General features: G+C 64.5%; 95 protein-coding genes and 3 tRNA genes (2 of these 98 cut by a window edge). 41 read left to right on the plus strand and 57 right to left on the minus strand.

Going from position 1 to position 115343, the window contains the following annotated elements:
- The 5 genes in view from hutF to hutC are tightly spaced (at most 34 nt apart) and all read right to left on the minus strand, a layout consistent with a single transcriptional unit that may run on beyond the window.
- Positions 1 to 7, minus strand: the beginning of a protein-coding gene (gene hutF / locus ACG0Z6_RS08375; RefSeq protein ID WP_394460335.1) for a formimidoylglutamate deiminase. It extends 1382 nt beyond the left edge of the window; 7 of the gene's 1389 nt are visible here — the first part of the coding sequence; it begins with the start codon at positions 5 to 7; the stop codon falls past the left edge of the window.
- A complete protein-coding gene (gene hutG, locus ACG0Z6_RS08380) occupies positions 4 to 834 on the minus strand; it encodes an N-formylglutamate deformylase (RefSeq protein ID WP_394460337.1) in 831 nt (276 codons plus the stop codon). The genes hutF and hutG overlap by 4 nt, the downstream gene beginning before the upstream one ends.
- A 34-nt stretch (positions 835 to 868) precedes the next feature.
- Positions 869 to 2104 (minus strand): imidazolonepropionase, encoded by a 1236-nt coding sequence (gene hutI, locus ACG0Z6_RS08385; RefSeq protein ID WP_394460339.1) that lies wholly within the window; start codon positions 2102 to 2104, stop codon positions 869 to 871.
- Positions 2101 to 2697: a HutD/Ves family protein gene (locus ACG0Z6_RS08390; RefSeq protein ID WP_394460341.1), complete on the minus strand. Its 597-nt coding sequence runs from the start codon at positions 2695 to 2697 to the stop codon at positions 2101 to 2103. The genes hutI and ACG0Z6_RS08390 overlap by 4 nt, the downstream gene beginning before the upstream one ends.
- Complete coding sequence (hutC, locus tag ACG0Z6_RS08395) at positions 2694 to 3413, minus strand: histidine utilization repressor (RefSeq protein WP_394460343.1); 720 nt, start codon at positions 3411 to 3413, stop codon at positions 2694 to 2696. Before hutC ends, ACG0Z6_RS08390 begins: the two co-directional genes overlap by 4 nt.
- Positions 3414 to 3484: 71 nt before the next feature.
- On the opposite strand from hutC, the gene hutU reads away from it, so the two are divergent.
- Genes hutU through ACG0Z6_RS08410 form a run of 3 tightly spaced genes read left to right on the plus strand, consistent with a single transcriptional unit; the run spans position 3485 to position 7889 of the window.
- Positions 3485 to 5167 carry a urocanate hydratase gene (gene hutU, locus ACG0Z6_RS08400; protein ID WP_394460345.1) on the plus strand — a complete coding sequence of 561 codons (1683 nt, stop codon included), beginning with the start codon at positions 3485 to 3487 and terminating at the stop codon, positions 5165 to 5167.
- Between the two features lie 30 nt (positions 5168 to 5197).
- Complete coding sequence (hutH, locus tag ACG0Z6_RS08405) at positions 5198 to 6745, plus strand: histidine ammonia-lyase (protein ID WP_394460347.1); 1548 nt, start codon at positions 5198 to 5200, stop codon at positions 6743 to 6745.
- Positions 6746 to 6791: 46 nt separating this feature from the next.
- Positions 6792 to 7889 carry an ABC transporter substrate-binding protein gene (locus ACG0Z6_RS08410; RefSeq protein ID WP_394460349.1) on the plus strand — a complete coding sequence of 366 codons (1098 nt, stop codon included), beginning with the start codon at positions 6792 to 6794 and terminating at the stop codon, positions 7887 to 7889.
- Positions 7890 to 7898: 9 nt separating this feature from the next.
- On the opposite strand, the gene clsB is transcribed toward ACG0Z6_RS08410, so the two are convergent.
- From clsB to ACG0Z6_RS08460, 10 genes are all read right to left on the minus strand, one after another.
- A complete protein-coding gene (clsB, locus tag ACG0Z6_RS08415) occupies positions 7899 to 9173 on the minus strand; it encodes a cardiolipin synthase ClsB (RefSeq protein ID WP_394460351.1) in 1275 nt (424 codons plus the stop codon).
- On the minus strand, positions 9170 to 9967 hold the full coding sequence (locus tag ACG0Z6_RS08420; RefSeq protein ID WP_394460352.1) for an endonuclease/exonuclease/phosphatase family protein: 798 nt from the start codon (positions 9965 to 9967) through the stop codon (positions 9170 to 9172). The genes clsB and ACG0Z6_RS08420 overlap by 4 nt, the downstream gene beginning before the upstream one ends.
- Entirely contained in the window at positions 9964 to 10461 is a 498-nt protein-coding gene (gene nudB / locus ACG0Z6_RS08425; protein ID WP_394460353.1) for a dihydroneopterin triphosphate diphosphatase, read from the minus strand. The genes ACG0Z6_RS08420 and nudB overlap by 4 nt, the downstream gene beginning before the upstream one ends.
- Before the next feature lie 33 nt (positions 10462 to 10494).
- Positions 10495 to 11709, minus strand: coding sequence for a tetratricopeptide repeat protein (locus ACG0Z6_RS08430; RefSeq protein ID WP_394460355.1), 1215 nt, complete (start codon positions 11707 to 11709; stop codon positions 10495 to 10497).
- 168 nt (positions 11710 to 11877) lie between these two features.
- On the minus strand, positions 11878 to 13671 hold the full coding sequence (gene aspS / locus ACG0Z6_RS08435) for an aspartate--tRNA ligase (RefSeq protein ID WP_394460357.1): 1794 nt from the start codon (positions 13669 to 13671) through the stop codon (positions 11878 to 11880).
- A 131-nt stretch (positions 13672 to 13802) separates the two neighbouring features.
- Positions 13803 to 14447: a DUF502 domain-containing protein gene (locus tag ACG0Z6_RS08440; RefSeq protein WP_394460359.1), complete on the minus strand. Its 645-nt coding sequence runs from the start codon at positions 14445 to 14447 to the stop codon at positions 13803 to 13805.
- Positions 14448 to 14473: 26 nt separating this feature from the next.
- Positions 14474 to 14773 carry an FmdB family zinc ribbon protein gene (locus ACG0Z6_RS08445; RefSeq protein WP_394460360.1) on the minus strand — a complete coding sequence of 100 codons (300 nt, stop codon included), beginning with the start codon at positions 14771 to 14773 and terminating at the stop codon, positions 14474 to 14476.
- Between the two features lie 77 nt (positions 14774 to 14850).
- The gene (locus tag ACG0Z6_RS08450) at positions 14851 to 16326 is read right to left on the minus strand and encodes a high affinity choline transporter 1 (RefSeq protein WP_394460363.1); all 1476 of its coding nucleotides are present in this window, start codon (positions 16324 to 16326) and stop codon (positions 14851 to 14853) included.
- A 184-nt stretch (positions 16327 to 16510) separates the two neighbouring features.
- Positions 16511 to 18061: a ubiquinone biosynthesis regulatory protein kinase UbiB gene (gene ubiB, locus ACG0Z6_RS08455; RefSeq protein ID WP_394460365.1), complete on the minus strand. Its 1551-nt coding sequence runs from the start codon at positions 18059 to 18061 to the stop codon at positions 16511 to 16513.
- Positions 18058 to 18345, minus strand: a complete 288-nt coding sequence (locus tag ACG0Z6_RS08460; protein WP_394460367.1) for a hypothetical protein — start codon at positions 18343 to 18345, stop codon at positions 18058 to 18060. The genes ubiB and ACG0Z6_RS08460 overlap by 4 nt, the downstream gene beginning before the upstream one ends.
- Before the next feature lie 441 nt (positions 18346 to 18786).
- On the opposite strand from ACG0Z6_RS08460, the gene ACG0Z6_RS08465 reads away from it, so the two are divergent.
- The 11 genes from ACG0Z6_RS08465 to ACG0Z6_RS08515 all read left to right on the plus strand — a co-directional run bounded on the left by ACG0Z6_RS08465 (position 18787) and on the right by ACG0Z6_RS08515 (position 32219).
- On the plus strand, positions 18787 to 20181 hold the full coding sequence (locus tag ACG0Z6_RS08465; protein ID WP_394460369.1) for an undecaprenyl-phosphate glucose phosphotransferase: 1395 nt from the start codon (positions 18787 to 18789) through the stop codon (positions 20179 to 20181).
- Positions 20182 to 20210: 29 nt separating this feature from the next.
- Complete coding sequence (locus tag ACG0Z6_RS08470) at positions 20211 to 21410, plus strand: porin family protein (protein WP_394460371.1); 1200 nt, start codon at positions 20211 to 20213, stop codon at positions 21408 to 21410.
- Complete coding sequence (locus ACG0Z6_RS08475) at positions 21388 to 22878, plus strand: mannose-1-phosphate guanylyltransferase/mannose-6-phosphate isomerase (RefSeq protein ID WP_394460994.1); 1491 nt, start codon at positions 21388 to 21390, stop codon at positions 22876 to 22878. Before ACG0Z6_RS08470 ends, ACG0Z6_RS08475 begins: the two co-directional genes overlap by 23 nt.
- A gap of 147 nt (positions 22879 to 23025) precedes the next feature.
- Positions 23026 to 25596 (plus strand): DNA mismatch repair protein MutS, encoded by a 2571-nt coding sequence (gene mutS, locus ACG0Z6_RS08480; protein WP_394460995.1) that lies wholly within the window; start codon positions 23026 to 23028, stop codon positions 25594 to 25596.
- A gap of 12 nt (positions 25597 to 25608) precedes the next feature.
- Entirely contained in the window at positions 25609 to 26478 is an 870-nt protein-coding gene (locus ACG0Z6_RS08485) for an alpha/beta fold hydrolase (protein WP_394460372.1), read from the plus strand.
- Between the two features lie 82 nt (positions 26479 to 26560).
- Positions 26561 to 28207 carry a CTP synthase gene (locus tag ACG0Z6_RS08490; protein ID WP_394460374.1) on the plus strand — a complete coding sequence of 549 codons (1647 nt, stop codon included), beginning with the start codon at positions 26561 to 26563 and terminating at the stop codon, positions 28205 to 28207.
- Positions 28208 to 28217: 10 nt separating this feature from the next.
- A complete protein-coding gene (gene kdsA / locus ACG0Z6_RS08495) occupies positions 28218 to 29072 on the plus strand; it encodes a 3-deoxy-8-phosphooctulonate synthase (protein ID WP_394460376.1) in 855 nt (284 codons plus the stop codon).
- A 139-nt stretch (positions 29073 to 29211) separates the two neighbouring features.
- The gene (gene eno / locus ACG0Z6_RS08500; RefSeq protein ID WP_394460378.1) at positions 29212 to 30498 is read left to right on the plus strand and encodes a phosphopyruvate hydratase; all 1287 of its coding nucleotides are present in this window, start codon (positions 29212 to 29214) and stop codon (positions 30496 to 30498) included.
- Between the two features lie 99 nt (positions 30499 to 30597).
- Positions 30598 to 30867, plus strand: coding sequence for a septum formation initiator family protein (locus tag ACG0Z6_RS08505; RefSeq protein WP_394460380.1), 270 nt, complete (start codon positions 30598 to 30600; stop codon positions 30865 to 30867).
- Positions 30868 to 30880: 13 nt separating this feature from the next.
- Positions 30881 to 31525, plus strand: coding sequence for a nicotinamide riboside transporter PnuC (pnuC, locus tag ACG0Z6_RS08510; RefSeq protein ID WP_394460381.1), 645 nt, complete (start codon positions 30881 to 30883; stop codon positions 31523 to 31525).
- Positions 31509 to 32219 carry an AAA family ATPase gene (locus ACG0Z6_RS08515; protein WP_394460382.1) on the plus strand — a complete coding sequence of 237 codons (711 nt, stop codon included), beginning with the start codon at positions 31509 to 31511 and terminating at the stop codon, positions 32217 to 32219. The genes pnuC and ACG0Z6_RS08515 overlap by 17 nt, the downstream gene beginning before the upstream one ends.
- Positions 32220 to 32237: 18 nt before the next feature.
- On the opposite strand, the gene ACG0Z6_RS08520 is transcribed toward ACG0Z6_RS08515, so the two are convergent.
- From ACG0Z6_RS08520 to ligA, 3 genes are all read right to left on the minus strand, one after another.
- A complete protein-coding gene (locus tag ACG0Z6_RS08520; protein ID WP_394460996.1) occupies positions 32238 to 33539 on the minus strand; it encodes a 3-deoxy-D-manno-octulosonic acid transferase in 1302 nt (433 codons plus the stop codon).
- 12 nt (positions 33540 to 33551) lie between these two features.
- Complete coding sequence (locus ACG0Z6_RS08525; RefSeq protein ID WP_394460384.1) at positions 33552 to 34946, minus strand: phosphomannomutase/phosphoglucomutase; 1395 nt, start codon at positions 34944 to 34946, stop codon at positions 33552 to 33554.
- A 93-nt stretch (positions 34947 to 35039) separates the two neighbouring features.
- A complete protein-coding gene (gene ligA, locus ACG0Z6_RS08530) occupies positions 35040 to 37136 on the minus strand; it encodes an NAD-dependent DNA ligase LigA (protein WP_394460386.1) in 2097 nt (698 codons plus the stop codon).
- Positions 37137 to 37291: 155 nt separating this feature from the next.
- Between ligA and ACG0Z6_RS08535 the strand changes: the two genes are divergently transcribed.
- Entirely contained in the window at positions 37292 to 37720 is a 429-nt protein-coding gene (locus ACG0Z6_RS08535) for a CBS domain-containing protein (RefSeq protein WP_394460388.1), read from the plus strand.
- A gap of 38 nt (positions 37721 to 37758) precedes the next feature.
- Here ACG0Z6_RS08535 and apbC read toward each other — a convergent pair whose 3' ends face one another.
- A complete protein-coding gene (gene apbC / locus ACG0Z6_RS08540) occupies positions 37759 to 38850 on the minus strand; it encodes an iron-sulfur cluster carrier protein ApbC (RefSeq protein WP_394460389.1) in 1092 nt (363 codons plus the stop codon).
- A 265-nt stretch (positions 38851 to 39115) separates the two neighbouring features.
- Between apbC and ACG0Z6_RS08545 the strand changes: the two genes are divergently transcribed.
- Positions 39116 to 41581 (plus strand): TonB-dependent receptor, encoded by a 2466-nt coding sequence (locus ACG0Z6_RS08545; RefSeq protein ID WP_394460391.1) that lies wholly within the window; start codon positions 39116 to 39118, stop codon positions 41579 to 41581.
- A gap of 79 nt (positions 41582 to 41660) precedes the next feature.
- Here ACG0Z6_RS08545 and ACG0Z6_RS08550 read toward each other — a convergent pair whose 3' ends face one another.
- The 3 genes from ACG0Z6_RS08550 to ACG0Z6_RS08560 all read right to left on the minus strand — a co-directional run bounded on the left by ACG0Z6_RS08550 (position 41661) and on the right by ACG0Z6_RS08560 (position 44935).
- On the minus strand, positions 41661 to 42791 hold the full coding sequence (locus tag ACG0Z6_RS08550) for a trypsin-like serine protease (protein WP_394460393.1): 1131 nt from the start codon (positions 42789 to 42791) through the stop codon (positions 41661 to 41663).
- Between the two features lie 126 nt (positions 42792 to 42917).
- A complete protein-coding gene (locus tag ACG0Z6_RS08555) occupies positions 42918 to 43538 on the minus strand; it encodes a response regulator (RefSeq protein WP_394460395.1) in 621 nt (206 codons plus the stop codon).
- A complete protein-coding gene (locus tag ACG0Z6_RS08560; RefSeq protein WP_394460397.1) occupies positions 43535 to 44935 on the minus strand; it encodes a sensor histidine kinase in 1401 nt (466 codons plus the stop codon). Before ACG0Z6_RS08560 ends, ACG0Z6_RS08555 begins: the two co-directional genes overlap by 4 nt.
- A gap of 388 nt (positions 44936 to 45323) precedes the next feature.
- Here ACG0Z6_RS08560 and ACG0Z6_RS08565 point away from each other — a divergent pair, with 388 nt between their 5' ends.
- Positions 45324 to 47411 (plus strand): putative bifunctional diguanylate cyclase/phosphodiesterase, encoded by a 2088-nt coding sequence (locus ACG0Z6_RS08565; protein ID WP_394460399.1) that lies wholly within the window; start codon positions 45324 to 45326, stop codon positions 47409 to 47411.
- 24 nt (positions 47412 to 47435) lie between these two features.
- On the opposite strand, the gene ACG0Z6_RS08570 is transcribed toward ACG0Z6_RS08565, so the two are convergent.
- The 8 genes from ACG0Z6_RS08570 to rimP form a co-directional block, all read right to left on the minus strand.
- Positions 47436 to 48554: an enoyl-CoA hydratase/isomerase family protein gene (locus ACG0Z6_RS08570; protein ID WP_394460401.1), complete on the minus strand. Its 1119-nt coding sequence runs from the start codon at positions 48552 to 48554 to the stop codon at positions 47436 to 47438.
- Positions 48555 to 48610: 56 nt separating this feature from the next.
- Positions 48611 to 49510, minus strand: coding sequence for a DMT family transporter (locus ACG0Z6_RS08575; RefSeq protein ID WP_394460403.1), 900 nt, complete (start codon positions 49508 to 49510; stop codon positions 48611 to 48613).
- Positions 49511 to 49557: 47 nt separating this feature from the next.
- On the minus strand, positions 49558 to 51393 hold the full coding sequence (gene typA / locus ACG0Z6_RS08580; protein WP_394460405.1) for a translational GTPase TypA: 1836 nt from the start codon (positions 51391 to 51393) through the stop codon (positions 49558 to 49560).
- 50 nt (positions 51394 to 51443) lie between these two features.
- Complete coding sequence (gene truB / locus ACG0Z6_RS08585; protein ID WP_394460407.1) at positions 51444 to 52421, minus strand: tRNA pseudouridine(55) synthase TruB; 978 nt, start codon at positions 52419 to 52421, stop codon at positions 51444 to 51446.
- 62 nt (positions 52422 to 52483) lie between these two features.
- Positions 52484 to 52867 (minus strand): 30S ribosome-binding factor RbfA, encoded by a 384-nt coding sequence (gene rbfA, locus ACG0Z6_RS08590; RefSeq protein WP_394460408.1) that lies wholly within the window; start codon positions 52865 to 52867, stop codon positions 52484 to 52486.
- 65 nt (positions 52868 to 52932) lie between these two features.
- Positions 52933 to 55854 carry a translation initiation factor IF-2 gene (gene infB / locus ACG0Z6_RS08595; protein WP_394460409.1) on the minus strand — a complete coding sequence of 974 codons (2922 nt, stop codon included), beginning with the start codon at positions 55852 to 55854 and terminating at the stop codon, positions 52933 to 52935.
- A 67-nt stretch (positions 55855 to 55921) separates the two neighbouring features.
- Positions 55922 to 57400, minus strand: coding sequence for a transcription termination factor NusA (gene nusA / locus ACG0Z6_RS08600; protein WP_394460410.1), 1479 nt, complete (start codon positions 57398 to 57400; stop codon positions 55922 to 55924).
- The gene (rimP, locus tag ACG0Z6_RS08605) at positions 57397 to 58062 is read right to left on the minus strand and encodes a ribosome maturation factor RimP (protein WP_394460412.1); all 666 of its coding nucleotides are present in this window, start codon (positions 58060 to 58062) and stop codon (positions 57397 to 57399) included. The genes nusA and rimP overlap by 4 nt, the downstream gene beginning before the upstream one ends.
- A gap of 232 nt (positions 58063 to 58294) precedes the next feature.
- Here rimP and fabI point away from each other — a divergent pair, with 232 nt between their 5' ends.
- From fabI to gtfA, 7 genes are all read left to right on the plus strand, one after another.
- Entirely contained in the window at positions 58295 to 59083 is a 789-nt protein-coding gene (gene fabI, locus ACG0Z6_RS08610) for an enoyl-ACP reductase FabI (RefSeq protein ID WP_394460413.1), read from the plus strand.
- 51 nt (positions 59084 to 59134) lie between these two features.
- Positions 59135 to 60949 (plus strand): glutamine--tRNA ligase/YqeY domain fusion protein, encoded by a 1815-nt coding sequence (locus tag ACG0Z6_RS08615; RefSeq protein ID WP_394460414.1) that lies wholly within the window; start codon positions 59135 to 59137, stop codon positions 60947 to 60949.
- 15 nt (positions 60950 to 60964) lie between these two features.
- On the plus strand, positions 60965 to 62014 hold the full coding sequence (locus tag ACG0Z6_RS08620; RefSeq protein WP_394460416.1) for a LacI family DNA-binding transcriptional regulator: 1050 nt from the start codon (positions 60965 to 60967) through the stop codon (positions 62012 to 62014).
- A gap of 294 nt (positions 62015 to 62308) precedes the next feature.
- On the plus strand, positions 62309 to 64558 hold the full coding sequence (locus ACG0Z6_RS08625; RefSeq protein WP_394460418.1) for a TonB-dependent siderophore receptor: 2250 nt from the start codon (positions 62309 to 62311) through the stop codon (positions 64556 to 64558).
- Between the two features lie 8 nt (positions 64559 to 64566).
- Entirely contained in the window at positions 64567 to 65544 is a 978-nt protein-coding gene (locus tag ACG0Z6_RS08630) for a PfkB family carbohydrate kinase (protein ID WP_394460420.1), read from the plus strand.
- Positions 65541 to 66878: an MFS transporter gene (locus ACG0Z6_RS08635; protein WP_394460422.1), complete on the plus strand. Its 1338-nt coding sequence runs from the start codon at positions 65541 to 65543 to the stop codon at positions 66876 to 66878. Before ACG0Z6_RS08630 ends, ACG0Z6_RS08635 begins: the two co-directional genes overlap by 4 nt.
- A complete protein-coding gene (gene gtfA / locus ACG0Z6_RS08640) occupies positions 66875 to 68365 on the plus strand; it encodes a sucrose phosphorylase (RefSeq protein ID WP_394460424.1) in 1491 nt (496 codons plus the stop codon). Before ACG0Z6_RS08635 ends, gtfA begins: the two co-directional genes overlap by 4 nt.
- 26 nt (positions 68366 to 68391) lie before the next feature.
- On the opposite strand, the gene dbpA is transcribed toward gtfA, so the two are convergent.
- A complete protein-coding gene (dbpA, locus tag ACG0Z6_RS08645) occupies positions 68392 to 69816 on the minus strand; it encodes an ATP-dependent RNA helicase DbpA (RefSeq protein WP_394460426.1) in 1425 nt (474 codons plus the stop codon).
- Positions 69817 to 70002: 186 nt separating this feature from the next.
- Between dbpA and ACG0Z6_RS08650 the strand changes: the two genes are divergently transcribed.
- The 8 genes from ACG0Z6_RS08650 to ACG0Z6_RS08685 all read left to right on the plus strand — a co-directional run bounded on the left by ACG0Z6_RS08650 (position 70003) and on the right by ACG0Z6_RS08685 (position 81094).
- A complete protein-coding gene (locus ACG0Z6_RS08650) occupies positions 70003 to 71304 on the plus strand; it encodes an efflux RND transporter periplasmic adaptor subunit (RefSeq protein ID WP_394460428.1) in 1302 nt (433 codons plus the stop codon).
- Between the two features lie 12 nt (positions 71305 to 71316).
- Positions 71317 to 72021, plus strand: coding sequence for an ABC transporter ATP-binding protein (locus ACG0Z6_RS08655; protein ID WP_394460430.1), 705 nt, complete (start codon positions 71317 to 71319; stop codon positions 72019 to 72021).
- An 8-nt stretch (positions 72022 to 72029) separates the two neighbouring features.
- Entirely contained in the window at positions 72030 to 73334 is a 1305-nt protein-coding gene (locus ACG0Z6_RS08660; RefSeq protein ID WP_394460431.1) for an ABC transporter permease, read from the plus strand.
- Positions 73335 to 73345: 11 nt separating this feature from the next.
- A complete protein-coding gene (locus tag ACG0Z6_RS08665) occupies positions 73346 to 74572 on the plus strand; it encodes an ABC transporter permease (RefSeq protein ID WP_394460433.1) in 1227 nt (408 codons plus the stop codon).
- A 16-nt stretch (positions 74573 to 74588) separates the two neighbouring features.
- The gene (locus ACG0Z6_RS08670; RefSeq protein ID WP_394460435.1) at positions 74589 to 75941 is read left to right on the plus strand and encodes a sigma-54-dependent transcriptional regulator; all 1353 of its coding nucleotides are present in this window, start codon (positions 74589 to 74591) and stop codon (positions 75939 to 75941) included.
- A complete protein-coding gene (locus ACG0Z6_RS08675) occupies positions 75941 to 77314 on the plus strand; it encodes a sensor histidine kinase (protein ID WP_394460437.1) in 1374 nt (457 codons plus the stop codon). The genes ACG0Z6_RS08670 and ACG0Z6_RS08675 overlap by 1 nt, the downstream gene beginning before the upstream one ends.
- Before the next feature lie 252 nt (positions 77315 to 77566).
- Positions 77567 to 78301, plus strand: a complete 735-nt coding sequence (locus ACG0Z6_RS08680) for a transposase (protein WP_394460439.1) — start codon at positions 77567 to 77569, stop codon at positions 78299 to 78301.
- Positions 78302 to 78406: 105 nt separating this feature from the next.
- Positions 78407 to 81094 (plus strand): PKD domain-containing protein, encoded by a 2688-nt coding sequence (locus ACG0Z6_RS08685; protein WP_394460441.1) that lies wholly within the window; start codon positions 78407 to 78409, stop codon positions 81092 to 81094.
- A 220-nt stretch (positions 81095 to 81314) separates the two neighbouring features.
- Here the strand turns inward: ACG0Z6_RS08685 and ACG0Z6_RS08690 are convergent, their stop codons facing one another.
- Complete coding sequence (locus ACG0Z6_RS08690) at positions 81315 to 82277, minus strand: succinylglutamate desuccinylase/aspartoacylase family protein (RefSeq protein WP_394460443.1); 963 nt, start codon at positions 82275 to 82277, stop codon at positions 81315 to 81317.
- A gap of 46 nt (positions 82278 to 82323) precedes the next feature.
- Positions 82324 to 85161, minus strand: coding sequence for a TonB-dependent receptor plug domain-containing protein (locus ACG0Z6_RS08695; RefSeq protein WP_394460445.1), 2838 nt, complete (start codon positions 85159 to 85161; stop codon positions 82324 to 82326).
- Between the two features lie 255 nt (positions 85162 to 85416).
- On the opposite strand from ACG0Z6_RS08695, the gene ACG0Z6_RS08700 reads away from it, so the two are divergent.
- From ACG0Z6_RS08700 to ACG0Z6_RS08710, 3 genes are all read left to right on the plus strand, one after another.
- Entirely contained in the window at positions 85417 to 86316 is a 900-nt protein-coding gene (locus ACG0Z6_RS08700) for an N-acetylmuramic acid 6-phosphate etherase (protein ID WP_394460447.1), read from the plus strand.
- 94 nt (positions 86317 to 86410) lie between these two features.
- The gene (locus ACG0Z6_RS08705) at positions 86411 to 86911 is read left to right on the plus strand and encodes a hypothetical protein (RefSeq protein WP_394460449.1); all 501 of its coding nucleotides are present in this window, start codon (positions 86411 to 86413) and stop codon (positions 86909 to 86911) included.
- A 35-nt stretch (positions 86912 to 86946) separates the two neighbouring features.
- Positions 86947 to 87564 (plus strand): DNA-3-methyladenine glycosylase I, encoded by a 618-nt coding sequence (locus tag ACG0Z6_RS08710; RefSeq protein WP_394460451.1) that lies wholly within the window; start codon positions 86947 to 86949, stop codon positions 87562 to 87564.
- Positions 87565 to 87634: 70 nt separating this feature from the next.
- Here ACG0Z6_RS08710 and ACG0Z6_RS08715 read toward each other — a convergent pair whose 3' ends face one another.
- The 9 genes from ACG0Z6_RS08715 to ACG0Z6_RS08755 form a co-directional block, all read right to left on the minus strand.
- A complete protein-coding gene (locus tag ACG0Z6_RS08715; protein ID WP_394460453.1) occupies positions 87635 to 88456 on the minus strand; it encodes an NHL repeat-containing protein in 822 nt (273 codons plus the stop codon).
- Positions 88453 to 89190 carry an HAD family hydrolase gene (locus tag ACG0Z6_RS08720; protein ID WP_394460454.1) on the minus strand — a complete coding sequence of 246 codons (738 nt, stop codon included), beginning with the start codon at positions 89188 to 89190 and terminating at the stop codon, positions 88453 to 88455. The genes ACG0Z6_RS08715 and ACG0Z6_RS08720 overlap by 4 nt, the downstream gene beginning before the upstream one ends.
- 37 nt (positions 89191 to 89227) lie before the next feature.
- Positions 89228 to 89449: a tautomerase family protein gene (locus ACG0Z6_RS08725; RefSeq protein ID WP_394460456.1), complete on the minus strand. Its 222-nt coding sequence runs from the start codon at positions 89447 to 89449 to the stop codon at positions 89228 to 89230.
- On the minus strand, positions 89413 to 90309 hold the full coding sequence (locus ACG0Z6_RS08730; protein ID WP_394460459.1) for a hypothetical protein: 897 nt from the start codon (positions 90307 to 90309) through the stop codon (positions 89413 to 89415). The genes ACG0Z6_RS08725 and ACG0Z6_RS08730 overlap by 37 nt, the downstream gene beginning before the upstream one ends.
- Before the next feature lie 23 nt (positions 90310 to 90332).
- Positions 90333 to 91142 carry an AfsA-related hotdog domain-containing protein gene (locus ACG0Z6_RS08735; RefSeq protein WP_394460461.1) on the minus strand — a complete coding sequence of 270 codons (810 nt, stop codon included), beginning with the start codon at positions 91140 to 91142 and terminating at the stop codon, positions 90333 to 90335.
- A 130-nt stretch (positions 91143 to 91272) separates the two neighbouring features.
- Positions 91273 to 92472 carry an MFS transporter gene (locus tag ACG0Z6_RS08740; RefSeq protein WP_394460463.1) on the minus strand — a complete coding sequence of 400 codons (1200 nt, stop codon included), beginning with the start codon at positions 92470 to 92472 and terminating at the stop codon, positions 91273 to 91275.
- A gap of 9 nt (positions 92473 to 92481) precedes the next feature.
- Positions 92482 to 93288 (minus strand): SDR family oxidoreductase, encoded by an 807-nt coding sequence (locus ACG0Z6_RS08745; protein ID WP_394460465.1) that lies wholly within the window; start codon positions 93286 to 93288, stop codon positions 92482 to 92484.
- Between the two features lie 10 nt (positions 93289 to 93298).
- Positions 93299 to 93925: a hypothetical protein gene (locus tag ACG0Z6_RS08750; protein ID WP_394460467.1), complete on the minus strand. Its 627-nt coding sequence runs from the start codon at positions 93923 to 93925 to the stop codon at positions 93299 to 93301.
- A gap of 84 nt (positions 93926 to 94009) precedes the next feature.
- Entirely contained in the window at positions 94010 to 94858 is an 849-nt protein-coding gene (locus ACG0Z6_RS08755) for a carboxymuconolactone decarboxylase family protein (protein ID WP_394460469.1), read from the minus strand.
- A gap of 90 nt (positions 94859 to 94948) precedes the next feature.
- Between ACG0Z6_RS08755 and ACG0Z6_RS08760 the strand changes: the two genes are divergently transcribed.
- Positions 94949 to 95851, plus strand: a complete 903-nt coding sequence (locus ACG0Z6_RS08760; protein WP_394460471.1) for a LysR family transcriptional regulator — start codon at positions 94949 to 94951, stop codon at positions 95849 to 95851.
- Between the two features lie 294 nt (positions 95852 to 96145).
- Here the strand turns inward: ACG0Z6_RS08760 and ACG0Z6_RS08765 are convergent.
- The 3 genes from ACG0Z6_RS08765 to ACG0Z6_RS08775 all read right to left on the minus strand — a co-directional run bounded on the left by ACG0Z6_RS08765 (position 96146) and on the right by ACG0Z6_RS08775 (position 99469).
- Positions 96146 to 96222, minus strand: a tRNA-Val gene (locus ACG0Z6_RS08765).
- Between the two features lie 69 nt (positions 96223 to 96291).
- Positions 96292 to 98565 (minus strand): RelA/SpoT family protein, encoded by a 2274-nt coding sequence (locus ACG0Z6_RS08770; RefSeq protein WP_394460473.1) that lies wholly within the window; start codon positions 98563 to 98565, stop codon positions 96292 to 96294.
- Positions 98566 to 98611: 46 nt separating this feature from the next.
- Entirely contained in the window at positions 98612 to 99469 is an 858-nt protein-coding gene (locus ACG0Z6_RS08775) for an alpha/beta fold hydrolase (RefSeq protein WP_394460475.1), read from the minus strand.
- Positions 99470 to 99518: 49 nt separating this feature from the next.
- Here ACG0Z6_RS08775 and ACG0Z6_RS08780 point away from each other — a divergent pair, with 49 nt between their 5' ends.
- Positions 99519 to 100301: a 3-hydroxybutyrate dehydrogenase gene (locus ACG0Z6_RS08780; protein ID WP_394460477.1), complete on the plus strand. Its 783-nt coding sequence runs from the start codon at positions 99519 to 99521 to the stop codon at positions 100299 to 100301.
- Between the two features lie 25 nt (positions 100302 to 100326).
- On the opposite strand, the gene ACG0Z6_RS08785 is transcribed toward ACG0Z6_RS08780, so the two are convergent.
- Positions 100327 to 101040, minus strand: coding sequence for an SIMPL domain-containing protein (locus tag ACG0Z6_RS08785; protein ID WP_394460479.1), 714 nt, complete (start codon positions 101038 to 101040; stop codon positions 100327 to 100329).
- Positions 101041 to 101261: 221 nt separating this feature from the next.
- Between ACG0Z6_RS08785 and ompR the strand changes: the two genes are divergently transcribed.
- On the plus strand, positions 101262 to 101972 hold the full coding sequence (gene ompR, locus ACG0Z6_RS08790) for an osmolarity response regulator transcription factor OmpR (RefSeq protein ID WP_394460481.1): 711 nt from the start codon (positions 101262 to 101264) through the stop codon (positions 101970 to 101972).
- A 55-nt stretch (positions 101973 to 102027) separates the two neighbouring features.
- The gene (locus ACG0Z6_RS08795) at positions 102028 to 103335 is read left to right on the plus strand and encodes an ATP-binding protein (RefSeq protein ID WP_394460483.1); all 1308 of its coding nucleotides are present in this window, start codon (positions 102028 to 102030) and stop codon (positions 103333 to 103335) included.
- A gap of 19 nt (positions 103336 to 103354) precedes the next feature.
- Here the strand turns inward: ACG0Z6_RS08795 and ispF are convergent, their stop codons facing one another.
- From ispF to ispD, 3 genes are read right to left on the minus strand one after another with little or no spacing between them, the layout of a single operon-like run.
- Entirely contained in the window at positions 103355 to 103843 is a 489-nt protein-coding gene (ispF, locus tag ACG0Z6_RS08800; protein ID WP_394460485.1) for a 2-C-methyl-D-erythritol 2,4-cyclodiphosphate synthase, read from the minus strand.
- A 9-nt stretch (positions 103844 to 103852) separates the two neighbouring features.
- Complete coding sequence (gene map / locus ACG0Z6_RS08805) at positions 103853 to 104602, minus strand: type I methionyl aminopeptidase (protein ID WP_394460487.1); 750 nt, start codon at positions 104600 to 104602, stop codon at positions 103853 to 103855.
- Entirely contained in the window at positions 104599 to 105324 is a 726-nt protein-coding gene (gene ispD, locus ACG0Z6_RS08810) for a 2-C-methyl-D-erythritol 4-phosphate cytidylyltransferase (protein WP_394460489.1), read from the minus strand. The genes map and ispD overlap by 4 nt, the downstream gene beginning before the upstream one ends.
- 102 nt (positions 105325 to 105426) lie before the next feature.
- Between ispD and ACG0Z6_RS08815 the strand changes: the two genes are divergently transcribed.
- The gene (locus ACG0Z6_RS08815; protein WP_394460491.1) at positions 105427 to 106464 is read left to right on the plus strand and encodes an RNA methyltransferase; all 1038 of its coding nucleotides are present in this window, start codon (positions 105427 to 105429) and stop codon (positions 106462 to 106464) included.
- Between the two features lie 96 nt (positions 106465 to 106560).
- Here ACG0Z6_RS08815 and ACG0Z6_RS08820 read toward each other — a convergent pair.
- From ACG0Z6_RS08820 to hemC, 6 genes are all read right to left on the minus strand, one after another.
- Positions 106561 to 106637: transfer RNA gene (locus ACG0Z6_RS08820), tRNA-Arg, on the minus strand.
- 57 nt (positions 106638 to 106694) lie between these two features.
- Positions 106695 to 106771, minus strand: a tRNA-Arg gene (locus ACG0Z6_RS08825).
- Between the two features lie 67 nt (positions 106772 to 106838).
- A complete protein-coding gene (locus ACG0Z6_RS08830; protein WP_394460493.1) occupies positions 106839 to 108080 on the minus strand; it encodes a heme biosynthesis HemY N-terminal domain-containing protein in 1242 nt (413 codons plus the stop codon).
- Positions 108081 to 108092: 12 nt separating this feature from the next.
- Positions 108093 to 109214: a uroporphyrinogen-III C-methyltransferase gene (locus tag ACG0Z6_RS08835; RefSeq protein WP_394460494.1), complete on the minus strand. Its 1122-nt coding sequence runs from the start codon at positions 109212 to 109214 to the stop codon at positions 108093 to 108095.
- Positions 109211 to 110038, minus strand: coding sequence for a uroporphyrinogen-III synthase (locus ACG0Z6_RS08840; RefSeq protein ID WP_394460496.1), 828 nt, complete (start codon positions 110036 to 110038; stop codon positions 109211 to 109213). The genes ACG0Z6_RS08835 and ACG0Z6_RS08840 overlap by 4 nt, the downstream gene beginning before the upstream one ends.
- Positions 110035 to 110979: a hydroxymethylbilane synthase gene (gene hemC, locus ACG0Z6_RS08845; protein ID WP_394460498.1), complete on the minus strand. Its 945-nt coding sequence runs from the start codon at positions 110977 to 110979 to the stop codon at positions 110035 to 110037. Before hemC ends, ACG0Z6_RS08840 begins: the two co-directional genes overlap by 4 nt.
- Before the next feature lie 163 nt (positions 110980 to 111142).
- Between hemC and ppc the strand changes: the two genes are divergently transcribed.
- Positions 111143 to 113974 (plus strand): phosphoenolpyruvate carboxylase, encoded by a 2832-nt coding sequence (gene ppc, locus ACG0Z6_RS08850; RefSeq protein WP_394460499.1) that lies wholly within the window; start codon positions 111143 to 111145, stop codon positions 113972 to 113974.
- Between the two features lie 22 nt (positions 113975 to 113996).
- On the opposite strand, the gene ACG0Z6_RS08855 is transcribed toward ppc, so the two are convergent.
- Positions 113997 to 114782, minus strand: a complete 786-nt coding sequence (locus ACG0Z6_RS08855) for a LytR/AlgR family response regulator transcription factor (RefSeq protein WP_394460501.1) — start codon at positions 114780 to 114782, stop codon at positions 113997 to 113999.
- A 1-nt stretch (position 114783) separates the two neighbouring features.
- A protein-coding gene (locus ACG0Z6_RS08860) for a sensor histidine kinase (protein WP_394460504.1) crosses the window boundary here: on the minus strand, positions 114784 to 115343 show its 3' portion. Its footprint extends 394 nt past the window's final position; the window shows 560 of its 954 coding nt (coding positions 395-954); its start codon lies off the right edge, out of view — the gene reads right to left on this strand; the stop codon is at positions 114784 to 114786.

Raw genomic sequence — 115343 nt, forward strand, 5'->3', positions numbered from 1 at the left:
CACTCATGCAGCGCCTCCTTGCTTGGCGGGGTTGGCCAGCAGATAGGCTTGCAAGAGCAGCTGCAAGAGCGGACGCACCTGGGCGGCACGCTCGGCGTCCACCTCATAGCCGGCCTGCCCCATGGGCAACTCTTGCATATAGCAGCCATAGGCCATTTCCAGCTGCACCGCTTGCCAGCCCAGCTGCGGCTGACCGTAGGCGCGCGTGATGTAGCCGCCCTTGAAGCGGCCGTCCGTCACCTGGGTGTAGCGATCTTGGGACTCCAGCACCAGCTTGAGCGCCTCGCGCGTGATGTGGCGGCAGGACTGGCCTTGGGCCGTGCCGAGGTTGAGGTCAGGCAGGCGGCCTTCAAACAGCCAGGGCAGCTCGCCACGGATGCTATGCGCCTCAAACAGCAAGGCCTGGCCGTGCTGCTGGCGCAGGCGTTGCAGCTCACCCTGCAAGGCCTGGTGATAGGGCTGCCAGTACTGCTCCAGGCGGCGCTGCTGCTCTGCGGCATCGGGGGCTTGCCCGTCGCGGTAGAGCGGCTCGCCGGTGAAGTGCCGCGTGGGGCACAGCTCGGTGTTGGACGCGCCGGGGTACATGGGCGTGTCTTGCGGCGGGCGGTTCAAGTCGATGAGGTAGCGCGAGTAGCGCGGGATCAGCAGGCCCGCCCCCAGGGCCTGGGCGATGGGGGCGTAGAGCTGCTCCAGATGCCAATCGGTGTCCTCGCTGGCCAGCGCCCGATCGGTGTAGCGATGGTGCTGGTCTTCGGGGATGAGGCTGCCCACATGGGGCATGCTGATGAGCAGCGGCGTGCTGCCTGGGCGCAGTTCAAAAACCGTGTGTTGCATGGTGTGTAAGCGGCTGATGCAGGGCCAAAAATATTCAGCGCAGGCGCTGGCGCGGCTGCCCACCCAGCACGCTCAAGCGCAGCGGGTTGCGGCCAAAGTAGTAAGCCAGCTCGCGCGGGTGCTGGGCGTCCCAGATGCACAGGTCGGCGCGTTGCCCGACTTGCAGCCGCCCGCGGTCCCCCAGCCCCAGGGCTTGGGCGGCGTGTACCGTCATGCCGCGCAGCGCCTCCTCGGGCGTGAGCCTGAACAGCGTGCACGCCATATTGAGCATGAGCAGCAGCGACAGCACCGGCGAGGTGCCGGGGTTGTGGTCGGTGGAGACCGCCATGGGCACGCCCGCCTCGCGCAGCGCCGCAATGGGCGGCAGGTGCGTGTCGCGCAGAAAGTAGTAAGCGCCGGGCAGCATGACGGCCACCGTGCCACTGGCGGCCATGGCCGCAATGCCCGCTGGGCTCAGGTGCTCCAGGTGGTCGCAAGAGAGCGCGCCAAAGCTGCAGGCCAGCTCGGTACCGCCTTGGTCTGAGAGCTGCTCGGCATGGAGCTTGACCGGCAGACCCAGCGCCCGGGCGGCTTCAAACACGCGCTGTGTCTGGGCCGGGGTGAAGCCAATGCCTTCGCAAAAAGCGTCCACAGCGTCGACCAGCCCGCGCTGCTGCAGCTGCGGCATCCAGTCGCACACGGCCTGCACATAGTCGTCTTGACGGCCTTCAAACTCCGGGGGCAGTGCGTGCGCACCCAGATAGGTGGTGCGCACCGTCAAACCCAGTTCGGCGAGCTGGCGCGCCACGGTCAGGCTTTTCGCCTCGTCTTCCAGGCTCAGGCCGTAGCCAGACTTCACCTCCAGCGTGCACAGGCCTTCGTCCATCAGGGCCAGGGCGCGGGCACGCGCTTGCTCCAGCAACGTGGTTTCGCTGGCCGCGCGCGTGGCGCTGACCGAGGAGCGAATGCCACCACCGGCACGGGCAATGTCTTCGTAGCGCGCGCCTTGCAGACGCATTTCAAACTCGGTGGAGCGCTCGCCGCCATAGACCAGATGCGTGTGGCAGTCGATCAAGCCGGGCGTGACCAGGGCACCACCGAGCTCACACTCAACATGCAAATCACGCAAGAGCTCCGCGCTGCCGCCCTGCCCCAAGGCGCTTTGCGGACCCAGCCACGCGATTTGATCGCCCTCGGTGATCAGCGCGGCGTCCTCCATCAGGCCCCAGCCCTGCTGGCCTTGCAGGGTCACCAGATGCGCACCGCGCCAGAGTTGACGGGCGGTGCTCATGCGGCACCTGCAGCGGCCGGACCAGCACCTTGCGGCCACCAGCGCATCCACCAAGCCTGCGGCGCTGCGACCGCCGGTTCGCAGTGCAGCACACAGGGCTGCTCGGCGGGTGCTTCGCACCAGCTCAGGCTGCGCTCAGCCAGAGGCATGCGCCGCGCGCCATGCACCAACACGCCAGCCTGCGCCGTGAACAGGCCCATCCAGGCCGCGCCCTCAACGGCTTGCGGCTGCCCCGGCAGCGCCGGGCTCACCAGCACATGGCCCGCGCCGCGGTGGTGCATGAGGTTGAAGTCTTCGGTCACACCGTCCAGCAAGCGGCAATGCGGTGCAGCCGCGCCGTCAAAAGCATGCAGCGCATCGCCCACGCGCAGCGTCAGCGCATCCAGCGCCACACCCGCCCCGCTGAGCACGGCAAACCAGCGGTCAATGCCGGGAAAGGCCGAGAACGGCCCGTCTTTGGCGATCTCGGCCACACTCAGGCGCAGCACCCAGTCGGCGGGGTGAGGCCAAGCCAGCAGCTCGCGCGTGACACCGCCCCCATTGCGCCAAGGCGTGGGCGTGACCGCAGCCGCGGTCGATTGAGACCAACTCATGCTTGAAAGCTCCCTTGCAAAAAATAGCGCGAGCCCGGGTGCGTGAGCTTGACCCAGGTGACCGCCAGCCCGCGGCTGTAGGTGGTGCGGCGCAGCACCAGGCAGGGCTCGCTGCGCTCGATATGCAGCAGGCGCGCCTCCTGCGCGCTGGGCAAGGTGGACTCTATGCTCCAGCGTGCCTCAGACAGCGGCGCCACCTGCAGAAGATAGTGCGTGGGCGTGGTGCGCGTGAAATCCTGAGCGAGATAGTCAGGCGCGCACTGCGGATTCACCAAACGTTCTTCACACTGGATGACAACACCGTTTTCCATGTGCACGATGAGCGAATGGAACAGAGTTTGGCCCGGCGCCACGTCCAGCAAGGCTGCCTGCGCTGGGCTGGCCGCCACCGAGGTGAGGCGGTGCACGCGGGCCTCGTGGCGGTGGCCGCGCTGCTGGATTTCTTCATGCACATCGCGCACCGTCAGCGTGGCTGAGATGCGCTCGAGCTGCGCCACAAAACTGCCCACGCCCTGCACGCGCTGTACCAGGCCTTCTTGGTGCAGCTCGCGCAGCGCGCGGTTGACCGTCATGCGCGAGAGCCCAAACTCCAGCGACAGCGCTGCCTCAGAGGGCAGCAAATCCCCCGCCACCCAGTGCCCGCGCGCAATGCCCTCACGCAGATGGTTCTTGACCTTGAGGTATTGGGGTTCGGGCCCCGTTCGTGCGCGTGCCATGGGGCAATGGTAGTTGACTTTACTTGTATAGACAACTAGAGTGCGGCGCATTGAACCAAGGAGCCCTCCTCATGAGCACCCAAGCCCGCGTTGTGCGCGCGCCCACCGGCACGCAACTCAGCTGCAAGAGCTGGCTGACCGAAGCCGCCTACCGCATGATCCAAAACAATCTGGACCCTGTGGTGGCCGAGAACCCCGCCGAGCTGGTGGTGTACGGCGGCATTGGCAAGGCTGCCCGCAACTGGGAGTGCTTTGACGCCATCCTGGCCTCGCTGAAAAACCTCAACGAGGACGAAACCCTGCTGGTGCAGTCGGGCAAGCCCGTGGGCGTGTTCAAGACCCATGCTGACGCACCGCGCGTGCTGCTGGCCAACTCCAATCTGGTGCCGCACTGGGCCAACTGGGAGCACTTCAACGAGCTCGACCGCAAGGGCCTGATGATGTACGGCCAGATGACGGCCGGCAGCTGGATTTACATCGGCACGCAAGGCATTGTGCAGGGCACTTACGAGACCTTTGCCGAGGCCGGCCGCCAGCACTACGGTGGCTCGCTCGCAGGCCGCTGGGTGCTGACCGCAGGCCTGGGCGGCATGGGCGGCGCACAGCCCCTGGCCGCTACTTTTGCCGGTGCGGTGTCGCTCAACATCGAGTGCCAGCAATCGCGCATCGACTTCCGCCTCAAGACCCGCTATGTGGACGAACAGGCAGCCGACCTGGACGACGCCATCGCGCGCATCCAGAAGTACACGGCCGAGAAAAAGGCCATCTCCATCGCACTGCTGGGCAACGCGGCCGAAATCCTGCCCGAGCTGGTCAAGCGCGTGAAGGCCGGCACAGCACCCAAGCCCGACGTGGTGACCGACCAGACCTCGGCCCACGACCTCATCAACGGCTACCTGCCCGCAGGCTGGACGGTGGAGCAATGGAAGGCCGCCGCCGCTGACGCCAGCCAGCACGCCAAGCTCAAGGACGCCGCCGCACGCGGCTGCGCTGTGCACGTGCAAGCCATGCTCGACTTCCAAGCCATGGGCGTGCCCACGGTGGACTACGGCAACAACATCCGCCAAGTGGCGCTGGACCAAGGCGTGAAGAACGCCTTTGACTTCCCCGGCTTTGTGCCCGCCTATGTGCGCCCGCAGTTCTGCGAGGGCCGTGGCCCCTTCCGCTGGGTGGCACTCTCGGGCGACCCCGAGGACATCTACAAGACCGACGCCAAGATCAAAGAGCTCTTCCCCGAAGAGACCCGCGTGCACCGCTGGCTGGACATGGCACGTGAGCGCATTGCCTTCCAGGGCCTGCCCGCGCGCATCTGCTGGCTGGGTCTGGGCCAACGCCATCTGGCCGGTCTGGCCTTCAATGAAATGGTCAGGAAGGGCGAGCTGAAGGCACCCATCGTCATCGGTCGCGACCACCTGGACTGCGGCTCGGTGGCCAGCCCCAACCGCGAGACCGAAGCCATGAAGGACGGCACGGACGCCGTCTCCGACTGGCCCTTGCTCAACGCCTTGCTCAACACCGCAGGCGGCGCCACCTGGGTGAGCCTGCACCACGGCGGTGGCGTGGGCATGGGCTTCTCGCAGCACAGCGGCGTGGTCATCGTCGCCGACGGCACTGACGCTGCCGCCAAGCGCCTCGAGCGCGTGCTCTTCAACGACCCCGGCACCGGCGTGATGCGCCACGCCGACGCGGGCTACGAGATTGCCCAAAGCTGCGCCACCGCGCAGGGCCTGAATCTGCCCATGCTGGGCCGTTGATCACCACCCATTGCAGTCAAAAAGAACACCATGTCAACGATTGAAATCACCCCCGGCCAGCTCAGCCTGGAGCAACTGCGCCGCATCCGCACGGGCGGCGTGCAGCTGACCCTGCACGCCAGCGCCGCACAAGACATCGCCCGTGCTGCTGCCATCGTGCAAGCCCACGCCGCTGGCGACGAGCCGGTCTACGGCGTCAACACCGGCTTTGGCAAGCTCGCCTCCAAGCGCATCAGCAAGGAAGAGCTGGCCACGCTGCAGTTCAACCTCATCCGCTCGCACTGCGTGGGCGTGGGCGCACCCATGGCACCCACCGTGGTGCGCCTGATGCTGGCCACCAAGGCGGCCTCCCTGGCGCGTGGCTACTCGGGCGTGCGCCCGGAGGTGGTGCAGTGCATTCTGGACGCCTTCAATGCCGGCCTGGTGCCCTACATCCCCAGCCAGGGCTCGGTGGGCGCTTCGGGCGACCTCGCGCCGCTGTCGCACCTCACCCTGGCCTTGATGGGCGAAGGCGAGATGCTGGTGGACGGCCAGCGCCGCCCCGCCCTGCCGGAGCTGCAAAAGGCAGGCATCGCGCCGCTGACGCTGCAAGCCAAGGAAGGCCTGGCGCTGATCAACGGTACGCAGACCTCCACCGCCCTGGCGCTGGACGCGCTGCTGCGCTTTGAAGACGTGTACGCCAGCGCGCTGGTTTCGGGTGCGCTGAGCCTGGACGCCGCACGCGGCAGCGACGGCCCCTTCGACCCGCGCATCCACGCCGTGCGCGGTCAGCCCGGCCAGATCGAAGCCGCAGCGGTGTACCGCGCGCTGCTGGCGGGCAGTGCCATCCGCGCCTCTCACGCCGAGGGCGACGACCGCGTGCAAGACCCCTACTGCCTGCGCTGCCAGCCCCAGGTCATGGGTGCCTGCCTGGACCAGGCCCGCCATGTGCGCGAAGTGCTGCTGCGCGAAGCCAATGCCGTGACCGACAACCCGCTGGTGTTTGCCGACGCCGACGGCTCGCACACCATGATCAGCGGCGGCAACTTCCACGCCGAGCCCGTGGCCCTGGCCGCCGACGCGCTGGCCTGCGCCATTGCTGAAGTGGGCGCCATTGCCGAGCGCCGCATTGGCATGCTCATCGACGCCAGCATCTCGCGCCTGCCGCCCTTCCTGACGGAAAACGCCGGGCTCAACAGCGGCTTCATGATTGCCCACGTCACTGCCGCGGCCCTGGCCAGCGAGAACAAGAGCTTGGCCCACCCCGCCAGCGTGGACAGCCTGCCCACCAGCGCCAACCAAGAAGACCATGTCTCCATGGCCACCTTCGCGGCACGCCGCCTGGCGCAGATGCTGGACAACACGGCCCACATCATCGGCATTGAGCTGCTGGCAGCGGCTCAGGGCATTGAGTTCCTGCGCCCGCTGGCCAGCTCGGCGGCACTGGAAGCTGCCCACGCCCTGGTGCGTCGCGACTGTCCGCCCATGCCCACTGACCACTACCTGGCACCCAGCATCGAGCGCGCCAGCGCCCTGGTGCACAGCGGCACGGTGGCCCGCCTGGCGGCACAACACGCGGGCTTCAGAACTTTGGGTTGAGAAGCTGCGCTGGCCCTGAACGCCTGCCCACTGCACAATCCGGGCCATGCGCGCATTGCTCTTGCTCCTGGTGCTGCTGGGCTTGCCCTCCTGGGTCTGGGCGCAGCATGTGGTGTTCATCAACCCGGGGCACAGCGACGAGCCCTTTTGGGTGACGGCTGGCCAGGCCATGCAGGCCGCAGCGCATTCCTTGGACATGCGCTTTGAGCAGCAGTTTGCGGAGCGCGACCCGCAGCGCGCGCTCGCACTGGCCAGGGCCCTGACCCAACGCCCTGCCGATCAGCGCCCCGACTATGTGGTGCTGACCAATGAAAAAGGCGTACTGCTACCCAGCGCGACGCTGTTGGATCAAGCCGGCATCAAAAGCTTCGCTGCCTTCAACGGTTTGCTGCATCAAGAGCACCGCCGCTACCAGGTTCGAAAAAATCCGCCGCTGCTGTTGGGCAGTCTCGAACCCGATGCCTCCGCTGCGGGCTACCACAGTGCCCAGGCGCTCATTGCCAAAGCAAAAAAATTACCTCGACGCGGCAAGCTCAGGCTGCTGGCCGTGGCGGGCGACCGCTCCACCCCCAGCTCGCTGGCACGCACCGAGGGCATGCGCAAAGCCTTGGATGAACACCCGGAGGTTGAGCTCGAGCGTGTGGTCTTTGCCGATTGGCGCACAGACCTCGCTCAAACCCAGGTGCATGAGTTGCTGGCTCATGGTCAACGCTATCAAGCCATCTGGAGCGCCAATGATTTGATGGGTTTGGGCGCGGTCGCTGCGCTGCGCCAGCACGGCCTGCAGCCCGGGCGTGACGCCTTGATTTCCTCCATCAATGCCTCGGACACCGCCATGGAAGCGCTGACAGACGGGCGCTTTGCAGTGCTCTACGGCGGCCACTTTCTGACTGGGGCCTGCGCCTTGGTGCTGCTGTACGACCATCACCATGGCCGGGACTTTGCCATTTTGGGCTTGGAGCAGGTCAAGCCCCTGTTTTCCGAGATTGATATAGGGCTGGCGCGCACCGTGCTGGCCCAGCGCCATCAGCGGGGCCTGGTGCTGGACATGCGCCGCTACAGCCGCCACCTGCACCCCTCACTGCCTGGCTACACCTTCGACGGCCGGGCGCTCATGCTCAACCACAGCAACACCGCACCGTAAGCCGCGCCGCTAATAGCGCCCGGTGGCACCCGCCACACGCAAATACACGTAAGCCGCCCAAGCCACCAAAGCGCGCCGCCCCGCACCGCGCAGCCCGCGTGTCGGCGCCTGCTCGATTCGGCGGGACTGGCTCTGCGCCATGTCAAATTCGCGGTGCACTTGCTGGGCAAAGTCGGCGTCGTCCACCGCCACATTGGCTTCCAGGTTCAAGAGCAGGGACAGGGGGTCGATGTTGGAGCTGCCCACCGTGGCCCAGCAGCCATCCACCGCGCACACTTTGGCGTGCAAGAAGGCGGGCGTGTATTCGTAAATCTGCACTCCCTGCCCCAGCAACTCCTCATACAAGGCCTGAGCAGCCAGCGCCGCAATGCGGTAGTCCACTTTGCCTTGCAACAACAGGCGCACGCGCACGCCGCGCCGCGCCGCGTTGATGAGCGCTTGGCGAATGCGCTGGCCGGGGTAGAAATACGGCGAGATCAGATCCACACGGTGCTGCGCTTGCTCGATGGCATGCACGTACAAGCGCTCAATGGCACGGCGGCGGCGGAAGTTGTCGCGCAGCACAAAGGCGGCAAACACTGGGTCCTGGGGCAAGTCGGTGCTGGGCACATTGGCTTGGCCAGGCATGCGGGCATAGGCCAGCAGGCGCTGCGCACGCGCCACCGGAGAAGCTGAGCGCAAGAGTGCGCCCAACTCTTCGCGCGCATCCCTTCCCAGCCAAGCCCGTGTCCAGACCGCGCGCGCGCACTGGGCAATCTCAGCCACGATGCTGCCCTGCACACGCACCGCAAAATCCAGACGCGGCTGCGGGCTGCGCCCGTGGTGCAAATCAATGTGGTCGTCGATGAGGTTGATGCCGCCCACAAAGCCCAGCTCAGCATCGACCACGCACAGCTTTTGGTGCAGGCGCCGCAGCTGCCCGGGTTGCAACCAGCGCCACCAGCGGTCCATAGGGCGAAACACCGCCAACTCCACACCGCTACCCTGCAGCTGCTCGCGCAGCCACGCCAGGCTGGCCTTGCTGCCAAAGCCGTCCACCACGACTCTCACCCGCACGCCGCGCCCGGCGGCATGGCGCAGTGCGGCCACCGTCTGCGCGCCAGCTTCGTCGTTGTGAAAGATATAGGTGGCCAGCCAGACCTCATGCTGGGCCTGGGCTATGGCCTCGTTCTGCTCAGGAAACAGCGCCAACCCGCCACGCAGCAAGCCCACACGGTGGCCACCGACGTAGCGAGCCGGGCTGCGCGGTGGCTGGGGCTGGCGCAGTGGGAACCAAGGGCTCATGGCGCTAGCGTCAAATCTGCCAACAGTGGCAGGTGGTCAGACATGCGCGCCCAGGCCGAGCCGCGTGCCACTTGCATGCCCACACAGCGCAGGCCACGCAGGTACACACGGTCCAACGCCAAGAGCGGCATGCGCGAAGGGAATGTCGGCATGCGACGCGGCCCTTGCGGTGGCACAGCGCGACGCAGGCCACACTCCAGCATGGGGGCATCCAGGCGCTCGCCCCAGTCGTTGAAGTCCCCCGCCACCAAGAGCAAATCCTGCGGCGGAATGTGGGCATCAATGTATTGACCCAAACGCTTCACCTGGCGCACACGGCTGCCATGCATCAGTCCGAGATGCGTCACGATCGCGTGCAGCCTCAAACCCTCCCACTGCAGCGGCACATGCAAGAGCCCGCGTTGCTCGAAGCGGTGGTCCGACACATCATGGTGCCCAATCTCACCGCCAAAAGGGTAGCGCGACAAGAGCGCATTGCCATGCTCGCCCTCACGCGTCACGGCGTTGGTGCGGTAGGCCGAGTAATAGCCCTCGGGCGCAAGAAAGTCGGCTTGCCCTTGCTGCGGCCAGCCAAACCAGGTGTTGTCGAACTGCCTGGCATGACCATGGTGGAAGTGCCGCACCTCTTGCAGAAACACCAAGTCGGCGTTGAGGGCCGCAACGCCCTGCTCCAGGTTGTGAATCTCCAGGCGTTGGGCCGGGCCCAGGCCACGTACACCTTTGTGGATGTTGTAGGTCGCCACGCGCAGGCGTGGAGCGCCTTGCTCAGGCTGTGGGTTGGCCATGCGTTTCATGGGTGGGCGGCATCCGGCTGTGCACGGCCATACATGGCGGGCAAGTGCAGGATGGCTTCAGCGTTGGAGGGCGAAAAGCAGCGGTCTGCCGCGTCACGCCAGGGCAGCCACATCTGCTGCAGATGCTCGCGCGGGGCCAGGCGCACCGGCAGGGCTACGGGCACACACAGGCCAAACACACTTTCGGTATTGCGCGTCACGCCGGGCGCGTAACGGTGGCGCCAAATGGGGTAGATGTCGTACTCGTTGCACAGGCCCCAGTCGCGCAACGCGCCTGCGGGCAAAGCCGCAGCGTCTATGCCAGTTTCCTCCAGCACCTCGCGCCTGGCGGCGGCCTCGGTGGACTCTTCGAGGCTGTCTAAGGAGCCCGTCACGCTCTGCCAAAAACCGGGCTTGTCGGCCCGCTCTAACAACAGCACATCCCACTGCGGCGTGTGAATCACCACCAACACCGATCGAGGAACTTTATAGGTTGGCACAGCAGCTTGGGACATGCTTGGAAGCATATCCCACAGCGCATAGGCCTCTCAGAATACGGGTGTTGCCCCTTGGCGTGATTCGACCCAGCGCTGCAGTTGCTGGCTGTGCGCCAACAAGCGCTGCAGTGCCAGCTCACTGGGCGCTTGCCCCTGGCGCTGCTGGGCCAGCAATTGCGCCAAGCCATCACCCAAGGCTTGGGCCAGCTGGGCCGGATCGGTGTCGCGCACGGCCTGCTCGGCAGGCCCCGCGCCCGCGTCCATGGGCTGGGGGCGCGGCGGCGAGAAGCGCACCAAAGCCTGCAAGCGCTGGCGCAGCCAGGAGTGACCCAGGCTGGCCTCCAGCTGGCGTTGTTGCTCATGGTGGTGGTAGGCCGGGCCCAGCTGACCTTGCACATTGGCCCAGTGGCTGAGCCGCTCGTGCACCGCTGCTTGCAGGCTGCGCGACTGCAGCTGCTGGGCCAGCACCAATGCAGCTTGTGCCGCGGCTGTGGCTGCGTCGGGCGCCAGCAATTGCGCGTCCAGCAAATGACACTGCACCTCCAGCCAACGGTAATGGCATTGACGCGCCAGGTGCAAGGCGCGGGCGTTGATGCGCTGCGCCTGCACCAAGTCGCCCAGCTCGCGCAGGCAGCGTGCGCGCTGCCATTGCAGCTCGGCTGAGTAGTCGCGGTGCCCGAGTTTGCGCAGCACGGGCTCGGCTTGCTCCAGCACCAGCAGCGCCGCCACGGGCCCTTCGGTGCTCAAGCAAGCCACCGCACGGTTGAGTGCCACTTTGGCGCTCAGGTACAAGTCCTGCGCCAGCCGTGGGTAGGCCTGCTCGGCCAAATCCAACTGCTGCCCGCCTCTGGCCCACTCGCCCAGCGCATAGCAGGAATGCGCCAAACCAATGCGCGCCTGGCAGGCACAGCGCGAGGCCGGGTCGGCCCACTGCAAAGACTCCAGCCAGTGCTCACAAGCCTGCTCGTAATCGCCATTTTGGTAATGCAAGCGGCCCTGAGCCTCGGCCAGCTCGGCGGCTTCGGCATGGTCGTTTCGTGCCAAAGCTTCGGTGCGCGACTGCTGCAGCTGCGTCTGCAACTCCGCCGCCCGCCCCCAGCGCTCCAACACAAACACCGTGCCCAGCAACGCCAGGCGTGCCAGTCTGGGGTCCGGCGCCTCCATGCCCTGACGCAGCAAGGGCAACATCAAGCCCGGGTGCCGCATGGTCAGTCGCTCCCAGCGCGCCAACATGTCGCCAGACAAATTCTTGGGCAATACAGTCATGGCGCAGCGGACTCCCTCGGTACAGATATCAGTGTTTGATGAGCATAGCCCGCGAGTGCCGCATGCTGCCTCAGGCGCCACCCACACGAATCAGGGGGTCAATGAAAAAAGGCAGCTCACGCTGCCTTCTTGATGAGCCCCAGATGGGCGCGAAAACAGGCCGCTGAATCAACCCGCCGCTGCGGCAGCGTTGCGCAAGCGAATGTGCAACTCGCGCAATTGCTTCTCGTCCACGTTGGACGGCGCGCCGGTGAGCAAGCACTGTGCGCGCTGTGTCTTGGGGAAAGCGATCACATCGCGGATGGACTCGGCCTTGGTCATCAGCGTCACCAGACGGTCCAGGCCAAAGGCCAGGCCGCCGTGCGGAGGCGCACCGTACTGCAGGGCATCCAGCAAGAAGCCGAACTTCACGCGCTGCTCGTCGGCGCTGATGTTGAGCGCCTCGAACACCTTGGCCTGCACATCGGCGCGGTGGATACGCACCGAGCCGCCGCCCAGCTCCCAGCCGTTGAGCACCATGTCGTAGGCCTTGGCCACGCAGGCGCCAGGGTCGGTGCCCATCAAGTCCTCATGCCCGTCCTTGGGTGCCGTGAAGGGGTGATGCACAGCGTTCCAGCGCTTGCCTTCGTCGTCGTATTCGAACATCGGGAAGTCCACCACCCACAGCGGTGCCCAACGGTCTTCGAACAGGCCACGCGCCTTGCCGAACTCGCTGTGACCAACCTTCAGGCGCAGTGCGCCGATGGCGTCGTTCACCACCTTGGCCTTGTCGGCGCCGAAGAAGATCAGGTCGCCGTCGGCTGCGCCCGTGCGCTTGAGCACTTCTTCAATCGCCTTGTCGTGCAGGTTCTTGACGATGGGCGACTGCAGACCTTCGCGGCCCTTGGCCAGCTCGTTGACCTTGATCCAGGCCAGACCCTTGGCGCCGTAGATCTTGACGAACTCGGTGTAGCTGTCGATCTCGCCACGGCTCATCTCGCCGCCGCCAGGCACGCGCAGCGCCACCACACGACCACCAGGCGTGGTGGCTGGGGTGGAGAAGACCTTGAAGTCCACATCGCCCATGACGTCGGTCAGCTCGGTGAACTCCAGCTTCACGCGCAGGTCTGGCTTGTCCGAGCCAAAGCGGTGCATGGCTTCGGCGTACTGCATCACCGGGTACTGACCCAGATCCACGCCCAGCGCCTTTTGGAAGACGTGGCGGATCATGCCTTCAAACATCGAGCGGATTTCGTGCTCGGTCAGGAAGGAGGTTTCGATATCGATCTGCGTGAACTCGGGCTGGCGGTCAGCGCGCAGGTCTTCGTCGCGGAAGCACTTGGTGATTTGGTAATAGCGGTCAAAGCCCGCGACCATCAGCAGCTGCTTGAAGAGCTGGGGCGACTGCGGCAGCGCGAAGAACATGCCGTCGTGAACGCGGCTGGGCACCAGGTAGTCGCGCGCGCCTTCTGGCGTGCTCTTGGTGAGCATGGGCGTTTCGATGTCGACAAAACCGTGCTCGTCCAGGTACTTGCGGCACTCCATGGCCACGCGGTAGCGCAGCATGAGGTTGTTCTGCATGTAGGGACGGCGCAGGTCCAGCACACGGTGCGTGAGGCGCGTGGTCTCGGAGAGGTTCTCGTCGTCCAGTTGGAAGGGAGGCGTAACGCTGGCGTTGAGCACTTCGAGCTCATGGCACAGCACCTCGATCTTGCCGCTGACGAGGTTGGCGTTTTCAGTACCAGCCGGGCGCGCGCGCACCTTGCCCACCACCTTGACGCAGAACTCATTGCGCACGACTTCGGCGGTCTTGAACATCTCGGGGCGGTCCGGGTCGCAGACGATTTGCACCAGGCCTTCGCGATCGCGCAGGTCGATGAAGATCACACCGCCGTGGTCACGGCGACGATGGGCCCAGCCCATCAAAGTCACGGTCTGGTCGAGCAGCTTTTCGCTGACTTGGCCGGCATAGCAGGTACGCATGGAAGTTCTCCGAATTCTTGATGTCAGTTTGGGGCGGCGACAGCGCCGCGGCAGCAGGTTCTGTGTGGCACTGGTGGGGCTGGTTTGTGACCCCATTACGGACTGAGCGCTTGCCGAGGCGCCCAATCCTGTCAATTTCGAGCTGCGCCGGCTTTCTCGGGCGGCGCCACCACGCCCATGGAGATGATGTACTTGAGCGCCTCATCCACGCTCATGTCCAGCGGGCGCAAGGAGGCGCGCGGCATCATCAGGAAAAAGCCTGAGGTGGGGTTGGGGGTGGTGGGCACGTAGAGGCTGACGGCATCGCTCACGCCCTGCTGCCCCAGCTGCTCGGCCACCTCACCACCGGGCTTGCCCGTCACAAAGGCAATCGTCCAGGAGTTGGCATGCGGGTACGGCACCAGCACCGCCTCGCGAAAGGCATTGCCGCTGCTGGAAAACAAGGTGTCCGACACCTGTTTGACCGAGCTGTAAATGCTCTTGACGATGGGAATTTTGTGCAGCAGCGCGTCCCACTGACGCAACCACCATTGGCCAAAGATATTGGCCACAAACATGCCCGTCAGGAGCATGCCCACCACCAGGGCCATGATGCCCAGCCCCGGCACCGACTTGAGCTCCTGAAAGAAGCCCGCCCCCGCCGGAAACAGCACCGCTGCTGCCCCGAGCAAGGAATGAAACACGCCATTGAGCAGCCCCAGCACCCACTGCAACACCCACACGGTGATGGCCAGAGGCAACCAGACCAGCAGCCCGGTGATGATGTACTTTCTCATGCGTTCGGCTGCTCCAAGCGTGCGCGTCAATGACAGGCGCAGGAGCCGCCGCAAGGCGTACTGCTGGCCGCGGCGCTGTCTGTGCTGGTTTCTTGGGCCGCAGGCGCGGCGGCAGTAGCGGCACCCGAAGCGGCTGCCGTGGCACCACCGCGAAAGTCCGTGGCATACCAGCCCGAGCCCTTGAGCTGGAAGCCCGCTGCCGTCACTTGCTTGCTGAAGGTCTCGGCGCCACAGGCCGGGCAGGTGCTGAGAGGTGAATCAGACAGCTTTTGCAGCACATCTTTGGCGTGACCGCAGGAGCCACAGCGGTAAGCATAGATCGGCATGGTCTCTAGAGCTTTCGAAGGAGAACTGGAAATTATAGGGGTCAGCCCCAGTGCAGCAGCGCCGGGGCCGTGGGTTTTCAGTGCGAACCGATGGACCCCGACTCGTTAAGGTGGCGCGAATGCTCATGGCGGTTCTTGAGGTATTGCGGCGCCAAAGACCCCAGCACCATGCCCACCAAAGCAGCAATCAAGCCCGCCAGCTGCCCGGGGAAATGGTCGCCCCAGGAGGTGAGTTGCGGCATGAACAGCACCCAAGTACCGATGCCCAGGGCCAGCGAGGCAATCGCGCCCTGCGTAGAAGCACGCTTCCAATAGAGACCCAGCACCAGAGGCACAAACGCCCCAACCAACGTGACCTGATAGGCGCCTGAGACCAGCTCATAAATCGGCGTGCCTCTCATGGCAATGGCATAGGCCAGCACCAGGGCCGCGAACACCACAATGGTCCAGCGCATGGCCAGGAGCTGTTCGCGGTCCTTCATGCCAGGGCGCAGGTTCTTCAGGATGTTCTCGACAAAGCTGGTCGAGGGCGCCAGCAGCGTGGCCGACGAGGTGCTCTTGATGGCCGACAACAGCGCACCGAAGAACAGAATCTGCATCAAAAGCGGCATCTGTGACAGCACAAAGGTCGGCAGCAGCTTTTGGTAGTCCTCACGCGCAATGTCCATGGCCTGCTGCCCCATCACCACCACAGCACTGGCCACGATGAACATGGGCACGAAGGCAAACAGGATGTAGCTCACACCACCGATGACCGCGCCGCGACGCGCCGTCTTTTCGTCCTTGGCCGACATCACGCGCTGGAACACGTCCTGCTGCGGAATGCTGCCCAGCATCATGGTGATGGCCGCACCGATGAACATGGCCACTTCGGTAAAACCCGGTTCCGGCAAAAAGCGCCAGAGGTCTTGCTGCTCGGCCACGGCCAACACCTTGTCCGCGCCACCGGCCAAATTGGCCGAAAAGATCGCAATCGTGGACAGACCCAGCACCAGCACGATCATCTGGATGAAGTCGGTCCAGGCCACCGCCAAAAAGCCGCCCACCACCACGTAAATCAGCACCGCCAGGGTGCCGACAATCATGCCCATTTCCACCGACATGGCGCCGTTGGTCAGCACCGAGAACACCAAGCCCAAGGCGGTGATCTGCGCGGCCACCCAGCCCAGATAGCTCAGGATGATGGCGCAAGAGCAAAACACCTCCACGCCACGGCCATAGCGCTCGCGGAAGAAGTCGCCAATGGTCAGCAGGTTGAGACGGTAGAGCTTGGTGGCGAAGAACAAACCCACCAACACCAAGCACATGCCCGCGCCGAAGGGGTCTTCCACCACAGCACCCAAGCCACCTTGAATGAACTTGGCGGGGATGCCCATCACGGTCTCTGCGCCAAACCACGTTGCAAATGTGGTCGTGATCACCATGATCAGCGGCAGGCTGCGCCCGGCAATGGCGAAGTCGCTGGTGTTTTTGATCCGGGTACCGGCCCAAACCCCCAGGGCCAAAGTCCCCACGAGGTACAGCGCAACAAAGACGATCAGCGTGGTGTTCATGTCAGGACATGCGTGAAACTCGGTTGGCCAAGCCGGGGCAGGCCAAGCAAAAAACAATCCCCAGCTCAAAGGGCTGGGGCATGGAGGCGCGAATTATCGAACACGATGCCCCGCTCAGACGCCCCGGGCAGGCCCTAGCTTCGGGGCGTCACCCCGGCCGCGCTGCACCACGGCCCGCGCGAGCTCAGTGCAGAGGCCAGCGCTGCCACAGCTGCAGCAGCACGGCACCCAACACAAACCCCAGCGCCCCAAACAGCAACGCCTGCAAGAGCGTATTGGTCCGGCGTTGTTCAGCCAATATGGCCAGCAAAGGCTGTTGCTGAGACTGGCGTTGCGCCAGCGCGTCATGCCACAAGCGCGGCAGCTCTGGCAACAGGTGCGCGTAACGCGGCGCTTCTTTGCGCAGCTGCCGCAACAAGGCGCGCCAGCCCACTTGCTCGTTCATCCAACGCTCCAGGAAAGGCTTGGCCGTGGCCCACAAATCCAGCTCCGGATCGAGCTGACGCCCCAACCCTTCGACGTTGAGCAAGGTCTTTTGCAGCAGAACGAGTTGAGGCTGAATTTCAACATTGAAGCGGCGCGAAATCTGAAAGAGCCGCATCAACACCTGCCCTAGCGAAATGTCTTTGAGCGGCCGGTCGAAGTGCGGCTCGCAGACCGTGCGCACTGCCCCTTCAAGCTCGTCCACCCGCGTCCCCGCAGGCACCCAGCCAGACTCGATGTGCAGCTCCGCCACGCGTTTGTAGTCGCGGCGGAAAAAGGCAATGAAGTTCTGCGCCAAGTAGTCTTTGTCGACTTCCGTGAGCGTGCCGATGATGCCGAAATCCAGCGCGATATAGCGCCCAAAAGTCTGCGGCGCCAAGCTCACCTGGATGTTGCCCGGGTGCATGTCGGCATGGAAAAAGCCATCGCGGAAGACTTGGGTGAAAAAAATGGTCACGCCATCGCGTGCCAGCTTTTTGATGTCGACACCGGCTTCGCGCAGCTGCTGAATCTGGGAAATCGGCACGCCGCGCATGCGCTCCATGACGATGACGGAGCTGGTGCAAAAGTCCCACACCATCTCGGGCACCATCACCAAATCCAGACCCTGCATATTGCGCCGCAGCTGGGCGGCGTTGGCGGCCTCACGCACCAAGTCCAGCTCGTCGTGCAAATAGGTATCGAACTCGGCCACAACCTCACGCGGCTTGAGGCGCCGGCCATCGCTCGACCAGCGATCCACCCAGCGCGCCAAGCGGTGCAACAGCGCCAAGTCGTCCTCGATCACATCCAGCATGCCCGGACGCAGCACCTTCACAGCCACCTCGCGCCCATCGTGCAAGGTCGCAAAATGCACTTGCGCGATTGAAGCGCTGGCCACAGGTTCAGCCTCGAACTGCGAAAACATCGCCTCGATCGGCTTACCCAAGGCTTGCTCGATCAGCTGGCGCGACTGTGCCGCCGCAAACGGGGGAACTGCGTCTTGCAATTTGACCAATTCGCCCAGCATGTCCGAGGGCACCAGATCGTGCCGCGTGGACAGCAGCTGGCCGAACTTCACAAAGATGGGCCCCAAGTGCTCCAGCGCCAATCGCAGACGGACGCCACGCGGCTGGCTCCAGCGGCGCCCCGCTGAGCTCACGCCGCGCAAGGCTTGAAACCGCCGCCGCTTAAAGGCCGACAGCGCCAAATCAACCAAGCCAAAGCGCCACAGCGTCCAAAGAATGACGCCCAGACGAAGCCACTGCCTCATAGCGAGGAGACCCCAGCGCGCCAGGACGATACAGCGTGCGTCAACTGCCCCATGGCTGAAACCGCAGCACGGGCCAGACCGGTGAGGTGTTGTGCCGCAACCGGCCCGACCACTGCAGCCAAGTCTTCCGCGACATCCCACCGAACGTTCTGAGCCAGCCAGCTCACATCAGCCGCGAACGCAGCCTCGCCGCTGACTTGCACCTCAGGATGTCCGCCGGACATCACCTGCAGCGCCAACTGCAAAGGCTGCGGGGCCTGTATCCACACCTGCAAACTGGCCACCGGCGACGCCTCCAACCGCTCCCACAATCCTGCAGGTGTGACCACCAAGTACAGGTGCGGAGGCTGAGGCAGCCAGCTGGGCCAATCTTGCACCCCAACGCTCAGCGCTTTGCCAACATGAGGAAGCAAACGCTGCATAGCCACGGGCTCACGGCTCAACACATGGTTGAGCAACAGCACCAGCCTATCCTGCATTGCGGGGGTGATTTGATGGAACCAATTTTGCAACATCGGGTCATTTTAGGCGCGGCAAGCATTCAAGCACGGCATGTCAAGCGCCAGAATGCATGTTTGTCGGCGAACAAACAGCGCCTGGGGCCCGCCAAGCACGGGCGTCATGGTTTTGCCCCAGAATTACCCGTTTTGCCAGCGTGGACTCTAGCCACATGGCTCGTTTGTCGTGACGAAGAATTTCGACGAAGGACCCCAAGGACCCCATAGATGTTCGAGGATCGCAATTACAAAAGAATTTTCTATAACGCCCCACAGTCCATCCAATCCTTTGTGGCGGCGATGCTGGAGCCCAGCCTCATCGTGCTGTGCTACCTCGCGGTCAATGCGTGGTTTGCAGAGCCCGTCTTGCGCTCGACCTACACCCTGTGTCTGCTGGTTTTTGCACTGACCTTCCCTGGGCGCAACCGCTTCCTGGACCATCCAGCTAGCGCCGTGATCGACGTCATTGGGTCATGGATCACCCTTCTGACCATTCTTGGCATGTTTGGATTTGCCACCAGCAGCTTGCATTACTTCGACCCGCAAATTTTGCTGTGGTGGGGAATCATTACTCCCCTCACACAAATCACCGCAGTCGAAATTGGGCGACAAATTCTCAGGAACAATGCCTCGAAGTCAGAAAACAGACGCAGCGCTGTAATTGTCGGCGCCGGCGCTCTGGGCGTCAAAGTTGCCAACGCGCTGACAGGATCAAGAATTCTCAACATCCAGTTTCTTGGATATTTCGACGACCGCAACGATGAGCGCCTGCACCGCGACGCGGTCGGGCGCGTGATAGCCCCACTCAACCAGCTTAGTGAATTCGTTCGCAACAACAGTGTTCGCGAGGTTTACATCACACTGCCACTGGGCACACAGCCTCGAATTGTTCAATTGCTTGAACAACTTCAGGGCACGACAGCTTCCCTATTTTTCGTTCCCGACGTCTTTGGAATCAGCATCATTCAGGGTCGCCTCCAAGACCTCAATGGCGTGCCTGTTGTCGGCATTTGCGAGACCCCATTCACCGGCACGAATGAGCTGGTCAAGCGCATCAGCGATATTGTCTTGTCATCATTGATACTCATCCTGATTTCCCCCATCATGGCCATACTGGCGATTGGGGTCAAACTTAGCTCGCCTGGTCCAGTAATTTTCAAACAAAGGCGCAATGGCTTGGATGGCGAAGAAATCATCGTCTACAAGTTCCGCTCAATGAGGGCCATGGACAACGGTCCGGTGGTGAAACAAGCCACCAAAGACGACCCGCGTATCACCAAGTTCGGTGCCTTTATTCGTCGCAGCTCTTTGGACGAACTGCCGCAGTTCATCAACGTCCTGCAAGGCCGCATGAGCATCGTGGGCCCTAGGCCGCACGCAGTGGCCCACAACGAGGAATACCGCAAGCTCATCAAGGCCTACATGGTGCGCCACAAAGTCAAGCCCGGAATCACGGGATGGGCCCAAGTCAACGGCCTTCGCGGCGAGACAGATACCATTGAAAAAATGAAGGCCAGAGTGGAATACGACCTGGAGTACCTGCGCAATTGGTCTTTAGGTCTTGATTTGCAGATCATCATGCGCACCATTCGTTTGATGGTGTTCGATCGTCACGCCTACTAACCCGCACACACCCACCCAATTCGACGCCCATGAAAACTTCCGCTTCGATCACAGCAAAAACTTCCTTGCTCGGACTGGCACTGATCAGCCTGACACCCGCCGTCGCGGTGGCCGAGACAAGCCCTTACTATCTAGGCGCCTCCCTGGGCGCCTACCGCTCCACCAACGTCTTTAGAGAAAGCAACACATCAGGTTCTGACACGATTGTTGTTGCCTCACTGCTTGCCGGTCTGGACCAACGCCTGGGCCGCCAACGGCTATATGGCGACACATCCGTGTCGACCAATCGTTATTCGTCCAATTCCCTTTTGAACAACCTGGGGTACTCTCTCAAAGGAGGCCTTGATTGGGAAACCGCCGGAAAGCTATCAGGCACCTTGTACGCCGATGCACAACGAAACCTCGCCGACTACAACACAGGCACCAACATCCAGATTCGCAGCAAGAACTTGGAAGAAAATCGGCAATTTGGTTTGAGGGTCCGGTATGGCCTTGAAGGGCCTTACAGCATTGAAGGCGACGCCAATTCCCGCGCACGACGTTACAGCGCCAAAGAATACGACCCGCTGGAGTACGACCAAACTGCCTACTCCCTGGGGCTTTACTACACGCCGAGCCCAATTTGGCGCTTTGGTGTTTCGGCGCGCCTGACGGACGGCAGCTTTTTCAATGGCCCAAGCCCCTACGATTACAAGCGCCGGGACATAGATTTCTCGACAAACTGGGTACCCTCTGGAGCCAGCAGTTTGGATCTGCGCATCAGTCCCACACGCGAGACACGCAGCAGCGGCGCCGGAAGCAGCTTTTCAGGCTTGACTGGAGCACTGGCCTGGACCTGGCGCCCCACTGGCAAGTTGGGTTTCCAGACCCGAGTGGCCCGCGACACGGGTAGCCAGACCTACTACGCCGGCATTCCATCGGCCTCTTCCGCCTTGTCCAACAATGTGGGCACATCTTTGGCAAGCCAACTCAGCTACCAGCTGACGGGAAAAGTGTCGCTTGACGCCAACGTGAGCTACACCACGACATCCAGCACCCTGGACACGCCGTTTGGGCGCATTGACGGCGACGATCGCTACACCGGCTGGGGCTTTGGTGTTCGCTGGGAAGTGGTGCGCTGGCTCAGCGCGGGCTGCACATACAGTCAATCCAAGCGCAACTCCAACGTAACGGCCTACTCGTACACCGCGGGCACCTATGGCTGCTATGCCCAGGGCATGCTGCGCTGAGCATTGGGTAATCAGAACAGGTCGTCTTGTGACAAGCATTACCGTACTCCCCGTCATCCTCGCAGGCGGCAGCGGCACGCGGCTGTGGCCGCTGTCGCGCGCGGGCTACCCCAAGCAGTTTCTGGTCCTGGCTGGCAACAGCAGCTTGTTCCAGCAAGCGGCGCAGCGCCTGGCGGGCCTGGGTGCAGCGGACATCGCCGTCGCCCCAGCCTTGGTGGTGGGCAATGAGGAGCACCGCTTCATGGTGCTGGACCAGCTGCGCGAAACCGCTCTGCCCCTGGGCCAGGTGCTGCTTGAGCCCCTGGGGCGCAACACCGCACCCGCCCTGACGCTGGCTGCACTGCAAGCCCGCGCTCAGGGCGAGGACCCGGTGCTGGTGGTCACCCCGGCTGACCAGACTGTGCGCGACGAGGCCGCCTTCAGCGCCTCGGTGCAAGCTGCGATTCGCCAGGCCGCTGACGGCGCCATCGTGATTCTGGGCATCAAGCCCGATCGGCCCGAGACCGGCTATGGCTACATCAAGAGCGAGGCCGACGCCCGCGGTCGCCAGGTGCTGGCCTTCGTCGAGAAGCCCGACGCCGCCACTGCGCAGCAATACTTGGAAAGCGGCGCCTACAGCTGGAACAGCGGCATGTTTGTGCTGCGCGCCAGCACTTGGCTCAAGGCACTGGCGCAGTTCCGCCCAGACATCAGCCAAGCCTGCGCCAAAGCCTTTGACGCACGCAACACCGACGCCAGCTTTGTGCGCCCGGACAAAGCCCTGTTCGCGCAGATTCCAGCCGAGTCCGTGGACTACGCTGTGATGGAGCACTGCCCCGGCAGCGCCTTTGCGCTGCGCATGGTGGAGCTCAACGCCGGCTGGAGCGACCTTGGCGCCTGGGAAGCCGTGTGGGAGGTGGCCGAGAAAGACGCGGAAGGCAACGCCCAGCGCGGCGACGCGCTCATCCGCGACAGCCGCAACACCCTGGTGCACGCCACCAGCCGCTTGGTAGCCGCTGTGGGCTTGGACCACATCGTGGTGGTCGAGACCCCCGACGCCGTGCTGGTGGCCGACCGCAGCAAGAGCCAGGATGTCAAACACATCGTGGCCGAGCTCAGCAAGCGCCAGCGCGGCGAGCACCACCTGCACCGCAAGGTGCACCGCCCCTGGGGCTGGTACGACAGCATCGACATGGGCGAGCGCTTCCAGGTCAAGCGCATCATGGTCAAGCCCGGCGCGTCCTTGAGCCTGCAGATGCACCACCACCGCGCCGAGCACTGGGTGGTGGTCTCCGGCACGGCCGAAGTGGTCAACGGCGACAAGACCATTTTGCTGGGCGAAAATCAAAGCACCTACATCCCGCTGGGCCAGGTGCACCGTCTCTCCAACCCCGGCAAAGTGCCGCTGGAGATCATCGAGGTGCAGTCCGGCTCCTACCTCGGCGAGGACGACATCGTCCGCTTCGAAGACAGCTACGGGCGCGGCTGAACAAGCCAGCGCGCCCTGCGCTGGCTGAACCGCGGCAGATGCAGGCCCTGCGCGGTTCCCATCTCTTTTGCCATGCTCAACGTCACCACTTCCCCAAGCTCATCGCCCTCCCCCGCTGCCGACGCTGAGTTCGCAGGCCACACGCCGATGATGGCCCAGTACCTTCGGATCAAGGCCGAGTTCCCCGACACCCTGGTGCTCTACCGCATGGGGGACTTTTACGAGTTGTTCTACGACGACGCACGGCGTGCCAATCAGCTGCTGGACGTCACGCTCACCACGCGCGGGCAAAGCGCCGGTGCACCGGTGGTGATGGCTGGCGTGCCCGTGCATGCGCTGGAGTCTTACCTCTCCAAACTCATCAAGCTCGGCGAGGCGGTGGCCATTGCCGAGCAGGTGGGTGAGGTCGGCGCCAGCAAAGGGCCGGTGGAGCGCAAAGTGGTGCGCGTGGTCACGCCCGGCACAGTCACCGACAACGAGCTGCTGGCCGACAATCAAGACGCCATCTTGCTGGCCATTGCCAGCACAGGCAGCAAAGCCAACCCGACCTACGGCTTGGCGTGGCTGTCGCTGACCCAAGGGCAGCTGGGCGTGGCGCAGTGCAATGAACGCGAGCTGCCCGCTTGGCTGGCACGCCTGGCTCCTGCCGAAGTGCTGGTAGACCGTGAGCGCCACCCGGCAGCGGTGCTGGCTGCGCGCCTGCCCATCACCAACCGGCCAAGCTGGCAGTTCGACGCACAACTCGGTCAGCGCAAACTCTGCGAACAGTTGGGCGTGGCCAGCTTGCAAGGCTTTGGCGCACAGGAACTCACCGCCGCACAGGCCGCCGCCGCCGCACTGCTGGCCTATGCCGAGCACACCCAAGGCCGGGCGCTTGCGCATGTGCATCACCTCAAGGTCATGCGCAGCGGTGATTTGCTGGATCTGCCGCCGGCCACACAGCGCAACCTGGAACTCACACAAACCCTGCGCGGCGAGACCTCGCCCACCCTGCTGTCGCTGCTGGACACCTGCCGCACCGGCATGGGCAGCCGCGCGCTGCGCCACTGGCTGCTGCACCCCGAGCGCGAGCGCTCCACAGCCAGCGCGCGCCAAGCAGCCATCGCACAACTGCTGGCAGCAGGCTGCGAGTCGCTGCGCGACACGCTCAGGCAAGTCTCCGACGTGGAACGCATTGCCGCGCGCATTGCCCTGCGGCAAGTGCGGCCGCGTGAACTGGCGGGCTTGCGCGCCACGCTGCTGCTGCTGCCCCAACTGGCTGCCACCGTACCCAGCGCCGGTGGCCAGAGCCTGTTGCAGCAATTGCAGGAGGGCCTGCAAGCCCAGCCCGAGCTGGCACAGCTGCTGGTGGCAGCACTGGCCGAAGAGCCCGCCGTGCTGCTGCGCGAAGGCGGCGTGATCGCGCGCGGTTACGACGCGCAGCTCGACGAGCTGCGCGACATCCAGAACAACTGCGACGCCTTTTTGCTGGACCTGGAAACTCGCGAGCGCGAGCGCACCGGCATTGCCAACCTGCGCGTGCAATACAACAAGGTGCATGGCTTTTACATCGAGGTCACCAGCAGCGGTCTGGACAAAGTGCCGCTGGACTACCAGCGCCGCCAGACCCTGAAGAACGCAGAGCGCTTCATCACCCCTGAACTCAAGGCCTTTGAGGACAAAGCGCTCTCGGCCCAGGAGCGTGCCCTGGCGCGCGAAAAACTCTTGTTTGAAACACTGCTGGACCAGCTCAACACCGCACTGCCGCAGCTCAGCGTGCTGGCTCGGGCACTGGCCCAACTGGACGTGCTCTCCACCCTGGCCGAGCGAGCCCACACCCTGGGTTGGTGCCGACCAGAGTTTGTGTCCCAGCCCTGTATCGACATCCAGGCCGGCCGCCACCCGGTGGTGCAAGCGCGGCTGCTGGAAACCGGTGCGGGCGAATTCATGGCCAACGACTGCAGGCTTGATGCGCGCACCAAGATGCTGGTCATCACGGGCCCAAACATGGGTGGCAAGAGCACCTTCATGCGCCAGGTGGCCTTGATTGCGCTGCTGGCAGCCATGGGCTCCTACGTGCCAGCCAGCAGCTGCCGGCTGGGGCCCATTGACGCCATCCACACCCGCATTGGCGCCGCCGACGACTTGGCCAACGCCCAGTCCACCTTCATGCTGGAGATGACCGAAGCTGCCGCCATCTTGCACAGCGCCACCGAGCAATCGCTGGTGTTGATGGACGAGATCGGGCGCGGCACCTCCACCTTCGACGGCCTGGCGCTGGCCGGTGCCATTGCCACGCACTTGCATGACCGCTGCCGCGCCTTCACGCTATTTGCCACCCACTATTTCGAACTGACCGACTTCCCACTGCAGCACGCGCAGGCGCTCAACGTGCATGTGAGCGCCGTCGAGAGCGGTGAGGACATCGTGTTCCTGCACGACATTCAACCCGGCCCGGCCAGCCGCAGCTATGGCGTGCAAGTGGCGCGCCTGGCGGGCATGCCCGCCAGCGTGGTGCGCCACGCCCGCCATGCCCTTGAAAGCCTGGAGGCCCGCTCGCTGGAAGGGCAATCGCAAATCGACCTGTTTGCTGCCGCCCCCGAGCCCGAGCCCGAAGCTCACAACAGTGCCGACACGGTGCTGCTGCGCGCCCTCCAAGAACTGGACCCCGATGCATTGAGCCCACGCGAGGCGCTGGAGCTGGTCTACAAACTCAAGTCCCTCTGCCCTGAGGCCTGAGACCCAAGCGCCATGCACAACAGCCCTCAAAAACACATCGTCTTTGCCCACGCCAACGGTTTTCCGGCGGGGTGCTATCGCAGCCTGTTTGAGATCTGGCGCGCGGCGGGCTGGCAGGTGCACGCGCCCGAAATGCTGGGGCACAACCCGCGCTACCCCATCACCAACAACTGGCCGCACCTGCGCGACGAGTTGTTGGACTTCATCAGTCAGCAAGTGCTGCCCCAGCGAGCCAGCACCGAACCCCTCATGCTGGTAGGGCATTCGCTGGGCGGCATTCTGGCGCTGCAAGCCGCTTGCAAGCGCCCAGGCATGTTTGACGGCCTGCTCATGCTGGACGCACCCGTGGTGGCTGGCTGGCGTGCCCAGGGGCTGCGTCTGGCCAAAGCCACCGGTTTGGTCAGACACATCTCTCCCGGCAAAGTCTCCGTCCGGCGGCGCCAAGAATGGAGCAACCGTGACGATGTGCTCAAACACTTCGCCAGCAAAAGCGCCTTTGCTAGCTGGGCGCCTCATGTGTTGCAAGACTATGTGCAAAGCGGCTTTGAACCCGAGCAAGGCAAGGTGCATCTGAAGTTCCGCCGCGATGTCGAAACCCGCATCTATGACACCCTGCCCCACCACCTGCTGACCAAGTTGCGGCGCCACCCGCCCAACTGCCCGATTGCCTTTATCGCCGCCACGCATTCCACCGAGATGCGCATGACCGGAGAGCGCACCGTGCGTGCACTGGCGCACCAGCGCCTGCAGTGGTTTGAAGGCTCACACCTCTTCCCCTTTGAGCGCCCCGAGGAATGCGCGCGGGCGGTGCTCGAACAATTGCAACAGCTCCAAGACCTGGGCCCTGGCGCGTGCGCCAAGCCTCAGGGCACCGCCATCTGAGCCGCTGCATCGCTATAATCGCGCTTTACCACCACGGCGTTCTTGCCACCCATCGCGTGGGCCTCCAAGACGCTGCAAGACAATGACCAAGTACGTCTTCGTCACGGGCGGTGTCGTGTCCTCGCTAGGCAAGGGCATTGCGTCCGCCTCGCTGGCTGCCCTGCTCGAATCCCGCGGCCTTCAAGTCACCCTCATCAAGCTCGATCCCTACATCAACGTGGATCCGGGCACGATGTCTCCCTTCCAGCACGGTGAAGTCTTCGTCACAGACGACGGCGCAGAAACCGATCTGGATCTGGGTCACTACGAGCGCTTCATCACCACCCGGATGAAGAAGGCCAACAACTTCACCACCGGCCAAATCTACAAGTCCGTTCTGGAAAAAGAACGCCGGGGCGACTACTTGGGCAAAACCGTCCAAGTCATCCCGCACATCACCAACGAAATTCAAGACTTCGTCAAACGCGGCGCGGGCGCAGGCACGGCCGAAGCGGTGGATGTGGCCATTGTGGAGATTGGCGGCACGGTGGGCGATATCGAGTCGCTGCCCTTCCTCGAAGCCGCGCGTCAGATGAGCCTCAAGCTCGGGCCCACCAACACCGCTTTTGTGCACCTGACCTATGTGCCCTGGATTGCAGCGGCGGGCGAACTCAAGACCAAGCCCACCCAGCACACGGTGCAGAAGCTGCGCGAAATCGGCATCCAGCCCGACGCGCTGCTGTGCCGCGCCGACCGCCGCATCCCCGATGACGAGCGCGAGAAGATCAGCCTCTTCACCAACGTGCCCGAGTACGGTGTGATTTCCATGTGGGACGTCAACACCATCTACAAGGTGCCGCGCGTCCTGCACGAGCAGGGGCTTGACCAGTTGATCTGCACCAAGCTGCAGCTCAACACCAAGTCCACCGATCTCAAACGCTGGGACAGCCTGGTCTTCGAAGTCGAGAACCCCAAGACCGAAGTCACCATCGCCATGTGCGGCAAGTACACCGACCTGTCGGACTCGTACAAGTCGCTCAACGAGGCGCTGCGTCACGCCGGCATTCACAACCACGCCCGCGTCAACATCACCTACATCGACTCTGAGTCGCTGGAAGATGGTGACATCAAGCAGCTGGCGCAATATGACGCCGTGCTGGTGCCCGGCGGCTTTGGCAAGCGCGGCGTGGAAGGCAAGATCCGTGCGGCCCAGTTTGCACGCGAGCACAAAGTGCCCTACCTCGGCATCTGCCTGGGCATGCAAGTGGCCACCATTGAATATGCCCGCCATGTGGCCGGCCTTGCAGGAGCTCACAGCTCCGAAATGGATGCCGACGCACCGCACAAGGTCATCGCCCTCATCGACGAATGGCAAGACGCCGACGGTTCCATCCAAAAGCGCGACGAGCACTCCGACCTCGGCGGCACCATGCGTTTGGGTGCACAGAGCTCCGACGTCAAGCCCGGCACGCTGGCGCATGAAATCTATGGCCCCGTGGTGACCGAGCGTCACCGCCACCGCTACGAAGCCAACGAGCAATACCTCGACCGGCTGCAGCAAGCGGGCTTGGTGATCTCCGCCATCACCCAGCGCGAGAAGCTGACCGAAATCGTTGAACTGCCGCGCGATGTGCACCCCTGGTATATGGGCGTGCAATTCCACCCCGAGTTCAAGTCCACGCCCTGGGGTGGGCACCCGCTGTTCACCGCCTTCATCAAGGCCGCACTGGAACACAAGGCCAAGGCCTGAGGAGTAAGCGATGCAGCTGTGTGGCTTTGATGTCGGCCTCGACAAACCCTTTTTCCTGATAGCCGGAACCTGCTCGATCGAGAGCCAAGAGCTCTCCATCGAGGTGGCGGGGCAGCTCAAGGAGGCTTGCACGGCCCTGGGCATTCCCTTGATCTACAAGGGCTCCTTCGACAAGGCCAACCGTTCTTCCGGCACCAGCAAGCGTGGTGTTGGCATGGACGCAGGCCTGAAGATCCTGGACGAGGTGCGCCGCCAGCTGGCACTGCCCATCCTGACCGATGTGCACGACGAGGCCCAGGTGGCCCCCGTGGCCGCCGTGGTCGACGTGCTGCAGACCCCCGCCTTTCTGTGCCGCCAGACGGACTTCATCCGCGCCGTGGCCAAGTCCGGCAAGCCGGTGAACATCAAGAAGGGCCAGTTCCTGGCGCCTTGGGACATGAAGAACGTCATCGACAAGGCCCGTGAAGCCGCACGCGAAGCGGGCCTGTCGGAAGACCGCTTCCTGGCCTGTGAGCGTGGCGTGAGCTTCGGCTACAACAACCTCGTGGCCGACATGACCAGCCTGGCTGAGATGCGCAACTCAGGCGCCCCCGTGGTGTTTGATGTCACCCACTCCGTGCAAAAGCCCGGCGGCCAAGGCGCCACCAGCGGCGGCGCGCGCGAGATGGTGCCCGTGCTGGCGCGTGCTGGCGTCGGTGTGGGCGTGGCGGGTCTGTTCATGGAAACCCACCCGCGCCCCGCGGAGGCCTTCTCCGACGGCCCCAACGCCGTGCCGCTCAAGCACATGCGCGCGCTCCTCGAGCAGCTCGTGGCCCTGGACCGCGTGGTCAAGAGCCAGCCGCTCTTGGAGAACGACTTCAACTGATGGGCGCGCCTGGTTGGCCCGCAAAGTGTTGGGCCGGCCATGACACGCCGCTTCGCTTGTTCTGCGCGCGTAACCCCCAGCTGGCAACATGCGCGTCGGACTCACACAAGTTATCAACTTCCTACCGGAGACTTTCTCGATGAGCGCTATTGTTGACATCGTCGGACGCGAGATCCTGGACAGCCGCGGCAACCCCACCGTGGAATGTGACGTACTGCTGGAGTCGGGCGTGATGGGCCGCGCTGCTGTGCCCAGCGGCGCCTCCACCGGCTCGCGCGAAGCCATTGAATTGCGTGACGGCGACAAGACCCGCTACCTGGGCAAGGGCGTGCTCAAGGCCGTGGAACACATCAACACCGAGATCTCCGAAGCCGTGCTGGGCTTGGACGCTTCTGAGCAAGCGTTTCTGGACAAGACCCTGATCGAGCTCGACGGCACCGACAACAAGAGCCGCCTGGGCGCCAACGCCATGCTGGCTGTGTCCATGGCTGTGGCGCGCGCAGCTGCTGAAGAAAGCGGCCTGCCCTTGTACCGCTATTTCGGTGGCATGGGCGGCGTGCAACTGCCCGTGCCCATGATGAACGTCATCAACGGCGGCGCCCACGCGAACAACTCGCTGGACCTGCAAGAGCTGATGATCATCCCCGTGGGGGCACCGAGCTTCCGCGAAGCCCTGCGCTGGGGCGCCGAAGTCTTCCACGCTTTGAAGAAGATCATCGACGCCAAGGGCATGTCCACGGCCGTGGGTGACGAAGGTGGTTTCGCGCCCAACGTGGAAAACCACGAAGCTGCCATCCAGCTGATCCTCGAAGCCATCGACAAGGCCGGCTACACCGCGGGTGAGCAAATCGCCCTGGGTCTGGACTGCGCTGCCAGCGAGTTCTACAAGGACGGCCAGTACGTGCTCGAAGGCGAAGGCGGCATCTCGCTGACGGCCCAACAATGGACCGACATGCTGGCCACCTGGGTGGACAAGTACCCCATCATCTCCATCGAAGACGGCATGGCCGAAGGTGACTGGGACGGCTGGAAGCACATCACCGAGCGCCTGGGCGACAAGGTGCAGCTGGTGGGTGACGACCTGTTCGTGACCAACACCAAGATCCTGAAGGAAGGCATCGACAAGGGCATCGCCAACTCGATCCTGATCAAGATCAACCAGATCGGCACCCTGTCTGAAACCTTCGCCGCCATCGAGATGGCCAAGCGTGCGGGCTACACAGCCGTGATCTCGCACCGCTCGGGCGAGACGGAAGACTCCACCATCTCCGACATCGCCGTGGGCTTGAACGCAGGTCAGATCAAGACCGGCAGCCTGAGCCGCTCGGACCGCATGGCCAAGTACAACCAGCTGCTGCGCATCGAAGAAGACCTGGGCGACATCGCCGTCTACCCCGGCCGCGCTGCGTTCTACAACCTGCGCTAAGCAGTCCCCCCGGTGGGCGCTGCCGTTTTTGCGGCGGTGCCCGCCCCCCCCAAATCGGGCGGAACGGCGAGTTCCAGTCCTACCGCTACACTGTCTGGCGTGAAGACTCTGGTTGCCATCCTCAGCGCGTTCGTTCTTGCCATCCTGGTTCAACTCTGGGGTGGCAAAGGTGGGGTGGCGCGTGTTGCCCAGCTGCGGCAAGACTTGCAAACCCAGCTCGCCGCCAACGATCAAGCGCGCCAGCGCAACGCCCAGCTGCAAGCCGAACTCCAGGACTTGCGCGAGGGGCTTGAGATGGTCGAAGAAAAGGCCCGGCAGGAGCTGGGCCTGATCAAGCCCGACGAGATCTTTGTTCAGCTCAAGCGCTGAAACCCACCTCGCTTTGGACTTCTCCTTCGCCCTGGCTCCCGCCTTCCAGGCCCTGGGCTCACCCGTGAGCTGGCTGGAACTGCTGGCCTTTGTGCTGTCACTGTGGATGGTGCGCTGCAATATGCGCGTGCAGCCCCTGGGCTGGCCCTTGGCCGCCTTGAGTTCGCTGCTCTACGGCTATCTGTTTTGGCACGGCAAGCTCTATGCCGAGGCCGTGCTGCAGCTGATGTTCATTGCCCTGGCGCTGTGGGGCTGGTCGCAGTGGCTGCGCGGCGTGAGCGCCGATGGCTCACCCCTGCCCATCACGCGCCTGAGCCCGCGCCAGCGGCTGGCAGCGCTCGTGCTGGTGCTGGGCTGCTGGCCTCTCCTGGGCTACTTTTTGGACCAAGCCACCGACTCGCCCCTGCCCTACTGGGACGCCCTTCCCACCGTGGGCAGCGTGCTGGGTCAGTGGCTGCTGGCACGCAAGCGCCAGGACAACTGGGCGGTGTGGGTGCTGGTGAATGTGGTGAGCGTCATCCTCTTCGCGCTCAAAGGCTTTTGGCTGACCGTGGTGCTGTACGCGCTGTTTGTGCCGCTCTCGGTTTGGGGCTGGCTGCTATGGGAGCGCCTGCGCCAGGCTCAGCCCAAAGGTCCCGAGCTTGAACCCCGCCCCTGAGGCCGCCATGGGCCAGTGCATTGCGCTGCTGGGGGCTGAATGCACCGGCAAATCCACGCTGGCCCAGGCCTTGTGTGCGCACCTGCAAGCACACACAGACCTGCGCTGCACCGTGGTGGATGAACACCTGCGCAGCTGGTGCCAAGCTCAGGGCCGCACGCCGCAGCCGCAAGAGCAAGTGCAAATTGCCCGCATGCAGGCCCAGCGCATTGAAGCCGCCTGCCAAAACCACGACGTGGTGCTGGCCGACACCACGGCCTACATGACGGCCTTGTACAGCGAGCTGATTTTTGACGACAGCACACTGTGGCCCTGGGCGCTCACACAAGAGCGCCAGTACCCGCAGCGCCTGTTGCTCACACCCGATCTACCCTGGCAGGCCGATGGCATCCAGCGTGACGGCCCCGAGGCGCGCCGCGCGGCCGACAGGCTCTTGTGCCAGCGCCTGCGCCAGCATGGGCTGAGCTATGCCCGCATTGGCGGCTCGCAGCAGCAGCGCCTGGACCAGGCCTTGCGTGCCCTTCGCCCCTGGCTCAACAGCTTGGGCGCCGCCACAAGCCCAGACAAGCCCCAAGCCAGCGGGCTGTTCAGCCGCTTGCTGAGCCAAGACGCACTGGCCCAGCGACCCTGGCGCTGTGAGCTCTGCGACGACCCCAGCTGCGAGCAAGCCAGCTGGCAACAACGCCACCGCTAAAGCGCGTCAACGCACCGTCTACGCCTTCTTGAGCAGAGGCTGCAGCAGCTGCACGCTGCGCTGCGCCGCGCCTTGGTGGGCTGCGGCGAACTGCAGCGCGGCCTCTCGCATGCTCTGCAAGGCCGCAGGCTGCTCCAGCAGCTGCAAGGCCTGCTGCACAGCGCTGGGCACATCGGCACAACGCCGCGCCGCGCCAGCTTGCAAAGCCAGTTCCGCCGCCTGCGCAAAATTGAAGGTGTGCGGCCCCATCAGCAACGGGCAGGCGCAGGCTGCAGCCTCGATGAGGTTTTGCCCGCCCAGAGGCTCAAAACTGCCGCCCAGCAAAGCCACATCGGCCAGCCCGTAGTAGAGCGGCATTTCCCGCAGAGAGTCGCCCAGGCACACATCGACCTGCGAGATTTGTAGTGGCAATTCATCGGCCCAGTGGCTTCGGCGCTGCAGCGTCCAAGACGAGGCCTGAACCAGTGCGGCCACCTCGTCAAAACGCTGTGGGTGGCGCGGCACCAGCAGCAGCAAAGGCGCCCTGCCCTGACCCTGCTGCGCAAAGTGCTGGCGCCAGACCTGCAGCAAAGCGGCTTCCTCGCCCTCGCGCGAGACGGCCAGCAGCAGCACCGGGCGGTCCAGCTGCGCGCGCCAGCGCTGGCCCTGCGCCAACAAGGCCGCATTGGGTCGCATGTCGAATTTGAGATTGCCGCAAACCTGCACCTCAGCCACCCCGGCTTGGCGCAGGCGCTGGGCATCTGCCGCGCTTTGCGCCAGTGCCGCATGCAGGCTGCGTGCCGCGGGCGCCAGGAGCGCGTGCAGCCGCTGGCCACGGCGCAGGCTGCGCTCGGAGAGCCGCGCATTGGCCAACACCATGGGCACGCCTGCCTGAGTGGCGGCGCGCTGCAGATTGGGCCAGATCTCGGTTTCCATCAGCACGCCCAGCAAGGGGCGGTGACGCTTGAGAAAACGCGCCACGGCGCCGGGCGTGTCCAGCGGCAGCCAGCGCTGTGCGTCACCCTCGCGCAGCAGGGGTTGACCCGCCGCACGCCCCGTGGCGGTGCTGTGCGTCAGCAGCAGGCGCAGCCCCGGGTGGGCCGCACGCAGGGCCGCCAGCAGGGGCTCGGCAGCGCGTGTTTCACCCAGAGACACCGCATGCACCCACACCGCACCGGGCGCGGTGGCCGCACCGCAGCCCAGGCGCTCCAGCCAGTGGGCGCGGTAGAGCGGCTCGGCTCGGCTGCGCGCCAGCAGGCGCAAAAAATACAGCGGTGTGAGCAGGCGCAGCAAAGCGCTGTAGACCCACAGCGCCAGGCGCTCGCGCCCGCTCAATGGCATGGACACCGACGCTCAGTGCCCAGCGCTGAAGTGCAGCTCAGGCTTGACGCGGCGCAGCTGGGTCAGCATCGCTTCGCGGATGCGCTCCAGCGCCGCCTCGGTGTGGCCTTCAAAGCGCAGCACCAGCACCGGCGTGGTGTTGGAGGGGCGCACCAGGCCGAAGCCGTCTTCGTACTCCACGCGCAGACCGTCGATGGTCACCACCTCTTTGGCGCCAGGGAATTCGGCAATTTCCTTGAGCTGCTTGACCACCTCGTGGTGCTCGCCTTCAGCGCAGGCCACGTTCAGTTCGGGCGTGTTGATGCTGTTGGGCAGGGCGTGCAGCACGGCGCTGGGGTCCTCAAAGCGGGAGAGAATTTCCAGCATGCGCGCGGCGGTGTACATGGCGTCGTCAAAACCGTACCAGCGCTCGGCAAAGAAGATGTGGCCCGAGAGCTCACCGGCCAGCGGTGCGCCGGTTTCCTTGAGCTTGGCCTTGGCCAGGGAGTGGCCCGTCATCCACATCAGCGGCTCGCCGCCGTGTTCGCGAATCCAGGGACCCAGGCGCTGGCTGCACTTGACGTCAAAAATGATTTGCGAACCGGGCTGGCGCTTGAGGATGTCGGCCGCCAGCAGCATGATTTGGCGGTCCGGCATGATCATGGTGCCGTCTTTGGTGACGATGCCCAGACGGTCGCCGTCACCATCAAAAGCCAGCCCCAGCTCGGCGTCACAGGCGTGCACGATGCGGCGCAGGTCTTCGAGGTTTTCAGGGCGCGAGGGATCGGGGTGGTGGTTGGGAAAATCGCCATCGACCTTGGAGTAGATGTCCACCACCTCGCAGCCCAGGGCGCGCAAAATGGCCGGAGCGGTGGCACCAGGGATGCCGTTGCCGCTGTCCACCACCACCTTCATGGGGCGAGCGAGCTTGGCGTCGCTGACGATGCGGTGCTGGTACTCGGGCACGATGTTCATTTCGGCCACACGGCCCGCCTGTGCTGCCACCACGTAGTCTTCGGCTTCGATGCGCTGGCGCAGGCCTTGGATTTGCTCGCCAAACACGGCAGCGCCCTTGAGCACCATCTTGAAGCCGTTGTAGTCCTTGGGGTTGTGGCTGCCGGTGACTTGAATGCCGCTGCTGCAGCCGTGCACGCCGCGCGTGGCGGCGACGTAATAGAGCATGGGGGTGGTGACGGCACCCAGGTCCACCACGTCCAGGCCCGTGGAGCGCAGACCGCGCACCAGTGCGGCCACCAGGCCCGGGCCGGAGAGGCGGCCATCGCGGCCCACGGCCACGGCCTTCTCGCCCGCCTTCACCGCTTCCGTCCCGAAGGCACGCCCCAGGTGTTCGGCCAGTTGTTCGTCCAGAGTGGTACCGACCACGCCGCGAATGTCGTAAGCCTTGAAGATGGATGCGTGAACTTGCATGAGAACCCTGTGTGTGATTGCGTTATTTGAACGCCGCCCGAAGGCGGCAACGGCGAGATTGTAGAAGCGGCACCGAGTGCTGAGCAGCCCCGCTCAGGTCACTGCCGGTGGCGACTGCAGCAAGGCCAGCAGCCCGGCTTCGTCCAGCACGGTCAGGCCCAGCTCCTGGGCCTTGTCCAGCTTGGAGCCAGCGGCCTCGCCCGCCACCACAAAGTGCGTTTTCTTGGAGACCGAGCCGCTGACCTTGCCGCCTGCGGCCTCGATCAAGGCCTTGGCTTCGTCGCGCCCCAACGTGGGCAGCGTGCCGGTGAGCACCAGCGTCTTGCCCACCAGGGGCTGGGGCCCCGCGTCTTTCTGCGTGCCGTCGGATTCCGCCCAGCTCACACCGGCCTCGCGCAGCTGCGCCACCACCTCGCGGTTGTGCGGCTGGGCGAAGAAGGCGTGGATGCTGCGCGCCACGATGGGGCCCACATCGCGCACGGCCAGCAGCTGGGCCTCATCGGCGGCCATGAGCGCATCGAGCTGACCGAAGTGGCGCGCCAAGTCCTTGGCCGTGGTTTCGCCCACCTGGCGTACGCCCAGGGCGAACAGAAAGCGCCCCAGCGTGGTGGCCTTGCTGCGCTCCAGCGCATCGATGAGGTTTTGCGCGCTCTTCTCGGCCATGCGCTCCAGCCCCGCGAGCTGCGCCAGCTGCAGGCTGTAGAGGCCTGCCAGGCTCGTCACCAAGCCGCCGTCGACCAACTGGTCCACCAGCTTGTCGCCCAGGCCTTCGATGTCCATGGCGCGGCGCGAGGCAAAGTGCAGCAAGGCCTGCTTGCGCTGGGCCGGGCAGTAGATGCCGCCGCTGCAGCGGTGGTCCATGCCGCCGCGTTCACGCACCACGGCGCTGTCGCACACCGGGCAGCTGCGCGGCATGTGGAAGTTGGGCACGTACTGGGCGCGCGCGCCTGGGATGCGACCCACCACCTCGGGAATGACGTCGCCCGCGCGGCGCACGATGACTTGGTCGCCCACGCGCACGCCTTTGCGGCGCAGCTCAAACACGTTGTGCAGCGTGGCGTTGCTCACCGTGGTGCCGCCCACAAACACGGGTTCGAGCTTGGCCACAGGCGTGAGCTTGCCGGTGCGCCCGACTTGCACCTCGATGGTGTTGAGCACAGTGACCATCTCCTGCGCCGGGTATTTGTGCGCCACGGCCCAGCGCGGTTCGCGCGTGACAAAACCCAGGCGCCGCTGCAAGTCCAGGCGGTTGACTTTGTAGACCACGCCGTCGATGTCAAAAGGCAGTGCATCGCGCTGCGCGCCCACGCGCTGGTGAAAGCTCAAAAGGCCCTCTGCCCCTGCCACCACGGCGCGCTCCTGGCAAACAGGCAGGCCCATGGCGTGCAACGCATCGAGCACTTGGGCGTGGGTGGGTGGCAGCGTCCAGCCTTGCACGTCGCCCAGGCCGTAGGCAAAAAAGCTCAGTGGGCGCTTGCGCGACAGCGCTGGGTCGAGCTGGCGCACCGCACCGGCCGCTGCATTGCGCGGGTTGACAAAGGTTTTGTCCCCCGCCTGGCGCTGGCGCTCGTTCAGGCGCTCGAAGTCGTCACGCCGCATATAGACCTCGCCGCGCACCTCGATCACGGCGGCGGCCTGCGCGTCGGCACCTTGAAGCCGCAAGGGGATCTGGCCGATGCCCCGGATGTTCTGCGTCACGTCTTCGCCGGTTTCGCCGTCGCCACGCGTGGCGGCCTGCACCAGGCGCCCAAATTCATAGCGCAGATTGATGGCCAAGCCATCGAACTTCAATTCGGTGCTGTATTGCACGTCCTCAGCGCCCTCGCCCAACTCCAACTCGCGGCGAATGCGTGCATCAAAGGCTTGCGCGCCGCCAGCTGTGGTGTCGGTTTCGGTGCGGATGGAGAGCATGGGCACGGCGTGGCGCACGGGCGCAAAGCCATCGAGCACGGCGCCCAACACGCGCTGCGTGGGCGAGTCTGGCGTGCGCAGCACTGGGTGCGCGGCCTCCAGGGCCTGCAGCTCTTGGAAAAGCTGGTCGTACTGCGCGTCGGTGATCTCTGGGGCATCCAGCACGTAGTAGCGGTGGGCATGGTGGTGCAGCGCCTCGCGCAGGGCCTGAGCGCGCTGGCGGGCTGGGTCCATAGGGGCCTCGGCTTGCACTGGGGGAAAGAGAGGTTGGGTACTCATGGCAAAAATTGGGGTCCGTGCTTAGCGAATGGGCGCAGTCAGGCCTGCACAAGGCTTGCGGTGGGGGCCACGGCAGTCTATCGTCAGCACCAGGGCGGCAGCGCTTGGACTGTGAGCGCTGACGACTTTCTTAGCCACCCTGCCGCGGAGGTAGCATGCGACCGGTTTCGGAACTACTCAAAAAAGCCCCCTCAGCCACATGGCGTGTCACGCCCGAGCGCACGGTGTTTGACGCCCTGCACCTGCTGGCCGAGTATGACGTCGGTGCGCTGATGGTCATGCAGGGCGACCAGCTCCTCGGTATGTTTTCCGAGCGCGACTACACGCGCAAGGTGGCGCTGCAAGGGCGCGACTCACGCCGCACCCTGGTGCACGAGATCATGACACCCTCGGTCATGGTCGTTCCACCCAGCACCGATGTGCGGGCCTGCATGCAGCTCATGAGCCAGCGCAAATTCCGCCATTTGCCGGTGGTGGAAAACAACCAGGTGCTGGGCATGATTTCCATCCGTGACCTCATGGACGACATCATTGCCGACGACGAGCTCACCATCGCCCAGCTGCAGAGCTATATCCACGGCTGAGCACACAGCCCACAGGCGCGGGCTGGCGCCGCACCCCATCAGCTGTTTTTCGAGATGGTGATGGTGGGGAATTTGGAGGAGTAATCCTTGCTCTGCGCGGCCAGCTTGACGGCCACGCGCCGTGCGATGGCACGGTAGCGGCGCGCGTGCTCGCTCTGGGGCTGCGCCACCACGGTGGGGCAGCCCGCGTCGGCTTGTTCGCGTATGGCCAAGGCCAGGGGCAGCTCGCCGAGCAACTCGGCCCCGAACTGCTGGGCCAGCCGTGCGGCGCCGCCGCTGCCAAAAATGTGCTCGGCATGCCCGCATTGCGAGCACACATGCACGGCCATGTTCTCCACCACGCCCAGAATGGGCACGCCGACTTTCTGGAACATGGTCACGCCCTTTTTGGCGTCGGCCAAGGCGATGTCTTGGGGGGTGGTCACGATCACCGCGCCGGTGACGGGCACGCGCTGCGAGAGCGTGAGCTGGATGTCGCCCGTGCCGGGAGGCATGTCGACGATGAGGTAGTCCAAATCCTGCCAGCGTGTTTGGCGCAGCAGCTGCTCCAGCGTGCTGGTGGCCATGGGGCCGCGCCAGATCATGGCCTGCTCTTCGTCAACCAAAAAGCCAATGGACATGAGCTGCAGACCGTGGGCCAGCAGGGGCTCCATGGTTTTGCCGTCCAGGCTTTCAGGCCGACCCTTCACGCCCATGAGGGTGGGCACGCTGGGGCCGTAGATGTCGGCGTCCAGCAGGCCCACGCGCGCGCCGTCTGCGGCCAGCGCCAGTGCCAGATTGGCCGCTGTGGTGCTTTTGCCCACACCGCCCTTGCCTGAGGCCACGGCAATGATGTTCTTCACACCCGGCAAAAGCGCCACGCCGCGCTGCACGGCATGGGCCTGCACCTCGGTGCGGAAGTTCACCTCCACACGCCCCCCCTCAGGCAGCCCCTGCAGGGCTTGCACCACCAGGGCGCGCAGGGCCTCGTGCTCGGTGGCAGCGGGGTAGGCCAAATCGACAGCGATTTGCACGCCGCCGTCCTTGAACTGCACCTGCTTGAGGGCGCGGCCACCGATGAGGGGCGCGCCAGTGTTGGGATCAACCACGCCCTGTAGGGCTTGCAAAACGGCGGCTTCGCTCGATGACATCGGGGGCTCTCAGCAATGGGTTCAAAAGGGCCGGAAGTCTAGCCCAGGGGGCTTGGCCCCAGCCGCGGTGCGGGAAAGCGCCCGCACTCCTCGGGTCTGCCCCTGTGACGCCGCGGCGACAGCCCGCCCCCACGACAGGAATTTTTCCCTGTGCGTGCAGCAGGCTGAGCCCTAGGGTGAAGGTGTCCGCCACATCGCCGCCCACCGACCCATGCGCACCTCACCTGCCCGCACTTCGCTTCGCCCCACCCTTCTGGTTTTGGCCTTGTCTCAGGGTTTGGGCCTGCAGGCTCTGGCCCAAAGCGACAACCCGCCCACCCTGCCCCGCACCGAAGTGGTGGGCAGTTCGCCCATGCCGGGTTTGGGCTTGACGCGCGAGCAAATCCCGCTGCCCGTGCAGTTGCTGCGCGCTGAAGATTTGCAGCGCAGCCAGGCCTTGGACCTCAGCGCGCACATGGGTCGGCGCCTGGGCAGCGTGACGCTCAACGAAGTGCAAGGCAACCCGCTGCAGGTGGATGTGAACTTCCGCGGCTATAGCGCCTCGCCGCTGCTGGGCTCGGCGCAGGGTTTGTCGATTTACATGGATGGCATGCGCCTGAACCAGGCCTTTGGCGATGTGGTGAGCTGGGATTTGCTGCCCACAGCAGCCATTGCCTCGGTGGCGCTGATGCCCGGCGCCAACCCGCTGTTTGGGCTCAACACGCTGGGCGGCGCCATCAGCATTCAAACCAAAGATGGGCTGAACGCACCGGGTGGCCGCGCCTGGCTCAATGCGGGGCATGGGGCACGCCGCCTGGGCGGCATGGAGTGGGGTGCTGGCCAGGCCGCGCTGCACGGCTACGCCACCGTCTCGCACTTTGAGGAACAGGGCTGGCGGGCAGCCTCCCCCTCCCGTGCGCAGCAGTTCTTCGCCAAGCTGGGGCATGAGCACGACAACACCCACGTCAAGCTCACCCTGGCCGCCGCGCGCAGCACACTCAACGGCAACGGCCTGCAAGAAGAACGCCTGCTGGCGCGCGACTGGGCCAGCGTCTACACCCAACCCGACACCACCCAAAACCGCTCTCTGCTCATGAACCTGAGCCTGCAGCAGCAGCTCAGCTCAGCGCTGTCGCTCAACGCCAACCTCTGGGGGCGGCGCATCAGCACGCGCACCTTCAACGGCGACATCAACGACGATTCGCTGGATCAAAGCCTCTATCAGCCCAATGCGGCAGAACGCGACGCGCTCGCCGCTGCGGGCTACAGCGGCTTCCCGACAGCTGGCGAGAATGCCGCCAACACACCCTTCCCGCGCTGGCGCTGTATTGCGAACGCTTTGCTCCTGGATGAGCCCGCCGAAAAGTGCAACGCGCTGCTCAACCACACACAGAGCACCCAGCGCCAAGGCGGCGTGCAACTGCAGCTCTCTCACCAAGGCCAGTTCTGGGGCTGGACTGCCCAATCGGCCCTGGGGCTGGCGCTGGAGCAAAGCCGTGTGGCCTTTCAGCAAAGCGCCGAGCTGGGCTACCTGACCCCCGAGCGCGGCGTGGTGGGCGTGGGGGCCTGGGGTGATGGTGTGCGCGGCGGCACGGTGGACGGTGAACCTTACGACACCCGCGTGGACCTCAGCGGGCGCACCCGCACCGCCAGCGCCTGGGTGAGCACCACGCTGAGCTTGAGCCGCAGCACCCACCTGAGCCTGGCCGGGCGCTACAACCGGCAAGACCTGAGCAACCACGACGCCATCCATCCCGGCGGCGGCGTGGGCTCGCTGGATGGGGAGCACCGCTTCGCGCGCTTCAACCCCAGCCTGGGCTTGAGCTTCAGCCCGCTCGCTGGGCTGCAAGCCTGGGCCTATGTGGGCCAGGGCAGCCGCGCGCCCTCCTCTGTGGAGCTGGGCTGCGCCGACCCGCAATCGCCCTGCAAACTGCCCAACGCCTTTGCCGGCGACCCGCCGCTCAAACAGGTGCGCACCACGCATTGGGACCTGGGCCTGCGCGGGGGGACACCGCGCCACCTGCAGTGGAGCCTGGGGCTGTTTCGCGCGGACAACCGCGACGACCTGCTCTTTGTGGCCGACGACACCAGCGGCTTTGGCTACTTCAAAAACTTCGGCAAGACACGGCGCCAAGGCCTAGAAGCCAGCATGCAGGCGCAGCCCATGGCGGGCCTGCAGCTGACGCTGAACTACACCTGGCTGCAAGCCACCTACCGCAGTGCCGAGCGCGTCAATGGCAGCTCCAATTCGAGCAACAACAGCGCCGTGGAGGATGGCCTGCCCGGTGTGGACGGGGTGATCGACATCCGCCCGGGCGACCGCATTCCTCTGCTGCCCAAGCAGCTGGCCAAGCTCGGTCTGGACTGGCAGCTCAACCCGGAATGGTCGCTCAGCATGGACTGGCAAGGCGTGGGCAGCAGCACGGCGCGTGGCAATGAAAACGGCCAGCACGAGGCCGACGGGCTCTACTACTTGGGCTCGGGCCGCAACCCGGGGTATGGCGTGCTGAACCTGGGCGTACGCTTCAAGCGTGCTGGCGCCTGGAGCCTGTCCTTGCAGGTGAACAATGCGCTGGACCGCCGCTACAGCAGCGCCGCCCAGCTCGGGCCCACGGGCTTTGACGCGCAAGGCAACTTCCGCGCCCGGCCCTTTGCCCGCAACAGCGCGGGCGACTACCCGCTGCAACACAGCCGCTTTGCCGCACCCGGTGCGCCACGCCAATGGCTGCTGGGGCTGAATTACGACTTCTGAGCCGATTCACCCACCCCAAAAGCTAACGGGCAGATGCCCAGAAGCACCTGCCCGCCACTACCGCCACCTCAAGTCCCGATCAATCCTGGCGGCGACGGCGCGACACGCAACCCATCAGGCCCACACCCGCCAGCATCAGTGCCCAGGTGGTGGGCTCGGGCACAGGCGCATTGATGACGGAGTTGATCCACTCCGCCTGGGCGTAGACAGCGGTAGAACCGCTGACATCGCCAAAGCTGGTGTTGTTCCCCCAGTCCCCGTTGGCGCCACCCGCACCGACGCTGGTATCGCAGGTCGGGGTCACACCAGCGCTGGTGCAAAGGCTGTAGTAGCCGTAGGAATGAACACCGCTGATGAGCCACTCCGTGCCATTCCAAACAAAATCAGCGCCGCCAGAATCACCACCGGCAATCAGGCCTTCGTTGGCACCTTGACCCGTATTGCTGTCCCAATTCACGCCAAATTGCTCACCCACGCGCGCCAAGGCATTGTTGGTTTGAGTGCCATTGTCAAAGTCAAACAGGTACTCTTCCCCAAAGTAGGTGTATGAGTTCCCAGGATCCCACGCCGCATCCAGTTGACGCCCGCTGACATCAGCATCGTTGTAGGCCCAATGCCCCCAACCCCAGTCATTCCAATTTGAACCGGACTGCGAGGACCCGGTGGTCGTCGAACCATAGCCCGTGATGAGCATGGTTTTACCCAGATCGTTGGTGGTACTTATATTGAATCCTTGGATATTGCTCACGGGCGCCGAGAGCTTAATGATTGCAATATCCGCACCCGTACCCAGACTGCCATCCCACTTTGGGTGCACATAAGCCTGCTCTACGGCAGACGTCACTTTGGCCACATTGTTGTAGACACCAAACTGCACCGACATGACATTGAAATTGTCAGCACAGTGCGCAGCCGTCAATACATATTGCCCACCGCCGAGCAAAGTGCCAGAGCAAATATACGATCCATTATTCAGGCTGCCGTCGCTGTCGAAAGCGATGCGAGCCACACCGTCCATGCGCACCCCATTGAACAGCTGTCCGTCCGTCATTCGCCAGTTCGAGGGCGCGGAGGTATTGGACGTGTTTGGCGCGATTTGGGACGGGTCGTAATACCCCACCTTGCTCCCGATGGCCAAGTCTTTGGCCATCGACAGCGCACCAAATCCACTGGCCAGAACAAGTACTGCCACTTTGATGTACGCACTCATCAGCGATCTCCTCATGGGTTTGTTCGAGTGAGACCCCATGCTAATGCGTGAATAAATTCACGCATTAGGACCCCCCCTGATCCACGGGCTATCGATAGCACCAAGTGACACCAAAAAAATTTCAGGTCACTCAAGGAGTGGTTTTCCTGTGCGCGCGAACCTCAGCAGCTCTAGAGGCGTATTCACACCGAGTTTTTGGCGAATGCTGGTTTGGTAGTTGGCCACGGTTTTGGGGCTCAGGCAGAGGTCGCGCGCGATCTGCTCCACGCGCTTGCCATCCGCCAGGGCTTGCAGCACCTCGAACTCGCGTACCGACAGCACCGCCTGCGGGGGCGGTTCTTGCTGCAGGCGCTGCTGCAAATCTGCGGCCAAGGCGCGGCGCCCGGCGGCCACTTCACGCACGGCCGACACCATCTCGGGTGGCGCGCTGCACTTGGTCACAAAGCCCAAGGCCCCGGCAGCCAGGGCCTGCGCCACGGTGGCCGCATCGTCGTGCATGCTGAACACCAGCACGCGCGCCTGGGGCCAGCGTGCACGCACACGCCGCGTCAGCTCCAGGCCGCTGCAGCCAGGCAGTTCCAGGTCGAAAATCAACACCTCGGGCAGCACGGGCTGCGCGAGCAGCGCAGCGTAGGCGGCTTCGGCGTCAGCCGCCTCCAGTGCAACGCGCATGCCCTCCAGCTCCAGAAAGCGCCGGTAGCCCGTGCGCACCACAGCGTGGTCGTCCACCAGGGCGACGCTGATCATCTCGGCTGCCCTTGCTGTACTTCATCGGCAGCAGCGCTGTGCGCGGGCAGCGCAAACCAAGCTTGCAGCGCCAGCCCGCGGCCCTGCAAGCCGCTGTCCGCACTGAAGGCGCCGCCCAGCACCCACACGCGCTCTTTCACGCCCGCCAGCCCGCTGCCGCGGCACAGCGCGGCATCAAGACCCCCTTGCAGCCCCAAGCCGTCATCAACCACACGCCAGCGCAGCTGACGGCGCTTGGGGTCATGGCTGATGTGCACCCAAGCCTGCTGGGCCTGGGCGTGGCGCATGACGTTGGTCAGCGCCTCTTGGGTGATGCGGTAGAGGCCCAGCAACAGCTCACCGGGCAGCACCACCTCCAGCAAGGCCGTACTCAGTCCATCTTCGGCCCGCAGCTCAAAGTGCAGCTGTGGGCGCTCGGGGTGGGCGGCAGCACGCCAGCCTTGCAGCAGCTGCTCCACCATCTGACTCAAACGACCCAGCGTCTGCGCAGGCGGGCTCTCACCTTGGACGGACATCCCTTGTGGGCGCAGCCGCCTGAGCAGGTGACGCACACCGGTCTGCAATGCACTCACATGCGCGCCCACGTCTTGCAGCACCTGCTCCACTTGGGCCGAGCGATGGGGCTGGCGCTGCAGCCAGTGCACGTCCACCCGCAGCGCAGTCAGGCACTGGCCGGTTTCGTCGTGCAGGTCGCGCGCCACGCGCTGGCGTTCGTCTTCCTGCAAACACAGCAGCCGGTGCGCCAGCACGCGCCGTGCGCTCTGGGCCTGTTCCTGGGCCTGCACCAGCTGGCGCAGGGCCTGTGCAATCAGCTCGAACTCAGCCACAGGCATGGGGGGCAGCTGCGCCAGCCATTGGGGTTGCTGGCGTTCAATGCCCTCAATCGCATGCGCCAACTGCGCCAAGGGCGCGAGGGTGCGCGCCAGCACGCCTCGCATCACCCAGGTGCACAGCAAGACCACCCCCGCTAGGATCAACAGCAAGCCCAACACATTGCCGCCGGCCTCCAGCAGCTCACTGTCTGGGGAGGTGCTGAATCTGGCCACGCCACGTTGGCCGTCTGGCAAAGGCACGCCCACATCGAGATGCTGCACACCGCGCCCCCACAATGCGTGTGCCCACGCTGGCAGCGTCACCGCAGGCCGCCCCACCACCAAGCGCTGCTGCCCCTGGGCATCGAACAGCTCCAAACTCATGTGGCGCAGCGGCAGCTTCTGCAGGGCCGCCAGCGCCGTCGGCTGCAGCCCTTGTTGCTGCAGCTCATGGAGTGCTTGTTGCAGCCGCACCAGGGCTAAGGTCGCTTCCATTTCACGCTGGGCATCCATGCGCATGCCCACCCCGGCACCCAACAGCAACAGCAGCAAACCGCCCGCAGCCACCCAACTCACGCGTTGCATCAGAAGGCGCGGTAAAGCCAGGCGCTGCACATTCGGCCCGCTCTGGGACTCCGGACTGACCTTGGACTTTGCACTCCGAAGTCTGGGCAGGGGCAACGCGGTGATTGGGGAACCGGGCATCGTCGGCGCGAGAAATGGGGCAGACAAATACAGAGCCGGGCCGAGCCATCCGCCCCTGGCGCCACCTATTGAGCAGTGCTTTTACCGCGGCTGCCCTGCCCTGGGCTCCGCAATTGCCCGCGCCACCCTGCAACCGCGGGGTACTGGTGGGTTTTCACGGACATGCCGAATTTCTCCGTTTTTTCAACGCATCACCCATCTCGGGAAGCCACAGAATCACTCCAAGACACGCGAACCATGCCCTCTCCCTGACCACAACGATGCGCCCATGATCCTGTATTTGGTGATCACCAGCTTGGTGTCCCTGTGCCTGTTGCTGACAGCGATCGATGCCTTGCGCACGCTCAGTTCCCTTCCTGCGGATAGCCAGACCAACCGCACCCTGTGGCTCAGCGTGGTGCAGCTGCATTACGCCTTGATCTGTCCCTGGCTGCTGCAGGGCTTGAGTTCAGCATGGCTGCCTTTGCTGGCGGCCTGCCTCAGCGCAGCAACCTGGCCTGTGCTGCTGCCAGCCTGGCGTTTGCACTGGTTCCAGCACGATGCCACCGAACCTGAGGCCCCTTCAGCCCATAAGCCTTGGCATGCACGCATTGCACCTCGCGCCTTGGTAGGCCTAGGAGCCGTAGCTTGGGGGCTGGGGGGATTGTTGAGCTGGTTGATCTTGCTGTCCTGGGCCAGACCTGTTGGGCATTCGCCCCTGAGCGGAGCTCAATGGCTCTTACCCGCATGCACCGCCGCCGCAGGCCTGCAATATGCTGGCTTGGCGGTGTTGCTGCTGGTCGATGCGCCGCGCTGGCAAACCATGACCAGCCGCCTGGGTTTGGGAGCTTTGGTGGTCCTGCCAGCCGTGTGGATCAATGGCTTGCTGTTGCCTCATGTGGCGGCCTCGGAGCGCAGCGAAGGGCTGTTGATGACTTGCGTGGGGGCCATCGCCATCTTGTTGCTGGCCCTGCACTACCGCCAGCAGCTCCCAGCCCACGGCACTGACGCGCATGCCACACAGCAGCTTGCACCAAGCACCGACCCCTTGACCCACATGCTCAGCCGTATTGGGCTGGAAGAAGCCCTGGGGCTGGCGGTCTTGGATGCAGACAGGACCCAGAGCGGGCTGGCGGTTTTGTCATTCAACCTGGATGGCTTTGGCCCCATCAATGCCAGCTTTGGGCACGATGCGGGTGACGAAGTGCTGCGTGAGACTGCGCGGCGCATCAATGGCTTCATCGGTACCCAGGGCAGCGCTGGGCGCATTGGTGCGGACGACTTTGTGCTCATGCTCCCCTGCAGCACGCAGCGCGCGCCCATCACGCAGCTGACAGAGCAGCTGCAGCAAGCACTGGCACAACCTTTCATGGTGCAAGGCAATGAGGTGATCTTGACCTCCTCCGTGGGCATGGCGCTCTACCCCGACCACGGTGGCCCCTCGCAACTTCTGCGCAGCGCACTGGCAGCCAAGCAAGCCGCCAAACGCCTGGGCGGCGCCTGCTGCATCTGGTTCGAGCCCCGTATGGGCAACGATGCGCGTGATCAACTGGAACTGCTGCAAGACCTGCGCAAAGCGCTGGAGCGCGACGAGCTGGAGCTGTTCTTCCAACCCAAGATCGACGCCGCCAGCGGCCAGGTCACGGCAGCTGAGGCGCTGCTGCGCTGGCGCCACCCCACGCGTGGCATGGTGCCGCCCGATCAGTTCATCCCCGTGGCTGAACGCTTTGGCTTTATGCGCGAGTTGGGCAATTGGGTCATCTCTGCCGCCTGCCGGCAGGCCCAGCAGTGGCGCCAGCATGGGCTGCGCATGCGTGTGGCCATCAACCTCTCAGCGCACCAAATGCGCCAGGCTGATATCGTCAACCGACTGCAAGACGCTTTGGCCGAATGCCGCATTCACCCCTCGCTCTTGACCTGCGAGATCACCGAATCGGTATCCATGGAGGACACGGCCGCCACGCAAGAGACCTTCCGGCGGCTGGGCCAATTGGGTGTGCACCTGTCCATCGACGACTTCGGCACGGGCTACTCCAGCCTGAGCTATTTGCGCCAGCTGCCCGCCAGCGAGCTCAAGATTGACCGCTCTTTCGTGGTGGATGTTGACACCAGCCCCGACGCACGCGCCGTGGTCGATGCGGTGGTCAAGCTGGCCCATGCCCTGGGCCTGCGCGTGGTGGCCGAGGGCGTAGAAACCGAGCGCCAGCAAAATGCCTTGCTGGCCCTGGGCTGTGACGAATTCCAGGGCTACCTCTTTGCCCGCCCCATGTCGGCCCAGGCCATTCTGATGTGGGCCATGGGTGAGATGCAAAACCGCTCGCTGAGCTTCAGAGACTCGCTGTTTGGCGGGGCCACGTCCTACACCACCATGCAATAGCCCGGGCCAAAGACCGGAGGCGACTCAGCTCAGGTCCCGCAAGGGATGTTCATGGGTGGCCCAGGGGCTTTGGAAAAACACCGCTACTTGGGCTTCATGCACCTCATCCGAAGTCGCAGGGTTCCAACGCGGCGCATGGTCTTTGTCCACGGCCAAAGCCCGGATGCCCTCCACCGTCTCGCTGGCGGCACCGGGCCGGGCGTGGAAGCAGTGGTGGACCATATCGCGCTCCATGCGCAGCTCCTGCGCCAAGCCCTGCCCGCGCGCGCGCCGCAGCTGCTCCAGCGTCACGGCCAGCATCAGCGGTGAGCGCTGCCGCAACACCGCCAGGGTATGCGCAGCCCAAGGGCTGGTGTCTGCCTCCAGGCGGTGCAGCAATTCATGAACATTGGGCGCGCTGAAGTGCTTGTTGATACGGGCTTGCTCCACCCAGTGCTGCAGCGGCGGCGCCAGGTCCACACGCTCCATCACGGTGGCCACCACGCGCTCGGCGGAGTTCTGTTCGCCCTCATGCAAGGCCGCCAAAAGCCCAGGCATTTCGCCTTGGGGCACATAGACATCGGCCAGACCCAGCTCAATGGCATCACCCGCGCCCAGCACCTGCCCGGTGAGTGCCAGCCATTGGCCCGCATGACCGGGGCAACGCGAGAGGAAGTAGCCGCCACCCACATCAGGGAACAACCCGATATGGGTCTCGGGCATGGCCAGGCGGGATTGATCGGACACCACGCGCAGCTTGCAGCCCTGGGCCAGCCCCATGCCGCCGCCCATCGCCACACCGTCCATCAGGGCAATGGTGGGCTTGGTGTATTCGTGAATGAGGTGGTTGAGCCGGTATTCCTCAGTGAAGAAGTCTTCCAGCCGTGGGTCTTGGGCCAACGCCGCCTGATGGAAAAATCGGATGTCACCCCCAGCGCAAAAAGCTGGTGCCTTGCCCTCTCGGCCTTGGCCGATGAACACCACGGCCTGCACCTGCGGGCATGAGCCCCAATGCAGCAGCAAAGTCGTGATGTCGCGCACCATCGCCAGCGACAGGGCATTGAGGGCCTGGGGGCGGTTGAGGGTGATCAAACCCACAACACCCTGAACTCGGGCCAAAACCTCCCCGTTTGAACACAGCGGGGGCAGCAGCTTGTCAGACATCGTTGAACTCCCTCGAATCAATCGCTTCCTGTCGCAACAGCCCGGATGCGCTGCACTCAGCGTGCGGCCCGGATGTTGATGGCTTCGTTGAACGCCAAAGCAGCCAAAACCATACCACCACCGATCAGGCTGGCAGCCGCTGGCGCCTCACCCGCGCCCCACCATGCCCACAGCACGCCCAGCACCACTTCCAACAAGCCCAGCAGGGCGATCTCCGGCGCGGGCAACTCACGGCTCAGGCGCACCACCAGCAAACAAGGCAGGACCAGCTGAAACAGCCCCAGCCCACCCAGCAGCAGCAAATCCTGCGGTGTGGCCGACCAGCTCCAGCGCGAGAACAGCATCACCGCGCCCGTGAACAAAGCTGAGGCCAACGCGCCCATCCACAGCGCGCACAACATGGTGTCAGGTTCATCGGCAGAGGCGGAAGCGGCCCGCGCTTTGTGCTGCAGCACCGTCCAGTTGGTGGCAGCCGCCAAGGGCACGGCCAACGCAATGAGCATACCCCGCCAGTGTTGTGCGCCCATGTCCATCTGCAGCGCAAACATCAGCGCCACACCGGCACTACCAAGGGCCATGGCCCACCAGGTGTGGGTGGGCATGCGGTGCTGCAAAAACAGCCGCGCAAACAGCGCAGTGAGCAAAGGCCCCAGGGCCATGGTGACCAGCACATTGGCCACGCGTGTGAGCATGATGGCCTGCATAAAGGCCGTGAACATCACCGCCCAGCACAGACCCGACAGCCACACGGCCCTTGGCGCTTTCAAGACGCTGCGCAGCCAGCGCCGCCCCTGCAAATGCGTCAGCGCCAGCGCCATGAAAAGCGCCGTGAAGGCGCTGCGCCAGAAGGTGACTTCAAAGCCCTGCGCGGCCTGCAGGTGGCGGGCCACCACCCCGGCGCTGCTCCACAGCAGCGTCACCAAGAGCATCAGCGCCACAGCGCGGTGGCGGCTCATCGATGAGATGCTGGGCGGGGCAGTGTTGCGCACAGGGCCAAAAGCAATCAGCCCGCAGAGCTTTCGCGAGCCATGCGCTTGCGCTCGTGCTCGACGAGGTAGCGCTTGCGCAGGCGGACGCTCTTGGGGGTGATTTCCACCAGCTCGTCGTCCTCGATGAACTCGACACCGTACTCCAGCGTCAAGTCAATGGGCGGCGTGATCTTGATGGCATCTTCCTTGCCGCTGACGCGGAAGTTGGTGAGCTGCTTGGTACGCGTGGCGTTGACCACCAGGTCGTTCTCGCGGTTGTGCACGCCCACGATCATGCCCTCGTACACCGGGTCACCGGCCTTGACGAACATGCGGCCACGGTCGTCCAGCTTGCCCAGGGCGTAGGTGAAGATTTCACCGGCGTCCATGGAGATCAGCACACCGTTCTTGCGGCTGCCGATGTCACCACGGTGAGCTTCGTAGCCGTCAAACAGGCTGGACATCAGGCCCGAGCCGCGCGTCAGGTTCAGGAACTCGGTGGAGAAGCCAATCAGGCCACGCGCCGGAATGCGGTACTCCAGACGCACGCGACCGCGGCCGTCCGGCTCCATATTCACCAGCTCGCCCTTGCGCTCGCCCAGGGCCTGCATCACGCCGCCTTGGTGGCCTTCTTCCATGTCCACGGTCACCAGCTCGATAGGCTCGCACTTCACGCCGTCGATGTCCTTGAACACCACACGCGGCTTGCCCACGGCCAGCTCATAGCCCTCGCGGCGCATGTTCTCCAGCAAGATGGTCAGGTGCAATTCACCGCGACCGGAGACTTCAAACACGCCGTCTTCGCTGGTTTCTTTCACGCGCAGGGCCACGTTGTGCTGCAGCTCTTTTTGCAGGCGGTCCCAGATCTGGCGGCTGGTCACGAACTTGCCCTCACGCCCCGCCAAGGGCGAGGTGTTGACGCAGAAGTTCATGGTCAGGGTGGGCTCGTCAATCATGAGCATGGGCAGAGGCTGGGGGTTGGCCGGTTCGGTCACCGTCACGCCAATGCCAATGTCTTCAATGCCGTTGATCAGCACGATGTCGCCAGGGCCAGCTTCCTGCACCTGCATGCGGTCCAGACCTTGGAACTTCAGCACCTGATTGATGCGGCCCTTGATGGTCTTGCCCTCGGGGCCTTCCATCACCAGCACGTCTTGTCCGGGCTTGATGGTGCCAGCGTTGATGCGACCCACGCCGATGCGGCCCACGAAGGAGGAATAGTCCAGCGAGGAAATCTGCAGCTGCAGCGGCGCGCTGGGGTCACCTGCGTGCGGCGGCACATGCTTCAAGATGGTTTCAAACAGGGCCGACATGTCCGGGCCCCACTGCGCACCAGGCTCGCCCTCTTCCAGCGACGACCAGCCGTTGATGCCCGAGGCATAGACGATGGGGAAGTCCAGCTGTTCGTCAGTCGCGCCGAGCTTGTCGAACAAGTCAAAGGCTGCGTTGATCACGGCATCGGGCTTGGCGCCGGGCTTGTCCACCTTGTTCACCACCAGAATCGGGCGCAGGCCCAGTGCCAGGGCTTTCTTGGTGACGAAGCGCGTCTGGGGCATGGGGCCTTCTTGCGCATCGATCAAGAGCACTACACCGTCGACCATGGACAGCGCACGCTCCACCTCGCCGCCGAAGTCCGCGTGGCCCGGGGTGTCGACGATGTTGATGTGGGTGTCCTGCCAACGCACGGCGCAGTTCTTGGCCAGGATGGTGATGCCCCGCTCTTTTTCAATCGCGTTGGAGTCCATCACGCATTCGCCCACCTTTTCGTGGTCTGCGAAGGTGCCGCTTTGGCGCAGCAGTTGGTCCACCAGGGTGGTTTTGCCATGGTCCACGTGGGCGATGATGGCGATGTTGCGGATTTGCTTGCTCATGGGGCAACTCTCAGGACGGCTATCGGTAGGGGTGATGGGGTGGAGGGCACTCAGGCCACGGGCGCACGCGCAGTGGCTTGCACCAACATGGCGGCGATTTCCGGCGGACTCAACAGACGGTCGGCGATCAACTCGCCGGCCTTGACGTGGCCGCTGCCCAAAAAGGCTCGCGGCCGCACGCCGTAAACACGAACTTGCGCCATGTCTGGCGCAGCCACACGACGGCGCATGCCCGACAAAAAGCGCCCGGCCTCCTCGTCAGGCAGCTCAACGCTGGGCCATTCGGCCAGCAGCGCATCGGGGCTGGCGAGCAAACCCAAACGGGCCTCCTCGTCCAAGGCTTCAATCTGCGCCAGCGTCACGGCTTGCTCCAGCTTCACGGGCCCGCTGGCTGTGCGGCGCAGACCCGCAAGGTGCGCGCCACAGCCCAGGCGCTGGCCAATGTCTTCGGCCAGGGTGCGCACATAAGTGCCTTTGGAGCACTGCACTTGCAGCTGCAGCTGCGCCAGCTCGGCGTCCCAGCCCATCACAGTGAGGCTGCGGATATGCACCTGCCGCGGCGTGCGCTCCACCGTCACGCCCTGGCGCGCGAGTTCATACAAAGCCCGGCCCTGGTGTTTGAGGGCCGAGTACATGGGCGGCAGCTGGGAGATCGGGCCCACAAAGGCCGCGCACGCAGCTTCGATGGCGGGCAGATCGGCCGTCACGGGACAGCGCTGCAGCACCTCGCCTTCGCCGTCAGCCGTGGTGGTGGTGACACCCAGCTGGATGGTCGCCAAATAGCCCTTGTCAGCCTCCAGGCTGACTTGGCTGAACTTGGTGGCCGCACCAAAGGTCAGCGGCAAAAGGCCCGTGGCCAAGGGGTCCAGCGTGCCCGTGTGGCCCGCTTTCTCAGCACGGAACAGGCGCTTGACCTTTTGCAATGCATCGTTGCTGGACAAACCCAGAGGCTTGTCCAGCAGCAGCACGCCATGCACGGCACGGCGCACGATGCGGGGACGGGGGGAAACAACAGCGTTGGAACTCATGATCGATCGCTCACCCCCTAAAGCCCCGACACCGAGGCTTGCAGCAAGGTGCTCAAGAAAACTCAGTCTTGGCGCGTTTCCTCGTCGTCGCGCGCCTGTGTGGAATTGGCCTGGTTGATCAGCGCATTGAGCTCAGCGGCGCGCTCAATGCTGCGATCAAAGTGGAAATGCAAACTCGGCACGGTGTGGATGTGCAAGCGCTTGAACAAGCCGTTGCGCAGGAAACCTGCAGCCTCATTCAAAGCCGCCTGGGTGGCTGCGGGGTCGCCCACCAGCAGCGAGAAAAACACCTTGGCATGGGCGTAGTCGGGCGTGACCTCCACCGCGTGCACCGTGACCATGCCCACGCGTGGGTCTTTCAGATCACGAATCAGCTCGGCCAGATCGCGCTGGATTTGGTCCGCCACGCGCAGACCGCGGTTGGGTATAGATCGCTTGTGTCGCATGGCAAATACCTCAAACAACAAAGCCCGGCGGTCTCCCGCCGGGCGTAGGCTGACAGCTGAATGTGTCAGAGCGTGCGGGCCACTTCCTTGATTTCAAAGAACTCAAGTTGGTCGCCTTCAGCAATGTCGCTGTAGTTGCGCAACTTGATACCGCACTCGAAGCCTTCCTTGACTTCCTTGACGTCGTCCTTCTCGCGGCGCACCGACTCCACCTCGCCGGTGTAGATGACGATGTTGTCGCGCAGCAGGCGGAACTTGGCGTTGCGGCGCACCAGACCGGAGGTGACCATGGAGCCCGCGACCGTACCGATCTTGGACGCCACGAACACGACGCGAATCTCGGCCGTACCCAGCGCTTCTTCCTTCTGCTCGGGGGCCAGCATGCCGCCCATGGCTGCCTTCACCTCATCCACAGCGGCGTAGATGATGTTGTAGTAGCGCAGATCCACACCATTGTGCTCAGCCAACTTGCGCGCACCAGCGTCGGCACGCGTGTTGAAGCCAATGATGATGGCCTTGGAGGCAATCGCCAGGTTGACGTCGCTCTCGCTGATACCGCCCACCGCCGCGTGCACGATCTGCACCTTGACCTCGTCGGTCGAGAGCTTGAGCAGCGACGTTGCCAGCGCTTCTTGGGAGCCCTGCACATCGGCCTTGATGATCAGCGGCAGGGTCTGCACGTCGCCAGCGCCCATGTTCTCGAACATGTTCTCCAGCTTGGCAGCTTGCTGCTTGGCCAGCTTGACGTCGCGGTACTTGCCTTGGCGGAAGGTGGCCACTTCACGGGCGCGACGCTCGTCGGACAGCACCATGAATTCGTCACCGGCCTGCGGCACATCCGACAAACCTTGGATTTCCACCGGAATGGACGGGCCAGCTTCCGAGGTCGGCTTGCCGTCTTCGTCCAGCATGGCGCGCACACGGCCGTAGGTCGAGCCTGCCAGCACCACGTCGCCACGCTTGAGCGTGCCGGACTGCACCAGCACCGTGGCCACAGGGCCGCGGCCCTTGTCCAGCTGGGCTTCGATCACCAGGCCCTTGGCCAGCGACGTCACAGGCGCCTTGAGCTCCAGCACTTCGGCTTGCAGCAGCACTTGTTCCAGCAACTCGTCAATGCCTTGACCGGTCTTGGAAGACACACCCACGAAGGGTGAATCACCACCGAACTCCTCGGGCACGACTTGCTCGGCCACCAGCTCGCTCTTGACGCGGTCCAGGTTGGCATCGGGCTTGTCGATCTTGGTCACTGCCACCACGATGGGCACACCGGCCGCCTTGGCGTGGTGAATGGCTTCGCGGGTCTGAGGCATCACGCCGTCATCGGCCGCGCACACCAGAATCACGATGTCGGTGGCCTTGGCACCGCGGGCACGCATGGCGGTGAACGCCTCGTGGCCAGGGGTGTCAAGGAAGCTGATCATGCCGCGCGGCGTCTCGACGTGGTAGGCGCCGATGTGCTGCGTGATGCCGCCAGCTTCGCCAGCGGCCACACGGCTGCGACGGATGTAGTCCAGCAGCGAGGTCTTGCCGTGGTCGACGTGACCCATGACAGTGACCACCGGAGCACGGGCCAGCACCTCGTGCTGCGACTCCGCCGCTGCGCCCTCTTCTTCCAGGAAGGCATCGGGGTCGTCCAGCTTGGCCGGGAAGGCCTTGTGGCCCATTTCCTCGACCAAGATCATGGCCGTTTCTTGGTCCAGCTGCTGGTTGATGGTGACCATCTGGCCCAGCTTCATCAATTGCTTGATGACCTCAGAAGCCTTGACGGACATCTTGTGCGCCAGGTCCGCCACGGAAATGGTTTCCGGGACGTGAACCTCTTGCACCATCGGCTCGCTAGGCGCCACGAAGTTGGAGGGCATGGCACCGCGGTCATTGCGGTCACCACGGCGTCCGCCCGAGCGGCCACCCGGCGCCTTCCAGCCACCGCTGCGTGCAGCACCGGCTGGGGGCGCATCGGTGCGGCCCTTGACGGCGCCGCGCTTCTTGCTGTCGTCGGCCCAGCTGGAAGACAGCTTCTCGCTCTTGACGGACTTCTTGTCGCCAGGCTTGGCCGCACCTGCTGCAGCCGGTGCTGCAGCGCCGGGCGTGCCAGGCTTTTTGTGAATGGTGCCCTTGATTTCCTTGGCCGGCTCGGCCTTGGGCTCTTCCTTCTTCGCCACCAGCACCTTCTTGGGTGCATTCATCATGGCGCGGATGGCCGCAGCCTCGGCTTCAGCGGCCTTGCGGCGACGCTCCAGCTCGGACTGGCGGGCTTTTTCGTCAGCGCTGGCGTCCACGGCCTTGACCACGCGCAGCACGGGCTTGGGCGCTTCGGCGGCAGGGGCTGCAGCCACTGGGGCTGCCGCTGCAGGCGCGGGAGCAGGTGCAGCCGCCGCTGGTGCGGGCGCTGCGGGTTTGGCTTGCGCCGCCTTGGCGGCTTTGCGAGCTTCTTCCTCAGCCTTGGCACGAGCCTGAGCTTCAGCGGCCAAGCGGGCTTCTTCAGCTTCGCGGGCCAGACGCTCTTCCTCGCGGCGCTTTTCTTCAGCTTCGCGGGCACGGCGTTCGGCTTCCTCGCGCTCACGCACACGCTGGGCGAGTTCTTCCTCTTGCTGGCGCAGGGCTTCGGCCTGGGCGCTGGCTTCTTCTTCGCGGCGCTTGAGTTCAGCCTCTTCCGCAGCCTGTGCGGCGGCTTCGTCAACGCCGTCTTCGCGTTTGACAAACACGCGTTTTTTCTTGACTTCGACCTGGATGGTGCGGGCTTTGCCCGACGCATCGGCTTGCTTGATCTCGCTGGTGGTCTTGCGCGTCAGCGTGATTTTCTTGCGTTCGGCACTGGATGTGCCATGCGCTTGGCGCAGGTAGTCCAACAGGCGTTCCTTGTCGTTCTCGTTCAGGGTGTCCTCGGCAGATGCCTTCTTGACGCCCGCGGCATGCAGCTGCTCCAGCAGCGTGCTGGCAGGCCTGTTGAGCTCTGCAGCAAACTGGGCAACGGTGGTCACGGCCATTGTGAAATCCTTCAGCTTTATTCGTCGGCGATGCTGTGATCTGGTTCTTGAGGGGGTGGCGCGAGGTTTAAGCGTTGAACCAGTGCTCGCGTGCCTTCAGAATCAAAGCACGTGCTGCCGCCTCGTCCAACCCCGCAATCTCAATGAGCTCGTCGACAGCCAGATCAGCCAAGTCGTCGCGGGTATGGATATCACCTTCAGCCAGCTTGCCCAGCAAGTCTGGCGTCATTCCTTCCATGTCGCGCAGGTCTTGCGACACTTCTTCCACCTTTTCTTCGCGGGCGATTTCCATGGTCAGCAGCGCATCCTTGGCACGGTTGCGCAGCTCAGCCACGGTATCTTCGTCGAAGGCTTCAATTTCCAGCATTTCCTGCATGGGCACATAGGCCACTTCTTCCAGGCTGGTGAAACCTTCGCCGATGAGGATGTCAGCGACTTCCTCGTCCACGTCAAGCTTCTCGATAAAGAGCTTGCGCACGGACTCGCTTTCTTGGGCCTGCTTGGCGGCCGATTCCTCGGCCGTCATGATGTTGATTTTCCAGCCCGTCAGCTCGGACGCCAAGCGTACGTTCTGACCGCCACGCCCGATGGCGATGGCCAAATTCTCTTCGTCCACCACCACATCCATGGCGTGGCGTTCTTCTTCCACCACGATGGACTGCACATTGGCCGGAGCCAGTGCGCCGATGACGAACTGTGCGGGGTCCTCAGACCACAGCACGATGTCCACGCGCTCGCCTGCGAGCTCGTTGGTCACGCCGTTGACACGCGAACCACGCACACCCACGCAGGTGCCGATGGGGTCCACGCGCTTGTCGTGCGAGAGCACGGCAATCTTGGCGCGGCTGCCCGGGTCACGCGCACAGCTCTTGATCTCGAGCAGGCCTTGTTCGATTTCCGGCACTTCCTGTGCGAACAGCTCTTTCATGAACTCGGGCGAGGAGCGCGAGAGCATGATTTGCGGGCCACGTTGGGTGGGGTCCACGCCCAGGATGACAGCGCGCACGCGGTCGCCGCTGCGCAGGTTTTCCTTGGGGATCATCTCGTTGCGACGCAGGCGCGCTTCGATGCGGCCGGACTCAGCAATGATGTCGCCCTTGTCCAGGCGCTTGACCGTACCCAGGAAGATGCGCTCGCCGCGCGACATGAAGTCGTTGAGCAACTGCTCGCGCTCGGCATCGCGAATCTTTTGCAGGATCACCTGCTTGGCAGCTTGCGCGCCAATGCGGCCGATGGGCACGGACTCGATGCCTTCTTCGATGTGGTCATCCACTTCGATGTCGGCAATCTGTTCCTGCGCTTCGAACAGCAGAATTTCGGAGTCGGGGTTTTGCAGACCCGCCTCGTTGGGCACCACGTGCCAACGACGGAAAGTCTCGTACTCGCCGGTATCGCGGTCGATGGCCACGCGAATATCCACTTCACCCTGATAGAGCTTTTTGGTTGCCGAGGCCAGCGCTGCTTCAACAGCACCAAACACCACGTCGCGCTCTACGCTTTTCTCACGCGAGATAGCTTCCACCAGCAACAACAGTTCGCGATTCATTGCTCGAGACCTCCATCAACCTTGTCATTCGCTGCTTTGGCAGGCAGCTCTTGGTCCTGCCGGGACTTGGCATTGCTCTTTTTCTTCGAGACTTTCGAAGACTTGGCCGCCTTGTCCTTGTTCTTGGCAGCAGCCTTGTCGGCCGCTCCACGCTTGAAATCGATCACGGGCACGAGCTTGGCGCTGCGCACCTCGTCGAGCTGGAAGTCCAGCGCTTGGTCTTGCTTGCCGTCGTTGAACGTCAGCCGCCAAGCACTTGCTGCCCCAGCCTCAGGCGCTGCTGCAGCCTCACCCTCTGCCGAGGGTTGAGCGCCAAGCACGCCTTTGTATTTTTTACGGCCCAAAAACGCTTCACGCAGCGTGACTTCGATTTCGAAGCCACAAAACCTGGCGTAATCACCGGCGTGATTGAGCGGCCGATCCAGGCCCGGCGTGGAAACTTCCAGGCGCTCGTAATCGCAGGCCTCAACTTCCAGCACGTACTGGAGTTGGCGCGTCACGCGCTCACAGTCTTCGACATTGACTGGAGCCGACAAATCAGGCTCCGCCACCCAGGGCTTGTCAATAAACACGCGCAGCAAGCCGCCGGCGCTGCGCTCGCAGCCCACCAGCTCATAACCCAGACCTGTGACGGTCTTTTCAACCACGGCTTGCCAATTCATTCGTACGCTTTGTCGTCCAACCTGTGTCGCCGCGGGCCCTCTTAAGAAACCCCAGCAAACTTGTAAATGCAAAAAAAATGGGCTGGATGAATCCGCCCACGTTCACTTTTTTAGCGAAGTCGGCATTCTATCGTGCAAATCAGGCCCGGGCAAGACAAGCCATGCACACAGGCCACGGCGTGCGAAAATCTGCGCCACTCTTCTCTATAGAACCGAAATTGCTGGAGTACACATGGGTTTTCTTGCTGGAAAGCGTTTGCTGATCACGGGCGTTCTGTCCAACCGTTCCATCTCCTACGGCATTGCCAAGGCCTGCCACGCTCAGGGCGCCGAGCTGGCCTTCAGCTATGTGGGTGAGCGCTTCAAAGAGCGCATCACCGAGTTCGCGGCGGAGTTCAATTCCACGCTGGTGTTTGATTGCGACGTTGGCAGCGACGAGCAAATCGAGCGCATGTTTGCGGAGCTGGGCGAGCACTGGCCGGAGTTCGACGGCTTTGTGCACTCCATCGGCTTTGCGCCGCGTGAAGCCATTGCCGGGCAGTTCCTGGACGGCCTGACGCGCGAGAACTTCCGCATCGCCCACGACATTTCGGCCTACAGCTTCCCCGCCATGGCCAAGGCTGCCGTGAGCCGCCTGCGCCCGGGTGCCTCGCTGCTGACGCTGTCCTACCTGGGTGCGGACCGCTTTGTACCCAACTACAACACCATGGGCTTGGCCAAGGCTTCGTTGGAAGCCAGCGTGCGCTATCTGGCCTATGACCTGGGTGCCAAGGGTATGCGCGTCAACGGCATTTCTGCGGGCCCCATCAAGACACTGGCCGCCTCGGGCATCAAGGACTTTGGCAAGCTGCTCAAGCGCTTTGCCGACAACTCGCCCATCCGCCGCAACGTCACCATCGAAGACGTGGGCAATACCGCTGCCTTCTTGTTCTCAGACCTGGCCAGCGGCATCAGCTCGGAAATCATCTACGTCGACGGCGGCTTCAGCCACGTGGCCCTGGCCGATTTGGCCGACTCCTGATCCCTGCCGCCTCCGGCCCGCCCCTGGCTCTCCCCCTTTGCACGCGCATTCATGTCTGAACAAAACTCCAAAGTGACCGACGCTGCTGCTGACGCCCTCAAGCCCAATAACTTTTTGCGCACCATCATCGAGCGCGACTTGGAGCAAGGCCTGGGTGGCGAACGCCGCTGGGCGGGCCAGCCCGGCGATGCAGCGGCCCATGCCGCCGCACCGCTGGACGCGGCCAAAATCCGCACCCGCTTTCCGCCCGAGCCCAACGGCTATTTGCACATCGGCCACGCCAAGAGCATTTGCCTGAACTTCGGACTGGCGCGCGACTACGGCGGCGAGTGCCACCTGCGCTTTGACGACACCAATCCGGAAAAAGAAGAGCAGGAATATGTGGACGCCATCAAGGAGATGGTGGCGTGGCTGGGCTGGCGCTGGGACGTCAAACAAGACCACAGCACGGGCAGCAACCTCTACTACGCCAGCAACTACTTCGACTTCATGTACCGCGCGGCCGAGTACCTGATCGAAGCCGGCCTGGCCTATGTGGACGAGCAAACGCCCGAGGACATGCGCGCCAACCGCGGCGACTTCACCACGCCGGGCACGAACAGCCCGTTTCGTGATCGCACGCCGGCCGAAAACTTGGCGCGCTTTCGCGAGATGCGCGACGGCACCCACGCTGACGGCGCCATGGTGTTGCGGGCCAAGATCGACATGGCCAGCCCCAACATCAATATGCGCGACCCGGCGCTCTACCGCATCCGCCGCGCCCACCACCACAACACCGGCGACAAGTGGTGCATCTACCCGATGTACACCTACGCCCACCCGATTGAAGACGCGCTGGAGCGCATCACGCACTCCATCTGCACGCTGGAATTTGAAGACCAGCGCCCCTTCTACGACTGGCTGCTGGCGCGCCTGGCCGAAGGCGGTTTGCTCGCGCAACCGCTGCCGCACCAATACGAGTTCGGCCGCTTGAACCTCAGCTATGTGGTGACCAGCAAGCGCAAGCTGCGCCAACTGGTGGAAGAAGGCCATGTGCAGAGCTGGGACGACCCCCGCATGCCCACCCTGGTGGGCATGCGCCGACGCGGCTACACGCCGCAGAGCATTCGTGCCATGGTGGAGTCCACCGGCGTGACCAAGCAAAACGCCTGGATCGACTACTCGGTGCTGGACGGCTGCCTGCGCGCCGATCTGGAGGGGCAGGCCCCGCGCGCCATGGCCGTGATTGAGCCCCTCAAGCTCAAGCTCACCAACTACGCCGAGGTCTTTGGCAGCCTGGAGCACCGCGACCCCTGCAGCGCCCCAGCCCACCCGCACCACGCCGAGCTGGGCCAACGCAGCTTCTCCTTCGGGCCCGAGCTGTGGATTGAGCGCGAGGACTTTCTGGAAGTGCCCGTCAAGGGCTATCAGCGCCTCTTCCCCGGCAACAAGGTGCGGCTCAAAGCCGGCCATGTGGTGGAGTGCACGGGCTGCGAGAAAAACGAGGCCGGTGCGATCACCGCCGTGCTGGCCACCGTGGTGCCCGACACCAAGAGCGGCACGCCGGGGGCGGACGCCATCAAGGTCAAGGGCGTGATCACCTGGGTGGCCGCGCACGAAGCCGTGCCCGTGGAGTTCCGCCTCTACGACCGCCTCTTCACCGTGCCCCAACCCGGCGCGGGCGAGGCCGATTTCCTCACCGAAATCAACCCCCAGTCCCTGCGCATCACGCAAGGCTTTGTGGAGCCCTCGCTCAAGAGTGTCAGCCCTGAGGCGCGCTTCCAGTTCGAGCGCCACGGCTACTTCGTGGCCGACCGCGTGGACCACCGCGCCGAAGCGCCGGTGTTCAACAAAATCACCGGGCTGCGCGACGGCTGGGGCAAGTAAGCCGCACGCCGCACCATGGCCCGCACCGAGCCCACCGACAAAGGCCGTGAACAGCAGCGTCGGCTGCAGATGGCCGACATCGCCCGCCTGGCGGGGGTGTCGGTGTCCACGGTCTCGCGGGCGCTCAGCGGCAGCAGCCTGGTCAATGAGCAGACGCGCCAGCGCGTGGCCGAACTGGCGCGCTCACTGAACTACGCGGTCAACCTGGGCGCGCAAAACCTGCGCCTGCAGAAGAACCGCACGGTGGCCGTGGTCGTGCCTTACGAGGCGGGTTCGCGCCAACACATCTCGGACCCCTTCTTCCTGTCCATCGTGGGCGCCATCGCCGATGCGCTGACCGATCTGGGCATGGACATGCTGCTCTCGCGCGTGGACGCCGAGCACCTCGGGCAAGCCGCGCAGGTGCTGGACAGCGGCAAGGCCTCGGGCCTGCTGGTGATTGGCCAATGGCGGCACCACGACCAACTCAACGCCCTGGCCGCGCGCCGCCTGCCGGTGGTGGTGTGGGGCGCGCAACTGCCCCAGCAGCTCTACTGCAGTGTGGGCGGGGACAACCGCCTGGGCGGACGCCTGGCCGCACAACACCTGCTGCAACTGGGGCGGCGCCAGATTGCATTTTTGGGCGATGCGGCCCTGCCCGAAGTGCTGCACCGGCGCGACGGCTACTGGGAAGCCCTGCGTGAAGCTGGCCTGCAGCCAGCGCCCGAGCTGGAGCTGGCCGCGCCTTTTGAGGTGAGCTTTGCGCAGCAAACCCTCGAGCGCTTTTTGCGCCAGCACCCGCAGATTGACGCCGTGCTGGCCTGCTCCGACCTGCTGGCGCTGCAGGCCATTCAGGTGCTGCGCAGCCTGGGGCGGCGCGTGCCCGAAGACGTGGCCGTGACCGGCTACGACGACATTCCCCTGGCCGCCTACTGCGACCCACCCCTGAGCAGCGTGCACCAACCCGTGGCCGAAGCCGGCGCGGTGCTGGTGCGCACGCTGCTGCAGCTCATGGACGGCCACAGCGTCGTCCCGCAAACCCTGCCCGTTCACCTGGTGCTGCGCGCCAGCGCGCCCGCAGGCTAATGCCCCCGTCTGTCAAAGCCGCTGCGGCGGCTTCGTGCGTGGGATTGCAAACATTTGCAATCAAGATCTGACCCAGGCCAGATCACTGTCAATTTTTGCCGACAAAATGCGGTGGCATTGGTGCAAACCCGGCTTTGCAATCGTTTGCATACAAGACGATCGAGGTGCAGAATTCGGCCATGCGCACAGTCAGGTGCGTATGAAGCAGTTTCGGGACACCCACTTTGCTCTGCCGCACCGGCGCCAAGCCCGGCACCACGGCAGCACCGAACCACCGCCGCTGGAGACAAGACCATGCAACTTCGCCCCTCCCCGCTGATGCTCGCTTTGGCTGTGGCCTTCGCGCCTGCACTGGGCCATGCCCAATCCACCGACAGCACCGACACCAAGGCCAGCAGCGCCGACAGCCTCAAGCTGGACCAAGTCTTGGTCACGGGCAGCTCCACCAAGACCACGCGCATGAAGCAGAGCTTGTCGGTGAGCACGCTCGACAGCGAGCAAATCAGCCGCAGCGGCGCCACCAGCGCGGCTGAGCTGTTGCGCAGCATCCCCGGCGTGCGCTCGGAATCCTCCGGTGGCGAGGGCAATGCCAACATCACGCTGCGCGGCGTGCCGCTGTCCGCTGGCGGCTCGCGCTACGTGCAGCTGCAAGAAGACGGCCTGCCCATCTTGCTGTTTGGCGACATTGCCTTTGGCACGGCCGACCAGTTCCTGCGCGCTGACGCCAGCGTGCAGCGCCTGGAAGTGGTGCGCGGCGGCTCGGCCTCCACCATGGCGAGCAACTCCCCCGGCGGGGTGGTGAACTTCATCAGCCGCACGGGCCAAGAACCCGGGGGCTCCGTGGCCCTGAGCGCTGGGCTGGACAAGCGCCTGTGGCGCGCCGACCTGGCCTATGGCGGCAAGCTCGGCACGGGCACCAGCTTTTTCATTGGCGGCTTTGGCCGCAGCGGCGAAGGCGGCCGCCCCACAGGCCTGACGCTGGAGAGCGGCGGCCAGATCAAAGCCAACCTCACCCAGAAATTCAATGGCGGCTATGTGCGCGTGAGCCTCAAGGCCCTGGACGACACCACGCCCTCCTTCATGCCTGTGCCCGTGCGCGTCAGCCAAGGGCAGATCCAAACCCTGCCCGGCGTGGACCCGCGCAGCGCCTTCTTCATCAAGAACAACTTCGGCAGCGACCCCTTCTTTGCCCGCGACGGCAGCACCCAAGCCACCAACCCGCGCGATGGCCTGCATGTGCGCAGCACCGCCATTGGCCTGGAAGGCGCCTACCAGATCAACGACAGCCTCAGCATCGAAGACCGCTTGCGCAAGGCCAGCAACAGCGGCCGCTTCATGGCGCTGTTCCCTGCGGACAACGGCAAGAACGGCAGCCAGTCCTACTTCACCGGCACGCTGTTCAACACCTCGCTCGACAGCCTGGACAACCTCTTCAACGACCTCAAGCTCACACAGCGCCTCAAGCTCGGCGACGGCCAGGCGCAGCTCGTGGGCGGGCTGTTCTACGGCAAGCAAACCGTGGCTCAAACCTGGTTCTGGAATCAATACAACCTCAGCTTTGCCAACGGCCAGCTGCTGGACGCGGCCGGCCAAGCCAGCCAAGCGCCCATCGCCAGAGGCTGGACCACCTGGGGTGGCTGCTGCACGCGCAGCTTCGATGTGGACTACACCCAGACCTCGCCCTACGCCGCGGCCACCTGGGAGTCGGGCCCGCTGAACCTGGATCTGAGTGTGCGGCGCGACCACCAAAGCGCCAGCGGCGCCACGCTGTCGGGCGACAACACCGCCCAGAAATGGGACCCCGCCAGCCGCAAGGTGGTGGACTACAGCGTCAGCCACACCTCCTACTCGGTGGGCGTGAACTACGCCTTGAACAAAAACCTGGCCCTGTTCGGACGCCACAGCAACGGCGTGGCCTTCAGCGCCGACCGGCTGCTCTACGGCAACCCCTTGGATGGCAGCGTGCCCATTGCCGTCAACGAAATCGACCAGACCGAGCTGGGCCTGAAGTGGCGCGACGCCAAAGGCCTGAGCCTTTTTGGCACGCTCTTTGCCGCCCGCACGCGTGAGAGCAATTACGAAGTCACCAGCCGCCAGTTCACCGCCAACAGCTACCGCGCACAGGGCTTGGAACTTGAAGCGGCCTACGCTGCCGGCCCCTGGCGCCTGGCCGGTGGGGCCACGCTCACGCATGCACGCATCAGCGCAGCCAACGACGCCACCTTGGTGGACAAACAGCCGCGCCGCCAAGCCAAGTTCACCTGGCAACTCTCGCCCAGCTACAGCTGGGGCGATGTGGAGCTGGGGCTGGGCCTGATCGGCTCGGGCAAGTCCTATGGTGACGATGCCAACACCATCACCATGAAGGGCTACACGGTGGTCAATGCATTCGCCAACTACCAGATCAACGACAAGACCCAGCTCTCGATCTCGGCCAACAACGCCTTCAATGCGCTGGCCTACACCGAGATTGAAGGCGACGGCCATGCCGCGCGCGCGCTCAACGGCCGCACGCTGCGCCTGGGTCTGAAGTACGAGTTCTGAGCCCCACCGTGACCACCCCAGCGTGCCCCGCCCCGCAGCCCCCAGCCGTCTTGCTGGTGGGCGAGGCCTTGGTGGACGAGTTCGCCGAGGGCCCGGTGGCAGGCGGTGCGCCGCTGAACGTGGCGCGCTCGCTCAAGGCCCTGGGCCTTGAGGCCGTGCTGGCTTCGCGCCTCAACCCCGCCGATGCCGCTGGGCAAAACGTGCTGCGCAGCATGCGCCACTTCAGCCTGGCCGAGCACGGTTTGCAGCATGACGACACCCACCCCACCGGGCGGGTCAGCGTGTGGGAAGACGGCCAGGGCAGCCACCGCTTTGAGATCCAGCCCAACAGCGCCTGGGACCACCTCGAGGCCGCACCGCTGCTGGCGCTGGCCCAGACCACGGCGCCCGCGCTGCTGTACTTTGGCAGCCTGGCACAGCGCAGCAAGGGTTCACGCCAGGCCATGGGCGAGCTGCTGGCCCACGCCAGCGCCTCGGGCTGCACCCGCTATCTGGACCTGAACCTGCGTGCCGGTGCCAGCAATGCCGAGCTCACCCAGCACTGCCTGCGCCACGCCAGCTGGCTCAAGGTCAACGACGAAGAACTGGCGCAGCTGCTGCGCTGGTTTGCGCCGGACTTTGCCCAAGACCTGCCGCTGCAGGGCCAGGCCCAGGCGCTGCAGCCCGCAGTGGCTGCGCTGCTGCGGCACTTTGCGCTGGAGCGCCTGGTGCTGACGCGCGGTGCGCTGGGCTACGCGGCCTTCGACGCGCAGGCGCAGCTCATCGCCGCAGGCCCCGCAGCCCCCCTGCCCACCCTGGTGGACACCGTGGGCGCGGGCGACGCTTTCAGTGCCATGCTGCTGGCGGCGCTGCTGCGCGGCCACAGCTGGCCGCGCGCCCTGGCCCTGGCCAATGGCATGGCTGCGGCCCTGTGCGGCCAGCGCGGCCCTGTGCCTGCGCACCTGGGCTTCTACACCCCCTGGGCTGCAGCCCTGGAGCAGACATGAACACCAGCGTCAAACCCAGGCTCAGCCTGATGCAGATCGTGAACATGAACGTCGGCTTTCTCGGCATTCAGTTCAGCTTCGGGCTGCAGCAAAGCAATATGAGCCCCATCTACCAGTACCTGGGCGCGAACGAGGCCAGCCTGCCGCTGCTGTGGTTGGCCGGGCCCGTCACGGGCTTGCTGGTGCAGCCGCTGGTGGGCGCGTTCAGCGACCGCACCGTCACGCGCTGGGGTCGGCGCACGCCCTACTTCATGATCGGCGCGCTCCTGTGCAGCCTGGGCCTGCTGCTCATGCCCATGAGCCCCACGCTATGGTTTGCTGCCGCGCTGCTGTGGATGCTGGACGCGGCCAACAACGTCACCATGGAGCCCTACCGCGCGTATGTGAGCGACCGGCTCGATGAAGCCCAGCACGCGCAGGGCTTTTTGACGCAAAGCGCCTTCACCGGGCTGGCGCAGACGCTGGCCTACCTCACCCCCTCCATCATGGTGTGGCTGGGCATGAACCGCGATGCCGTGGCGCACAACAACATCCCGCTGACAACCGTGACCGCCTTTGGCGTGGGCGCCTTGCTGTCCTTCAGCACGGTGTGGTGGTCCATACGCCGCGTGCCCGAGCTGCCGCTGCCGCCCGCGCAAGCACAGGCCCTGGCACGCCAACCCAAAGGCCTCAAGGCCGCGCTGCTGGAGATTGCCTCGGCCCTGCGCGAAATGCCTCAGACCATGCGCCAGCTCTGGTGGATGAAGCTGTTCCAGTGGTACGCCATGATGTGCTACTGGATCTACATCGTGCCCTGCCTGGCGCAAACCCTCTTCAACACGCACGACCCCCAGTCCGCTGGCTTTCGCGAGGCCGGGCTGCTGAATGGGCAGATTGGCGGCTTCTACAACTTTGTGGCCTTTGTGGGTGCGCTGGCGCTGCTGCCGCTGACGCGCCGCTTTGGCCCGCGCCTGGTGCACGCGGCCTGCCTGGCGCTGGCCGGTGTGTCGCTGTGGTGGCTGCCCGCTATTCAAGACCGCGCCCTGCTCTTCGTGCCCATGCTGGGCCTGGGCCTGGCCTGGGGCAGCATCATGGGCAACCCCTATGTGCTGCTGGCCGGCTGCATTCCGCCCGAGCGCGCCGGGGTCTATATGGGCATCTTCAATATGTTCATCGTGATCCCCATGCTGATCCAGATGCTGACGCTGCCGCTGATCTACCGCTCGCTGCTGGGCTCGGACCCCGCGCAGGTGATCCGCCTGGCGGGCGTGCTGCTGCTGCTGGCCGCGGTGGCGGTGCTGCGCGTGCGCAGCCAGCCTCGCGCCACGACCCTCCCCACCGCTCCCGCGCCATGAAAAACGCTGTACAGCTCATCACCTACGTCGACCGCTTCGGTGGTGGCGACCTCAAAGCCCTGCGCCAACGCCTGTGTCAGGGCCAGAACAACCCGCTGCGCCAGGCCTTTGGGGGCGTGCACCTGCTGCCCTTTTTCTACCCCATCGACGGCGCCGACGCGGGCTTTGACCCGATAGACCACACCCAGGTGGACCCGCGCCTGGGCGACTGGCAGGACGTGCACGCGCTGGGGCAGGAGGTGGACTTGATGGCCGATGTCATCGTCAACCACATCTCGGCCGATTCACCGCAGTTCCAGGACTACTCCGAGCACGGCCAGGCCTCGCGCTACGAGGGCATGTTTCTCACGCTGGACGCCGTCTTCCCCGGCGGCGCCAGCGAGCAGCAACTGCTGGCCGTCTACCGCCCGCGCCCTGGCCTGCCGCTGCGCTACACCACGCTGAAAAACGGCAGCAAGCGCATTCTCTGGAGCACCTTCACGCCCCAGCAGCTGGACATCAATGTGCAGCACCCCGAAGGGCAGGCCTACCTCAACGGCATCTTGCAGCGTTTTGCGCAGGCCGGCATTCGCATGATCCGCCTGGACGCGGCGGGCTACGCCATCAAAAAAGCTGGGCAGTCCTGCTTCATGATGCCCGAGACCTTTGACTTCATCACCGACTTCAGCGCCCGCGCCCGCGCCCTGGGCATGGAGGTGCTGGTGGAGATCCACAGCTACTACCAGCGCCAGATCGAAATCGCCCGCCAGGTGGATTGGGTCTACGACTTTGCGCTGCCGCCGCTGGCCCTGCACGCCTTTCACTTCCACACCGCGCAGCCGCTCAAGCGCTGGATTGGCATGCGCCCGCACAACGCGCTGACGGTGCTGGACACGCACGACGGCATTGGCATCATCGACATCGGCGCCGACGCCGCCGACCGCCAGGGCTCACCGGGCCTGGTGCCACCGCAGGAACTCGACGCGCTGGTGGAGCACATCCACAACGCCAGCCAAGGCCAGAGCCGCCTGGCCACGGGCGTGGCCGCCTCCAACCTCGACCTCTACCAAGTCAACTGCACCTTCTTGGACGCCCTGGGCGGCGACGCGCAGCGCTACTTGCTGGCGCGGGCGCTGCAGTTCTTCCTGCCCGGCGTGCCCCAGGTCTATTACGTGGGCCTGCTCGGTGGCAGGAACGACATGGCGCTATTGGCGCAAAGCCAAGTCGGGCGTGACATCAACCGCCACCGCTACAGCCCCGCCGAAATCGACACCGCGCTGGCCACGCCCATGGTGCAGCAGCTGCTGCAACTCATCCGCCTGCGCAACGAGCACCCGGCTTTCAACGGCCAGTTCACGCTGCTGGACAGCCCCGATGAACAGCTGCGGCTGCAGTGGCAAAACGGCCCTCACCAGGCCCGCTTTGATGTGGACTTCGAAAGCCTAGCGCACAGCCTGAGCTTCACCCAGCCCGACGCGCCGCCGCTCAGCCTGCAGTTGGGCGGCTGAGCGCGCGCCCAAGCCCTGCTGCCTGCTCAGTCCCCCTCACCCGCCACCAAATCCGCCAGGCGCCGCACCTTGACTTTGCGGCCTTTGAGCTTGCTGGCGCTGAGGCGCTGCACCACCTCGCGGGCCAGGCTGCGCGTCACCGCGACATAGCTGTGGAAGTCGGTGACGTTGATCTTGCCGACGTCTTTGGCATCAAACCCCGCCTCGCCCGTGAGGGCGCCCAGGATGTCGCCGGGGCGGATTTTGTCTTTGCGCCCGCCCAGGATTTGCAGCGTGTCCATGGCCGGCTGCAGCGCGCCGCCCGCCGTGGGTGTGAGGGTGTCCAGCGGCGCCCACTGAAACTCGCGGCCCATGAGCTGCTCGATGCGGCCTACGCGGCCCATTTCGTCCAGGCTCGCCAGGCTCAGCGCCAGGCCCGTGGCCCCCGCGCGCCCGGTGCGGCCAATGCGGTGCACGTGTTGCTCCACATCGGCTGAGATGTCCACATTGATGACGCACTCCAGCTGCGCGATGTCGAGGCCGCGCGCGGCCACATCCGTGGCCACCAGCACCGAGCAACTGCCGTTGGCGAACTGGATCAGCACCTGGTCGCGCTCGCGCTGCTCCAAGTCACCGTGCAAGGCCAGTGCCACCAGGCCTTGGCCGTTGAGCACATCCACCACATCGCGGCATTGCTGCTTGGTGTTGCAAAACGCCAGCGTGCTGGCCGGGCGGAAATGCGCCAGCGCCAGCGCCACGGCGTGCAGCCGCTCGGTCTCGCTCACCTCGTAGGCAATCTGGCGAATCTGCGCCTGCGCTGCGGCCTGGGCCGTGGCCACCTTGACCTCGCGCGGCTCGCGCAGGAACTGGCGGCTCAGGTTGGCAATGCCCTCGGGGTAGGTGGCCGAGAACAGCAGGGTCTGGCGGTTCTTGGGCGCGCGCTTGACCACGGCGGCGATGTCGTCCACAAAGCCCATGTCCAGCATGCGGTCGGCTTCGTCCAGCACCAGGGTGTTGAGGGCGTCGAGCACCAAGGTGCCACGGTCCAGGTGGTCCAGCAGCCGCCCCGGCGTGCCCACCACGATGTGAGCGCCGTAGGCCAGGCTCTCCACCTGCGGCTTCATGGGCGAGCCGCCGGTCAGCGTCAGCACCTTGATGTTGTCCGCCGCGCGCGCCAGGCGGCGCAGCTCCTGCGTCACCTGATCGGCCAGCTCGCGCGTGGGGCACAGCACCAGCGCCTGCACCTGCTGCCGTGCAGCGTCCAGGCGGTGCAGCAGCGCCAGCGCAAAAGTGGCCGTCTTGCCGCTGCCGGTCTGGGCCTGGGCAATCAGGTCATGGCCCTGCAGCGCCAGGGGCAGCGCTGCGGCTTGGATGGGGGTCATCCGCGTGTAGCCCAGCTGTGAGAGGTTGGCCTGCATGGCCTCAGACAGCGGCAGGCGGGCGAAGGATTGGGCGTCGGGCGTATCAGTCATTACGGGATTATCCCAGTGCCCCTCCCCACCGGGGCGTCTTTTGGCGCGGCGGGGCTGTCCGCACCGTGGCCGCGCCGTGTCCGCGGACAACCCTGCGGGCCCACGCGGTAGCGCTAAGGCCTTGATGGCAAAGGCCAGCGCTCACCACAGCGGGCCTGGCACGGCGCTTGCAAGAGAGACAACACCATGAGTCCTGCACCCGCCATGATCCCCGACACCTCAGGCCAAGACCGCGCACTCCCGCCCGCACTGGCGCGGCGGCAGCGCTGGCGCCGTGTGGCTGGGATCGCGGCATTGCTGGCAGGCCTGGGCCTGGCCTTGTACTGGACCTTGCCATTGCTGCGCGAGGCTGTGGGCGCGCCGCGCTCAGTCAGCCTGCAGCGCCTGAGCCTGGCAGCCGTAGGCTACGGGCCCTTCACGCGCGACATTGCTGGCGACGGCAAGGTGGTGGCCAGCAACAGCCCCACGGTGTATGCCAGCAGCGCGGGCACGGTCATGCTCCAAGTCAAAGCGGGCGACCACGTTCAGCGGGGGCAGGTGCTGGGCCTGATTGACAGCCCTGAGCTGCGCGCGCGCCTGGCGCAGGAACAAAGCCAGGCCGAGGGCCTGCGCACCGAGCTGGCACGGGCGCAAGTGGAAGCGCGCCAGCAGCAGGCCAGCCTGCGCAGCACGCTGGAGAGCGCCGAGGTTGACCTGCAAACCGCGCGCAACGACGTGCAGCGCTACACCCAGGCCTATGAGGCGGGCGCCGTGGCCCGCATGCAGATGGACCGTGCCCACGACGCCCTGAGCAAAGCCAGCATCGCTCAGACCCATGCGCAAGAAGGCCAACAGCTCAAAGCCGAGGCGCTGAAGTTCGAGCTGCAATCGCGCCAGCAAGCTCTGCAGCGCCAGCTGCTGCGCGTGCAGGAGCTGCAGCGCCAGGTGCAGGAGCTGGCGCTGCGCTCACCCGTGCAAGGCCAAGTGGGGCAGCTGCTGGTGGCTGAGCGCGCCAATGTGCCAGCCAATGCGCCCGTGCTCACCGTGGTGGATCTCAGCGCGCTGGAGGTGCAGATGCAGGTGGCCGAGAGCTATGCGCGCGAGCTGCAACCGGGCATGCCCGGTGAGATCAGCGTCAACGGCCAGCTCTGGCGCGGCAAGGTCAGCGCCATCTCGCCCGAAGTCGTCAACGGCGAAGTGGCCGCACGGCTGCGCTTTGACGGGCCCCTGCCGCAGCAGCTGCGTCAAAACCAGCGCCTGGGCGTGCGCGTGTTGCTGGAGCAGCGCGCGCGCGCATTGACGGTGGCGCGCGGCAGCTTTCTTGAAGAGGGCGGCGGCCGCCAAGCCTATGTGGTGCAAGACCGTGTCGCGCTCAAGCGCGCGGTGCGCCTGGGCGCGCAAAGCCTGACACAGATCGAAGTGCTGGAGGGCCTGACTGCGGGCGAGCAGGTGGTGATCTCCGGCAGCCAAGCCTTCAACGGCGCCGAGCGCGTCACCCTCAGTCCCTGATTGGAAAAACCCATGCTGCAAATGAAATCGCTGTGCAAGATCTACCGCACGGCCTTGATCGAAACCCATGCGCTGCGCCACTTCAATCTTGAGGTGCAAGCGGGTGAATTCGTCGCCATCACCGGCCCTTCGGGATCGGGCAAAAGCACTTTCTTGACCATTGCCGGTTTGCTCGAGGCCTTTGAGGACGGGCAGTACTTGCTTGATGGGCAGGACGTCAGCCGCTTGAGCGACGCCCAGCGCTCGCGCCTGCGCAACGAGAAGATTGGCTTCATCTTCCAAGCCTTCAACCTCATCCCTGACCTGAACGTGCTGGACAACATTGAGGTGCCGCTGCGCTACCGAGGCCTGGGCCGCGAGGAGCGCCAGCGCCGTGCCCGCGAGGCCCTGGCGCGCGTGGGCCTGGCTGCGCGCGAACGGCACTACCCAGCGGAACTCTCGGGGGGGCAACAGCAGCGCGTGGCCATTGCCCGCGCCCTGGCCGGCAGCCCGCGCCTGCTGCTGGCCGACGAACCCACCGGCAACCTCGACAGCCATATGGCGCGCAGCGTCATGGACCTGTTGGAGGCCTTGCACCGCGAGGGCGCGACCATCGTCATGGTCACGCACGACCTTGGGCTGGCCGCGCGCGCGCAGCGCCACGTCCACGTGATGGACGGCCAGGCCGTGGACCCGGCCAACAGCCTGCACAGCCACCCGCTGCCCGCCCACGCCTGAGCCCCGCCATGCTTCAACACTACCTGGTCTTGAGCTGGCGCAGCCTGCGCCAGCATCCCGCACTCAGCGCGCTGATCATGCTGACGCTGGCCATCGGCATGGCCGCGTGCATGACCACGCTGACGCTGTTTCAGGCGCTCAGCGGCGACCCCATCCCGCACAAAAGCGCACGCCTGTTCAACGTGCAGCTGGACTCTGGCTCCGCCACCGACTGGCGCAGCGGCCAACCCCCGACCTTGCAGCTCACACGCTTCGACGGCGAGGCCCTGCTGCGCGAGGCGCGGGGCGTTCATCAGGTGCTCATGAGCGGTGGCGGCAGCTACGTGACCCCAACCGAAGCTCCGGCTCAGCCGCCCTTCTATCAACGTACGCGCTACGCCAGCGCAGACTTCTTTGCCATGTTTGAGGCCCCCTTTCTCCACGGCCAGGGTTGGGGGGCTGAACAGGACCAAGCTCAGGCCCGTGTAGCGGTGATTTCCTCAGACCTGAACCAGCGCCTGTTCGGCGGCGCCGACAGCCGTGGCAAAACACTGCGGCTGGGGCAGCACGACTTCACCATCAGCGGCGTGCTGCAGCCCTGGCGCCCCACGCCCCACTACTTTGACCTCACCCTGGGTGCCTACAACCAGCCCGCCGACATCTATATCCCCCTCAGCACCGCACTGGCACTGCGCATGAGCAGCGCAGGCAACATGCACTGCTGGGGGGATGTTGTACCGGACCGCCGCGCCCTCAACGCCCCCTGCGCCTGGCTGCAGTATTGGGTGCAGCTGGACACGCCAGAGCAAGCGCGCGCCTACCGCCAGTACCTGCATGACTACAGCCAGCACCAGCGCGAGGCCGGCCGCTTCGAGCGCCCCAGCAACCCACGCCTGTGGCCGCTGATGCAGTGGCTGCAAGTGCGTGAGGTGGTGCCCGTCGATGTGCGGCTGCAGCTGTGGCTGGCCTTTGGATTTTTGCTGGTGTGCTTGGCCAATGCAGTGGGGCTGCAACTGGCCAAATGCTTGCGCCGCAGCGGCGAGATTGGTGTGCGCCGTGCACTGGGTGCCACGCGCGGACAGGTCTTTGCCCAATTCCTGGTGGAGTCTGCCAGCCTGGGCGTGGCTGGCGGCGTGCTGGGCTTGGTGCTGACATGGTGCGGCCTAGCCTTGGTGCATATGAACCCCGAGCCCTACGCCCAACTGGCACGCATCGACACGCCCATGCTCGCCACCACCTTGGCCCTGTCGTTGCTGGCCAGTCTGCTGGCCGGCGTGCTACCGGCATGGCGCGCCAGCCAGGTGGCCCCCGCCTTGCAACTCAAAACCCAGTGAAGAAGAGCCGCATGGAAATCCGACCCATCCTGAGCAGCTTGCGCCACCACAAAACCGCAGCAGGCCTGATCGTGCTGCAAATCGCACTGACCTGCGCCATTGTGTGCAACGCCTTGTTCCTCATCAGCCAACGCGTGCAGCGCATCGACACCGACAGCGGCATGCAGGAAGACGAGGTGGTGATGCTGGCCATGAGCACCCTTGCACCGCAGCCCGATGCCCAGGCCCAGATGCGCAGCGATCTGGCCGCCCTGCGCCAAATTCCTGGCGTGCGCGCCGCAGCGCTGGCCTCACAAATCCCCTGGGGCATGGGCATGTCGATTTCCACCATCAGCACGCAGCAGGGTGAGACCAACACGCGGACGCAGCAGGCCGCGCACTACATCGCCAGCGAGGGCCTGCTGGCCACGCTGGGCCTGCAGCTGGTGCAGGGGCGCGACTTCAGGCCAGAAGAGTTCATCAGCAGCCAGGCCTTGGATGACGCGCCCAACACGCAAGTGCCAGCCATCATCATCAACCAGGGCCTGGCCAATCTGCTCTTCCCTGGCCAGTCCGCGCTGGGCCAGCAGGTGACGGTCTACAACGGATCCCCTCAGCGCGTGGTGGGTGTGGTGGCCCAATTGCCGACCCCCAGCCCGCGCGCCCGCGACAGCGCGCAAGAACCCGCCATGATCTTGCCCGTATCCCCGCAGGGTGGGGTCTACCTGCTGCGCAGCGACAAGCTGCAACGCGAGGCCGTGTTGCAAGCCGCCCGCAAAGTGCTGCTGGGCAACAGCCCGGGGCTGCCGCGTGCGGTTCGGGAACAAGCCAGCCTGCAAGAGCTGCGTCAAGACTTCTACCGCCAAGACCGCGCCATGGCCTGGCTGCTTGGGGTGGTGTGCCTGGCATTGCTGGGCGTGACGGCCTTTGGCATCGTTGGCCTGGCCAGCTTCTGGGTGCAGCAGCGCAGCCGCATGATTGGCACGCGCCGCGCCCTGGGCGCCACCCGCGCGGACATCCTGCGCTACTTCCAGCTGGAGAACCTGCTGCTCAGCACCCTGGGCATTGCCCTGGGGCTGTGCGGCGCCTTGGGGCTCAGTGCCCTGCTGGTGCAGCACTACGAGCTGCCGCGCCTGCCGTTGGCCTACCTGGGCGTGGCGGCGCTGCTGTTGTGGGCGCTGGGGCAGCTGGCCGTGTGGGCGCCCGCGCGGCGTGCCTCGCAGCTGGCGCCCATGCAGGCCATGCGCGGCCTGGCTTGATCTACAGTGCCCGCCCATGCCTAGCGTATTGATCATTGACGACCACCCCGGCGTGGGCGAAGCCCTCAGCGTGCTGCTGTCGCTGCGCGACATCCACACCCACGTGGCGTTGAGTCCTGCCGAGGGCCTGGCACTGCTGGCTCGCCAGAGCGTGGACTTGGTCATCCAGGACATGAACTTCCACGCCGACACCACCTCAGGCGAGGACGGCACGGCGCTGTTTCACGCCATTCGCGCGCAGCACCCTGACCTGCCGGTGATCCTGCTCACCGCCTGGACCGATCTGGCGCGTGCCGTGGCCCTGGTCAAGGCAGGCGCAGCCGACTACCTGGCCAAGCCCTGGGACGACGCCAAGCTTCTGACCACCGTGGAAAACCTGCTGGAGTTGGCTGACTGCAGCCGCCAGGCGCGGCGCGGCCAGCAGCAACGCCGCCAACGCCTGCAAGCCCTGGCCCAACGCTATGAGCTGCAAGGCTTGGTGTGCGCGTCGGAAGAACTGCTGCGCTGCGTGGAGCTGGCCTGCCAGGTGGCCCGCGCCAGTGCGCCGGTGCTCATCACCGGCCCCAATGGCTGCGGCAAGGAGCGCATTGCCGCCATCGTTCACGCCAACTCCGCGGTGCAGCAAGGGCCTTTTGTGGCCGTCAACTGCGGCGCGCTGCCCGCCGAACTCATAGAGGCCGAACTCTTTGGCTGCGACAGCGGGGCCTACACCGGTGCCACGCGCGCTCGCGAGGGCCGCTTTGAAGCCGCCGACGGCGGCACGCTCTTCCTCGACGAAATCGGCAACCTGCCGCTGGCCGGCCAAGTCAAGCTGCTGCGCGTGCTGGAGACTGGCAGCTTCGAGCGCCTGGGCTCCAGCCGCACGCGTCAAACCAGGGTGCGCGTGCTCAGCGCCACCAACGCCGATCTGCGCGCCCTGGTGCGCGAAGGCCGCTTTCGCGAAGACCTCTACTACCGGCTCAACGTCATCGAGATTGCCCTGCCCGCACTGGCTCAGCGCAGCGACGACATCATTCCCCTGGCCGAGCACTTCCTGGCTCGCTACACCACAGAGCGCCAAGCCGTATTGAGCGACAGCGCCCGCGCCGCGCTGCGCGCCCATGACTGGCCAGGCAATGTGCGCGAGCTCAAAAACGCCATCGAACGCGCCGCCCTGCTGGCGCACGAGGGCAGCATCAGCGCCGAGCTGCTGGCCCTGCCCATGACCAGCGCCAACCTGACCGGACGCGACCTGGACGAACCCAGCCGCGACAGCCTGCTGGCCGCGCTGGAGCAAGCCGGTGGCGTGGTGAGCAAGGCCGCCGCCGCACTGGGCCTGTCGCGCCAGGCGCTCTACCGGCGCATGCAACACCACCAGCTGGAGCGCTGATGCGCACGCCCACACTGCAGCTGCACCTGAGCCTGAGCCACCTGCTCATGGGCGCATGCGCCCTGGGCATGCATGCCGCGCTCACCCTGTGGCCCCTGCCCTGGCTGGAACAAGCCCTGGGCCTGGCGCGCTGGCCCTTCGCTGGCAGCGCAGCCGCGCTGGCCCTCACCCTGCTGCTGCTGTGGCCGCTCTCTGCCCTCATGGCCTGGTGGCACGGCGCACCGCTGGCACGCCTGCTGCGTGCGCTGCAAGGCACGGTGCTGAGATACCGCGACGGCGACTTCAGCAGCACCCTGGCCACCCACACCGCAGGCGCCTGCACCGAACTGCAAGCCCTGTTGCAAGCCCACAACGCCCTGGGCCACACCCTCAGGGAGCAGCGCCAGCAACTGGCCCAGCGCGAACTGCTGCTGGACGCCGTGGTGCAAAACACCCCTGTGGCGCTGCTGCTGCTGGACGCCCAGGACCGCGTGGCCTGGAGCAACCTTGCTGCGCGCCAGCTGCTGGGCCAAGGCCGCGCCTTGCAAGGTCTGGACTTGAACGCCGTGCAGGCCCTGTGCCCGCCCGCCCTGGCCCAAGCCCTGCAAAGCGGCAGCAACGGCCTGTTCTGCACCACCCAAGAGGGCGTGCAAGAGCACTACCACCTCTGGCAACAGCACTTTTTGCTGCTCGGCAGCCCGCATCGGCTCTACCTGCTGCGACGCATGACACGCGAACTCTCGCGCCAAGAAGTGGCCGCCTGGAAGCGCGTGATACGCACCCTCAGCCACGAGCTCAACAACTCCCTGGCGCCCATCTCATCGCTGGCGCACAGTGCCACCGAACTGCTGGCGCGCGGCCAAACCGAACGCACCGCCCAGCTGCTGGCCAGCATCGGGCAGCGCGCCACCCACCTGCACCAGTTCCTGGCCGCCTACGCGCAATTCGCCAAACTCCCCGCCCCGCAAATCCAGGCCGTGCAGTGGCAACCCTGGCTGACCCGTCTGGCTGCCTTGATGCCTTTTGACCTGCAAGGACCAGCTCCCAGCAGCCCCGGCCACTTCGACCCCGCCCAGCTGGAACAAGCCCTCATCAACCTGCTCAAAAACGCCCACGAAGCGGGCAGCCCGCCCGAACAAGTGCAGCTGCGCTTGCAGCAAGATAGCCAGCGCCTGCAGCTGTGCGTAAGTGACCGCGGCTGCGGCATGAACCCCACCGTGCTAGACCAAGCCCTGCTGCCCTTCTACTCCACCAAGCGCAGCGGCACCGGCTTGGGCCTGGCCCTGGCGCGCGAAATCGCCGAAGCCCACGGCGGCCACATCCAACTGCGCCAACGCAGCAACGGCGGCCTGAGCGTCACCATCTCGCTGCCGGCGGGGGGTGTGGCGGCTTAGCGGCAGCGGGTGGTTTTTTTGGGGGTGTCGCTAAGCCTGCTTGAAGCATTGAGCGGGTATGCCTCTACGTTGTTGAGCGGGGCCAACTACAAACTGCCACCCTCAGCTTCGGCCCGCAGGTGCTGGACCCGGCCTGACGCTCAAACAAACCGCTCCGTCTTTCGGGCCAGGTAGAACCATTCCTGACCGGCTTTGAGACCACTGCATAACTCCCCCAATGCGCTGTCGAGCTGAATGGGGTGCAATGGGTGAATGGACAGCTTCTTTCTGATGGGTGCCAAGCCCCTGGTGCAGAACTCGCCAACGATGAAGTTGCACGAGCTGCTGGATTGGGAGGAAATCGCGCACAAGCTTAAGGGGCTGTACAAGCGCGAGGCGACGCACGGTGGCGGGCCTGAGCCCTACGCGGCGCTGGCGATGTTTAAGCTGATGCTGCTGGGCCAGTGGCACGGGCTGTCGGACACGCAGCAGGAGCCCGCTGGGTCAAGAAGGGGCACAGATGCGTTCTTTGGCTACCGCAGCTACAGCGCGGTGGACACGGAGGACGGCTACATCGAACACGTCGAAGTGCACCCGGCCAACCAGGCCGAGGTGAACAAGCTGCCGGGCCTGGTGGACGCGCTCATCGAGCAAGGCATCCAGCCCGAAGGCGTGTTGGCCGACAAGGGCTACGCCAGCGCGGCCAACCGGGCGTACCTGCAAAGCAAAGGCATTGGCGACCTGATCCAGTTCAAGGGCAGCCGAGGCCAGCCGGTGCACCGGCTGCAAACGCAGATGAACAGGGCCATCGCCACGCTGCGCTACAAGGTCGAGCAAGGCTTTGGGACGCTGAAGAGAAGGTTCCACATGAGCCGAGCGCGGTACTTTGAGGTGGCCAAGACACAAGCGCAGATGGCGTGGGCGGCGCTGGGGTTGAATCTGCTCAAGGCGATGAGGAAGCTGCAAGGCGGACGGCTGCAGCCGTGTGCCGGGAGTAGTCCGTCCTGAGGGCCCCCAGGGGCCCGAAAAGGGGCTCAAACCGCGTCAAAGCGGACCCAAAACGCGGGTTTTGTTCCGCAATATGGAATTTGCAGTGAAGGCACCGATTCAGCCATGCAATCGGATGAGTTGTGCAGCAGTCTCGCCATAAAAAGACGGGGTCGTGCGAGATCTAATATTTGGTTGTATTTACATCAAAATTGTGACGAGGAACATATGAAGAGGTTGACAAATGTATTTATCCATTTTTGCGTCATTTTTTCCGCACTGGTATTGACTGCATGCGGAGGAGGAGGCAGCGGCAGCTCTCCGGAGCCGTCGAGTCCTTCAACTTCAACCCCGACGCCATTAGGGCCCCAGTCTCTCAGCACGAATAACAAAGATTTTGTTCAAGGCCAAGCCTTGCAATTCAGTGTCACAGGCATTGGTTCTCAATTGACTTATCAATGGGATTTTGGCGACGGGCAACAGTTCAGCGGCGGCCCCATGGCTACACATACATTCCAAAAGCCTGGCGACTACACCATCAATGTGCTGATCAGAGACGGTGACGGAAAAACCACGAACGCGACACTTCAGCTAACGGTGATGACACCGACACCATATCCACCAGATTACTCAACTTCGAGCAGGTATTCCGTACCACAGCTCAAGAACTCAATTATAAAATTTAACAGGCCCACCAGCACATTTGAATCCGATTACACATATTCCTGGGATTTTGGAGACGGGAACAAGAGCTTGGGGTCGACAGCGCAACACAGCTTCAATTCCAGTGGTGATTTTACAGTGACATTAACGCTTACCGACCGCTACAAACGGACGACCTCCACTTCTCAAAAGCTCAGAATTTCCGACGTTGAATTAATGCCTTTGCTCAGCCCATTGGGTGGCCCAGGCTCACAGAACGCTGGCCTATTATCACGTTTCAGAAGTCCTACTGGGGTGGCTGTGGCCGCAGATGGCGACGTTTTTGTCGCGGACTCAGGCAACAATGTCATTCGCCGCATTGCTCGGAATGGGGAAATTAGCGATTTCGCCGGGACATCTGGATTTCCTGGAGGGCAAGACGGCACCGGCGTAAATTCCAGGTTCAACAGATTGCAGAAAATAGCTTTTGACAGTCAAGGCAACTTGTACGTCATCGACAGAGGCATTGGATTACGAAAAATAACACCGCAGGCTGAGGTCAGCACAATTTTGCGCAATGACTATTCAGCACCAGCGGTAGACGGGCCTGTGGAAACTGCCAATTTGCGCTCACCGCAAGCACTGGCGGTAGACAAGGCAGGGGCAATTTATCTGTCCGACGGTGCGAGCGTGCGCCTACTGAAAGATGGCCGGCTCACCACTGTGGCGGGCAATCAAGACGAAGTAGGGAGGCAAGACGGACCTGCATTGCAAGCGCGCTTCGGCTATATCGCTGGACTGGCACTCGACGCCAATGGTCAACTATTCATCAACGATTACTGTCCGGGGGTGCGTAAGCTCTCCACCGACGGTGTTGTCTCTACCGTAGTCGAATTCGAAAATAGCTTTGGTAACGGTAGATGTATACCTTCGAAGGGAGGCGATGAGACGGGTGACTTGATTGTCAAAGCAGACGGGTCAATATTTTTTACAAAAATGTTAAGAACCGACGTTCAAGTAATCAAACCGGGGGGAGTGACAAGCACATTCAGTGGTCATCCATATAGTTACGGGGCCGTAGATGGACCGTCGTCCATCAACAGATTTGCAGCTCCAAATAGTCTAGCGCTGGATGCTGCAGGTCAACTCCTTGTTACAGATACCAGAAGCCACACCATTCGCCGCCTCAAGGCCGATGGATTCAGCCAGACCATTGGGGGTAGCTCCCCCTTCGACCTAGGCAACTACTATAACGCCCCACTTTACGGTCCAAAAATTTTCCGAACAGGCCAAATGGCCAGGGCCGCAAATGGTGACATCTATTTCGGCAGCTACAATGCCATTTTGGTACTACCCTACGGAAGTACTGATTTGCGTGTTTTCGCAGGCAACCAAGATGAATCAGATCGACGAGATGGTTCATTATCTAACGCACGATTTGAAGGCGTAGATGGCGTAATTTTCGACAGCAAATCCAATCTCTATGTGGCTGACAATAGAACCATTCGCAAAATCACACCCGACGGACAAGTCACGACCATTGTGAGCCCTAGCCCGACCGGCGTGGCGCGTGATGGGCAAGGTATTGGGTCTGATGCATACGCTTGCAAGCGGCTTGCCATTGACGCGGCTGACAATCTCTACGCTGTCTGTGGCTACTCAAGATTGATAAAGGTCAGCCCACAAGGCATGGTCACCACCCTCGTTGGCGCCCCAAAAGATAGCACACAGAAATACGATCTCCATTCACTTGTCATCGGCAAGGATCAAAAAATCTATTTCAGCACAAGCAGTGGCATAGAGATCGTAGACCAAGACGGAAAACGAACACCATGGGTTGGAAATAACCCTACACCGTACACCAACCATGGTGATGGTATTGGCAAAGAAGCCAACATTGGTGGCAGTTTTGAAATGACGGTCGATGGTGATGGAAATATCTGGATACTCGATGTATCCAGCCCGATCAAACGCCTCAGAATAATTGACCAGAATGCCCGAGTTGAAACGCGTTTAGAAATGGCACCATTGCGATTGGAAATAGGGCTTATCAAACAATATTATGAATTTGAATTAAACTTCACAAACCTACTGATCAATCCAGACGGCGTGGTCTACTTCGCTGCAGAAAATGCAATTTGGCGCATGAATAAGTTGCCTCCAGCCCCATGAGCTTCACTGACTCCAGCACCAAGTTTTTGGAACTTGAGAATACAGAAATGCCTCGCATAGCATATTCAGCGGCCACCAACAGACGATGAGCACCGAGCGAATCTGTGCCACATCCTCCGGGCGCATGGGAACCGAGCGCACCACCAACGAGCAAGCCGTCAGCAGAGGCATCAAGACAAGGGCACAAGCCAGTGTGGATTTCAGTTAAGGCATGGTGGGTTCAGTTGAACCGCTCCGTCTCTCGCGCCAGGTAGAACCATTCCTGACCGGCTTTGGCTTGTGGATTGGGGAAAACAATGGCGCCGTCGCAGCTGGCGTGCACGGCTTGGCCGTTGGCACGATGGCCGATGAGTTGGCCGGTGTGTACGCGGTCGAAGCTCACCCAGGGGCGGGCGAAGTGGTCTTGGTCGTGGGCTTTGTCGAACACGGCAAAGAGGCTGAGGCCTTGCATGGATTGCACGGCCGGTGCGGGGCCCTCGATCATGCCCAGGTGGACCAGGGTGTTTTTGATGGCGCGCCAACCCACGTCGGGCGCGGCGGGGTCTTGGTGCTGGCCGCATTCCAGCGTGAGGGCCAGGCCGCCCATGGCACGCATGGCTTCGGTGGTGCCCACGCCGTAGGCTTCGTCCAGGTCGAACTGCGCGCGCTGGGCCTCGGGCAGGATGTCGGCCCAGGCACGGCGCGTGGCCACGCCCTGGGCATAGGTTTGCAGCCAACCGTCAACCGCGTGTTGCACGCCCAGCACTTTGGCCAGGGCCAGCTCGCGTTCAGCCTGGGCAAAGGGCTGCAGGGAGCCGCTGTTGTTGGGGGGGCCCACCATCACAAAGGCTTGGCCGGGGGACTGGAAGCTGTGCAGGTCCAGCAGCACCTCGTGCTGGGCCAGCAGCGGGCACAGCCAGTTGGCCACATGGTCTTCGTACTGCTGAGGCTGGGGGTTGGGGCGCAGGCGGCGGTTGAGATTGCGGTCGGCACCGCGCTGGCCCAGGGCGTAGGCGCGCGGGTTGGTGATGGGCACCAGCGTGAGGCTGCCGCGCAGCAGCTGCAGCTGGCCTTGCTCGAACTCGGCCAGCACGCGGCGTATGGCGGCGGTGCCGCAGACCTCGTTGCCATGCACAGCGCCGGTGACGATGAGGCGAGGCCCGCTGTGCGGGCTGTCCAGACGGATGGATTGAAAGTGCTGCATGCCCGGCAGTGTGCCAGCGGCGGCGGGCGATGCCGCCGCGGCTCACTCAGCGCAGCGTGTAGCGCAGGCGCAGCGTGAAGGCTCGCCCGCGTGGGTCGGCCACACGCGGGTCCCAGGAGCTGCCCGCGCCCAGATCGGCGTCGTAATAGGCGCTGAAGGGTGGGTCTTGGTTGAAGAGGTTCTTCACCCCGGCCGTGACTTCCAGCTGCTTGAAGCCACGATAGGACAGCGAGAGGTCGTGCAGCACATAGGGCTTGACCTTGGCCTGCCAGTCCGGCGGCGTGACGCTGCCATTGGCCACGCCGGGCAGCACCGCATCGGTGTAGCCACCGCTGTAGCGCTGGGTGAGCGAGCCGCTCCAATCGCCCTGGCTGTAGCTGAAGCTGATGTTGTGCTTCCAGCGGATGCCGGGGTCGTCGTAGCGGTTGAACTTGGCCAGCTCGCTGGGGCCATAGGGCTGGGTGTTGAGCAGGCGCGACTGCTTGCTCAGCAAATAGCTGCCGTTGAAGCTGAGCAGCCAACGCCCCTGCCCCAGCTGGCCCTGGCCTTGCGCTTCGAGCTCCAGCCCGCTGGACCTGGCACCGCCAGCGTTGAACCAGCGCCGGTCAATGGCTGTGAGGTTGCCTGCAGCGTCGCGCACAAAGCGCTCGCCAAACAGCGCGTAGTTCTGCATCAGCTCAGCCAGGCCCGGCGCGCGGATGGCGTCCTCGCGCTCGATATGCCACCAGTCCAGGCTCAGCCGGTAGTCGCGCAGCGGCGCCACGGCAAAACCCACGGACTTGACCACGGCCTTCTCCGGCCCCAGGGCCCGGTTGCCCCCGTCGATGACGTTGGGCGTCACCACCGCGCAGCTGGGGTTGCTGCTGCTGACCACCAGGCTCGGGCACTTGGCGGGGTCCACCAGGTCTTTGCCGTCATAGGGCAGCACGGTCTGGCCGTTCAAAGCCTGGTTGAAGGTGGGCACGCGAAACCCGGTGCTGTAGCTGGCGCGCATGAGCAGCGACTCCAGCGGCGTGAAGCGCAGCGAAACCTTGGGGTTGGTGCTGCGGCCAAAGCCGGTGTAGTCGTCGCTGCGCAGCGCGGCGTTCAGTTCCAGGGTTTTGCTCAGCGGCATGAGCAGCTCGGCGAAGACAGCGCGCACATCGCGGCGGATGCCGTTGACGGTGTTGCTGGCGTCAAAAGGCGCGGCAATCACCACGCCACCGGGCGCGCCGGCCTGGGCGGTGAAGCGGAAGGTCTCGCGCCGCACATCGAGCCCCACGGCCATTTGCGCCGCGCCACCGGGCAGCGCAAAGAGCGGGCCGCTGGCGGTGAAGTCCGCCTGACTGAGCGTGAACTTGCCGCCGTAGAGCGACTGGCCGCGCGCGCTGATGGCCTCCAGCGCCGACAGCTCCTCAGCACTGGTTGGGGTGCCGGGCTTGCGAAAGGGGTTGACGCTGCCTGCGGCCAGGGCGGCAATCATGCCGTCGCGGTAGAAGTAGCCGCCGCCCAGCACCGAGGCGTCCTCGCTGCTGGCCCAGGACAGGCCGGTGCGGTAGTCCCAGCTGCCGCCCAAGGGGCCGTCGGCACCGACGAAAAAGCGATTGGACTGGGTGCTGGTGTCAATCTCGCGCGGGCCGCAAGACATGCAGCGCCAGCGAAACGCAATGGGCTTGCCGCGGTTGGCCTCGATGCTGGGGAACACCGCCACCAAGGCGTTGAACACCTCGTTGTAGCTGGCGCCCGTGGCGGGGTAGAGGTAGCGCGCGCTGGTGCTGGAGATGAGCTGAACTTCTGAGAAAGACTTGCTGGAATCGACCCGCGCGCCCACGTACTCCGCCGCGAGCTGGTGGGCGCCCAGCTGCAGCGTGCCGCGCACGATGGCGCTGGTGTTCTCAATGGGCTGCTGCAGCGTGGCCGACACGCCGGTGTCCCAGGCGCAGCCCAGCGCGCTGGCCGGGCTGGCCCAGAGCTTGGCGTCGTAAGGCGCCGAATTGAGCATGCTGGCGCAGCCTGCGGCACCGGGCAAGGCCAGCACGTTCACGCCGTTGTAGCGCTGGGCATCGCCCGGGCGCAGCACGCCAGCACTGTTGGGGCTGAAGATGGTGTCCATGCCCGCACGCGCAAACACCGTGGCCACGGGCGTGCCGCGTGTGTCCACGCTCAGGCCGCGATGGCTTTGGAAGGTGTTGACGAAATCGCGCTGCTGGCCCGTCAGCGCTTTGTTCTCGGTGCGCGCCAGGGCGAACATGAGGTTGTAGCCGTCGCGCTCCAGGCTGCCCACGCCGCCGCTGAGTTTGGCGCTGTAGATCTCGCCGCCGGACTTTTGCGGCAGGTCCACAAAGGCCTCGGCCTGCAGGCCGCTGAGGTCTTTGCGCGTGATGAAGTTGATGACCCCGCCAATGGCGTCGGTGCCGTAAATGGCCGAGGCACCGTCTTTGAGCACCTCCACGCGCTCAATGGCGCTCATGGGAATGGTGTTGAGGTTCACCGCCGTGCCATTGAGCCCGTGAGAAGCCATGCGCCGGCCATTGAGCAGCACCAGCGTGTTGCGCGAACCCTGGCCGCGCAAGTTGGCGAAGCTCGCACCGTTGTTGCCGCGCTGGTCGCCCGCCACCACGTCGGACTGCGCCGCGGCGTTGTCCATGCCATTGCCGCTGCTGGTGAGCTGGCCCACCAGCTGCTCGGCCGTGGCCAGCCCAGCGCGCTCGATGTCGCGCCGGTTGATCACCTGCACCGGCAAGGCGCCCTCGTCGCGGAGTCGCTTGATGCTCGATCCGGTGACCGTGACTTTGTCCAGCACGGGCGCGGGGGTGGACTCCTGGGCCTGTGCATCGAGGTGTACGCCCAGGTGCGCGCCCAGGCCAAGAAAGAACAAGCTGTGCGCAATACGGATCAGCTTCAAAAGAAACTCCTTCGCCAATAGGGCCTAGGGGGGTGAACTGTTGTGGGGGGGGTCGAGCTGGCGCTCCATGATGTGCAGCCAGCGGCCCCGCCGTCATCGGGGTATCGCCCACTGGGCGCGACGGCCTATCGCTGGTTTATAACCCCAGGGCTGGTTGGCAACGGGTGCTGTTGCACCCCGCTGCGGCGCCTACGCCCAGGCTCTGGGTGCAGGTGCCTCGGACCACCCGTCACCGCTTGCAGCTGGAGTCACCCCGTGCTCAACACCGAACGCCCTCACCCCCTGCACGCCGAGCTGGACCTCTACAACACCCAGCAGCTCTTGAGCGCGCTGGTGGAGGACCACCACCACGCGGTGGAGGCCGTGCGCCGTGCCCTGCCCGCGCTGGAGCAGGCCGTGGAAGCCGCGTGGCCGCGTCTGCGCGACGGCGGACGGCTGCTCTACGTGGGGGCGGGCAGCTCGGGCCGCCTGGCGGTGCTCGACAGCGTGGAGCTGCCGCCCACCTTTTCCTGGCCGCCCGAACGCGCCTGCGCGGTATTGGCCGGTGGGCCAGGCGCCATGTTCCAAGCCGTGGAAGGCGCTGAAGACCAGCCCAGCCGCGGCAGCGCTGACATCGCCGCGCTGCAGCCCGGCCCCGCGGACGTGGTGCTGGCCCTGGCCGCCTCGGGCAGCACACCCTATGTGCTGGGGGCCCTGCAGCAAGCCCGCCAGGCCGGTGCGCTGAGCATTGGCTTTGCCAACAACCCCGACGCCCCCGTGCTGCGCGGTGCCGACATCGCCGTGCTGCTAGACACCGGGCCCGAGGTCATCTCCGGCAGCACGCGGCTCAAAGCTGGCACGGCGCAAAAAATAGCGCTCAACAGCTTCAGCAGCGCCGTGATGGTGCGCCTGGGCAAGGTCTACGGCAACCTCATGGTGGACCTCAAAGCCAGCAACACCAAGCTGCTGCAACGCACCCTGGCCCTGACCCTTCGCGCCAGCGGCGCCAGTGAAGCCCAAGCCCTGCAGGCGCTTGAAGCCTGCGGCTTTCGGGTCAAGACCGCCATCGTCATGCTGCGCCTGGGTTGCAGCGCCAGCCAGGCCGAACTGCGGCTGCAAGCCTGCCAGGGCCAGGTGCGCCTGGCCCTGGCTCACGACGGCGCTGCCCCGTCCTGAGGCCCCCGCCCCTCAACTGAGGCATGCATAGAGCAGCCCAAAGTCAATAAACGATATATATTGTTTATACCGTTTCAATTCTTAAAGGCACGCCATGTCCAAAGCCAAAAACACACCAGCCGACAGCAGCAAGGTCAAGCTGGTCCGCGACAGCTTCACCATGCCCAAGGATGAATACGCCAAGATCGACGCCCTCAAGCAGCGCGCCGCAGCCAAAGCACGCGTGGTCAAGAAAAGCGAGATCCTGCGCGCTGGTGTGGCCTTGCTGGACAAACTCAGCGACACCCAGCTGCTGGCCGCGCTGAGCGCCGTGCCCAGCCTCAAAACCGGGCGCCCCAAGCTGGCTGAGGCCAAGAAGGCGGCTGATAAAGCGCCGGCCAAAACACCCACCAAAGCACCTGCAAAGAAGGCTGCGGTTCAAAAGGCCGCTCCCAAGAAAACTGCCAAGGCTCTGACGCCGCCCAAAGCAGCCGTCAAGGCCGTGGCCAAGGCGGCCACAAAACCCGCCACCGGGCTGAGCGCCAAAGCACGTGTCGCATCAACCGCAGCCACAGCCTCCAAGCGCTCCGCGACCCCTGCGTCAACGGCCAAGTAACGCGTCCCCAGTGCCAGTCCTCTAGCCTCTCGCCCATGACCGATCTACCCAAGCTCTACAGCGGCCCCGACGGCCAAGCGCGCTGCCACTGGTGCGGCGCCGCGCCTGAGTTTTTGCACTACCACGACACCGAATGGGGCTTCCCCGTGGCCGACGACTTCCGGCTCTTCGAGAAGATCTGCCTGGAGGGCTTTCAGTCCGGGCTGAGCTGGCGCACCATACTGGCCAAGCGCGAGAACTTCCGCGCCGCGTTTGTGGGCTTTGACTTCCACCGCATTGCCCAGTTCACGGCGCAGGATGTGCAGCGGCTGCTGCAAGACGCGGGCATCGTGCGCCACCGCGGCAAGATCGAAGCCGTCATTCACAACGCCCGCCAAGCCTGCACGCTGGCGCAGCAAGAGGGCTCGCTGGCGGCCTATTTCTGGCGCTTCGAACCCCAGCCCGACAGTCTGGCCGCCCCGCAGAGCGCATCCACCTCGCCAGACTCTGTGGCGCTGTCCAAAGCGCTCAAAAAGCTGGGGTGGAAGTTTGTCGGCCCCACCACGGTGTACGCCTTCATGCAAGCCATGGGCCTCATCAACGACCATGCCCAAGGCTGTGTCGTGCGCAGCCAAGTGGCTGCCAGCAGGAAGAAGTTTTCGGTGCCGTGCTAGACCAGGGATCGGTACTGCAGACCCCAAGGCGGCCCCCAACAGAGCTTTCGTGCACTGGAAAGGCGAAAATCTATCCGCCGCCAACGCTCATCTCAGACGCGGAATTGGAACCCCAATCCGCGACCAAAGCCGTACGGCGGTCGGCCGAGAGCACCAGCCCAACGGGACTTCTGAAGCCACTGGCGACTATCCTGGTGCGCCCGTCGCGGTAGACCTGCTTGACATCGGTACCGCCGTAGTCCACGACAAATACAGACTCCGTGTCCGCGACCGCGATGCCTGGGCCAGGCTGAAGGAAATCTCTCGACACAGTGCGCGCACGTCCATCGACCCCGGCATACGCCACGCCACCGTTGATGTTTGATACAAAGTACCCGCCTTCCGGCATCTGTACCGCCCCGACCGGGGTTTGCAGGTCGCCTTCGACGGCGACGGACAGTTGGCCTGCCATGTCTGCAGCAAGGATCTGATTGGTGCGACGGTTTGCGATCAGCAGCCGCCCTTGCCTATCCAGCGAAAGCCCAGCAGGTGTCGCCAGCCCTCGAACGAACACTTCGGGCTTTCCTGCCATCGAAATCTTCCAGACCAGGTCACCGCTGTACGACGCAACGAAGATGTCGCCGTTGACTGCAAGCGCCAGGCCCGAAGGCCCTTCAAGCCCTGCCGCAATGGTGGTGACTTGCCCACCCCGGTCGACTCTGACGACTGTCCCCGCGCCCCAATTCGCAACCAGCAAACGACCTTCCGGATCGAGCGCCATGCCGACAGGGGATGACAAGCCCTTTGCGACAACGCGACCGCGCCGCCAGCGCTGTCCAGCAAACGATGAAGCGTCATGAGCCACGGCGGGAAGCGTCGCAACGCTGAGCAACAGCTTTCTGCGGTCCATCATGTCGCCTCGCCCACAAGAGCGCCGAGGCCCTCGCGAATCATCAATGGATCGTCGGACGCGCAGATGTGCAGGCATTTCCAGCCACGGGCCCTCGCTGTTGAACTCAAGGCACTGTCGCCAATGACGGCCACAGGACGGCCGACCGCTTCCAGCATGGGAACGTCTGAGATGTCGTCGCCGAATGCCCAGCAGTCTGTTGGCAATGTTGAGCGCTCGGCCAGGAACTCGCTGATGGCCAACGCTTTGCCTTCGCCGATGGTCTGCGGCGCACGGAATCGTCCCGTGTATGTCTTGCCGTCATGCAACAGCCGGGTTGCGAGCATGTGAGAGACGCCCAAGTGGTCGGCGATCGGGGAAAGCACCTCGATGAAGGAGCCCGAGACAAACACGGGTTCAACACCTTTGGCTCGCAGCGCTTCTAGTTCATCGATCACATCCGTCACGAATATCCTGGGGTCGGCGACAACGGTGCGTGCCCACGCCTGCGCGCATCGCTCAACCTCTTCGACGGAGCGACCGGAGAAGAACTCGTAGTAGCGACGGTTGATCAGTTCCCTTTGCTCGCCGCTCTCGACGAGCGCGCGCATGATGGCCGTCACGTCTTCGTACTCCTCGACGCGAGCATCACTATCGAGTCCGATCCATCGTTGGTACCAGAAATCATGGAAGCTGAACATGCTTTTCAGGCGGAGAAGGGTGCCATCGACATCGAAGAAGGCATATGAGTTGGTCATGGTGAGCTCCCTTGTGGGTTGTGGGCCCTGACTGGGGTCAGGCATTGCTGCGTCGGCGGCTCAGTTCAGGGAAGTCGGGGTTCGAACCGAGCACCCCGCCTTCGCCCCAGCGATTCCTCGGAATCTCATTGATGACCACGACGATTTTGTCCAAGGGCGCACCTGCCACCTCATGAACAGCCCGGGTCAGCCCCTCGATCAGGGCTTGGCACTTTTCGTCACTCAGCGTCGGCCAAGTGGTGACAGAAATGAACGGCATGTGTATTCCTTCCGGTCAAGAAATCGTTTCAAACTCAGAGAAGCTGGGGGACGGCAGCTTGAGTTGGGCGTGAATGTCGCCGCCAAGTCCGAACCATCCAATGGCCCCCCCCGGCTCATCTGGTAGCTCATCCACAGCACCACGACATTGACGATCCGGTTGGCGCGATGGCTGCCCGCCGACGGGAAAGGATTGGGCAGGACGGCCCGGTAGCAAGCCCCTCCGTGTTCGTCTGCGACAAAGGCGTTGGGAACACCAAGCGGCCCGGGGCGGGTTGGGCCGCCTGGGTCAAGGTCGCGCTGCCGCAGCGACATGACGGTGTACAGGCTGTCAGGGATCAAGCCACTGAACTCGAAGTGGAACTGCGCGGAGCGACGGTCATCGGCCACCTGCACCTCCAGTTGGCCGCGAGCTTTGCACCATTGACCCAGGGTGATGGGTTGCGTGACCTTCGGTCCATCTTGGGCACGCAGATCAGGTATCGGCACCTCGTGGAAGGCGTAGCTCGGCCGTCTCACTTGGTTCGCCTCGGCACACTGTTCCGGGGCAAACACCATCGGGTAGTTGTTGCACGGCAGCGGGAGCGGCAACGTATGCAGCACCAGCCCTTCGTCGTCTGGGGACAGTTGCTCCGGAAGTTCGCGGACGATGTCATAGGGCAGGTTTCCGCCAAAGGCAGGTAACGGACTGCTCGCCGAGACGATCGCACGCGACCACTCCGAAACCACGCCACCGTCGGCGCCGCGCCGATTGATTCGACCAATGACGATGAAGTTGCCGTGCCGATCCATGACTTCGCTTGGCGGGTAGGTCGGCCCTTGAGTGGTGAGGCTGAGGTCGTAGAGCGCTGCGCTTGTCATATCGACTCCCCTGCTGCTGCGACTCAGGCCGCTACGAGCTGAGGAGCGCTCTTCTGAGCCGAAGCAATCGCCTGCGTGGCGAACACGCTCAACTGCGGTTGCCGCTCCCTGTCCAACAAGCTGACTGCCTGTTGCTGTTCCTTTGCCTCAATCTTGCTTGCGTAGAACGCCGTGAATCCGAACGCAACCTCGGTGACACATGCCCCTCCTTGCAGCACCGACACGACGGTGTCGAAGCGCATGCGCGCGGGATTCTGAATGTCCTTGGACACGATCTGGTAGCGCAAGGTCGCATCAACCGGGAACACAAAGCCCTTGAACTTGACATCGAGGCTGTTGATGACGAAGTAGTAGCGGTCGTGTGCCGCTTGCCCGATGAAGTACTCCTCCGTCACGGCAAGGAAGAGCTGCCGAGCCGCCTCGATGAGAATCATGCCCTGGATGTGTTGGCCGGTCTGGTGATCGGCCATCAACTCGGATCGCTCGTTGAGCAGGAGCAGCGCCTCGAAGTTGTGCTCGTCAACACGGGTCGGGTGCGAAATGATGACGTTCTGAATTCGGTGCTTGTGCGTTTGCAGCCGACTGGCACGGGCGCTGCGACGCAGCGCTGAGCCGATGTCGATGTCTCGGGCAGAAAGCGCCCAGCGTGCCTGATCGTGAATGGCCTGAAGTTCCGCCTCACGCACACCTTGACCGGCCACAATGCGACAGCCGGTAGGAAGACTGTCGAAGGTGCTGGAACGCGCCATCTCGGCGAACTCGCCGATCGTGATCACGCCGTCGTTGCGACTGAACTCACGAAACTTGTTGCCGACGATGAAGACCGTTTTCATGTGAACACTCCGATTCAAGTTGGAAGGTGAACTGAGTGCCTCGGCCAATTCGGCTCCGGCTCGACTGTCTCCTCGCCACACCCTTGTTGGGCGTCTGTTGGCGGTTCTCTTCTTGTGGTGTCATGTCGCCTCATGCCGGCTGAGCAATGTTGCGTCGACTGATGTAGGCATCGCTGCAGAGCAGAAGACCGCTCAGGATCGTTGTCATTGCACAGATCGCCGTGATGGCGGGCCAACCGCCGTTGACCCAGATCGGACCCAGAACAGCGCTTGCCAAGCTTCCGGCTCCGAGGCAAGTGAGCAAGTAGAGCGACGATGCCGCACCCCGACGGGCGGGGTCGACGCGCTGCGCAATCCTGACGAACACAGCCGGCTGGCATGAGAAGACACCCAAGAAGATCAAGAACAGGCCGACCGACACGCCGATGACCGACTGCGCCCATGCGAGGCAGGCGATAGCCCCAAGCACGATGCCGAGACCACCGAGACCGACGGCCAGCGATCCGAAGCGTCCGACCAGCCGCCCGGATGCCGGCGCGCCGACCACGGCGCCAAGTCCCAGCAGGCTGATCGAGCCGATGCCCGCGCTGCCGAAGGAAAACGGCGGTTCATGCAGCCTCAATGTCAGAAACGTGACGACGCCGAGGTAGCCGAAAAACAGAAGAAAACCGGTAGCGAACAAGCGCAGCAGGTCCGGGGCCATCAGCATGCGGGCAGTGCCGGCGTAGATGCTCAGCAGGCCCTGGCGGCTGCTGGGCCCCGCAGCGTCTTCGGGCAGCGCCCTGGTCGTGGCGACCATGACCAGGAGAACACAGGCGCAGGCGAGCCAGGCTCCGCGCAGACCCAAGCCCGCCGTCAGCAGGCCCATGGCCGAGCGCCCCAAGGTGATTCCAACGACCGACGCGGCGATGATCAGCCCAAAGTAGGTGCCGATCTGATCTTTGCGGGCGATCCGTGGCATCAACGCGAACATAGCCGCCGGCACTGCTGCTGCCGACGCGCCCAGTACGGCGCAGGCAAGCAAGAACCCCATGTAGTCGTCGAGCAGCGCTGCTGACGCTGCCGAGGCAGCACCCAATAGCAGACCTAACCCGGCCATGCGGCGCACACCAATGTGATCTGACAACGGGCCAAAGACGAAGAAGGCCAACGCATAGGCGATGCTCGAAATGCTGAATGCGAGGCGCGCGTCGCCAATCGATCGGCCGTATGTCGCGGCGATTTCCGCGAACACGGGCTGAGTCAGGTACACCGATGCAACGGCGATGCAGGTCGTCACGCAGGCAACTGCGACGGTTGCTGTCGGTCGGTTGGAAGCTGGCGTTGTCATGTCGCTCTCCTAGACGGCGGCAGTAGCGCCACCATCGACGCTGATCGCTGCGCCGTTGATGTAGGCCGCATGGGGCGACAAGAGGAAGGCAACGGTATTGGCGACATCGGCAGGTGAGGCGAGCATTCCAAGCGGCACCTTCGCTATGACCTGCTGATTGATCTCGCTCGGTGAGACCCCGAAGCGTGCGGCGAGGTCTCGACAGATCGAGTCCCATAGCGGCGTGGTCGTTGCGCCCGGATTCACCACGTTGACTCGTATCCCGTGCTTCCCAAGGTCGCGCGAGATCGCCTTGGCGAAGCCGGCAAGGGCACAGTTGATCGTGCTGTTGATGGGGAAGAGGGGATCGGGCTCCTGGCTGAACACGCCGTTCACGATCACCATCCGACCGGACTTGGCGCTGATCATGCCTGGAGCAACGGCGCGGGCCAGTCGCACCGTGCCCAGCAGCTTTCCTTGGACGGTCTCTTCCCACATGCCCTCATTGGTTTCGAGCAACGAGGCCACAGGCCCGTCACCGGCCGCCTGCACAAGATCGGTCACCCGGCCGTACCGGTTCAGTACCTCGGCGACTGCCTGCACCACCGAGTCCGGCTCGCTCATGTCCACCACCTGGGTGGAAATCCGATCGCGTTCAGCCACCTTCGTGGACAGGGTGTCGTGGACGCGAGCGAGTTTGGCCACGTCGCGGCCCAACATGACCACGCGCATGCCGTCATCCAGCAGCCGAGCGCAGATCGCACTGCCCATCCCGCCCGTCGCTCCACTGACCAGAGCAACCCGGCCCCGAAGATCATCGTTGATGTGCGACTTCATGTCGGCCTCTTCAAGCGACGGCAATGCGCTGGTAGAGCCGTGTGTACAGCCCACGATCACCGCCGGTGATGAACTGATCGCCGGCTTCGCGGACGATCTGCTGGTAGCGGGGGGAACTGAACACCGCTGTGTAGTCCTCCACTGGTCCCGAGAACCCGGACACGAACATGACGCCAGGCTCGGTGCTGAGCACCGTGTGGTAGGCCAGAAAGACCTCGACTTCGGTTGCGGTCCGGACAACGTCGAAGATCGTCCTCTCGCGCCAAGCACGGTAGTCCGCGTAGCGATCGGGCGGCACTTCGACATGCCGCAGTTGCAGGTAGGCCGTGGCAGGCAGAGCATCCGATGTGTCCTTGGGCGCCTCCACGAAAGTCAGGAGTTGCCGCCGAAAGTCACTGGCAAGGTTCGGGCTCAATTTCTCCCGTGCGAGCGCCCACCAGGACTCAAGGGTCGTGGCGTCGGCCAATGTGTTCAAGGCGCACAGTTCGAGAGCAACCTCACCATCGAGTGACTGGTAGATGGCGCGTTGGGTCACGCTGCTCTTCGGCGGCATCAGCGCGGCCCAAGCATCGACGACCTGCTTCGTTGAGCCAGCTCGCGGCGTCACTTCGGTAATCAACAAGGCTTTCGTGGACATGGCTTTTTCCGTCAAGTACAGAGGTTGCTGAGGTGACTGCAGTTGGGGGCGGCAGTGGTACAGCGGGATCGATGAACTTTGGCGTCACCTGCTGGCGCTTGGCGGCGACGAACCGGCGGCACTCTGCGGTTCGGATTCGCGCTCATCGAGCACTTCCTTGGCCGCAAACATGGCATTGATGGCAGCGGGAAAGCCGGCGTAAGCGGCGACGTGAATCACGGCCTCGATCAACTGTTCGCGTGTGCCGCCGACGTTGAGCAGACCATGCACGTGCACTTTGAGTTGGGGCGTCGCGGTACCCAAAGCGGTCAGAGCACCAACGGTGATCAATTCCCGCTGAAGCAGGTTCATGCCGGGGCGGGTGTAGATGTCGCCGAACCCGAACTCGATGATGAAGCGGCCGAGGTCCGGTGCCACGTCAGCCAGGGCGGCGATGACCTGCTCCCCAGCATGGCCGTCGATGCGGGACAGTGCATTCCAGCCCATGCTGAAGCGCTCGTTCTGCGCTGGACTGGTCTGCGGCGCGGGATCGAACATCAAGCCGCGATCCTTGAACACCTCTTTGGCTGCGAACACGCCGTTCAGCCCCGCCGGAAAGCCCGCATAGACCACCAGATGCATCATCAGCTCGATGATCTCGGCAGCGCTGCAGCCGACATTGAGCGCACCGGCGATGTGAAATTTGAGTTGAGGTCGCGCGTTGCCCAATGCTGCAAGCGCGGCAACGGTGATGAGCTGTCTGTCCTTCAGACTCAGATTTGGGCGTGAATATATTTCGCCGTAGACGAAGCTGACAGCGAGTCGAGCCAGGTCGGGGGCGATCTCCGACATGGCATCGATGATGGACGGCTTGTCGGTTGCCTCGATCCTGCGCAGGCAGTCCAGTCCGCTCAGGTAGGTTGATGCGTTCACGGTCGTGTTGGTGTTGGGCATGGGTGCAACCGTACCGAGGAACCCAGCGCATTCCCATGTCATTTTTTGCTGATACCTTTCGAGCATCAACGAGACGCCAGGGAGGTCGACGTGAGCAACCCACTGAAGTTGAAGCAACTGACGTACTTCATCGCCGTGGCTGAGGAACTGAGCTTTCGGCGAGCGGCCGAGCGACTGTTCATCACCCAACCGCCGCTGAGTCGCCAGATCAAAATGCTCGAAGACAGTCTGGGGGTCTCCTTGTTCGATCGCGATCGGCGGGGCGTGCGACTGACCGAGACCGGTGCACGATTCCTCGTTGACGCGCGAGCCCTCGTCAAGGAATCTGAACAGGTACTGACCCGCTTCAGTTCAGACCAGAACACCCTGCAAACCGAACTCACGCTCGGTATCACGACCGTGATCGATGCGAGCTTGTTCGCGTGGGTCGAGCAGGCCTTCTCCCAGCGGTTTCCTGGCGTTCGCTTGATCGTGAAACGGCAGATTTCGGCGCAATCGATTCGTGACTTGCATCGCGGCCATCTGGACGCGGCAGTGATTGGCCTGCCGTCGCGAGCCGAGGGCTTGACCACCACGCATCTGTTCGACGAGCGGATGGTTGCCTGCATGGCTTCGGATCACCTTGCGGCGAAGAGGCGCCTCGTGTCGATTCGCGAGTTTGCGCAGGACAAATTGTTCTGGTTTGATCGAAAGCTCAACCCGGCCTACCACGATCACTGCCAGAAGGTTTTTGATCGCTTGGGATTCAAGCCGGAACGAATCCCCGAGCCTGCAGACCACCATGTGCTGCTCGGTCTGGTTGCCTCCGGCCAAGGGGTGGCGCTCGTCCCTCAGTCCCTGAAATCGATCACCCGCAAGGGCGTTTCATACACGGAAATTCGAGAGGGAGATCAGCTCAAGATCAGCGTAGGAGCGGCGTATCGTGAAGCCGAACAGTCTGAAAGCGTGCTGGCATTGGTGGCTTTGCTCAAAGAGCGTTCTTCGACCCCTTAAAGGGCCATGCCATTGCGACCCCGGAGGCCTGACAAGGACTATCGAAGACCAACCCGTCGCAGCCATTGCCACGGCGCAAAGAACATCCTGTTGATGAACCATCCCGCGCCAACCCAGAAGGCCGCCAGCACGGCCGCCACCGGCGTCAAGCAAAGAGATCAAGCAATCTTCAACCCGGACTTCCGCCTCGGTGGTACGGCGGGAGGGAGTAGGTCACTTCCCCAGCACATAGAGGCCGGAAATGAAATAACCCGGTAAGTCTTTGAACTTACCGGGTTATTTTCCTACCGTATTTGGTAGGCGCGATTGGATTCGAACCAACGACCCCCACCATGTCAAGGTGGTGCTCTAACCAACTGAGCTACGCGCCTGAAGAGCTTTGCACTATAGCACGTTTTTAGGAGCCACCAAGAAGTTGGGCCAGCCAGGACCCAAAAAGCTCAGCGCCTGCGCGCACTTCGCACACCACGAATCTGGCGCAGTTGCACCAGGGTGCTGGCCACTTTGGCTGCATCGGTCACCTCCAGGGTGATGTCCATCAGCGAGGAGTCGTGGCGAGCAGCCGCGCGCTTGCTGGCGTGGTTACGCACGGCGCTGACATGCAGCTTGTCTTTGGCCAAGAGCTCCAGCACATCGCGCAGCAGCCCGGGGCGGTCTTGCACTTCCAGCACCAGGTCCAGGGGGTACAGGGGCTGCTTGCCAGCAGCCGGCGCTGGGCTTTGCCCCCACTCCACATCGACACGGCGCTGCGGCGAGCCTTCGAGCATGTGGCGCAAATTGCTGCAGTCGTTGCGGTGGATGGCCACGCCTTTGCCGCGCGTGACGTAGCCGGTGATGGCATCAGGCGGCGCGGGGCGGCAGCAGCGCGACAAATGCGTGAGCAGCGCGTCCACCCCCACCACCAGCACACCGCCTTGGCTGCGGTTGGTGCCAGCACTGGCGCGGCTGTGGCGCTGCGCCAGTGCTGCGTCTTCATCCACCTCGGGCTTGGGTGGGCGCAGCAGGGTTTCGATATTGCGCAGCGAGTATTCGTCTTTACCCACCACCTCGAAGAGCGCATCAGCGCCCTTGAAGCCCAGGCGCGAGGCCAGGTCTTCGAGCTTGATGGCGGTTTTGCCTTCGCGTTGCAGCAGCTTTTCCACCAGCTCGCGGCCGCGCGCGCGGGTTTGCTGCTGGGCCTGAGCATTGAACCAGGCCCGCACCTTGGCGCGGCTGCGCGGGCTTTGCATCAAACCCAGCTCGGGATTGAGCCAGTCCAGCGAAGGCCCGCCTTCCTTGGTGGCGATAACTTCCACCGTCTGCCCGTTACGCAGCGGGGTGTTGAGCGGCACCATCACGCCATCGACCTTGGCGCCGCGGCAGCGGTGGCCCAGATCGGTGTGCAGCGCGTAGGCAAAGTCCACCCCGGTGGCACCCGCACACAGCTCCACCACGGCCGACTGCGGGGTGAAGACATAGATGCGCTCATCAAATGCCGGGCCTGCGTCGCCCACGAAATCGCGCTCCCAGGCCAGCAGCTGGCGCAGCACCGATTTGCGCGCCTGGGCCACTTGTTCCTCGAATTCGCCGCTGGCACTCACCCCCGCATAGCCCTTGGCGCCCGCCTCTTTGTAGGCCCAGTGCGCGGCCACGCCGTGCTCGGCGTGCTCGTGCATCTGGCGCGTGCGGATTTGCACCTCCATGGCACGCCCGTCCGCGCACTGCACCACGGTGTGCAAGGACTGGTAGCCATTGGACTTGGGCCGCGCGATGTAGTCGTCGAACTCACCCTCCACCGCAGCGTAGCGCTCGTGCAGGCGCGACAACACGGCATAGCAATCGGCCACATCAGGCACCACGATGCGCAGCGCCCGCAGGTCAAACACGCGCTCCAAGGTCAGCGCCTTGCCCTGCATTTTTTTCCAGATGCTGTAGAGGTGCTTGGGCCGCCCCTGCACCACCCCGGCAATGCCCAGCTCCTGCAGCAGGGCTTGCAGCGCGCTGCATTGCGCCAGCACGGCCTGCTCGCGCTCGGCGCGCTTTTCCTGCAATGCACGCGCCAGCTGGTGGTAGGCCTCGGGCTCGAGGAAGCGAAACGCCAGGTCCTCCAGCTCCCATTTGATTTGCCAAATGCCCAGCCGGTTGGCCAGGGGCGCGAAGATCTGGCGCGACTCCTGGGCCAGGTAGTGCGGGCACGGCTGTTTATTTGCGGCGTGCCAGCGGAGGGTTTGCAGGCGCGAAGCGAGGCGCAGCAGCACCACGCGCAAATCGCGCGAGAACGCCAGCAGCATTTTGCGCACCAGCTCGGTTTGCTCCTGGCGCTGGGCCGTGTGCTGCGGTGCCTCGCGCGTGGCGCGCTGGATTTGCACCAGGCGCCGCGTGTGCATAACCAGGCTGGCGTAGCTCGGGCCAAAGGCCTTGGCCACCACGTCCTCGGGCTTGTTCAGATAGTCGCCTGCGTACACCAAGTAGCAAGCCGCCTGCATCCCAGGCGCAGCGCCAATGCCCGCCAAGATGGCGGCCACACCGTCGGCGTGCGCCAGCGCGCCCTCGCCGGTGTCGAGCAACTCGCCCGCCAGCAGGGGCTGCGCAAAATGGCGCGCGCGCTGCAGCGGGTCTTCCAAGGCCGAGGTTGTCTCGGCCACCGCAGGGGCCGCCGTGGCACTGAGATCCCCCTCCAGCAAGCTGACCCAAGGCGAGGCCTCGGCCACCGCTCCACCCAAAACCGTTTTCATTGAATGCTTTGTCCCTACAGCTCCACCGCGGAGAGTTCAGGCCACCCTACAAAAAATTCTCGACCCAGGCCATTTGCTCGGCATGCACCAAGGTCGGTGCGTGCCCCACATCAGGCAACTCCACCACCTGCGCTTGAGGCCCACGCGAGGCCATGGCTTGCGCGGTTTCAGCGCTGAGCAAATCAGACTGCTGCCCGCGCAGCACCAACACCGGAATGCGCAGTGCATCGTAGGCAGCCCAGAGCTGGGCCTCGCCGGCTTGCACCCATTCGGGAGTCAGCGCAGCCCAGGGTTCGGAGATGCGTGGATCGTAGTGCAGGCGCAAGCCCTGTTGGGCAGGCTTGAACATGGGGCGTGACAAGGCCAGCCATTGCTCTGGCGTGTGCTCACCAAAGCCAGGCGAGATGCTGCGCAAATAGGCCGCGCCTTGCTCCAGCGAGTCAAAACCCGGCGCCTTACCCACATAGGCGCCAATGCGTTGCAAAGAGCTCAGCTCCAGGCGCGGGCCCACGTCGTTGAGCACCAGGCGCTGCACCGGTGAGCCCGGCAATGCCGCCAGCCCCAAGCCGATGAGCCCGCCCATGGAGGTCCCGACCCAGCTCAGCTCACGCGCCTGCAGCCGAGCCAGCAAGGCCACCATGTCGGACACGTACTGCGGCACCTGGTAGAGCATGGGGTTGTCCAGCCAGTCCGACTGCCCGCGCCCCACCACATCCGGGCAGACCACGCGAAAGCGCTGGGCCAGGCGCTGCGCCAGCGTGTCAAAGTCACGGCCCTGCCGCGTCAGACCGTGGGCGCAGACCACCACCTGTGGGTTGTCGGCCTCGCCCCACTCCCAATAGGCCATGCGGTGCAAACCCTGCGGATGCAGGCACTGGACGGTGTTCAGCCGAGGTTCAGTCATTGCGCGTATCCTCTCGAGGTCATCCTAGCAACCACACAGAGGCTAAACGATGTTGAGGGGCAAAACAGCACTGGTCACTGGCTCCACCAGTGGAATAGGTTTGGGAATTGCGCAAGCCTTAGCGCAAGCTGGCGCCAACGTCATGCTCAACGGCTTTGGCGACCACGAAGGCCCAGTGGAGCAAGTGCGCCAAGCCGGCGCCGCGCACGGCGTGCGCGTGGGTTTTCATGGCGCCGACATGAGCCAACCGGCCCAGATTGCCGACTTGCTGCAAGCCACCACCAGCACCCTGGGTGGCTGCGATATTTTGGTGAACAACGCCGGCATCCAGCATGTCTCGCCGGTCGAGGACTTTCCTGCCGAACGCTGGGACGCCATCATCGCCATCAACCTCAGCTCGGCCTTTCACACCACACGCCTGGCGCTGCCGGGCATGAAGGCCCGAGGCTGGGGCCGCATCATCAACCTCGCTTCGGTGCACGGCCTGGTGGCCTCGGCCAACAAGTCGGCCTATGTCGCGGCCAAGCACGGGCTGGTGGGACTGACCAAGGCTGTGGCGCTGGAAAACGCCACCAGCGGCGTGACGGTCAACGCCATCTGCCCCGGCTGGGTGCTGACACCGCTGGTGCAAAAGCAAGTCGATGCGCGTGCCGTGGCTGACGGCGTGGACGGCGCCGAAGCCCAGCGCCGCCTGCTGGCCGAAAAGCAGCCCTCGCTGCAGTTCACCACGCCCGAGCAACTCGGCGCGCTGGCGGTGTTTCTGTGCTCAGACGCCGCGGCCAATGTGCAAGGCCAGGCCTGGAGCCTGGACGGCGGCTGGACCGCCCAGTAAGCGGCCGCAGCCCTCTTGCCCTGACTCAGGGCAAGAGCTGAATCGAGCCCGAGACGCTGGCGCTGACCAGCGTCTTGCCGGCCTCCACCGGCAGCGCCTCCTCGGCCCCCGACATCTTGGCCGAACGCATCATCATCGGCGCGTGATGAACTTGGGGCACATCGCTTTGCACCGACACCTCCACCACCCGGTAGGTCTTGAAGCCAAACTGGCGTGCGAAATCCGCAGCCTTGGCGCGGAACCGCGCAATCGCCTGAGCGGCCACATCACCTTCGATTTGCTCACGGGCCTCGCGCGAGAGCGAAAAGGCCACACGCCCCACCGTCAGGCTTTGGATGCGACCGGCCAGCTGCGAAATGCCCGCCACATCACGGCCATGAACAATCAGCTCGGCCGAACCCGTCCAGCCACTCATTTGCATTCCGGCTTTGGTGTCTGTTCGGTAGACCGGTGTGAGCGAAAAGTTCCCCGTCTGCACCTCGATTTGCCCGGGCTTGGCTACCTTCTTGGCCTGCTCCAGAGCCTGCTCCAGCGCCTGTTTGAGCTTGCCCTGCACCTGAGCCGCATCGGCGCCTTCTCGTGTGGTGCTGAGCGTCAGCTGCATGATGTCGCGCGCCACCTCCGCGCTGGCGTTGGCACTGAGATTGAGCATCTCGCGCCGTTGCTGCTCAGGCGCTTGCGCCATGAGCGATTGACATGCCAGTACAGCCCCAAAGACCGCCAATTGATTCCACTTCACACCCATCTCCTTGTTGAATGGTGTTCGCCCACTGCATGACTACAGTGCCGCAAGGTATCACTTCGCGCCGATTGGGGAAGCGCAAGCCCATCTAAAAGCAGCTTGCACTTGTTACAGAGAGGTAAACATGGGCCTTTCAAGGCGAACAAACCCCTCGAACAGTCGCACAATCCCACCGTCGCAAAACTGTGCAACGCATCACCATGCAAACCGCAAATCGTATGAATCGCATCCTTGTGGTGGATGATGACGCACGCATTCGCGACCTGCTGCGCCGCTATCTCAGCCAAGAGGGCTTTGAAGTACTCCTGGCCGAAGACAGCAAAGCCCTGAACAAACAGCTCACGCGTGAGGCGCTCGATTTGATCGTGCTTGACCTCATGATGCCGGGCGAGGATGGTTTGTCCGTGTGTCGTCGCCTGCGTGCAGCGGGCGACAACACGCCCATCATCATGCTCACGGCCAAGGTCGAAGAGGTGGACCGCATCGTTGGCTTGGAAGTGGGCGCGGACGACTATCTGGCCAAACCCTTCAACCCCCGTGAACTGTTGGCACGCATCAACGCTGTACTGCGCCGCCGCCCCACACCGGAAGCGCCGGGCGCGCCCTCCAAAGAGCCCCAGAGCGTGTCCTTTGGACCTTTTGAATTTGATCTGGCCCTGCGCCGCTTGAGCAAAGCGGGCGAACTCTTACCTCTGACCACGGGCGAGTTCTCCATGCTCAAGGCCCTGGTGCGTCACCCCAGGCAACCCTTGTCGCGTGACAAGCTCGCCATGTTGGCGCGTGGGCGGGAGTTCGAGCCTTTTGATCGCAGCCTCGATGTGCAGATCTCGCGGCTGCGCAAACTGCTGGAGGAAGACCCCACCCAGCCGCGCTACATCCAGACCGTTTGGGGCGTAGGGTATGTATTCGTCCCCGACGAAAGCCAGTAAACCCAGTCCAAGCAAGCCGGTCTCGGGCCGACGAGTAGGCGCACTGCGTCTGCCGTTGAGCCTGTTCTGGCGCACTTTTGCGCTGCTGGCCATGCTGCTGGCGCTGGCCATTGCTGCTTGGCACTACACCTACCAGGCCCTCAGCGCCAAGCCTTTGGCGCAGGCCCAAGCCCTGCGTTTGGCCAGCGTGGTGGAGTTCGCTCATACCGCGCTGGCCGAAACGCCCACTCCCCGGCAAAGCCAGATGTTTGCAGCGCTCAGCAAGCTCGACGCGTTGGGCCTGCGCCCGGCCTACAGCACCGACCGCTGGCGCAGCTACGACCAAGCTCCGTTTGCCGACGCTTTCACGCAGACCATCGCCGCGCGTCTGGGGCCGCAGGTCGTGCTGGCGCGAGAGCTCAACGGCAAACCCGGCCTGTGGGTGCGCTTCTCTGTAGGTGACCAGTACTTCTGGCTGCAGTACTCAGAATCGCCTGAAGAGGAAGGCTTGAGCAGCAACAGCTGGTGGCTGATTGTGTTGACGCTGGTTGCCCTGCTGGCAGCAGCCGCGGCAGCCAACCTCATCAACCACCCGCTGCGCGCGCTGTCCATTGCAGCAGGCCGCATTCGTGAAGGCGAATTCGATTCACGCCTGGATGAAAGCACCATGACCAGCGAGATCCGCGAGGTCAATATGGGCTTCAACCGCATGGCCCGCGAGCTGGCCAAGATGGAGCAAGACCGCAGCGTCATGCTGGCGGGCATCTCTCACGACTTGCGCACCCCGCTGGCGCGGCTGCGTTTGGAAGTCGAGATGAGCGTCAGCGACGAAGTGGCCCAGAAGTACATGGCGCAGGACATCGACCAGCTCGACGCCATCATCAACAAATTCATGGACTATGCGCGCCCCAGCGACATCCAGCTGCAGCCTACGTTGCTGAGCACCCTGGTGCAGCGTGAGGCCCAGGCCCTGCGCAACCACCAGCAAATCCGCGTGCGCATGAGCATCGCACCCGACATCCAAGTCTGGTGCGACCCCACCGAACTCTCACGCGTGCTGCAAAACCTGTTCGAAAACGCGCGCCGCTACGGTCACCACCCAGACGAGCCTGCGCTGGTGGACGTGCGCGCCAAAGTGGTGGGCAAGCGCGTGCACATCGACGTGCGCGACCACGGCCCGGGCGTGCCGCCGGACAAACTCTCCAAGCTCACCACCCCTTTTTATCGGGGCGATACTGCGCGCACCGCCGCCACCGGCGCGGGCCTGGGGCTGGCGATTGTGGAGAAAACCCTGCAGCGCATGGGCGGCCAGCTGGCGCTGGGCAACGCCAACAGCGGCGGTTTCCAAATCACCCTGCAGCTGCGCAAGGTCGAGGAAAGCTGAGTGCCTGAGCCGCGACGGCTCAGAGGCGCACCAGCAGCGCCACAGCGCGGGTTTCGATGGCCCGACCTTCGCCCACCGGCCCCATTTTTTCAGCCGTCTTGGCCTTCACATTGACCTGCTCGTCCGCCAAGCCCAGCACCTGCGCCAAGCGTGCGCGCATGGCTGGAATGTGCGGCGCCATCTTGGGGGCTTGGGCCACGATGGTGCTGTCCACATTCACCAAGGTCCAGCCCTGAGCCTGCACCTTGCGCAGGGCCTGGGCCAGCAGCTGCATGGAGTCCGCGTCTTTAAACTCGGCCGCTGTGTCGGGAAACAGCCCACCGATATCACCCAGCCCCGCCGCGCCCAGCAGCGCGTCGGTGATGGCATGTGCCAGCGCGTCCGCGTCCGAGTGGCCCAGCAGGCCGTGGCTGTGGGCAATCGTGACGCCGCCCAATATCAACGGTCGCCCCTGCACGAGCTGGTGCGTGTCCCAGCCCTCACCCACGCGCAGATTCAATGGATTCATAAACAACCTTCAATGCAACTCGGTGAGCACGATGGGTGCGCCCCGAGTGATGATCATGCTGTGCTCGAACTGAGCGCTGAGATTGCCCCTGGGCGCGGCCAGAGACCAGCCATCGCTGCGCTCATGCACCCAATCGGCACGGGTGGACAAAAAGGGTTCGATGGTGATGACCATGCCCTCTTGCAGCACGCGCTGGTCGTGCGGGTCGTAGTAGCCGGGAATGGACTCGGGCTCTTCATGGATGAAGCGCCCCACACCATGGCTGCAGAGGTTGCGAATAACTTCAAAGCCATGGCTTTGCGCCACGCGCTCAATGGCCGCACCAATGCGGTTGAGCTTGGCCCCGGCGCGCGCCTCACCCATGGCAGCGGCAAGGGCTTGGCGCGTGGCGTCCACCAAGCGCTGTTTGGCCCCCGTCACCGGTGGGATCAGGATCGTGGCCCCGGTGTCACCGTAGTAGCCGTCCAGCACCGCGGACACATCGACATTGAGCACATCGCCCTTTTTGATCAGCCGCTTGCCCGGCACACCGTGGGCTGCCACTTCGTTGAGGCTGATACAGGTGTAGCCCGGAAAGTCGTAGCAGTGCTTGGGCGCAGACACCGCGCCCAACTCGGCCAGCCACTGGCCGCCCATGTCATCGAGCTCTTCGGTGCTCATGCCCGGACGGGCCGCAGCCAGCATGCGCTGCAACACGCTGGCCACGGCATGGCCAGCGGCGCGCAGCCCGGCAACATCGGCTTCTGATCCCACGGTCATGCTCGGCTCCTTAGCAGTCGTTCGGCCAAGGCAAAGTCAGCCGGGTAAGTCAATTTGAAATTCTCAAACGGCGCTTCCACCAGTCGCGGCGTGTGGCCCAGGGCCTCCACGGCGCTGGCTTCGTCGGTGATGTGGGCAGCCTCGCCTTGCAAGACCGGCGCCAGTGCGGCCATGAGCAAACCCCAGCGGAACATCTGCGGCGTCTGCGCGGCCCACTTGTTGGCCCGGTCCACCGTCGCCACAGCGCGCTGGCCCTGCGCTTGCTTGAGCGTATCGGCCACTGGCGTGGCCAGCAGTCCGCCCACTTCGTCGTCACGGCACTGCGCCATCAGCTGTTGCACCCAGGCCGGCTGCAGCAGGCAACGTGCGGCGTCGTGCACCAACACCCAGTCATGCGGCTGAGCGCCGCGCGCCTGCAGTTCGCGCAGCCCCTGCGCCACGGACTCTGCGCGGCTGGCACCGCCGCAGCGCGCCACCCAGGCCCGCGCGCCCTGGAACTGCGGCACGGCAGACTCAAAACAATCATCCTGCGGGCTCAACACCACCAGCACCGCGTCCAACTCGGGTACGGCCAGCAAGGCATCCAGCGTGTGGCCCATCATGGCGCGCCCGGCCACGCTCACATATTGTTTGGGAATGGCCGCCCCCGATCGGCTGCCGCTTCCAGCAGCGGGGACGAGGGCATAAAAGCGGGGCTCTACACCCACGGCAAAGGCAGTCATGGCCGCGATTCTAGGCGGGCCCCTGAGGGACAATTGCGCGCTGAGGGCGCAGCGCGTCCAACCTGCCCTTGCTCACCTATTCCGCGCCCGCCGCCACTTTTTGTGTATTCCATTGCTGAACTCCAAACGCGCCTGCATCAGCTCGGCGCCCTGCCCGCGCACCGCGACCGCGTCTTGCGCCACTGGCTGCACAACATCCCGTTGGACAAAGGCCGCCGCGCGCTGCAGCACTTCTTGCCGCTGGCGGTGCGGGAGGCCTTGCCGGAGCTCATGGGCGAGCTCGCCAGCCTGGCGCGCTTGCAGGAGCAGCACCCCGGCGCCGATGGTTCTGAGCGTCTGCTCGTGGGCCTGCAAGATGGTCAGTCTGCCGAAGCCGTGCTGCTGCCCCGCGGTGGCTTGTGCGTCTCCAGCCAAGTCGGCTGCGCCGTGGGTTGCCGCTTTTGCATGACAGGCCAAGGCGGGCTGGTGCGCCAGCTCGGCAGCGCCGAAATCCTGGCGCAGCTCGCGCTGGCGCGTCAAATCAGGCCCGTGCGCAAAGTCGTGTTCATGGGCATGGGTGAGCCCTCGCACAACCTCGCCGCCGTGCTCGAAGCCATTGAGCTCATGGGCACCGTGGGGCAGATCGGCCACAAGCAGCTGGTGTTCTCCACGGTCGGGGATGCACGCATCTTCGACCAACTGCGCCAAGCACGCGTGCGCCCGGCGCTGGCCCTGTCTCTGCACAGCAGCAATGCCCAGCGCCGCCGCGAGCTGCTGCCCCGCGCAGCGCCCCTGGAGCCGCAATGGCTGGTGGAAGAGGCCGACCGCTACGGACGCGACACCGGCTACCCCGTGCAGTACCAGTGGACGCTGATTGAGGGCGTGAACGACAGCGCCGAAGAAATCGACGGCGTGGCGCGCCTGCTGGCGGGCCGCTGGGGCGTGCTCAACATGATTCCCTACAACAGCGTGCCGGCCCTGCCCTACCAGCGCCCCGACTGGGAGCGCTGCCGCGCCATTGCGCGCGAGCTGCACCAGCGTGGCGTGCTGACCAAGCTGCGCGACTCCGCCGGCCAGGACGTAGACGGTGGCTGCGGCCAGCTGCGCGCACGCGCCCAGCAACAAGCCCTGCAACCCATTCGCCTGCTGCGCCAAGGCTGAAATACGCAACGATCACAACTTGCGCAAAAGGCAATCGACAAAGAAAAACGGGCTAGACGCTTGAACGTCTAACCCGTTGATCAAGAACCGAAGTTCTGGTGCGGCTGGCAGGATTCGAACCCACGACCCCTTGGTTCGTAGCCAAGTACTCTATCCAACTGAGCTACAGCCGCACGACTCTTTTCAAACCACCCCGGCCTGTCGTGGTCGACCGGGATGCTGATTTTATTTGGTGCGGCTGGCAGGATTCGAACCCACGACCCCTTGGTTCGTAGCCAAGTACTCTATCCAACTGAGCTACAGCCGCATCGCTGTAAAGATTAAGACTATAGCACGGAAATTCAGCCCTCAGCAAGAAGTGCGATGCCAAGCACTCAATGTGTGCGAGCTGCGGACTCAAAGCAAAGCGCGCGGCGCTCAGCGTCGCCATCGCTTTGCGCCATATCGGCCAGCAGCAGCCAGCAGCGGCGGCGTGCGGCGGCGGCCAGATGGCGATCCTCGGCGCATTGCTCCAAAACCAAACGCGCCTTGCCCCAGAGCTGGCGCTCGGCCAGGGCATGGGCCAAGGCGTAGCGAATGGAAGCATCGCGCGGCGCGCGCTGCTGCGCTTGCTCCAGCCGCAGCAGCCACTCAGGCCCCAGGCCCGGCATGCATTGCACCAGCGCTTCGGCCAGGGCTTCGCGCTCGTCCTCTGCCAGCTCAGACACAGCGTCCCAGAAGGGCCGCAGCCAGCCGCGCCCATCTTCCGGCGCGCCCAAAGCCGCCGCGCGCTGTGCGGCACGCACAGCCACGAAGACATCGCGCCGGTCCAGGCCATCGAGTTGCTGCCACAGGCTGCGCAGCTGGTCGAGGTCGCGCGCTGAGTCCAGCACCTCAGAAGCCAAGGAGCGCAACAGCCCCTGGGCTGCAGACTTTGAAAAGCCCTGGTGCTTGGCCAGCAGCCGCGCCGTGCGCAGGGCTTCCAGCGGCAAACGCGCCAGACGGCAGGCTTGCAGCTTCAGGCGCAGCGCCTGGGTGCGGCGAGCCACGCCGGGGTTGAGTTCTGAGAGCAGCTCCAAAGCCCGTGGTGCATCGCGGTCTTCCAGCGCCCATTCGGCGGCCAGCAGGCGTGCGCCCTCTTCCTGGGCTCGCGCCTGCACCTGGGCCACGGCCAGCGCCTGGCGCAAATGCTCGTCGCGGTGGCGGCGGTCTTGCAGACGGTGCGCACTGTGCGCGGCCATCAAATGCACCAGGGCCTCAAACCCACCGTCGCTGGCCAGGTCCGGCGTTTGCGACTGAATGGTGAGCGCTTTTTGCGCAGCCTTTTGCGCACGGCTGTAGCGCCCGCTGTAGAAGTCCGCCAGCGCCTCACGCAACGCGGCCTGAGCGCTGCGCTCACGCTGGGCCTGGCGCCACAGGCGGGCACGGCGCGGCAGCGAGATCAAGGCCTCGACCGACTGGATGATGGTCACCAGCGCAAAGCAGCTGCCCAGCAAGACCAGCAAGAAGAGATTGAGCGAGACATCAACGCGCCAGCTGTTCCAGTACAAACTGACCAGACCGTCGTTGCTGCCCAGGGTCAGGGCCGCCACCACGGCCACCCCGAACAGCAGCACAAACCAAATCACATTGCGCATGACATCGTGCCCTCAGCGCGCCGCTGCGGCCAGGGCCGCCAGCGTGTCGTCGGGCCGCGGCACGGACTCGGCGCGGGCTTGAGCCGTCACCTGGCGCAGCAGCTCTTGAGCCAGCTGCACTTTGCGACTGCGGGTGTCGAAGTAGCGGTCCAACACCGCTAGGCTGTCGCGCAGATCGGCCTGGGCCGTGTCGTACTGGCGGCTCAGCAAGGCCAAGCGCGCGTTGAGCAGGCGCAGCTTGAGGTTTTCGCGCAGGAAAAAGGCCTGCTCGGGGGCCAAGAGCATGGCCTCCGGCTGGCCGATACGGGTCACGCGCAGCAAGCCTTTGGCTTCAGACCAGGCCTGCGCACTCAGGGTGCTCCAGCGCTGGCTCAGCTGCGACCATTGCTGGTTCAGCCAGTCTGTTTCGCTTTGGGCAGGCGTGGGCGCGCTCTTGCCCTGAGCCGCTGCCTTGCCCGAGCGCCGCGCCTCAGCATCGTCCGATTCGGGGCGCTGCGCGATGAGGGGCAGCTCGTCAATGTGGCGCACGGCCTCATCGAGCTTGATGCTCAAAGTGGCCACATCCACGACGCTGACGGCGCGCACGCGGTCGAGATCGCGGGCCACAGCACGCCGTACGCCTTCGAGTCGGGGCTGTTTGTAGCGCGTGAGCCGGTCATCGGCATGGCGCAGGGCAGCCACCAGCGGTTCGGCGCTGCCGGTGATGGTGGTCTGCTGCTGCGCCACGCGCAGCGAGGCTTCCAGATCACCCACGAGGTTTTCGTCGCGCGAGCGACTCATGGACTGCAGCAGCGCTTCGAGCTGCTCGCGCTGCAAGGCCACCTCGGCCAAGCGGGCGTCGAGCAAGGCCACTTTGGCCGCGGTGTCGCGGGTCAGCTCCTGGGCCTGACGGGCCATTTCCTGGGCCCCGGCGGCGGCGGTTTGACTGCCTTCTTGGCGCCGCACCAGCTCCTGCTCCAGCAGATTGAGCCGGGATTGGCTCTGCCAAGCCAGCACCAAGCCGCCCAGCCCCAGCAGTGCTGCGACGGCCACGGCAACAGGCCAGTACGTTTTTGCTACCACCGCCTCGGGCGCGGGGGATGCCACCTCTTGAGGCGGCGCGGCAGAAGCCGCGGTTTGGGGGTTTTCGCTCACGATGCGGGCGATTCTAGAGCGCCACCTGTGAGCTGCCGAAAGCCCTGCGCCACGGCTGCGGCATCGGGTCGCACCAAAACCACATGGCCCACGCCCAACGCCTCAACGGATCGGGCAATGCGTTCATGCGTGCACAGCGCCAGGGTCTGGCGCCACGGCGCGGCACCGCCGCCCGCGGCCGCCCCCAGCAAACGCGCGTGCGCCGCGGCCTCCGAGCTGCTGAAAAGCCAGATGTGCTGCTGCGGCTGCTGCCACGCCTGGCGCACCCAGTCGCAGTCTTGCTCGGTCCACTGCGGGCACACACGGCGGTAGGCGCTGCAATAGTGCACGGCAGCCCCTCGCTCCTGCAGGCGCTGGGCCAGCCATTCACGCCCGCCCTCACCGCGAATCACCCACGCCGACCAGGGCTGACCGGCTTGCAGCACAGCCGCCAGGCGCTGCTCCAGCACAGGCCAGAGCTGTTCCGAATCGAGACTGGGCGCGTCTGGCGCCGGCTGCACAATGCAGGCGGCGGGCACGCCGTGCTGGGTCAGCGCCTGGGCGCTGCCCGGCCCCACAGTGGCGGCCAGCACCTGAGCCGGCCAGGCCGCACCTTTGGGGGCCGCCGCAAAAAAATGATGCACCGCGTTAGGGCTGACAAACACCAGCACCTGGGTCTGTGGCAGAACACTCCAGGCCTGCGCCAAATCCAGGCCCGACGCAGGCGGCAAGATGTCCAGCAAGGGCAGCACCCGCGTGGGCACACCGTGCACTGCCAGGCGCTGCTGCCACAGAACGGCCTGGGCGCGCGGCCGGGTGAGTATGAGTTGCGCCGCTGTGCTCACACCGTGCTGGCCGCACTCAAATAGGTCTGAGCACCCTGAGCGCGCAAGGCCTGGGCCACCTCCAGACCCAATGCCTGCGCCTCGGCCACGGTGCGAACTTGCGCATGGCCTTGCGCACGCAAGAGCGCAGCGCCGGTCTGGCTGGGGTGGCCCAAGCAGGCTTGCAGCTGCAAGCCGCCATCAGGGGCGCTTTGCGCAAATGCCGCCAGCGGCACGCTGCAGCTGCCACCCAGGGCGCGCGAGACGGCACGCTCGGCCTCCGTGGCCAAGAGGGTCGGGGTGTGCGACAAGGCCTGCAGCTGCGCGCGCAGTGCGTCGTCATTGCTGCGCACCTCAATACCCAGCGCCCCCTGCCCCGCGCAAGGCAGCATGTGGGTGGTGTCAAAGTGCGCGCGAATGCGCTCACCCAGACCCAGGCGCACCAGCCCGGCAGCGGCCAGGACAATGCCCTCGTACTGACCTTCGTCGAGCTTGCGCAGCCGCGTGTCCAAATTGCCGCGCAGCGGCTCCACCTGCAGGTCGGGGCGCAGCTGCAGCAGCTGCACCATGCGGCGCAGCGAGGAGGTGCCCACGCGCGCGCCCTGGGGCAAATCTTCCAGCCGTGCGTAGTGGGGCGACACCCAGGCGTCGCGCGGGTCTTCGCGCTCGAGCACGGCGGCCAGCACAAAGCCTTCGGGCAGCTCCATGGGCACGTCTTTGAGCGAATGCACGGCCAAATCGGCGCGCCCTTGCGCCAGTGCGGCTTCCAGCTCCTTCACGAACAGGCCTTTGCCGCCCACTTTGGAGAGGCTGCGGTCAAGGATTTGATCGCCCCGTGTGGTCATACCCAAAAGGGTCACCTGGCGTTGCGACAAGGTTTCCAAAATGGCCTGCACATGGCGGGCTTGCCACAGGGCCAAACGGCTTTCTCGGGTGGCGATGACGAGTGCTTGTTGTGTCATGGCGACATGCTAGCGCAGGCAAGGCCAGCCTCTGCCTTGGCGCATGTGCCGAAGGCGGTTTCAGATCAAGAAACTGCTAGAGTCAAGAGGCCGTAACTAAGTTACAGCACCCACGTCGTGCTGACCCAGCGCCCCCCCCACAACCTGCTGCTTCACTGCCGTCATGCCCAACCGCCGCCCACGCCCTGCCGCCCGCGCACCACGCGCCGCCGACACCGATAAAAACCAGCCTCTGGTCGAAGACATTCGGCTGCTGGGGCGCATTCTGGGCGAGGTGATTCGCGAGCAAGAGGGGCGCGCCGCTTATGAGCTGATCGAGCAAGTGCGCCAGCTCTCCGTGGCCTACCGCCTCAAGCGCGATGCGCAAGCGGGCAAGCGTTTTGACAAGCTGCTCAAAAGCCTCAGCGGCGAGCAAACCGTCAGCGTCATTCGCGCGTTCAGCTACTTCTCGCACCTGGCCAATATCGCCGAAGACCGCCATCACGTGCGCCGCCGCGAGGTGCACGAGCGCGCGGGCAGCCTGCAGCCAGGCTCGCTGGACGGCTGCTTGGTGCGCCTGCACGAAGCGGGCGTGACGCCCGAGGCTATTGCCCGCACGCTGCAGCAGGGCTATGTCTCGCCGGTGCTGACCGCTCACCCCACCGAGGTGCAGCGCAAGAGCATCCTCGACGCACAACGCGCCATTGCCGAGCTGGTGGAGCAGCGCGACGCCCTGCACACCGAACGCGAGCGCAAGGCCAACGAAGACTTGCTGCGCGCGCGCATCACCCAGCTGTGGCAAACGCGCATGGTGCGCTACTCCAAGCTCACGGTGGAGGACGAGATCGACAACTCGCTGTCCTACTACCGCAGCACGTTTTTGCGCCAGATCCCGGCCCTCTACGCTCACTTGGAATCGGCCCTGCCCGGGCACGAGCTCAACAGCTTTTTGCGCATGGGCCAATGGATTGGGGGCGACCGCGACGGCAACCCCAATGTGACGGCCCAGACCCTGAGCTATGCGCTGCGCAGCCAGTCCGAGGTGGCGCTGCGCCACTACCTCACCGAGCTGCATGAGCTGGGCGCGGAGCTGTCCATCTCGGCACGGCTGGCGCAGGTCAGTCCGCAGCTCCTGGCCCTGGCCGAGCGCAGCCCCGACCGCAGCCCGCACCGCAGTGACGAACCCTACCGCCGCGCTCTCACAGGCATGTATGCGCGCCTGGCCGCGACGCTGCATGAGCTCACCGGCACCGAAGCCCTGCGCCATGCTGTAGCACCACAAGACCCCTACACCCAGCCTGAGGAACTGCTGGCTGACCTGCGCACCATTGCCGACTCGCTGCGCGGCCACCATGCACAAGCGCTGCTGGCGCCGCGGCTGCTGCCGCTCATGCGCGCCATCAAGGTATTTGGCTTTCACCTCGCCACGCTGGATTTGCGCCAGAGCTCAGACCAACACGAGGCCGTGGTGGCCGAGCTGCTGGCCACCGCACGACTGTGCCCGGACTACAGCGCGTTGAACGAGACGCAGCGCCGCGAGCTGCTCGTCGGCGTGCTCAACGACGCCCGCCCCTTGCGCGTGATGGGCGCCACCTACAGCGAGCACACGCGCAGCGAGCTGGCCATTTTTGAAGGCGCGCAAGAGGCCTTGCGGCGCTTTGGCAAAGCGGCAATTCGCCACTACATCATTTCCCACACCGAGGAGGTGTCGGACCTGCTGGAAGTGCTGCTGCTGTGCAAGGAAGTGGGCCTGCTGCAGGGCGAACTCGACAGCCAGGGCGAGCGTGCGGCCAAGAGCGCTTTGATTGTGGTGCCGCTGTTTGAAACCATTGGCGACCTGCGCCGTGCGCCCGCCATCATGAGCGAGTTCTACGCCCTGCCCGGCGTGCTGGACATGGTGCTGCGCAGCGGTGCTGAGCAAGACGTGATGTTGGGCTACTCAGACTCCAACAAAGACGGCGGCATGTTCACCAGCAACTGGGAGCTCTACCGCGCCGAGGTGGCGCTGGTGCGCTTGTTTGATGAGCTCAAACAGCAGCACGGCGCGCTCACGCTGCGGCTCTTCCATGGCCGTGGCGGCACCGTGGGCCGTGGCGGTGGCCCCAGCTACCAAGCCATCCTGGCCCAGCCCCCGGGCACGGTCAATGGCCAGATCCGGCTCACCGAGCAGGGCGAAGTCATCGCTTCCAAATACGCCCACCCCGAGATCGGGCGGCGCAACCTCGAAACCCTGGTGGCCGCCACGCTGGAAGCCACGCTGCTGCCGCAGGGCAAGGCCGTGCCCGCGAGCTTTCTGCAGACGGCGCAACAGCTCTCGGACGCGAGCTTTGCGGCCTACCGCCGCTTGGTCTACGAGACCCCAGGTTTTGCCGACTTCTTCTTTGGCGCCACCCCGATTCGAGAGATTGCCGAGCTCAATATTGGTTCGCGCCCGGCGTCGCGCAAGGCCACGCGTGCGATTGAAGACTTGCGCGCCATTCCCTGGGGCTTCAGCTGGGGCCAAAGCCGCCTGGCCCTGCCGGGCTGGTGTGGATTTGGGTCGGGCATCGAAGCGTTTTTGGGTCAGGACGCCGGCGAGCGCGAGCATGGGCTCAAGCTGCTGCGGCGCATGTACCGGCAATGGCCGTTTTTCAGCACGCTGCTGTCCAACCTGGACATGGTGCTGGCCAAAACCGATATGAGCCTGGCCCAGCGCTATGCCGATTTGGTGGAAGACAAAAAGCTCGGCAAGCGCATTTTTGCGGCCATCAAAGCCGAGTTTGAACTCACGCAAAGCACCCTGAGCCTGATCACCGGCGAAGCCCAGCGCCTCTCACACAACCCGGCCTTGGCGCGCTCCATCGAGCACCGCTTCCCCTACATCGACCCCCTGCATCATTTGCAGGTGGAGCTGATGCGCCGCTACCGCGCCATGCCCGCAGCGCAGCGCGAGCAAGAGCCCAGCATGGAGCGGGTGCAGCGCGGCATTCATCTCTCGATCAACGGCATCGCCGCGGGCCTGCGCAACACCGGTTGAGGCCCCGGGCGCAACGGGCCCCTCAGCCCGTTTGCGTCAGGGCAGCACGCACGGCACCGAGCTGGCGGCGCGACACCGCAAGCCATTGGTCCAGCCGAGCCACACGCACCGCCCAGTTGCCTTCGGTGCCGGAGCCTGTGTCTTCGCAATCGTCGCGCCGCTGCAGCTCGCGCAGCGCGGCGCGCGCCACCAGGGTGTTGCGGTGTATGCGCACGAAATGGCCTTCGTAGCGCTGTGCCAATTCGCTCAAGCTGCCTTCCAGCACATGGCTTTGGGTGGCGGTGTGCAGCGTCAGGTATTTCTGTTCGGCCCTCACAAAGAGCACGCTGGACAGTGGCAGGCGCAGCAGGCGCCCTCGCTCGCTGACGGTCACCACCGGCTCCTGCACGAGCGGATCGCCCCCCACAAATGCGACCCCGCGGCGCTGCTGCAGGCGCTGCGCCGCACGCGCCAAGCTGGCCCAGAGCCGCTCGCGCGACACAGGCTTGGTGATGTAGTCCAGGGCCTGCAACTCAAAGGCCTGCAGCGCGTGCTGGCCGTGGGCCGTGACAAACACCAGCTCCGGTGCATCGGGCAGCTGCAGCAGCTGGCGCGCCAGCTGCAGGCCATCAGGGCCAGGCATCTGAATGTCCAGCAGCAGCACGTCACAAGCCTGCTCGCGCAACCACTGCAGGGTTTGCGTGGCGTTTTGCGTCTCGCCCACCACTTCAGCGAAGGTGGCTTCGCAGGCTTGCACCAGCGTGCGCAAGCGCAGGCGCGCCATGGCCTCGTCGTCGGCAATCAACACCCGCAGCAAGCTCTGCAACATCTCAGGCCTCTTTGGTGCCTGATCGCGGCACCCGGATGCGAACGGCAAAGTGCCGCTCATAGGCACGCACATCCATGCGCGCAGCCACGTCATGCATCAGGCGCAGGCGCTCACGCACATTGGTCAGGGCAAAGCCGTGGCCACGGGTGCGGGTGCTCGCGCCCACGCTGTTGCGCACCAGCACCTCCACCTCGCCGCCGCGCAGGCGGGTTTCGATGCGCACATGACCGCCCGCTTCGTTGGGCTCAACCCCATAGCGCACCGCGTTTTCAACCAAGGGCTGCAAAAACAACGGCGGCACACGCGCAGCGCCTGCGCCGTCGTCAAGCAACCACTGCACACGTAAACGCGGTCCAAAACGGATGAGCTCAATGTCCAAGTAGCGCCGCGCCAACTCCACTTCCTGCGCCAGCGTCACGCTGCTGCCCTGCGGCGCCAAGGCCACGCGAAACAGCTCGCTCAAGTCCTCCAACACCTGTTCGGCTTGAGCGGGGTCCACCCGCACCAGGGCCATGGCGGTGTTGAGGGTGTTGAAGAGAAAGTGCGGGCGTATGCGCGACT

The sequence above is a fragment of the Roseateles rivi genome (assembly GCF_043555845.1).
In the GTDB taxonomy this organism is placed as follows: Bacteria; Pseudomonadota; Gammaproteobacteria; order Burkholderiales; family Burkholderiaceae_C; genus Roseateles; species Roseateles rivi.

Excerpts from the sequence above, each read along its gene's own strand:
- ACG0Z6_RS08675 (WP_394460437.1), top strand. The coding sequence starts at position 75,941 with ATGCGCACGCCCACACTGCAGCTGCACCTGAGCCTGAGCCACCTGCTC.
- ACG0Z6_RS08730 (WP_394460459.1), bottom strand. The coding sequence starts at position 90,309 with ATGACAAGCGCAGCGCTCTACGACCTCAGCCTCACCACTCAAGGGCCG.
- infB (WP_394460409.1), bottom strand. The coding sequence starts at position 55,854 with ATGGCCGTGACCACCGTTGCCCAGTTTGCTGCAGAGCTCAACAGGCCT.
- ACG0Z6_RS08710 (WP_394460451.1), top strand. The coding sequence starts at position 86,947 with ATGACCGATCTACCCAAGCTCTACAGCGGCCCCGACGGCCAAGCGCGC.
- ispF (WP_394460485.1), bottom strand. The coding sequence starts at position 103,843 with ATGAATCCATTGAATCTGCGCGTGGGTGAGGGCTGGGACACGCACCAG.
- nusA (WP_394460410.1), bottom strand. The coding sequence starts at position 57,400 with ATGAATCGCGAACTGTTGTTGCTGGTGGAAGCTATCTCGCGTGAGAAA.
- ACG0Z6_RS08485 (WP_394460372.1), top strand. The coding sequence starts at position 25,609 with ATGCACAACAGCCCTCAAAAACACATCGTCTTTGCCCACGCCAACGGT.
- fabI (WP_394460413.1), top strand. The coding sequence starts at position 58,295 with ATGGGTTTTCTTGCTGGAAAGCGTTTGCTGATCACGGGCGTTCTGTCC.
- ACG0Z6_RS08445 (WP_394460360.1), bottom strand. The coding sequence starts at position 14,773 with ATGCCGATCTATGCTTACCGCTGTGGCTCCTGCGGTCACGCCAAAGAT.
- ACG0Z6_RS08775 (WP_394460475.1), bottom strand. The coding sequence starts at position 99,469 with ATGACTGAACCTCGGCTGAACACCGTCCAGTGCCTGCATCCGCAGGGT.
- ispD (WP_394460489.1), bottom strand. The coding sequence starts at position 105,324 with ATGACTGCCTTTGCCGTGGGTGTAGAGCCCCGCTTTTATGCCCTCGTC.
- ppc (WP_394460499.1), top strand. The coding sequence starts at position 111,143 with ATGCCCAACCGCCGCCCACGCCCTGCCGCCCGCGCACCACGCGCCGCC.
- nudB (WP_394460353.1), bottom strand. The coding sequence starts at position 10,461 with ATGTCCCAAGCTGCTGTGCCAACCTATAAAGTTCCTCGATCGGTGTTG.
- ACG0Z6_RS08720 (WP_394460454.1), bottom strand. The coding sequence starts at position 89,190 with ATGACCAACTCATATGCCTTCTTCGATGTCGATGGCACCCTTCTCCGC.
- typA (WP_394460405.1), bottom strand. The coding sequence starts at position 51,393 with ATGAGCAAGCAAATCCGCAACATCGCCATCATCGCCCACGTGGACCAT.
- hutC (WP_394460343.1), bottom strand. The coding sequence starts at position 3,413 with ATGGCACGCGCACGAACGGGGCCCGAACCCCAATACCTCAAGGTCAAG.
- ACG0Z6_RS08420 (WP_394460352.1), bottom strand. The coding sequence starts at position 9,967 with ATGAAACGCATGGCCAACCCACAGCCTGAGCAAGGCGCTCCACGCCTG.
- hutI (WP_394460339.1), bottom strand. The coding sequence starts at position 2,104 with ATGAGCACCGCCCGTCAACTCTGGCGCGGTGCGCATCTGGTGACCCTG.
- ACG0Z6_RS08575 (WP_394460403.1), bottom strand. The coding sequence starts at position 49,510 with ATGAGCCGCCACCGCGCTGTGGCGCTGATGCTCTTGGTGACGCTGCTG.
- ACG0Z6_RS08450 (WP_394460363.1), bottom strand. The coding sequence starts at position 16,326 with ATGAACACCACGCTGATCGTCTTTGTTGCGCTGTACCTCGTGGGGACT.
- hutG (WP_394460337.1), bottom strand. The coding sequence starts at position 834 with ATGCAACACACGGTTTTTGAACTGCGCCCAGGCAGCACGCCGCTGCTC.
- ACG0Z6_RS08635 (WP_394460422.1), top strand. The coding sequence starts at position 65,541 with ATGAACACCAGCGTCAAACCCAGGCTCAGCCTGATGCAGATCGTGAAC.
- dbpA (WP_394460426.1), bottom strand. The coding sequence starts at position 69,816 with ATGACTGATACGCCCGACGCCCAATCCTTCGCCCGCCTGCCGCTGTCT.
- ACG0Z6_RS08490 (WP_394460374.1), top strand. The coding sequence starts at position 26,561 with ATGACCAAGTACGTCTTCGTCACGGGCGGTGTCGTGTCCTCGCTAGGC.
- ACG0Z6_RS08685 (WP_394460441.1), top strand. The coding sequence starts at position 78,407 with ATGCAATCGGATGAGTTGTGCAGCAGTCTCGCCATAAAAAGACGGGGT.
- truB (WP_394460407.1), bottom strand. The coding sequence starts at position 52,421 with ATGAGTTCCAACGCTGTTGTTTCCCCCCGTCCCCGCATCGTGCGCCGT.
- mutS (WP_394460995.1), top strand. The coding sequence starts at position 23,026 with ATGATGGCCCAGTACCTTCGGATCAAGGCCGAGTTCCCCGACACCCTG.
- ACG0Z6_RS08745 (WP_394460465.1), bottom strand. The coding sequence starts at position 93,288 with ATGAAGTCGCACATCAACGATGATCTTCGGGGCCGGGTTGCTCTGGTC.
- ACG0Z6_RS08715 (WP_394460453.1), bottom strand. The coding sequence starts at position 88,456 with ATGATGGACCGCAGAAAGCTGTTGCTCAGCGTTGCGACGCTTCCCGCC.
- eno (WP_394460378.1), top strand. The coding sequence starts at position 29,212 with ATGAGCGCTATTGTTGACATCGTCGGACGCGAGATCCTGGACAGCCGC.
- ACG0Z6_RS08780 (WP_394460477.1), top strand. The coding sequence starts at position 99,519 with ATGTTGAGGGGCAAAACAGCACTGGTCACTGGCTCCACCAGTGGAATA.
- ACG0Z6_RS08560 (WP_394460397.1), bottom strand. The coding sequence starts at position 44,935 with ATGCAACGCGTGAGTTGGGTGGCTGCGGGCGGTTTGCTGCTGTTGCTG.
- ACG0Z6_RS08410 (WP_394460349.1), top strand. The coding sequence starts at position 6,792 with ATGCGCGCATTGCTCTTGCTCCTGGTGCTGCTGGGCTTGCCCTCCTGG.
- ACG0Z6_RS08680 (WP_394460439.1), top strand. The coding sequence starts at position 77,567 with ATGGACAGCTTCTTTCTGATGGGTGCCAAGCCCCTGGTGCAGAACTCG.
- aspS (WP_394460357.1), bottom strand. The coding sequence starts at position 13,671 with ATGCGTACCTGCTATGCCGGCCAAGTCAGCGAAAAGCTGCTCGACCAG.
- ubiB (WP_394460365.1), bottom strand. The coding sequence starts at position 18,061 with ATGAGGCAGTGGCTTCGTCTGGGCGTCATTCTTTGGACGCTGTGGCGC.
- ACG0Z6_RS08855 (WP_394460501.1), bottom strand. The coding sequence starts at position 114,782 with ATGTTGCAGAGCTTGCTGCGGGTGTTGATTGCCGACGACGAGGCCATG.
- rbfA (WP_394460408.1), bottom strand. The coding sequence starts at position 52,867 with ATGCGACACAAGCGATCTATACCCAACCGCGGTCTGCGCGTGGCGGAC.
- ACG0Z6_RS08570 (WP_394460401.1), bottom strand. The coding sequence starts at position 48,554 with ATGTCTGACAAGCTGCTGCCCCCGCTGTGTTCAAACGGGGAGGTTTTG.
- ACG0Z6_RS08620 (WP_394460416.1), top strand. The coding sequence starts at position 60,965 with ATGGCCCGCACCGAGCCCACCGACAAAGGCCGTGAACAGCAGCGTCGG.
- ACG0Z6_RS08440 (WP_394460359.1), bottom strand. The coding sequence starts at position 14,447 with ATGAGAAAGTACATCATCACCGGGCTGCTGGTCTGGTTGCCTCTGGCC.
- ACG0Z6_RS08475 (WP_394460994.1), top strand. The coding sequence starts at position 21,388 with ATGCCCAGGGCATGCTGCGCTGAGCATTGGGTAATCAGAACAGGTCGT.
- ACG0Z6_RS08660 (WP_394460431.1), top strand. The coding sequence starts at position 72,030 with ATGCTTCAACACTACCTGGTCTTGAGCTGGCGCAGCCTGCGCCAGCAT.
- clsB (WP_394460351.1), bottom strand. The coding sequence starts at position 9,173 with ATGAGCCCTTGGTTCCCACTGCGCCAGCCCCAGCCACCGCGCAGCCCG.
- ACG0Z6_RS08735 (WP_394460461.1), bottom strand. The coding sequence starts at position 91,142 with ATGAAAACGGTCTTCATCGTCGGCAACAAGTTTCGTGAGTTCAGTCGC.
- ACG0Z6_RS08705 (WP_394460449.1), top strand. The coding sequence starts at position 86,411 with ATGTCCAAAGCCAAAAACACACCAGCCGACAGCAGCAAGGTCAAGCTG.
- ACG0Z6_RS08465 (WP_394460369.1), top strand. The coding sequence starts at position 18,787 with ATGTTCGAGGATCGCAATTACAAAAGAATTTTCTATAACGCCCCACAG.
- ACG0Z6_RS08770 (WP_394460473.1), bottom strand. The coding sequence starts at position 98,565 with ATGAAAACGGTTTTGGGTGGAGCGGTGGCCGAGGCCTCGCCTTGGGTC.
- ACG0Z6_RS08555 (WP_394460395.1), bottom strand. The coding sequence starts at position 43,538 with ATGATCAGCGTCGCCCTGGTGGACGACCACGCTGTGGTGCGCACGGGC.
- ACG0Z6_RS08430 (WP_394460355.1), bottom strand. The coding sequence starts at position 11,709 with ATGACTGTATTGCCCAAGAATTTGTCTGGCGACATGTTGGCGCGCTGG.
- rimP (WP_394460412.1), bottom strand. The coding sequence starts at position 58,062 with ATGAATTGGCAAGCCGTGGTTGAAAAGACCGTCACAGGTCTGGGTTAT.
- map (WP_394460487.1), bottom strand. The coding sequence starts at position 104,602 with ATGACCGTGGGATCAGAAGCCGATGTTGCCGGGCTGCGCGCCGCTGGC.
- hutU (WP_394460345.1), top strand. The coding sequence starts at position 3,485 with ATGAGCACCCAAGCCCGCGTTGTGCGCGCGCCCACCGGCACGCAACTC.
- ACG0Z6_RS08550 (WP_394460393.1), bottom strand. The coding sequence starts at position 42,791 with ATGAGTGCGTACATCAAAGTGGCAGTACTTGTTCTGGCCAGTGGATTT.
- ACG0Z6_RS08650 (WP_394460428.1), top strand. The coding sequence starts at position 70,003 with ATGAGTCCTGCACCCGCCATGATCCCCGACACCTCAGGCCAAGACCGC.
- ompR (WP_394460481.1), top strand. The coding sequence starts at position 101,262 with ATGAATCGCATCCTTGTGGTGGATGATGACGCACGCATTCGCGACCTG.
- kdsA (WP_394460376.1), top strand. The coding sequence starts at position 28,218 with ATGCAGCTGTGTGGCTTTGATGTCGGCCTCGACAAACCCTTTTTCCTG.
- ACG0Z6_RS08535 (WP_394460388.1), top strand. The coding sequence starts at position 37,292 with ATGCGACCGGTTTCGGAACTACTCAAAAAAGCCCCCTCAGCCACATGG.
- ACG0Z6_RS08750 (WP_394460467.1), bottom strand. The coding sequence starts at position 93,925 with ATGTCCACGAAAGCCTTGTTGATTACCGAAGTGACGCCGCGAGCTGGC.
- ACG0Z6_RS08665 (WP_394460433.1), top strand. The coding sequence starts at position 73,346 with ATGGAAATCCGACCCATCCTGAGCAGCTTGCGCCACCACAAAACCGCA.
- ACG0Z6_RS08655 (WP_394460430.1), top strand. The coding sequence starts at position 71,317 with ATGCTGCAAATGAAATCGCTGTGCAAGATCTACCGCACGGCCTTGATC.
- ACG0Z6_RS08390 (WP_394460341.1), bottom strand. The coding sequence starts at position 2,697 with ATGAGTTGGTCTCAATCGACCGCGGCTGCGGTCACGCCCACGCCTTGG.
- ACG0Z6_RS08470 (WP_394460371.1), top strand. The coding sequence starts at position 20,211 with ATGAAAACTTCCGCTTCGATCACAGCAAAAACTTCCTTGCTCGGACTG.
- ACG0Z6_RS08520 (WP_394460996.1), bottom strand. The coding sequence starts at position 33,539 with ATGCCATTGAGCGGGCGCGAGCGCCTGGCGCTGTGGGTCTACAGCGCT.
- ACG0Z6_RS08755 (WP_394460469.1), bottom strand. The coding sequence starts at position 94,858 with ATGCCCAACACCAACACGACCGTGAACGCATCAACCTACCTGAGCGGA.
- ACG0Z6_RS08525 (WP_394460384.1), bottom strand. The coding sequence starts at position 34,946 with ATGCAAGTTCACGCATCCATCTTCAAGGCTTACGACATTCGCGGCGTG.
- ligA (WP_394460386.1), bottom strand. The coding sequence starts at position 37,136 with ATGAGTACCCAACCTCTCTTTCCCCCAGTGCAAGCCGAGGCCCCTATG.
- ACG0Z6_RS08725 (WP_394460456.1), bottom strand. The coding sequence starts at position 89,449 with ATGCCGTTCATTTCTGTCACCACTTGGCCGACGCTGAGTGACGAAAAG.
- ACG0Z6_RS08830 (WP_394460493.1), bottom strand. The coding sequence starts at position 108,080 with ATGCGCAATGTGATTTGGTTTGTGCTGCTGTTCGGGGTGGCCGTGGTG.
- hemC (WP_394460498.1), bottom strand. The coding sequence starts at position 110,979 with ATGACACAACAAGCACTCGTCATCGCCACCCGAGAAAGCCGTTTGGCC.
- gtfA (WP_394460424.1), top strand. The coding sequence starts at position 66,875 with ATGAAAAACGCTGTACAGCTCATCACCTACGTCGACCGCTTCGGTGGT.
- ACG0Z6_RS08690 (WP_394460443.1), bottom strand. The coding sequence starts at position 82,277 with ATGCAGCACTTTCAATCCATCCGTCTGGACAGCCCGCACAGCGGGCCT.
- apbC (WP_394460389.1), bottom strand. The coding sequence starts at position 38,850 with ATGTCATCGAGCGAAGCCGCCGTTTTGCAAGCCCTACAGGGCGTGGTT.
- ACG0Z6_RS08740 (WP_394460463.1), bottom strand. The coding sequence starts at position 92,472 with ATGACAACGCCAGCTTCCAACCGACCGACAGCAACCGTCGCAGTTGCC.
- hutH (WP_394460347.1), top strand. The coding sequence starts at position 5,198 with ATGTCAACGATTGAAATCACCCCCGGCCAGCTCAGCCTGGAGCAACTG.
- ACG0Z6_RS08625 (WP_394460418.1), top strand. The coding sequence starts at position 62,309 with ATGCAACTTCGCCCCTCCCCGCTGATGCTCGCTTTGGCTGTGGCCTTC.
- ACG0Z6_RS08670 (WP_394460435.1), top strand. The coding sequence starts at position 74,589 with ATGCCTAGCGTATTGATCATTGACGACCACCCCGGCGTGGGCGAAGCC.
- ACG0Z6_RS08565 (WP_394460399.1), top strand. The coding sequence starts at position 45,324 with ATGATCCTGTATTTGGTGATCACCAGCTTGGTGTCCCTGTGCCTGTTG.
- ACG0Z6_RS08615 (WP_394460414.1), top strand. The coding sequence starts at position 59,135 with ATGTCTGAACAAAACTCCAAAGTGACCGACGCTGCTGCTGACGCCCTC.